Below are 83,549 nucleotides of genomic sequence, written 5' to 3' on the forward strand. Positions count from 1 at the left end.
TGGCCTTCAGGTTGTCGGCTTCCTGTTCGTCCTGGAACGCACCCACTTGCAGGTACGCCCCTTTAGGCGCTTCGACCGTGGCCGGCGGCGTGGCATCGGGCTGAACCGGCTTCTTGCTGGCCGGGGCCTTGTTGTCGCTTTTATCTGACATTGCCGGCAACATTTTGTAAAAATCAAAACGTTCGCCGTCGCTGGCATTTTTGGCCGCAGGGGCAGAAGCAACCGGCGTCACCGTTTGCGGCAGCGGTTGCGCTACGTCCTTACCCTCACCTTGCGGGCGTAAGACTTCTGGCTGATTGGCCACGGTAACCGGCGCGCTGGACACCGCATCAGGCGGCGGCGCCGATACCTTGTTCGCAAACGGATTGGTGCCGCGATTGATATAAAAAGCCACGCCAACGGCCACTGCGACGCCGACCAGTGCACCCAGCACAAGCCCCGTCAACAAAGAACCGCCGCCTCCCCCGCCGCCCCCGCGTGAGGCGTTCCCACTTGATCGGGTGCGTTTCATGTCTCTACTCATGTATTCCTTCTCCGGCGCTTGTCCTCAACGCCTGTCCCGCCAGCCATGCTGACAATTGCGCCAGCCTGGCCGGGTTTTTACCGTAATCCGCAGCGTACCGATTTGCATCCAGGACCGAAAGGCGTTTTTCAGTCGCCAGACGGTTAACGCCGCCCAAAGTGGTGCCAGTGGCGGCAAATGGCCGAATTCTAGCACCCTGTTTCGGGCTTGCCGCAGATAATAAAGGGGAATTTTGCTTCCCAGGAAGGGACGGTGCAGTGCAACAGAAGCGCGACCGTCATATAATCACTCCCCTCTTTTCGTGTTTCCAGGGTTTGCCCAATGCAGGATTCCAAGAAAGCCTGGTCCGGCCGCTTCACCGAACCAGTGTCCGATCTGGTCAAGCGCTACACCGCATCCGTCGATTTCGACAAGCGTATGGCGGAAGTGGATATTCAGGGCTCGCTGGCCCACGCCACCATGCTGCAACGCGCTGGTGTGCTCTCTGCTGACGATCTGCGCGCCATCCAGTCCGGCATGGCAGACATCCTGGACGAAATCCGCCACGGCACGTTTGAATGGTCGCTGGACCTGGAAGACGTGCACATGAACATCGAGCGCCGCCTGACCGAGAAAATCGGTGATGCCGGCAAGCGTCTGCATACCGGCCGCAGCCGTAACGACCAGGTGGCCACCGATATCCGCCTGTACCTGCGCGGCGCCATCGACATGCTGATTGGCCAGGTGCACGACCTGCAATTGTCGCTGCTGGATCTGGCCGAGAAACACGCCGCCACCGTCATGCCGGGCTTTACCCACTTGCAAGTGGCGCAACCGGTGACCTTTGGCCACCACATGCTCGCTTATGTAGAAATGCTGGGCCGCGATGCCGAACGTTTCGCTGACGCCCGCCGCCGCGTCAACCGCATGCCGCTGGGCTCGGCCGCGCTGGCTGGCACCACCTTCCCGGTGGACCGTCACTACACCGCAGAACTGCTCAATTTTGAGGCCGTCTGTGAGAACTCGCTTGATGCCGTCTCGGATCGCGACTTCGCCATCGAGTTCTCCTCTGCCGCCGCGCTGACCATGACGCACCTGTCGCGCCTGTCCGAAGAACTGATCCTGTGGATGAGCCCGCGCTTTGGCTTTATCGACATTGCCGACCGCTTCTGTACCGGCTCGTCGATCATGCCGCAGAAAAAGAACCCGGATGTACCGGAACTGGTGCGGGGCAAGACCGGCCGCGTCAACGGCAACCTGGTCTCGCTGCTGACGCTCATGAAGGGCCAGCCGCTGGCGTACAACAAAGATAACCAGGAAGACAAAGAGCCGCTGTTCGACACCGTCGACACCCTCTCTGACACCCTGCGTATCTACGCCGACATGATGCGCGGCATTACCGTGCGCCCGGAGTGCATGGCCGCCGCCGTCAAGCAGGGCTACGCCACCGCCACCGATCTGGCCGACTACCTGGTCAAGAAGGGTTTGCCGTTCCGCGACGCGCACGAAGCCGTGGCCCTGGCCGTGCGTTACGCCGAAGAAAAGCGCAAGGATCTGTCCGAGCTGCAACTGGTTGAGCTGCAAAGCTTCTCCTCGCTGATTGAATCCGATATCGCTGAAGTGCTCACCGCCGATGGCAGCATCGCCGCGCGTGATCACGTGGGCGGCACCGCGCCCAACCAGGTGCGTATCCAGATCGGCAAATGGCGTCAGCGTCTGGGCGTATAAATACGGCCTGCTTGCGCACACCCGACAGGCCGCCGATGCGGCCTGTTTCTTTTTCTGCGGATAACCTGATCACCATGACAACCGATATCCAGTGGCACTGGTTCCAGTTTGCCGACTTCGACCCCGCCACCTTCTACGCCTACCTCAAGCTGCGCCAGGACGTGTTCGTGATCGAACAGACGTGTATTTACCCCGACCTGGATGATCTGGACCAGCCGTCCTGGCACCTTGTCGGCCGGCGCGAGGGCCGCGTAGTGGCTGCCCTGCGCATTGTGCCGCCTGGCCTGAAATACGCTGAACCGTCGATTGGCCGCGTCGTCGTCGCCGCCGAAGCGCGCAAGGGCGGCATGGGCAAATTGCTGGTGGCCGAGGGCTTGCGCCAGTCTGCTGCACTGTGGCCAGGCCAGGGCAACCGCATCGGCGCACAAGCCCACCTGCAAAAGATGTACGGCGCGCTGGGTTTTGTCACCGTCGGCCAGCAATACGACGAAGACGGCATCCCGCATGTGGATATGCTCTGGCAGCAACCGGCTTGACACACGGCGGCGCGGGTTCGACCATGAACCGGTCTTTCCCTGCCCCCACCTCCCGCCATGTCTACCTCCCGCCTTGAACAAGCCCGCCGCCTGCTCGCCGTTGCCCAGACCGGGCTGGCCTATGGCAAAGACAAGTTTGATATCCAGCGTTTTGAAGAGATTGCCGCCATTGCCCACGCGCAAATGGCAGAGTTGATTGGCGATACCACGGCCGAAGACGTCGCCCGCATCTTCATGCCGGAAGCCGGCTACGCCAATCCCAAGCTCGATGTGCGTGCCGCCGTGTTCAGCGACAACAAGATCCTGCTGGTGCGTGAAATGAGCGATGGCTTGTGGACACTGCCCGGCGGCTGGGCCGATGTCGGCGCCTCTCCTGCCCAGTGCGCCGCGCGCGAGGTGCTGGAAGAAGCCGGTTACGTGGTACGTATCACACGCTTTCTCAAGCTCATCGACATGCTTCTGCATCCGCACCCGGTGATGCCGTTTCATATCTGGAAACTGGTGTTTGAGGGCGAGATCACGGCCCAGGCCAGGCCGGATGGCATCGAAACCGATGGTGTCGCATTCTTTGCCGAAGACGCGTTGCCGCCGCTTTCTTTGGGCCGCATTTTGCCGGAACAGATTGCCCGGCTGTTCGCGCTGCACAGAAACGGCCAGGTCGAATTCGACTAGAACCCGCCCAAAGCCGCGCCCACCATGGACACGCCACGTCAATCAGGCAAAAATGGAGCTTTGGCGAAACCTGCGTTCCGACATGCCCACCCTGCTTAGCGTCAACCTGAACAAGATCGCCCTGATCCGCAATTCACGCGGGCGGGATTACCCCTCGGTCGAGCACTTCGCCCGGATTGCCCTGGATAACGGGGCGCGCGGCGTCACCATCCACCCGCGTCCGGATCAACGCCACGCCCGCAACGCCGACGCCCTGGCCCTGGCGGCGCTGGTCAAGCAATACCCAGGCGCGGAACTGAATATTGAAGGCTATCCATCGCGTGAGTTTCTGGATGTGGTGCTGCAATCGCGCCCGGCCCAGTGCACGCTGGTGCCCGATGAGCCGGGCCAGATCACCTCTGATCATGGCTGGAACATTCGCGAGCGGATGGCATTTCTTAAAGGCGTGGTGGCAGAACTGCAAGCGGCCGGGGTACGTGTGAGCCTGTTTGTGGATCCGGACCCGGAACAAGTGGCCCTGGCGCCACAAACCGGAGCAGACCGCGTCGAGTTGTATACCGAGGATTACGCCGTCAAACACAGCGAAGGCACGCATGCCAGCGTGATCGACCAATACGTGAAAGCCGGTGAAGCCGCAGTCAAAGCCGGCCTGGGGTTGAACGCGGGACATGATCTGAACCTCGTCAACCTGGCCGATTTTCTGGCCGCCGTGCGCGGCGTGGAAGAAGTCTCGATTGGCCACGCCTTGACGGTGGAAGCGCTGGAGCAGGGCTATGCCAGCGTAGTGCGCCAGTACGTGGCCATCTGCAAGGCGGCGGGGTAATCCGCCCATGCAGGCCACGGTCAGCCATGTCAGCCAGAGCCCGGCCCATACCTTCAGCAAGCCCAATGCCGATTGCATCCGCTTGTTGGCCGGCCTGGGCGTAGAAGGCGATGCCCACATGGGCGTTACGGTAAAACACCGCTCCCGCGTGGCCGCGGACCCGACCCAGCCCAATCTGCGCCAGGTGCATTTGATCCAGGGCGAACTGCACGACGAACTGGCCAGTGCCGGTTTTACGCTGCAACCGGGCGAGATGGGCGAAAACATCACCACGCGCGGCATTGATCTGTTGTCGCTGCCGCGCGGCGCGCAATTGCAGATCGGCGCCGGGGTGGTGGTGGAAATCACCGGGCTGCGCAACCCCTGCGGTCAGCTGGATCATCACCGCAAAGGGCTGACAGCGGCGGTCCTGAGCCGTGACGCCGAAGGCAACCTGGTCCGCAAAGCCGGTGTGATGGCCATTGTGCTTGCGGGCGGCGAAGTGCGGCCTGGCGACAGCATCTCCGTCTGCCTGCCGCCGTTACCGCACCACAAACTGGAACGCGTCTGAACGGCAAAAAAAACGGGCGCCAATGCGCCCGTTTTGTATGTGTCCTGTGTGCCCGCTCAGTCGGCCAGTGCCGCCAGCACCTCTGCCGTGCTGCGTACATGCGACAATCGCGGAAAGATCACCTGCATGGCGAAGTTGTGGTGTTCTGCGCTGCCACCACTGCATGCGTCTTCGGCCACCACGGCAGCGTAACCATGCTCCCAGGCCGCGCGCAGCGTCGATTCCACGCCGATATTGGTCGAGATCCCTGCCAGCACGATGGTCTTGATGCCACGGCGGCGCAGTTGCAGATCAAGCTCGGTCCCGTAAAACGCGCCCCACTGACGCTTGACGATCTTGATATCCTGTTCGGTAACGTTCAGTTCGGGGGCAAACGTCATCCAGTTTTCCGGCAGCGCTCTGGCCGGCGCAGCCTGATCGACGGGTTGCTTGAGGGCATCGGCAAAATCATCGGCCCAACCCACACGCACCAGTACCACCGGCGCGTTCAGTTCACGAAAGCGTCTGGCCAGTTGCGCACCATGATCCACCACGGTCTGGGCGGTGTGCGGGCCACCCGCGAACGGCAAGATGCCTTGCTGCAAGTCAATCAGCACCAAGGCAGTTGTTGCTGGATCAAGCTTTACCATGTTGTTTCGCTCCGTCTAATATGTGAGGAACTCCTCACAAAACAGAGTATATGAGGATGGACTCACAAAACGCAAGTATGACCGCCAGAAAACCGCAACGCGAACGTGGACGCCTGCGCGTCGCCGCCTTGCTGGAAGCCGCGGACCAGCTCTTTGCCAGCAAAGGCTACGAGGCCACGACCATGACCGAGATCGCCGCGCAGGCAGGCTCTTCCATTGGTTCGTTGTATCAGTTTTTCCCGACCAAGGAACACGTGGCCGACGCAGTGCTGACCGACCATGCGGCCGATTTGTACCAGCGCATGACCGCGCTGACCCAGCAAGCAGAGCAATGGTCGGTGGCTGAAACCGCGCAAAACCTGTTCTCGGCGCTGATCCAGTTCCGCGCGGCCCACCCGGCCTTTGCCGTGCTGGTCGAAGCCCGTGGCGCGCCGCCGGTGAAAGCCATGGGCGTGCGCCAGAAAATGCGCGAGCACGTGCTCAATATCCTGCGCCTGAAAGCGCCAGAGCGCTCAGACGAGGCACTCATGCCCGTGGCCGTGGTGGTCTTGCAGATCATGAAGGCGGCCGTGGCCCTCAACAGCGAAGAAGACCTGCCCACCCGCCGCCCCGCGCTGGATGAAATGCGCGACATGCTGGCGTTCTGGCTGGTCAACCGCTTGTCCGCAGGGCAGCCGTAAGCCCTGGGTGGGGTAATACTCAACATTCTGAGAATTGACCCCGATCAACACCCCTCAACACGACAAACCCCAATATCTTGTGCTGAAACCCGACCAGACAACAAGATATTGAGGTAAGCCGTGCATAGCCAGCCCATCCACGTCCGCAAACGCGACGGCCGCATTGTCCCTTTTGATGCAGAACGCATCACGCGTGCCCTGCTGGCCGCAGCACAATACAGCGGCGAGTTTGATCTTGCGGCGGCGCAAGCGCTGGGAGACAAGGTCACACGGCGCCTTGCCCAGACCGGCTTGACCAGTCCGGGCATTGAAATCATCCAGGATCATGTGGAAGAAGCCCTGCTGGAACAGGGTTATCTGAAGACCGCGCGGGCATACATCACCTGGCGCAGCCAGCACGCCCGCTTGCGCTCTGACACCCGCACCGTGGTCGATGTTGAGGCCAGCATCAATGAATACCTCAACCAGTCAGACTGGCGCATCAACGCCAATGCCAACCAGGGCTGGAGCCTGGGCGGGCTGATCCTCAATACCAGTGGCAAGGTGATCGCCAACTACTGGCTGAATCATGTTTACCCGCCGGAAATCGGCGCCGCCCACCGCTCTGGCGCCCTCCATATTCATGATCTGGACATGCTCTCGGGCTATTGCGCCGGGTGGTCCCTGCGCCGGCTGCTGCATGAAGGTTTCAACGGCGTCCCGGGCAAGGTGGAAGCCAAAGCGCCCCGGCATATGTCGTCGGCCATTGGCCAGATCGTCAATTTCCTGGGCACTTTGCAAAACGAATGGGCCGGCGCACAGGCGTTTTCCTCGTTCGATACCTATATGGCGCCGTTCGTGCGCGTGGATGAGCTGAGCTACACCCAGGTCAAACAGTACATCCAGGAACTGATCTACAACCTGAACGTGCCCAGCCGCTGGGGCACGCAGACGCCGTTTACCAACCTGACTTTCGACTGGACCTGCCCGGCTGATCTGCGCGAACAGATTCCGTACGTGGGCGGTGTGGAAATGCCGTTTACCTACGGCGAGCTGCAAGCAGAAATGGACATGATCAACCGCGCCTACATCGAAGTCATGATGGAAGGCGATGCGCTGGGCCGCGTGTTCACCTTTCCCATTCCCACCTACAACATCACGCCTGACTTCGACTGGGATCACGCCAATACGGCCTTGCTGTTTGAAATGACGGCCAAATACGGCCTGCCGTATTTCCAGAATTTCCTGAACAGTGATCTGGAGCCACACATGGTGCGATCCATGTGCTGCCGGTTGCAGCTGGATCTGCGAGAACTGCTCAAACGCGGCAATGGCTTGTTTGGCTCTGCCGAACAGACCGGCAGCCTGGGTGTGGTCACGCTGAACTGCGCCCGGATCGGCTATGAATTCCGGGGCGATGAGCCAGGCCTGTTTGCCCGTATCGACGAGCTGATGGACCTGGGCAAACAAAGCCTGGAGATCAAACGCAAGCTGATCCAGCGCCTGATCGATGGCGGGCTTTATCCGTACACCAAGCGCTACCTGGGCACCTTGCGCAATCACTTCAGCACGCTGGGCGTGAATGGCGTCAACGAAATGATCCGCAATTTCACCGGCGACGCGGACGACATCACCACTGCCTACGGTTATGACCTGGCCACACGCTTGATGGATCACATCCGCGACACCATGACGCGCTTCCAGGAGGAAACCGGCCATCTGTACAACCTGGAAGCCACGCCGGCCGAAGGCACCACCTATCGCTTTGCCAAAGAAGACAAACGCCGCTACCCGGACATTCTGCAGGCCGGCACCCCGGAGCAGCCGTATTACACCAACTCCACCCAGTTGCCCGTGGGTTTCACCGACGACCCGTTCGAGGCGCTGGAGCGCCAGGATGCGCTTCAACGCAAGTACACCGGTGGCACCGTGCTGCATCTGTACATGAACGAGGCCATCTCGTCGGCCGATGCCTGCCGCACCCTGGTCCGCCGCGCACTCACGCGCTTCAGGCTGCCGTACATCACCGTGTCGCCCACGTTCTCGATCTGCCCCAAGCACGGCTATCTGAGCGGCCATCACGAGTTCTGCCCCAAGTGCGACCAGGAATTGCTGGCCGCGAAACCGGTTTGCTGCAACTAGCAGCGACGCGGCCGGCGATTGCCACGGAATACCGGCCGCGTTCTTTTTCTACCGCTTGCCCCCGCCATCCCCCGGAGAACCTGCATGAACGATCACGCCACCCAAACCGTCATCCACACCGCAACCCGTGCCAGCGTCGCGCTCAAGCAAGAAGAGCGCACACGCTGCGAAGTCTGGACGCGCGTCATGGGTTACCACCGCCCCGTGTCGGCCTTCAATATTGGCAAGCAAGGTGAATTCAAGGAACGCCAGTTCTTCAAGGAACGGCCATGACCGACGAAGCACATGCCCGCACGCCGCCCAAGCTGGGTGGCGTGGTGCCGTTTTCCAGTTGCGACTATCCGGGCCATCTGGCCTGCGTCGTGTTTATCTCTGGCTGCCCCTGGCGTTGCCATTATTGTCATAACCCGCATCTGCAAAGCCGCCGCAAACAAGCCAGCAGTCCCACCTGGGATGACACGCTGGCCTGGCTGCACGGCCGGCGCGGCTTGCTGGATGCCGTAGTGTTCTGCGGCGGCGAACCGCTGGCGGAATACTGGCTGCCCCACATGATGAAACAAGTGCGGGAGCTGGGTTTCCGGGTTGCCCTGCATACCGGCGGCGCGTATCCGGCGCGGCTCAAGCAATGTCTGCCGCTGCTTGACTGGGTCGGGTTCGACGTCAAAGCCCCCTTCGCCAGTTACGAAGCCGTCACCCAGGTTCGGCACAGCGGCAAATCCGCGCGCGAATCACTGCATTTGCTGATCGAGAGCGGCGTGGAATTCGAATGCCGCACCACCATCCACCCCGCCCTGCATGATGAAACCGCCCTGCTGCAACTGGCCGGCACACTCGCCGTGCAAGGCGTAGAGGATTTCGTGCTGCAGCCGTTCCGCGCCTCAGGTTGTGCCAGCCCGTTGTTGCTGCAACAGGCAATCCCACCGGACTGGCCTGGTGACGCCACCCTGGCGCGCTTGCGGCGCGTGCTGCCGCGCACGTCGATCCGTACGCATTAGTGACATCGCTTTTGGTGATTTGTATACACGGCATCATCTCTGCAATGACGCTTTGATCTGAATCAAAATCAAACCAGAGACAAACCCGCAGACTCCCCGCTCTTAACCAGGAATCGCCATCAAGGCGGGAGACTTTCCCATGCTGCAACATGCTTTCAAACCACTGCTGATCAAAGGCAAAGCCTTGCTCCCTGTCGTGCAGGGCGGCATGGGCGTGGGCATCTCTGCGCACAAACTGGCGGGCGCCGTGGCACAACAAGGCGCCGTCGGCACCATCGCCAGCGTAGACCTGCGCCATCACCATGCCGATCTGATGGAACAAAGCAAAACCATCAAGGATCAGGCCGGGCTGGATGCGCTGAACTACGAAGCGCTCACCCGTGAAGTACACCTGGCCAAAACTGCGGCTGGCGGCAACGGCCTGATCGCCGTGAACGTCATGAAGGCCGTGTCCGCCAATACCGATTATGTCCGCTGCGCCTGCGAAGCCGGCACCGACGCCATTGTGATGGGTGCAGGCCTGCCGCTGGACCTGCCCGACGTCACGGCAGACCACCCGGACGTCGCGCTGGTGCCGATTTTGTCCGATAGCCGCGGCATTGGCGTGGTCCTGAAAAAATGGCTGAAGAAAAACCGCTTGCCCGACGCAATTGTCATCGAACACCCCGGCCACGCCGGCGGCCACCTGGGCGCCACCCGTCTGGACGACGTCCACAACGAGAAATTCGGCTTTGACCGCGTGCTGACCGAAACCCTGCAGCTCTTCAAGGAACTGCAACTGGAAAGCCAGCGCATCCCGTTGATCGTGGCCGGCGGGATCAACAGCCATGAGAAGGTGCGCCACTACCTGCAAAACGGCGCCAGCGGCGTGCAACTGGGCACCGCCTTTGCGGTGTCGGCTGAAGGCGACGCGCACCCCAACTTCAAGGACGTCCTCGCCAACGCGCGCGATGAAGACATCGTCGAATTCATGAGCGTCGCCGGCCTGCCAGCCCGCGCCGTACTCACCCCCTGGCTGAAAAACTACATCAACCGCGAAGCCCGGCTGCAATCAAACGCCAAAGCCGATCCGGCCCGCTGCACCCAAGGCCTAAACTGCCTGTCGGTCTGCGGCCTGCGCGACGGGCTCGCCAAAGTCGGGCAGTTCTGCATTGACCTGAAACTGGCCGCTGCCATGCGCGGTGAAGTCAATCGTGGTCTGTTCTTCCGCGGCGCGGACAGCCTGCCATTCGGTAATGCCATCCGCCCGGTGCGCGAGCTGATTGATTATCTGCTGACAGGCCAGCGCCCCGCCGGTTTGACGACCAACCCGGCCTGAGCGTGACGGGCATCACGGCGAATATAAGAAAAATCTGACGAATTACAGAAATTAGCAGTGACGAATTTCGTCACTTCCAGGTACAAAGGCCGGTGTGGGTATCCACACCGGCCTTTGTTTTTGCGCCACACCCGCCGCCATTCGTCGCCGCCTGGCGTGGATGGCCTGACATGGCGCTGTAACGGTTCAGCAGCCGGTTAGCATCAGAAAAGGGGCCCGAAAACGAAGAAGGGCCAGGCTCGAAAGCCTGACCCTTACTGTCTTTGGTGCCGTTGAAGTGAATCGAACACTCGACCTACTGATTACGAATCAGTTGCTCTACCGACTGAGCTACAACGGCGGAGCCAGCATTATAAGCAACTTTGCAATAGATACCAAGCCGGGCACAATGCGCCGGCGGGGCCCATCCCGCTGGCATAGCTTTTGCTCTAACTTTGCTGGCGCGGAGACCCCGCACACCAACAAACAATTTTCGGAGACTGAACATGCAACGCATGCAAAAGGGTTTCACCCTTATCGAACTGATGATCGTTGTTGCGATCATCGGCATTCTGGCCGCTGTGGCCATCCCGGCTTACCAGGACTACACCGTCCGCGCCCGCGTTTCTGAAGGTCTGGGCATGGCCGACGCTGCCAAGGCAATCGTTGCTGAAAACGCCGCTAACGGCGCTTCTTCCCTGAGCCTGGGTTACAGCTGGTCCGGTTCCACCACCAACGTGAACACTGTTTCCATCACTGCTGGCAACGGTAACATCGACGTGACCTACGCTTCCAAGGCTGGTAATGGCGTGATCGAATTTACCCCGACTGACACGGGCAACTCCGGTGTAGCGCTGCAAGCTGGCACTGTTCCGCAAGGCGTGATTCAGTGGGCGTGTAACGGTACCGGTACCACTCTGGCTTCCAAGTATCGTCCGTCGCAGTGCCGCTAATCGGTTAATTTGACCGATTAACTCGGGATGGCGGGCTTTCGTTAAAGCACGCCATCCTACTCAGGCCCACCCACTACAATACTGCGCAACGCAGTAGTTCACTTCCGGGCTCATTACATTCTGACAGGTTTGAACGTGGCAGATGCCTGCCATTGAATTGTCCCGGAGGACAAAATGCGTAAAACTGAACGCGGTTTCACATTGATTGAATTGATGATTGTGGTTGCAATCATCGGCATTCTGGCTGCGGTTGCCATCCCGGCCTATCAGGATTACACCGTGCGCGCCCGGGTTAGCGAAGGCCTTGGGATTGCTGACTATGCCAAAACGCTGGTCGCCGAAAATGCCGCAAATGGCAACGCTTTTAATCTTGGTTTCTCTTTTGGTTCCGGCACTTCCAATGTCTCTGCGATGAACATCAGTTCATCCACCGGTGCCATCACCATTTCGTTTACATCGATTGCTGGTGCCGGCCTATCAGGTGGTGGTAGCACGCTGGTGCTCCAGCCCCTGGATGCAACCAATAGTGGTAGCCTGACTAACGGGGTCGTGCCAAACGGCGCCTTGATCTGGCAATGCAACAGAGCAGCGGGGACCACGCTGGCTCAAAAATACCTCCCCAGTCAGTGCCGCGGTTAAACAGATAATCCCGCTGATTTATCCTTATTTTCGCACTTGCACGTGGTTCTGGATGGTGTGAGGCATACCGGTATTCTTGACTCATGACCATCGAACAGACCGTGAATCTCTCCAAGGCGTCCCCCTCTACGCGTCCAAAGCTGCTGACTGAATGGAAGCAGGCTTTGGACGGGCTGGTTCACCAGAACCCGGCCATTGTTTTTTTCCTGCTGGCATCCGTATGGATGCTTTGCCACCCCTGGTTCGGGTTTTGGCATGACGGGATGCTCTATCTCGGTCAGACACTGCACCGCATTTCTCCCGAGCATTATCCTGGCGACCCTTTCTTCATGTTTGGGTCCCAAGACGATTACACCTTGTTCACCCGCATTTATGCACTGGTGATCAAAGGTATTGGTATTGCCAACGCCGGCCTCTTGCTCACTTTTATCGCCTTGTTTAGCTGGTTCTGCGCATTTTACCTTTGCTGCAGGGCGGTCTTTAAAAGCAGCTACGCCCCGGTTGTTGCAACCATCGCGATTGTCCTGCTCCCACCCAATTACGGCGGCTTTGCCATTTTCCGGTTTGCGGAGAACTTCCTGACCGCCCGCAGCGCGGCAGAACCCGCAGTGCTGTTTGCGCTGTTTTTCATGCTACGCCAGCGCCATATTGCGTCGCTGCTCGTTTTTGCTGTGGCCTGCCTGATGCACCCGCTGGTCGGGTTCTCCGGGTTGACGGTCTGGCTGGTATACGTGTTCATGTATCCGCCGGCAGCATGGACACGTAAGGCCCTGATCGCAACCTGCATCGCCGGTAGCGTAGTAGTCGGTATTCTGGCGCTGAAGCACGACGGCCCTTTTGGCCAGCTTTTCCAGGTTTACACAGGCAGTTGGCTAAACCTTATCCTGGCGTTCAACCTGCATGTCTTCATCAGCAGTTGGCCCTTGAACGACCTGTACCTGATCAGCGGCAGCATGGTGCTGTCTCTTGTCTATATCCGGCACGGCAATAATCCACGCCTCAAACAGCTGGTGTGTGCGATTACGGTTGCGACGCTTGTGTCGCTTGCCATCAGCCTGATTTTTGCTGACTGGCTGAGAGTAATCCTGATCACTTCCATGCAGATCTGGCGCATCCTCTGGATCTGCCAGGCCCTGATTCCATGCCTTGTGGTCACAGATATGCTGCTTGATCGCAAGAACCTTTCACTACCTGCTTTGTGGGCAATGGCACTAGCCACCGCCGGCTTGATCATGCGCGGGAACGATGCCAGCCTGATCCTGGCGCTGCTCGGCCTGGCGCTCGCCTATGTCCAGGTGGTATCAGTGCGTGAATCCGTGCAAAAACTGGTCAGCGTCGCGCTGGTTTTGGTGGTGGCACTGGCGATCATTGGCGATAACCTCAGCCAGTCCATTTTCATCGGCGTCCAGTTTTTTACGACCAACTACCCGTTCCTCTATCCGCATCTGGTTCCTGTAATTTGCGGCAGCGCCATCGTTCTTGCCATTCTGATCTTGCGCAGCAAACCCGTCGCCGTGCTGCTCACCGTCCTGTTTTTTACGTTCTCTACAGTGGTTTGGGATCGCCGCCCCGGCCCTGAAATATTTTTTGAAAATGCAGCCCAGAACAATCCGTTTGAAAAATATATCGGCGTGGATGAAACGGTGTACTGGAATAGTTTCCGACCACTGCCCTGGATGATCTTTAACCGTGCGTCGTATTCGAACGGGATGACAGCCGCGCCCATTTTGTTCAATTACGACTACGGCATGGAGTTCATCTACCGCTTCCATCACATGCAAAGCCTGTATGTAAAGAAAGACGAATGCACACCATTCCGTTTTCAGGAAGGCAACTGCGGCGACCGCCCGGACACCATTAACCCGACCCTGTGCGAGCGCGATGACCGGATCAACTGGATCGTCAGCTATTACAAAAGTGGCTTGCCCGCAGTAGCCCACTGGAAATTCGTGTTACCTGGCCTGCCCGACGGTTTGTATCTTTACAGCTGCAAGCAGTGGTTGAGTTTGCCCAAAGATCTTGTCAAGCGCACCGTCGCTGCAGAAGTTGATGCCGCTGAAAAGGCAGGTACATACAAAGTAACAGACACAGCCGCACGGTTGTCTGGTGCATTTAAATAGCCGTTCCGGGTGACATGATGTCGCCCGGGCCCTGTGTCCACGATGCAAGAAATCGTACGTGTCCTGGCTTTGGCCGACATGAAGCGTGCGAGATCCACAGCTCGTGAGGAAATTCAACACGCAGTGATATTTTCAAGCTGACCTTTTATGAACATGTCCGTTGATGTACCCCCAGTTCTGGGTACTCAAGCGAGTCTTTCGCAGAACCCGGAGCAGTTTCTCCAGGCCAATGCCAAGCCAGTCTTTGTACTGCTGCTGGCGGCCTGGTTTTGCTGTCATCCGTGGTTTGGCTTCTGGCACGACGGCATGTTGTACCTGGGCCAGACGCTGCACCACATCAGTCCCGCCAATTTTGCCCGCGACCCGTTCTTCATGTTCGGCTCGCAAGATAGTTACACGCTGTTTACCGGTGTTTATGCTCTGCTGATCAACGCCATCGGCATGGCCCCGGCGGGTGCGCTGTTGATGGTGCTGGCGCAAACCGCCTGGTTCAGCGCGCTTTATTATTTTTTCCGTGTTGCCACCCAAAGCCATGTCAGCACCGTTGTGGCGTGTCTGGCTGCCACAGTGCTGCCTGCGGGCTATGGCGGTCTCGGTATTTTCAGCTATGCCGAACCCTTCCTGACCGCCCGCAGTGTGACTGAACCCCTGGTGCTGGTGGCGTTGGGCTTGCTGGTGCAAGAGCGCCGGATAGCGAGCTTTGTGGTGCTGCTGCTGGCTGCCCCGCTGCACCCGTTAATTGCTTTCAGCGGACTATCGGTCTGGTTCGTTCATCTGGTGGTTTTTCCGCCCGTTCCCAAAGTCCGCTGGCTGCTGCTTGGTCTGGCGCTGGCCAGCATGTTTGCCGTGACCGCCCTTGCGTTTGCACAGGTAAAGCCCTTCGGGACGCTTTTGCAAACCTACGACGCCAAATGGTGGTCGCTGGTCGAAGCTTTCAATCGTCAGGTCATGATCACCCGCTGGTCCAGGGCAGATCTTGTCCGCCTGGGCAGCGTGCTGACGCTATTTCTGGCTTGCAGCAAGATCACGATGGACCCACGTACGCGCCGCGTCATGACCAGTCTGATGGGCGCAACGGTCGTTTCAATGGCCGTGTCCGTGGTTTTTGGAGACTGGTTGCGCAACGTGTTTGCGTTGTCGATCCAGATCTGGCGCATCCTCTCCCCTTTGCAAGCTTTGATACCTGGACTTGCGGTCGGTTTGCTGATTCGCCAGCGCCGTACCATTCCTGGCAATCTGCAAGCGGCGATCGCGCTTGCAGTGATCTCCCTCTTGATGCAAAGCCAGCCCATCAGCTTTATCTATCTTCTGATCGCAGAAGTACTGATCTACGCGCCAGTGCTCAAGATTGGTCAACCGGTACGGAAATTGCTGCTGGTCTGCCTGACGCTTGCTGTGCTGCTGGCTTTGTTCAACGATGCGCTGCAAGCCAGTGAGTTTATTCTCCGGCAGTTTCCGGATTCACCTTTCCAGTGGGCGTACCCGCATTTGCTGGCCACCGGTGTAGCTGCGCTGGTGTTGGTGCTCGCTATCCGTCTGCAATCGACTTACCTCTTGCTGGGTGTCGCGGCATTGAGCGTAGTCACAGCCGGAGTCATATGGGATCGGCGTTCGGCGCTTGAAGCTTTTTATGAAAACGCACAGGGTCAGAATCCATTCGAGCAGTTTATCGGCCCCAATGACAATGTGTACTGGAATGCCTTCCGCCCGATGCCCTGGCTGGTGTTCAGCCACTCGTCTTATGTCAGCGGTATGGTGGCCGCGCCCATCCTGTTCAACCGTGCCTATGCCGGTGAGTACGCCCAACGTTACACGCTGGTTGAGGCCCACTATATGGCCCGCGATTGTGCCGGCTTCCAGTTCATGGGCGGCCAGTGCGATGACAACGCGCGCACCATCAATGCCGGCTTCTGCGCGATCGACAGCCGCCTGCGCTGGATCGTCTCGGCGTTCCGCAACGAGAGCCTCCCGGTCACGTCGACTTGGCGTTTTAACCCCGGCGGCCATCAAGGCCAGTTTTACCTTTACGACTGCACGCAACTGCGCAAGCTGCCTGCTTATCAGCAATTCATTTCAGATCAGGCCCGGCAATGAACGGCAAACCACAATCCACCTTGCAGCAATTCATCCGTTACATCGGTATCGGCGGGATCGCGTTCGTGTTTGACTTCGCCACACTCACCCTTGTCGTCGGCACCCTGCACGGCAGCGTGCTGGCCGGGGCGACGGCCGGGTTCCTGGTGGGCGCCACAGTCAACTATCTGTTGTGTCTTTACTTCGTTTTTGCCGCCCGGTCGCTCAAGCAACACCGCATGGCTGAATTCTGGATTTTTGTCTTGATCGGCGTGATCGGCCTTGGTATCAATGACGCCATTATCTACGGTTGTCACAAGTGGATGCCGGGCCTGGACTACCGTGCCGGCAAGTTCGTCGCAGCGGCCGTGGTGCTGGTTTTCAATTTCACTTTCCGCAAGATCATCCTGTTCAACAATCGTCGTTCCGACAGCGCCGTCCAGGTGGAAGTCGCGGCACCGTTGCAACAGCTTCCCTGAGTTCTGACCCTTTATACATGACCATGAAACCCGTACTTATTATCGGTGCCGGTCCCGCCGGCCTGACTGCTGCGCTGGAGTTGCTCCGCGCCAACCAGGGCTTCAAACCCATCGTGCTTGAAGCCTCCGGTGATATTGGTGGTATCTCCAAAACCATCAACTACAACGGCAACCGCATGGATATCGGCGGCCATCGTTTTTTCTCCAAATCCGACTGGGTCATGAACTGGTGGCAGGACATCCTGCCGGCCCGGGGCGATGGCGGCGATGCGGTGATCTCTTACCAGAACAAGCAACGCAGCATTGATACGCAAGACGGCACGGACGACGATCGCCACATGCTGTTGCGGCCGCGTTTGTCACGCATCTATTTCTTGCGCAGCTTCTTTGACTATCCGGTCAAGATGAACCTGAACACGGTGCGCAACCTGGGCCCGGTGCGTATTGCACGCATCATGGCCAGCTATTCCAAAGCCCGCCTGAACCCGATCACGCCGGAAAAAAGCCTGGAAGACTTCATCGTCAACCGTTTTGGCCGCGAGCTCTACCTGACATTCTTCAAGGATTACACCGAGAAAGTCTGGGGCGTGCCGTGTAATGAAATCAGCCCGGAATGGGGCGCCCAGCGCATCAAGGGTCTGTCGATTACCGAGGCGCTCAAGCACGCCGCCCGCCAGATCTTCAAAAATGTCGCTGGCGGCGAGCAAAAAGAAGTCAAAACCAGCCTGATCGAACAATTCCTCTACCCGCGTCTTGGCCCGGGCCAGATGTGGGAAGTCGTGGCTGAGAAAGTCCAGCAGATGGGTGGCGAGATTCATTTCCACCACAAAGCCGTGGCCCTGCAACGCGATGGCGACCGCATCACCAGCGTCAGCGCACTGAACACGCAGACCGGTGAAACCGTCCAGTTCCAGGCCGACCACGTGATCTCGACCATGCCCGTGCGCGAACTGGTGGCGGGTATCTCCCCCGCGCTGGGCGGAGAAGCACAACGGGTGGCCGCCGGCCTGCAATACCGCGACTTCATCACCGTGGGCGTGCTGGTCCGCAAGCTGCGCCAAAGCAAGCACTCCTTGCCGGGCACCGCCAACAACCTGCTGCCGGACAACTGGATTTACATCCAGGAACGCGACGTCAAACTGGGCCGTCTGCAGATCTTCAACAACTGGAGCCCGTTCCTCGTCAAGGACGAGCCCAACACGGTCTGGCTGGGTCTGGAGTACTTCTGTTCGGAAGGCGATGAACTCTGGGAAATGCCCAAGGAAAAGTTCTTTGCCTTTGCCCAGGACGAACTGGTAAAGATCGGTCTGATCGACAAATCCGAAGTGCTGGATGGCACCGTGGTGAAGGTCGAAAAAGCCTATCCGGCCTACTTTGGCAGCTACGACGAGTTTGACACGCTGCGCGAGCAGATCGACCGCATCGGCAACCTTTTCCTCGTCGGCCGCAACGGGATGCACCGCTACAACAACCAGGACCACTCCATGCTGACCGCCAGACTGGCCGTGGAATCGATCCTGACCGCCAATCACGACAAAGCCGCGATCTGGGCGGTGAATGTCGATGATGAGTATCACGAAGAAAAGAAGTAACCAGGAAGCACTGATGGATCAAGCCGAAGTGGCCAGCCCTGCCGCATCTCAGGGTCCGTCCCCCGATGCAGCCCGCCAGCCTGGTTTTGCATATGCAAAATCAGGCCGGCTGTTTTGCGTCGTCACCTTGTTGTTGACGCTGCTTGCGATAACTTGCACCCACGCGCTGGCACTGCGCCAGGCCGTGAACCCGTTTGTGTGGCCCATTTTTGCACGGCTCCTCTTCGTTGAAGATGCGTTTACCCTGCAGGCCATGCTGGTTGTGATCGTACTGGGGTTCATCGGGCTCAAGCGAGATGCATCCGTTTGGCTGGATCGCAGTGCAGACTGGATCGGTGAACATCCTGGCTCGTTTGCACTGGGGGTCTCGCTGGTGACGGCCGCCGTCGGCAGGGCTGTCTACATGAATCATCCATTTGCCATGGATGAGTTCACAGTCCTGTACCAGTCACAATTGTTTGCGCACGGCCAGCTCGCAGCCAAATATCCGCCGGGGCTGCTCAACTGGGTGATTCCATACGAATTCCAGAACTACTTTTTGCTGGTGAATTCATCAACAGGTACGGTCGCCTCAGCCTACTGGCCCGGCTTTGCGTTGCTGTTGACGCCCTTTGCGCTACTTGACCTGGGGTGGCTGGCCAACCCGGTCATTGCCGGCCTCATCAGCTGGGTAACCGTGCGTTTTGGTACCGAGATATTCAAATCTGCCCGGGCGGCTGGCCTGACGGCCCTGTTCCTGCTGCTGACACCGGTTTTCTGGGCGGACTCGATCTCGTTCTATTCCATGAACGCGATCTTGCTGTTCAACCTCTTGTTTGCGTGGGGCGTCTGGCGCGGCACCACCGGTTCGATTTTTGCAGCAGGTATGGCAGGCGGCCTTGCGATCTGCATGCACAACCCAGTGCCGCATATCCTGTTTGCCTTGCCGTGGTGGGTCTGGCTGCTGCGAGATCGCGCCTGGCGTAAATTGTTGATACTTGGCGCAGGTTATCTGCCGTTGGGCCTGCTATTGGGCCTGGGTTGGGTGCTGTTCCGGGTGGGACATTTTCCAGCGGCCAATGGCCCGGCGACAGCGCAACAGCATGGCAGCGCACTGGCTACCTATCTGGATAGCCTGAGTGGGGTTGTTCACTTGCCGTCCATCACGGTATTGCTGGCACGCCTTGGCTCTACCATCAAGTTATGGGCATGGGCATGGCCTGGGTTGATCGTGCTGGCCATTGCCGGTCTGCGCCATATGAATCAACCGGTGCGATTGATGGCCTGGTCCTTTGGTGTGACATTTGCAGGCTTCTTCCTTGTTCCGTTTGATCAGGGCCACGGCTGGGGTTATCGCTATGTGCAGTATGCATTCCTGGCGCTACCCCTCCTGGCTGTTGCGTACGTTGAGGCGCGTCCGGTTGTCGAACAAACCAGGTTGAAGTCGGTCGTTGCCGTCTTGTTGCTGGGCAGCTTGTTCATCCAGCTACCCCTGCAGATGTGGCAAATCAACCGCATCATCAGCCTGGATCTGGCGCAGCTGCCCACCGTTGCTCCGGATAGCAAAACCGTCATGTTTATTCGCGATAACGCCGGGTTTTACACGCAGGACCTGGTGCAGAACGATCCCTTCTTGCGCTCCAACCACGTACGGCTGATTTCACATGGTGATGAGGCTGATGCCCGCTTTGTGACGAGCTTGTTCCCCGGAAGCACACTACAACAACGAAATCAGGTCGCCAGTTTATGGATAGTTCCGTCCAAACCCCAGAGAAGCCAGCCGTGAGTACCCAGGCAAGCCCCACTCCGCTCGTGACAGCAGTGATTCCCTGCCTGAACGAAGAGCTGACACTGGCTTTGTGCATACGCAAAGCGCAGGCGGCCTTTGAGAAGCTGGGTATCGTCGGGGAAATCATCGTCGCCGACAATGGCTCAACCGACAAATCGGTACAGATCGCCCAGGACCTGGGCGCAGTAGTCGTTCACCAGACGGTACGCGGCTACGGCGCCGCGCTGGATGCAGGCATCAACGCAGCACGTGGCCGTATTGTCATCATGGGCGATGCAGATGACTCTTATGACTGGTCAGCCATTGGCCCCTTCATCAGCAAGATTGAAGAGGGTTATGACCTGGTAATGGGCAACCGCTTCACCGGCGGAATTGAGCCAGGCGCGATGCCGCCCCTGCACAAGTATCTGGGCAATCCGGTTTTGTCGTTTATTTCCAGAATTGCTTTTCGCATTCCGATTGGCGACTTTCACTGTGGCATGCGGGCATTTACCAAAGCGGCGTACCAGCGGCTTAATCTGCGTACGACAGGCATGGAATACGCCACCGAGATGATTGCCGCCGCTGCACGCATCAAGCTCAGAGTGACAGAGATTCCGTTCCAGCTACACAAAGACAAACGCGATCGTCCTCCGCATTTGCGCTCGTTCCGCGACGGTTGGCGACATCTGCGTTTTATTGTGATGTCCGCACCGGATCATCTGTATTTGTGGCCCGGCGTCAGCGCGCTGATCATCGGGCTGGTGCTTCAGGCCGCGCTGTTCCGCGCCCCGATTTCGCTATTTGGCATTTACTTTGGCATCCACTTTCTGGCCCTGGCCGGGCTGTTGACGCTGGCCGGCTTTAACACGGTATCCATGGGTGTGCTGGCCAAACTGATTCTGCAAAGCCAATACCCGGGCACGGTCTCACCGTTTCTCGATAAATTCACGCACCGTTTCAACCTGGAGCACGCGCTGATTTCTGGCGGCGTGGTATTCGGGATCGGCTTTCTCGCAGATTGCGGCTTTCTGTTTCACTGGCTGACCCAGTACGGCGCGTCAATGTCCGGATCGGTTCACCCAGCGCTGGTCTGTACCAACCTGATCGTGCTGGGTATCAGCATTGTCTTCAATGCGTTTCTGGTTCAACTGGTACTGAAGCGCTAACGTCGTGCGGGTTCACGCTGGCTTGAAACGTCTGCCAGCGTGCCTCTACAAACTGCCTGAAACGCTTGCGAAAATGCGTGGCAGAGAACTGCTCGGCGTGCGCACGACAATCCTGCGGCTGTATATCCAGCGTCTCAAAGCGGGCTACGGCATCACAAATTGCCTGGGGTGTCTGCTCGGCAAACAACACGCCGGTCGGATGAACCATCTGGCCATCACGTACGGTTTCTGCGGTACCGCCCTTGCCATAAGCGATTACTGGCGTGCCGCAGGCTTGCGCCTCTACCGGCGCAATCCCGAAATCTTCCAGCGCGGCAAAAACGAATGCGCGGGCCCCCTGAATCGTCCTGCGCAATTCCTCGGCTGACAAGAACCCGGCCAGGGTGATGTTCGGCGTGGCCAGCGTTTCGATCTGTTTGCGTTCCGGCCCCTCGCCAATCACGATCAGCTTTTTGTCTGGCATGGCCGCAAAGGCGCGCACGATGGTTTGCACATGCTTGTAGTACACCAGCCGCGCAACAGTGACGTAGTAGTCACCCTTTTTCTCAACCATGGAAAACCCGTCAATATCTACCGGTGGGTGGATGACGGTGGCCTCACGCCGGTATGCCTTGGCAATACGACGACGGATAAAGCCGGAGTTGGCGATAAAGTGATCAACGCCATTGGCGGAACGCGCATCCCACAACCTCAGTTTATGCAGCATGTATCGCGCCGCTGCACTGATCAGCCCTTTATCCATACCGGACTGCACCAGATATGTGTTTTGCATATCCCATGCATAGCGCAACGGGGAATGCACGTAACTGATGTGCAGCTGGTCCGGTCCCACGAGCACGCCCTTGGACACTGCATGCGAGCTTGAGATCACGATGTCATAGCCCGAGACATCAAGCTGCTCAATAGCCAGTGGCATCAACCACAGGTAATACCAGAACCGGGTCCGGGCAAGCGGCAGCCGCTGGATAAAACTGGTTTTGACCGGCTTCCCCTGCAAAAACCCACGTTGTTCAGGCGGTACAAAATCAGTCACCGCAAAGACATCAGCCTGCGGATAGCACAACAGGATTTGCTCTACCACCCGTTCTGAACCCGCATATTCAAACAGCCAGTCGCAAATGACGGCGACGCGCAAATTTCCCTCACTCAATTTGAGTGCTCCCTGTCTTGTTGTTCAGGCACGTGCTTTTGCAGCAAGGCCAGCAAGTCTTGTGCACCGTGTTGCCAGCTGTGGAACGCAGCGCATGCCTTTCCTTGTCTGGTCAGTTCTTCCCTGGACTGCGGCTGCGCCATCAGTTGCTCGATTTTCGCGGCGATGTCCTGATCAGAATACGGATCGCAAAATGCTGCAGCGCCGGCATAAATTTCCCGGAATACTGGAATGTCCGATAACAAAACCGGGCAACCACAATTCATCGCTTCCAGTGGCGGCAGCCCTAATCCCTCATAAAAAGAGGGAAAAACAAACAGGGCTGCGTGCTCGTACAGCGTGCGCAATTGTCCGTCACTGACGCGCCCTACCCGCTTGACCCAATCCGGAATCAGTATGCCTTGATCGGCAAACACGCCAGCATTGGTATCACCGGCGATCACAAAATCAAAACCGGAGGAATCAAACAGCGCCAGTGCCCTGACAATGGCACCGAAATTCTTGTTCGGGCTCAGGCTGCTGACCGCCAGCACAAACGGGCGTTGTCCCAGGCCATGCCGGGTCAAAACCGAGTCGTCCGGCGCTGTACGCCGGATATGTTCTCCTCCGGCCCGCAATACGGTGAGTCGCGAACGCGGCGTACCCGTGTAACGGGCCAGATCGTCAGCAGAGGCGCCCGAGATCGTCGCCACCACCTCAGAACGCCGCAAGATGCGTGGCAACAGCAGACGATATGCCAGCCGGAACCACCAGGTATAGGCCTCAGGAACCCGCCATACTGCGGCATCGTAAACAAGCGATAACTGCGTGCGCTTGCCTGCTGGCGCCATATTGGCAAGGTTCAACAAAAACTGCCCGCGCGCCGCCCATGGCAGGATCAGTTGCTCCCAAGCATACCCATCCAGAGGGCCGACCCGTTCTACCGGAACGGGGCAATCCATTTGCAGCGTGGCTCCAGCCGGTACCAGCGCGATCAACTGATATCCTGCGTTCTCTGCCACGGGTTTGAAGCTACTCAGAAGCTCGTAGGCGAAACGCTGGACACCGGTGAGCCGATGCGTCAGGAAACGCCCGTTGATATAGATCGTTGTCCCTGTTTTCATGGGCGTATCGGCGGTCATCACAGATGGGTTAATCATGCAGTTGTCGCGACAGCCCTGGCGTCATGCAAACGATACATGCAGCCCACCAACAACAGCATCAGCAGGGCTTGCGTCGCCACGTTGGACCAGGCTGCCCCGACAACCCCAAGACGCTGCACCAGCGTCCAGGACAGCACAAGGTTAAATCCGGCGGCCCCACAGTAGGCAAAAGCAAAACGCCAGCTACGATCACTGGACAAACCAATAGCCAGCAGCAGCAGCACCGGGAAGTGAAACAGTAACCCACCCAGCAAGACATGCAGGTATTGCATGGCCGGCCTGTAGGATTCGCCGGCAACCAGTGCAAGCAACCATGGAGCGGCGACCATGGTTATCCCCGCCAGCAGCACCGCAGCAGTCATACCCCGAATCACCAGGCGCGTCAGTGTCGCCGGGGAATCAAGCACCTTGCCCTGGCGCAGTCCCACGGTCAGCACGTAAAGAGGCACTGCGGCAAAGTAGATCACCGCTTCATAAATTCTGGCGGCAGCCGAATAATGGCCAATCCGGGCCGGATCCATCCCCAACGCAGTCTGAACCAGAATATCGATGCGGAAATTGGCCATTGCCCCCAGATCGACCAATAAAAAGGGGATGGCCACAAGGCCTGCGGCCAAGCCTGGCTTTGGACGCATCAGGGCGCGGACGTCAGCGTTACGCAGCGCCAGCAGCAACGCGAGCAAGAGCCCCAGCGCGCCAGCAACAAATGCGATGACTACTCGGTGCTGAGCCGGGGCCAGCACCAAGGCCAGCACCGCAAACAACACCGCCAAAGACCGCTGAAGCAGTGACCACAACGCGTCTGACTGGAAACGCCCTTCTCCACGCAAAGTGAAGGAAAAAAACTGGCCCTGAATAAAGCAAAGGAAATACAGCAGCGCTGCCACCAGCCCCGACTGATACCGCGAGCCGGACAAGAGCACGACCAACAGTGCCACACCGGACACCAGCAATGCATTGGCAGAGGCGAAACGAGGCAAATCGCGGGCGGGAAACGTATCGGAAAGCGAGGATGAAGCGGTTTCCCGCAGCAGCAGCTTGTGGTAGCCCCCATCCATCAGGATCGAGACGAGAGAACCCACCGAGAAGCAAAAGCTATAAGCGGCAAAATCGGCCGGACCAATACGTCCGGCGATCCAGAGCGTGAAAAGAAAAGACAGCCCACCGGCAAAGGCGTTCGCGAGAAATTGTGCAGAAACCGCACGCAACATCATGCCGGATTATCCCGGAAGCAGGTTATCGGGCCACTATCATGACCCGAAACCTCTTGAGGTTCAACGCACCCCCGCCGTGCGCTGACGAAACCCGGATTACCGGGATGCGATCCGGGCAAGCACCTCGTCAAGCGACAACGCAGGGAAGTGCTGATGTGCCAGCTTGGCCAGGTCTGCCATAAATGCATCCATGGCCGATGCACTGAAGGCAACCTGAGCCGCTTGCGCCACACCCACCACCATCCCCGCCGCCGCGGTGGCATTGGTCAGGCGGTCGATGATGATGAAGCTGCCGGTGCCGCGGCACAGGGTGTAGGCGTCGAAGGCGACCGGGGCGGTGGTGTCGATGGTGACGAGGGCGATTTCGTTCAGGGCCAGTTTTTCAGCCGGGCTGTGCGCCAGGGTGTTGACGTCGATGCGGTGGCGGATGCTGCGTACGCGGCCGTAGACGCTCTTGCCGGCCAGTTTGAACTGGTATTCCTTGCCGGCTTGCAGCGGGGATTCGTTCATCCATACCACGTGGGCGTCGAACGACTGGCTCACTTGCGGTTCTACGTCGCCAGCGCGGATCAGCATGTCGCCGCGGCTGACGTCGATTTCGTCTTCCAGCGTGAGCGTAATGGCCTGACCGGCGTAGGCGGCGGGCTGGTCGCCTTCAAAGGTGACGATGGCCTTGACCTTGCTGCGTTTGCCGGAAGGCAGCGCCAGCACTTCGTCGCCCGGCTTGACCTGGCCGGCGGCGATGGTGCCGCAAAAGCCACGGAAATCCAGGTTGGGGCGGTTGACGTATTGCACCGGCAGGCGGAACGCGTCCAGACGGGCGTCGCGGGTGATCTCGACCGATTCGAGCAGGTTCATCAGCGTGCCGCCTTCGTACCACGGCGTGCGCTCGCTGCCGCTAACGACGTTGTCGCCGCGCAGGGCGGAGATCGGTACGAAGCGGATATCAGCGATGTCCAGCTGGTTGGCAAAGGTCAGGTATTCGTTGCGGATCTCATTGAAGCGCGCTTCAGAGAAGTCCACGAGGTCCATCTTGTTCACGGCAACCAGCACGTGCTTGATGCCCAGCAGCGACACGATGTAGCTGTGGCGGCGGGTTTGCGTCTGCACGCCGTAACGGGCGTCGATCAGGATGATGGCCAGATCGCAGGTCGAGGCGCCGGTGGCCATGTTGCGGGTGTATTGCTCGTGGCCCGGGCAGTCGGCAATGATGAACTTGCGCTTGTCGGTACTGAAGTAGCGGTAGGCCACATCGATGGTAATGCCTTGCTCGCGCTCGGCTTGCAGGCCATCGACCAGCAATGCCAGGTCGATTTCTTCATCGGTGGTGTTGTACTTTTTGCTGTCTTTGGCGATGGCAGCCAGCTGGTCTTCAAAGATCAGCTTGGAGTCATGCAGCAAGCGGCCGATCAGCGTGGATTTGCCGTCATCGACGTTGCCACAGGTGATAAAGCGCAGCAGGTCCTTGTTCTCGTGCTGTTTGAGGTAGCCAAGGATGTCGCTGGCGATCAGATCAGATTGGTGAGACATACGTTATCCAGTATTTACGCTGCACCGCTAGGCGGTCAGAAACGAGAGCGACTGCGCGGCGCGCGTCGGCAAAAATTCCACCACGCGGTAACGGGCCGCGCCGGCAATGGCAAAGGGGTCGTCCATGGCAATGGCTTCGATGGCATCGCGCGAGCTGGCCCGTGCCAGGATCACGCCGCCCGTGCGCGGCTCTTGCCGGCCTGACAGTAAAAACACGCCGCTGGCGTAGTGTTTTTCCAGAAAGGCAATGTGCGCCGGGATCAGTGCATCGATTTCTTCCATCGAGCCCACGTATTCAAGCAGCAAGACGAAGGTAGCCATGGATTCGTTTCCGGTTCGGGTTAACAAACCAGTTTAGAAGTAGCCTTCCATTTTTTTCTTTTCCATCGAACCAGACGAGTCATGGTCAATCACCCGGCCCTGGCGCTCGCTGGTCTTGGTCAGCAGCATTTCCTGGATGATCTCGGTCAGGTTCTGGGCGTGAGACTCCACCGCGCCGGTCAGCGGGTAGCAGCCCAGCGTTCTGAAGCGCACCCACTTGGTCTCGATGCTGGCTTTCTGTTCCGGCGTGAGGTACTGCAGGATGCGATCGTCATCGATCATCACCAGCGTGCCGTTGAGGTCCACCACCGGGCGCTCTGCCGCGAAGTACAACGGCACGATCTCGATGTTTTCCAGGAAGATGTATTGCCAGATGTCCAGCTCGGTCCAGTTGGAGAGCGGGAACACGCGGATCGATTCACCCTTGTCGATGCGCGAGTTGTAGATGTTCCACAGTTCCGGGCGCTGGTTCTTCGGGTCCCAGCGGTGGTTTTTGTCGCGGAACGAGTACACGCGCTCTTTGGCGCGGGACTTCTCTTCGTCGCGGCGCGCGCCACCAAAGGCGGCGTCAAAACCGTATTTGTCCAGCGCCTGCTTCAGGCCCTGGGTTTTCATCACGTCGGTGTGCTTGGCGCTGCCGGCGGTGAACGGGTTGATGCCGGCTTTCACGCCTTCTTCGTTCACGTAGGTGATCAGGTTCCAGCCTTCTTCACGCTGCTTCTCGCGCAGTTTGTACATTTCCTGGAATTTCCAGGTGGTGTCCACGTGCATGAGCGGGAACGGCGGCTTGCCAGGGAAAAACGCCTTCCGGGCCAGATGCAGCATGACGGCGGAGTCTTTACCGATGGAATAGAGCATCACCGGGTTTTCGAATTCGGCGGCCACTTCACGGATGATGTGGATCGACTCGGCTTCCAGTTGCTTGAGGTGAGTCAGCCTCGCTTCGCTAATGCCTGTCATTGCTGCTTGCTATACCTGAGTGGATTTGCGCCGGGGCGCTGTTCTGGGCACGGGGCGGGCGCAATAAGCCCACGATCGTGCGATAAGCGGCTGAATGTACCGGAACGAGGGGTATCAAGAAAGATTCAATCGTTATAACGATATGGAAATGGGGCTGCAGGGGGCGCGGGTGTTGGGTTTGGGTCTTGGGGGGGGCCGTGTGTCGGGTGGGGTGTCTGGTCTGCCCTGTTGCGGGGGGCCTTTGCTGGCAAGAGTGGCGCCATTGTCCCTATCGCTTCGTCATTCCTGCGGAGGCGGGAATCCGGTTGGGCTGCGGCAGGTGGGCTTTGCTAAGTGGGGCCAGAAACCTTCAACAACTTGTTAGCGCCCTGCGGCGCGTTGTTTTCCATACCGGCGGTGGCCGGAGCACCCTACTTTCTTTGCTTCGCCAAAGAAAGTAGGCAAAGAAAGGCGACCCCAGCCCGGCGGCCCTCCGGGCTGCCCTCAGTCGGTCGGGAGCCTTGGGTCTCCCTCCGCTCCTTCGGCGCTTGGCTTTAACGGGGGAGGAAAGTCAAAAGCAACGACAACCCCGAAACCCCAAAATCCTGAAACCTGAAACCTGAATCTGAACCTGAATTTGAAACCCTCAGGTCACGTGTGGCTTGATGCGCTGACTACTTGCGCGCGTGTGCCCACACAATCAGCGCTACGCCGCCCAGAATCACGGCCATGCCGCCCATGAGTGGCAGGCTGATGGATTCGCCGGCAAACACGGCGCCGAGTAGTACGGCCACGACCGGGTTGACGTAGGCATAACTGGTCGCCAGGGCGGGGCGGGAGTGGTTGATGACGTAGACAAAGGCGCTGTAGGCGACGATGGAGCCGAAGGTGATCAGGTATAGCAGCGCGCCGATGCTGGCGGCGGGCACGTGGGTGGGCAGGTGTTCGCCCAGCGCCTGGCTCATGATGAACAGCACAACGCCACCGCCGAGCATCTGTACCCCGGCCGACATGCCACCCTTGGGCATATCCAGCCGGCGCTGCAAGATGGTGGCAAAAGACCAGGTGGCGGCGGCGATGACGACCAGGATCACCCCGCCCGGGCTGGCCGCGGCGGTGGCGTCCAGGTTAAGCAGCCCGACGCCGATGATCCCAAGGCCCACGCCCAGCCATTCCAGCAGTTTGGGGCGGGTGCCGAACAGCCAGCCAAACACAATGGCAAAGACCGGGCCACTGGCGACCAGCAAGGCAGCCAGGCCGGATGACACGCTTTGTTCGGCCAGGCAGACAAAGCCGTTGCCGATACTCATCATCATGGTCCCGATGATCACGCCGTTGCGCCACTGGCGCGCGCTGGGCCAGGCGGTGCCGCGCAGGCGGAACCAGGCCAGCAACAGGCAGCCGGCGGTGGTCATGCGGATGGCGGCCAGGATCAGCGGCGGGAAACCGGTAAGGCCAATGCGGATGCCCAGATAAGTCGAGCCCCAGACGACGTAGACAATCAGCAGGCAGAACAGCAGGGCGGGGGCGCGGGTTTGTTGCGACATGACACGGTGTACCAGAAAAACCATGCGGCAAGGCTGCCGCATCAGGATCGACATATTGCCGCTTATTGCCACAACGCGCAGGGTACAGCCGGCCTTGAAAAACGCCGCTACAGCCTGAACCTTGATTCCAGACCTGTTGCACGTATCAAGGACCCGGATACCCACTATGACGACCATGACCCCGCACGAAATCGTGCATGAGCTGGATAAACACATCGTCGGCCAGAAAGATGCCAAAAAGGCGGTGGCCATCGCGCTGCGCAACCGCTGGCGCCGCCAGCAAGTGGCCGAGCCGCTGCGCCATGAAATCACGCCCAAGAACATTCTCATGATCGGCCCGACCGGTGTGGGCAAGACTGAAATCGCCCGCCGTCTGGCCAAACTGGCCGATGCGCCCTTCATCAAGGTCGAAGCGACCAAGTTCACTGAAGTCGGTTACGTCGGCAAGGATGTCGACAGCATCATCCGTGATCTGACTGAAATCGCCGTCAAGGGCGCGCGTGACCGTGCCATGGCGCGCAACCGCGTGCGGGCCGAAGATGCCGCCGAAGACCGCGTGCTGGATGTGCTGGTGCCGCGCCCGCCCAAGGGCCCGTTTGCGCACAATCCGGAGCTGGACGATGCCGGCAAGGAAACGCGCCAGAAATTTCGCAAGATGCTGCGTGAAGGCCAGTTGAACGACAAGGAAATCGAGATCGAGATCGCGGCTGCCGCGCCGACCATGGATGTCATGGGCCCGCCGGGGATGGAAGATTTCACCAGCCAGCTGCAGGACATGTTCAAAGGTGCCATGGCCGGCAAGACCAGCACCAAAAAGCTCAAGATCAGCGAGGCCATGAAGCTGCTGGTGGAGGAAGAATCCGCCAAGCTTGTGAACGAGGAAGAAGCCCGCGCCGAGGCGCTCAAGGCGGTAGAGCAGAACGGCATTGTGTTCATCGACGAGATCGACAAGGTGACCAGCCGCGCGGAAGGCTCGGCCGGTGAAGTCAGCCGCCAGGGCGTGCAGCGCGATTTGCTGCCGCTGGTCGAAGGCACCACGGTGAGCACCAAGTACGGCATGATCAAGACTGATCACATCTTGTTCATTGCCTCTGGCGCGTTCCATCTGGCCAAACCGTCTGACCTGATCCCGGAACTGCAAGGGCGTTTCCCGATCCGGGTTGAGCTGTCCAGCCTGTCGGTTGATGATTTCAAACGCATCCTGACCGAAACCGACGCCTGCCTGATGAAGCAGTACGAAGCGCTGCTGGCCACGGAAGGGGTGCAACTGGCGTTCAACGATGCCGCTTTGCACCGCATTGCCGAGATTGCCTGGAGCGTGAACGAGCGCACCGAGAATATCGGCGCGCGGCGTTTGTCGACGGTGATGGAAAAGCTGCTGGAAGACCTGTCATTTGACGCGAAGTCCGGCGCAGTCCAGATCGACGCCGAAGCGGTGAACGCCAAACTGGGCAAGCTGGTGGGCGACGAGAACCTGTCGCGCTATATGCTGTGAGGTGTGAGGTGTCCGGAGCTTGAGCCCCGGCGTCCACAGTCCACCCTGCAAGATGACTCGCAATAAAAAAGGCGCCTTCACGGCGCCTTTTTTATTTAGCGGGACACAATCAGTTTGAGCCCCAGTGCAACAAAGATCGTCCCGGCGATGCGGTCCAGCCACAAGCCGGCGCGCGGGCGGCGGTTCAGCCACTGCCCCACGGCGCCAGAAAAATACCCCAGCAAGCCAAACAGCACGGCCGCCTGCGCGGTAAACACCAGACCCAGTTGCAGGGTTTGCAGCGCCACGCCGCCATGGCTGGCGATCACAAACTGCGGCAGGAACGCCAGGAAAAACAGCACCACTTTGGGGTTGATGGCATTGGCGAACAAACCTTTGCCAAACAGGCGCCAGGCCGAATCCTTGAGCGCGTTCTCCTGCGCCACCTGCGCCCCGCCCCGGCTTCTTAACGCTTGAACACCCAGCCAGACCAGATACAGGCCGCCCGCCACTTTAAGCGCGGTAAAGGCGATCGGGCTGGCGGCAATCAGCGCGCTGATCCCCAGCGTCGCCAGCATGGTATGGCTGATACAACCCAGCGCGCAGCCAAGGCCAAAGGCCATGCCGTTCTTGCGGCCGCGAGAGATGCCAATCCCCAGCACCATCAGGTTATCCGGGCCAGGCGAGACGGTGATGAGCATGGCGGCGGCCAGAAAGCCGAGAAATTGTTGCGGTTCAAGCCACATGGCGGGCCTCTGTGTCAGGTGGAAAATCTGCGCTGTATTTTACGTGGCCGTTTTGCCAGTGCCAAACCTTGCGCCAACGCGCCCTCTTGTCAGGCAGGATATGCATCTGCGCTGCCCGTAGCCCTCACTTACAGGCATAATTCGCATTTTTGCCAGCGCAGGGATGCCTTTCATGACCGGACTGACGAGCACCAACCTCAAGAGCCTGAAGAAGATTTACTCGGGCAAAGTGCGTGATCTGTATGAGATTGATGATCAACGCATGTTGATGATCGCCACCGACCGTCTCTCTGCGTTTGACGTCATCCTCAATGAACCGATCCCGGAGAAAGGCAAGATCCTGACTGCGATCTCCAATTTCTGGTTCGACAAATTCACCGGCCTCGTCCCCAGCCACTTTACCGGCGACAAGCCCGAAGACGTGGTCAGCGCGGAAGACCTGCCGCAAGTACAAGGCCGCGCCGTGGTGTGCAAGCGCCTCAAGCCGGTGCCGGTTGAGGCCGTGGTGCGCGGTTATATCGTCGGCGGCGGCTGGAAAGACTACAAAGCCACCGGCAAGGTCAGCGGCATTCAGTTGCCGGCCGGCCTGATCGAAGCCGACAAGCTGCCTGAACCCATCTTCACGCCGTCGACCAAAGCGGCTGTGGGTGACCATGACGAGCCGATCTCGTTTGAAGAAGTAGAACAACTGATCGGCGCCGATCTGGCCGCGCAAGTACGCGATACCGCCATCAAGCTGTACAAGACGGCGTCTGAATTTGCCGCGACGCGCGGCATCATCATTGCCGATACCAAGTTCGAGTTCGGTCTGGATGAAAACGGCACGCTGACACTGATGGACGAAGCGCTGACGCCGGATTCCAGCCGTTTCTGGCCGGCCGACCAGTACGCGCCGGGCAGCAACCCGCCCAGCTATGACAAGCAATTTGTGCGTGACTGGCTGGAATCGGTCGGCTGGAACAAGACCCCGCCGGCTCCGACGCTGCCGCAAGACGTGGCAGACCGTACCGCCGCCAAATACCGCGAAGCGCTGGACAAGCTCACCGGCCAGTAAGCTGCTGAGCACTCCGACAAAACAAAGGGCCCACACGGGCCCTTTGTTTTTGCGCAATCTGCCGTGATGTATAAGCTGAGGTAGATCAGATTCAGTAATTGCTTATATTTAAGCCGGATAAATCACTGTAAAAAGATGCGCGATTTAAGGTAACTTTTACCAGAACGTGATGCCGCGTCATGCGCTACGCATAAATACCAACCGCGCACACTACAGAACGAGTAAGTTAGCGCCAACAAGATAAGAGAAGGTACATCGCCCATGTATCGCGGAGAACGGTTCAACGGCTACAGCCATCTGGCTGGTGCCATTTTGTCGACGGTGGGCCTGGTGCTGCTGATTGTGTACTCCAGCATGCACAGCGACGCCTGGAAAGTAGTCAGCACCGCCGTTTACGGCGTTACGCTGGTGCTGCTGTATACCATCTCGACGCTTTATCACAGCCTGCGCGGCAAGGCCAAAGCGGTATTCCAGAAGCTGGATTACTGCGCCATTTACCTGTTGATTGCCGGCAGCTACACCCCGTTTGCCCTCGTCACCCTGCGCGGCCCGTGGGGCTGGACACTGTTCGGCGTGAACTGGGCGCTGGCGGTCATCGGTATTGTCCAGGAAATGCTGATCGGCAAACGCACGCGCCTTTTTTCCATGCTGATTTACGTGGCCATGGGCTGGATGGTGGTGTTCGCGCTCAAACCACTGATGGCCGCACTGCCGACAGTGGGTTTTTACTGGCTGGCTGCAGGCGGGATCATCTACACCGTGGGGATCATCTTCTTTTTGTTTGATGAGAAGGTGAAACACTTCCACGGGATCTGGCACTTGTTTGTACTGGCCGGGAGCTTGTGCCAGTTCGTGAGTATTTTCGGGTATGTGGGGTGAGGTTCATTCCGACTGCCGCAGATATAAAAAAGCCACCTGCTTCAGGTGGCTTTTTTGTTGGATGCTTGTTCAACGACAGTGGTGCATGTGGCATTGCCGCTGGATTCCCGCCTTCGCGGGAATGACGATGTTACGAGAGCGGACAAACCCTTCATGCGAACACACAGCCTGGCATCACGCCAGAAACCCCATCCCGTACTTGCCCAGCAACACCGCCGTCTCATGCAACGGCAAGCCCATCACCCCGGTAAAACTCCCCTCCAGCCGCGACACAAACAGCCCGCCGCGTCCCTGAATACCGTATGAGCCAGCCTTGTCCATGGGCTCGCCGCTGGCCACGTAGTCGGCAATCTGCGCGTCGGTCAGCTGCGCAAAGTGCACCACGCTGGTAGAAAGCACCACCTCAACGCCGCCGGCATGACGCAAACCCAGGCTGGTCAGCACTTCATGGCTGGAGCCAGACAACAGCCGCAGCATCTGCGTGGCGTCCACCGCGTTCTCCGGCTTGCCCAGAATGGCATCGCCCAGCACCACCGTGGTATCTGCCGCCAGCACCGGCCGCACCGGCAGGCTTTGCGCAATCATGGCCTGCCAGCCGCTTTCAGCCTTGGCATGCGCCAGGCGCAATACGTAATCACGCGCCTTTTCACCCGGCAACGGGGTTTCATCAACCGGCGCGGCAATGCGCTCGAAGGTCACGCCGGTTTGCGCCAGCAACTCTTTGCGGCGCGGGCTGCCAGAGGCCAGGTAAAGGTCGATTTGATCTTTTTGCGTTGTCATTTCAAAACTCATTCGCGGTGATAGGGGTGATTGTGCAGGATGGAATACGCACGATAGAGCTGCTCGGCCAGCAGCACGCGCACCATGCCGTGCGGCAGGGTCATGGCGGACAGTTGCAGTAACTGGTCGGCGCGCTGTTTCACGGAGGGGTCCAGCCCGTCCGTGCCGCCGATGATGAACACGGCATCACGGCCATCGGTGTGCCAGTTCTTCATGTTCTCGGCCAGCTTCATGGTGGTCCAGTTGGCGCCGCGCTCGTCCAGCGCAAACACGCGTGCGCCTTGCGGGATGGCGGCCAGAATGCGCTCGGCTTCTTCTGCCATGACTTGCTGTGGCGTGCGCCCGCCAGAACGCTTGTCGGGCTTGAGTTCAACCAGACTGATGGCAAATTCGCGCGGCATGCGTTTGACGTATTCGCCAAAGCCGTCTTCGATCCAGCCGGGCATTTTGTGCCCGACGGCAATGATGATGAGTTTCATGGTGTTTCAAGGTATAAACGTTGGGTCGAACTTTACCCGCATGCATAGAAACCCGAAATGCCCGCTGTCGCCTCTACCCTCTCCTGCCCTGATTTCAATGCGCTGTCCGTGCTGTACACGCATGATGATTTCCTGCTGGTCTACAAACCGCCTGGGCTGGGTTTTCATCGGGAGGGCGATGAAGCCGGCGTGCTGGATCTTTTGCGGGAGCAGCATGAGGGCGCGCTGTTTCCGCTGCATCGGCTTGACCGCATTACCTCCGGCTTGTTGCTGGTCGCGCGCAGCAGCGAGGCCGCGCGGGACTTTGGCGAGATGTTTGCCAGCCGGACGCTGGAGAAATTCTATCTGGCCCTGTCTGCACGCAAACCGGCCAGGAAACAGGGGACGATTGCCGGCGGCATGCAAAGCGGCCGCGGCGGCAACTGGTTGCTCACGCGGGAAACCGATAACCTCGCCGTCACCCAGTTTTTCAGTTACGGCCTGGGAAACGGCCTGCGCGGTTTTCTGCTGCGCCCGCGTACCGGGCGCACGCATCAGTTGCGCGTCGCGCTTAAAAGCGTGGGCGCGCCCATCCTGGGTGATACGCGGTATGGCGCAGAGGCTGCCGATCGCGGCTATCTGCATGCCTGCGCCCTGCGTTTTTCGTGGGACGCGCAAACTTGGTCTTTCCTGCTGCTGCCGGGCAGTGGCGCGCACTGGCCGTCGCCATGGCCGGAGCAAGCCGCAGCAGACTTGCAGGCGCCATGGGATTTACCCTGGCCTGCGGTACGCGACACACCGCACAAGTCAGCATAAAGTCAGATTTTCCGCTGACCGGTTTCAGTTAACGGGTCAGCGGTGTCAGCAGGCATAAGGTTAAACGCTAATATGATGGCCGTTGAGACATGTTTCCTGGCTCATCACCGCAGGGTCTTGCACGCCCCCGCAAGTTCCCCTGCAGTAGCAACCGCTGTACGCGCCCATCTTCCGGCCTCCTTGTGGGGGGCCGGTTTTTTTTGGCCGCGACTCAGTAAAACTGCATGCCCGCATAGGGCCGGACGCGACAGGACGCCAGCCTGCTGGCCAGATCGCCCACATGCAGTTCCAGCCGGTGGCCATCCGGGTCCAGGAAGTAGAACGAGTCGCCTTCGCTGCGATTGTCTTTCCAGCTTGGCGCACCGGATGCTGCCAGCCGCGCGCACAGCGGGGCGAAGTCTGCCGGCGTCACGCTGAACGCAAGATGGGTGTAGTCCGTCGTGGTCCGGTGGGCGGCCCGGTCGGCATCCAGCGACAGGCATAGCCACTGGCCACCCACGGTCAGATACGCACCGCCGTCCCATTGTGCGTGCAGGCGTGCGCCAAGGCCCTCCACATAAAACCGCAGCGCCCGCGCGACATCTGTCACCGCCAGGGTGAGATGATTGATCCCGCTGACTTGCGGGGCGGCAGCGGGCTGCATCGCCGCTGCCAGCGCGGTTTCACCCCGGGCATGCAGCGCTTGTACCACGCCGTCCTGATCCGCCTGTGGCCGGTTTTGCGAGAGCTTGAACTTGCCTTCCCACTGCGTGACATCCAGTTCAAAGGCGACGATGTATTCCGACAGTTTGCTCACGTACTCCGCCGGCATCACCTGGGCGGCAATGCCGGCGGGCTCGTAAAACCCCGTCAGCGCGGTCAGGGTAGCGGCAGGATCATCGACCAGGCGGATGGTGCCGGTGGCATGCACGGCCTGATAGTTCCAGGTCGGCACGGCCGGGCCCTTTGCGTACCACGACGGCGATATGTAGCCATGAGGACCGTGGAAGATCGCCAGCACCGGCGCGCCTTCTGCCCAGTGCTGCCAGTGCGGGTTGGCCCGCGCCACGTGGCCGCACAGGTGATCGCCCGCTGCATCACACCGCAACAGCAACGGCACGTGGCTGGCAAACGGCACGCCATCGATCACGCTGATCAGCGTGGCAAAGCTGTGGTCGCGCACAAAGTCGTGCAGGGTTTGCGGGTCAGTGACACCAAAGTGATTGGGCGTGTACATGGGCGCTCGGCGTGAGGGCAAAATACCAATGTTGGCATGGCCGGTGGGCAGACCGACAGCGACAGTCTGCGGTCATGACAAGCGGGTCAGTTGCCGAGGTGCTTGCCGGCTTCACGCACCGACAACGCCGAAAACCGCTGCCCGTGCTCCGCCAGGAAGGCGCGGATCACGTCCGGTGCCGTCCAGGCGTATTCGCGCAGCGCCCAGCCAATGCCTTTACGGATAAAGAAATCCGGATGCGCAGCATTGCGCAGGCAGGCATCAAACAAGCGCGGCACGTCTGTGCCGGTTTTCCAGCCCAGCTGGTAAATGATGGCGGTCCGGCGCAACCAGAGATGCTCGTGCTCGACGAGGGCGTCCAGCTGCGGCACCAGTTGCCTGTGGCGTGCCACCAGCCGGCCGATGCTGTGGCTGGCCAGTGTATCGACGGTATCCCACCAGGATTTTTGCGTAACCAGCGTCAGCAGCACCGGCAAGGCAGCCGGCGTGAGCGTCTGTTCTGCGCGTTCCAGTAAATCACAGGCGGCATACTGGTATTCGCGCTCGGGCTGCTGCCAGAGCAGTTGCACCAGCGCCAGGATATCGGCCTCGGCCAGCGTGGCTTTGGCGGTTTTTTCCAGCGGGCGGGTCAGCAGGCGGCGTTGCGGCGTGGCAATGCCCAGATAAACAAAATGGCCGCGCATATAGGCGGCCATTTTGTCTGCGCGGAGCGGGTCTGCGGCGGGGGCCAGGGTGGCGGCATACTGCGCCAGCCAGCCCGGCAGATCACTCACAGGGTGTCCTTGATCGCCATGGCCTGCTCCAGCGCGGCATCGGCATTGTCGGCCAGCACGTTGAAGTGGCCCATCTTGCGGCCAATACGCGCTTCTTTCTTGCCGTACAGATGCAGCTTGGTATTGGGCGCGGTCATCAGCACTTCCCAATGCGGTTCAGCATTGTTTTCGCCCCAGGTGTCGCCCAGCAGGTTCACCATCACGGCCGGACGCAGCAGATCCGGGCGGCCGGGGTACAGGCCGCACATGGCGCGCACTTGCTGTTCAAACTGGCTGGTGAGCGTGGCATCAAGCGTGTAATGGCCGGAGTTATGCGGACGCGGCGCCATCTCGTTGATGACCAGTTGCTCGCCTTCCAGCACAAAAAACTCCACCGCCAGCACGCCGACGTAGTCCAGCTTCTCGACCAGTTGCAGCGCCATGGCGCGGGCGCGCTCCAGCAACGCATCACCAATCCGCGCCGGGATGATGGAGACATCCAGGATACCGTTCACGTGCTGGTTTTCTGCCACCGGGAAGCACACCGCCTCACCGGCACGGGTCCGTGTCACGATGGCAGAGACTTCCGCCATCAGCGGCAGCATTTTTTCCAGCACACAGGCCTGATGCTTCATGTTGGACAGCGCCAGGCGAGCTTCATCAGCCGTGTTGACGCGGACCTGGCCCTTGCCGTCGTAGCCCATGCGGGCGGTTTTCAGAATGCCCGGCAGATAAGCGCTGAGATCGCCGGCCAGATCGCCAGAGTTACGCACCGGCAGGAACGGAGCAGTATCCAGGCCGGCGTTACGGATAAAGGTTTTTTCGGCAATGCGGTCTTGCGCAATGGCCACGGCATCGCCAGACGGGCTGACCACCAGCCCTTGCTGGGCCAGCCAGCGCATGCTGTCGGCATTGACGTTTTCGAATTCAGTCGTCACCGCCGCACAGGTGGCAGCCAGTTGTGCCAGTGCTTGCGGATCAGTGTAGGGTTTGGCAATGTGGACGTCGGCAAAGTCTGCCGCGGGCGATTGCGGATCGGGGTCGAGCACGGTCACGCGGTAACCCATGGTCTTGGCGGCCGTGGCAAACATGCGACCAAGCTGGCCACCACCCAGAATGCCCAACATGGCGGGTGGAAGAATCGGCTTGTTGGCCATCTTTTTCAGTCCTTTTCTCGTTTTGCTTTGAGAATTTGCAACTGCGCAAACCCCCATAAGGCCAGTCCGTAGATAAAACCGGCCGTCAAACCCAATGGAAACGTGTGTAATAACCCTGAAACAGGGTCAGCGCTAATACCATTTAGCGCACGCACCAGATACAACAGCACACTACCAGGCACACCAAGACAAACCACACCGCGCCAGAGCACGCACCACCACCAGCCACCGTCAATGATGCGCTGGTAGCGGTCCAGCTCGTCCTGGTTGCCGTCCTGACTCATACCTCAGGCAGCGTCATATCCAGCACGGTTTGTTCTTGCTTTGCGCGGAACGCAGCCAGTTTTTCAGCCAGTTCCGGGCTTTGTGCGGCCAGCATGGCCACGGCAAACAGGCCCGCGTTGGCGGCGCCCGCTTCACCGATGGCGAAGGTGGCAACCGGTACGCCCTTGGGCATCTGCACAATCGACAACAGTGAGTCTTCGCCGCGCAAATACTTGGATGGCACGGGCACGCCCAGCACAGGCACGGTGGTCTTGGCCGCAATCATGCCAGGCAGATGGGCAGCGCCGCCGGCCCCGGCAATGATGCATTGCAGGCCGCGCTCACGGGCGGTTTGGGCATATTCGAACATCAGATCCGGCGTACGGTGCGCCGAGACCACTTTGCATTCAAAATCAACGCCAAATGCTTTGAGCTGTTCAACGGCCAGGCGCATTACGTCCCAGTCGCTGTTACTGCCCATGACTACTCCAACTTGCGCCATGCGGATTCACTCTCGGGAAAAACACCAAATCTTACCGAAGAAAGGGGGGACGCTGCCAATTGCCATTGGTCAGTGTGCGATTCCTGGATGCTGAAACGGGCGGGAGTAAGGGCAAAACCGGCTTATGCCGATTTTGTTGTTTCTGTCAATAATTAGATCATGATAATTGACCGGCGGTGGGCCGAGGACGAGGATTCGTGTTGCGCGGCGTGTTACCACGTCGCGCGGTTTCGTTTCCATCCTCTGTTTACAACGCCGCCCAATGAGGTCGGCGTTTTTTTTGCCTGCAGCGCCTGCAGCAACCCGGCCGGTGATGTGGCCATCAACCTGCCGGGGCCAGTATCGGCGCGGTTCTCAGTGCAGTTTGAGTGGCGGCTGCGCAATGCGGCGCAACTTGTCACCCACATACAAAAGCCCGGCCATCACCCAGCCGTGCAATGCCGCCTGGTGCATCCGGTACAGCGAAGAATAGATCAGTTTCGCGCTCATGCCTTCTACATAGTAGTCACGCTTGGGGCCGACCACCGCCGCGAGCGAACCCACAGCCGTGTGCTTGCCCAGAGAAACCATGATGCCTTGCGGCTTGAAGCGGAACGATGCCACTTCACGCCCGGCAAAGTAGTTCTCCAGCATCTGGGCCAGCCAGCGCGCCTGCTGGTGTGCCACCTGCGCCGTGGCCGGCAGCGGCGGGCCACCTTCGCCATCGGTCGAGAACGCGCAATCACCCATGGCAAAGATGTGCTTGTCGGTCACGGTCTGCAGCACGGAGGTGACTTCGATCTGGCCATTGCGGTTGGTTTGCAGGCCCAGGGTCGACAACCACGGCGCGGCCTTCACGCCGGCAGCCCACACAATGATGTCTGATTCAATATTGCGGCCATCGGCCAGTACCACCTGGGTGGGCTGGACTTCCTGCACCTTGCTGCTGGTCAGCACGGCGATATTGCGGGCCTTGAGCTCTTCTGTCGCGTAGACCGACAGCGACTCCGGCGCACCCGACAAGATCCGCGGTGCGGCTTCAATAATGCTGATGCGCAACTGGTCTGGCGACAAGCGCGAGCCGTAATTGTGGGCTTCAGTAATGGCGTGATGGATTTCCGCCGCCAGTTCAACCCCGGTCGGGCCAGCGCCAATGATGGAAATACGCAGTTCACGCAGCGGATCGTTGGTGGTGCCGACAATAAACGACTGGGCCAGCAGGCGCTTGCGCAGACGATCGGCCTCGACGGGCGTATTGAGCTGCATGGCGTTTTCTTGCACGCCCGGCGTACCAAAGTCATTGCAGACCGCGCCCACGGCCAGCACCAGTGTGTCGTAATGAATCGTGCGCGGGCCGCACAACTCGGTGCCGTCTTCGTCATACACGGCATCCATGCTGATCGTACGTGCTTCGCGATCCAGACCATTCATGAAGCCGAATTCAAACTCGTAACCATGACGATGGGCATGCGCAAAGTAGTTCACTTCATCTTCGCCGGTGTTGAGCGCGCCGGTCGCCACTTCATGCAGCAGCGGTTTCCAGATGTGCGTGGGCGAACCGTCAACCAGAATCACGCGCGCCTGACCCGTGCGACCCAGGTTATGACCCAGCCGTGCGGCCAGTTCCAGCCCGCCGGCACCCCCACCGACAATGACAATCTGATGCACCCCTTGTGGTGCTGTGCTGTTCTTCATGGTTACCCCGTGGATATCAATGTTTTGTTTTATCAATCGCCTGAATCTGTTTTGGCACGGCCACGTCGCAGTCTCATGACTGGACGCAACTCGACCCGGATAACCGCAGAATGCCTGCCAAACACCTTGTTTGAAAACAAAATAATCACGTAGTGAACAGTCGCCTGATTACAAGTTTGCACTCCGCACCAAACCCGTATAAAGGAGCCACCGTGATGGTTTACGCATTCAGAATCAGCCTGTTGATCCTCTCGCTGACCTTCAGTCTATATAGTGCGCCAGCGCTCGCCTGGGGAGCCCAGGGGCACCGGATCACCGGCCTGGTGGCCAATGCGCTGCTGACCCCGCAAAGCCGCGCCGCGTTAAGGCAGTTGCTGGGCACAGACAACGTGGCTGACGAAGCCAGCTGGCTGGACCAGAACCGGCCACTGCTGGCGTCACGCCTGCCGGGCTCTACCCAATGGCATTACGACAATATTCCGCTGTGCACGACCGCAAGCCACGACAGCTATTGTTCTGGCGGGCGCTGCGCCACCGCGGCGCTGGACCGGTTCATGGCGGTCCTGCAAGACCCACAGGCCAGTCAGGACGACAAACGCCTGGCCGTGCGGGTGATCATTCATGTCGCGGGCGACCTGGCCCAGCCGCTGCATGCGTCTGACAATCACGACCGCGGCGGTAATGACGTGCGCGTTACCTTTGCCGGGCAACAGGGCACATTGCATACGCTGTGGGATACCACGCTCGTCAAACGAGCCGTGCGCGGGCAGAGCGAAGCGGCATTTGCGACGGGTTTGCTGACAGATTTCGGGCCGCAACTGGCCGACTGGGCGCAAGGCACGCCAGACCAATGGGCCCGTGAAGCCAATGCCGTTTCCCGCGCGCTGGTTTATGGCGATCTGCCCGGCGCACTGACCTGCCCCGCCACGACAGCGGGCAGCCATCTTGATATTCCGCTGTCTTATGCAGACGAAACCGCGGCCATTCTGCGCCGGCAACTGATCATGGGCGGAGTGCATATTGCAGCGTTGCTCAACCGGGCTTTTGCTGACTTTCAAGGTCAGCCGCCGGCATCAGAAAACGCTGACCCGGGCAAGTAATCCGTGTCTGATTGTTTCAGAATCGGGCTGCAAACCGCATCAAACAAGGGTTTTGCCTTTGGTCGAAAACCTTTTTTTACTATCGACACCCGATAAAAAAATGTGTATGGTGCGCTCTGCAGTTTTCGATTCAGCATGACCACGGTTTACCCTGCTGTGCCCTCGTAGGCGTTTTGCCAGAGTTTCCCGGTACGTTTCCTGATCGTATGCACCACCGGAGCGTATTGCTCCACTTTCAAAATCTGTTTCAAAGGAACGTAGCATGTCTACTACTACCGGTACCGTAAAATGGTTTAACGACACCAAGGGCTTCGGCTTCATCACTCCGGACAACGGCGGCGCCGATCTGTTCGCTCACTTTTCCGAAATCACCGGTCAAGGCTTCAAGACCCTGAAGGAAAATCAGCGCGTTGAGTTTGAAGTAAAGCAAGGCCCGAAGGGTCTGCAAGCCGGCGCTATCCGCGCCATCTAATTCACGCCGCGCTTTGAGCGCGCTGAATCAGAATAAAAAAACCGCAGCCCTGCTGCGGTTTTTTTACGTCCGGCGCTCGGGCCGGATCAGTGTTTCAGCCTGGGCAAGCCCACCGGCAGGCGCATGCCCACCCCCAGCCGGTTCCAGGCGTTCATCAGCGCCACGACAAAAGTCAGCTCCACAATCTGCTGCTCGGTAAAGTGGGCACTCAAGGGTTCAAAGTCGGTGTCGGGCGCGCCGGTTTGTTCCAGCCGGGTCAGCGATTCTGCCCACGCCAGCGCGGCACGTTCTTGCTCGCTGTAAAACGTGTTTTCGCGCCAGGTAATCAGGCTATTGAGGCGACGCGGGTCTTCGCCGCTTTCCACCAGGCTTTTCCAGTGCAGGTCTACGCAATAAGCGCAGCCGTTGATTTGCGAGACACGCAAGAACATCAGTTCAATGAATTTGCGATCCAGCGATGAGTTTTCCAGCACGGCATTGACCTGGGCCAGGGCGGCATAGGCCTTGGGGGCAAGATCACGGGAAGGCAGACGCGGCGAAGTCATGATGGGCTCCTTGTGAGTGAGGGCGGCGCCGTCAGCACACAGTTCCCGACGGCTTCACAATACAAGACGCGTATCCGGCCCGATCTGTGACACGGCCGGATCAATCAGCGCCAGTTTGTCCGGATTGCGCATCACATGAATGGTGCGGATACGCTCGCCGTCATGGGTAATTTCCATCACGCAATCGAGCTTGCCTTCGTTGTAGCGCAACAGCCCCAACTGGCCATTGACCCAGGCCAGGGCGTAATGCACGGTTTGCCCGTCATACAGGCGCGCCAGACATTTGTAGAACAACCCCAGCCGCCCGGCCCCTTGCAGCGGGCGCAATGTGGCCATGACCTTGCCACCGCCATCACTGCTATAGATAGCGTTTTCATCGAGCAAGGCCATCAGTGCAGATTCATCGCCCCGGGCCGAGGCATGCGCAAAGCGTTGCAGCAAATCCAGATGCGCTTGCGGCGTGACCTCAAACCGCGGCGATTGATCCTGCAACCGTGCTTTGGCCCGATGCACCAGTTGCCGCACGGCCGCCTGGGTCTTGCCCAGCATGCCGGATATCTCGGCGTAGTCCAGATCAAAGCTCTCGCGCAGCAAGAAGGCAGCACGCTCCCACGGGGTCAGTTTTTCCAGCAAGGCCAGGAAGGCCAGCGACAACTCCCCCACGTGCTCAAGCTGTTGCAAGGGGTCTGGCGCGGCTTCCACCAGCGGCTCGGGTAACCACTGGCCGATGTAGTCCGCACGCTCGCGCCGTGCCTCACGCAGGCGGTCGATCGCCAGCCGGGTCACCACGGTGGTCAGCCAGGCCTCCGGAATCTGGATCTGGCTGCGATCCGCTTCATGCCAGCGCAGCCAGGCATCTTGCAGGATGTCTTCCGCATCGGCGCGCATGCCGGTCATGCGATAGGCCACCGCAAACAGGCGCGGTCGCAGGGCGGTGAAAGAGGTAGCAGGAGCGTTCATGGATAGCGCAACGGGTTGGTCACTATATATAGCTCTGACGGAGCAGCAGTGCATTTTGTGACAGCGCAGGCGATCAGGACCACATTTTGCGCCCACCGGATGTAGTTCACATGTCAAAAACAAGAAGTAAAACTACAAAATTATTAAATCATTTAGAAACACGTGTAACATTCATCGGGTATATTTCACCTTTCACACCCGTAAAACCTAGAATTTACGTAGAAATACATGCCCTGACCGGGCAAAATCGTGTAGTTGCCTTGTGTACATTCCGTAAATATTTCCTACGTAGTATAACTACGAACCGTGTATACTGACGTCATCAAAATTCAACTGAACACGGAGTACACATCATGGCAATCAGCATCCCTTTCTTTGGCAAGACCGTTGAACTGCAACGTAACGCCCGCGTGAACCGTTCCGCCACCGTGAGCAAGCCCGAAGCCGTTGACGGCATCGTGATGTTCCAGAAGGGCAACAAGGCGAAAGTGTGCTGGGGTCCGGGCAACCAGACCGTTGAATCGGTCCGCGATCTGACCCTGATCGTCGAATAAGCCAACAAGGCAACCCAGAACACAAAAAGCCCCGCAATGCGGGGCTTTTTCTTTTGGCGGCTCAGGCGGCGCGCGCTTAATCGTCCGGCGCGTCGGTCAGATTAGGAAACAGCACTTCCAGAAAGCCAAAGCGTGTCATGTCGCGGATGCGCTGTGGGTAAAGAATGCCCCACAGGTGATCGCACTCATGCTGCACCACGCGGGCATGAAAGCCCTCAGCCACACGATCAATCGGATGGCCGTGCTGATCAAAACCCTGATACCGGATCTTCGTATGCCGCGGCACTTCGCCACGCAGGCCCGGCACCGACAGGCAGCCTTCCCAGCCGGATTCTTCCTCGTCGCTCAGCGGGGTAATCACCGGGTTGATCAAGATGGTCTGCGGCACCGGCTGGGCGTCCGGGTAACGCGGGCTGGATTCAAAGCCGAAGATCACCACCTGCAGGTTGACCCCGATCTGCGGCGCGGCAATGCCCACGCCGTTGTAGGCATGCATGGTATCGAACAGGTCGTCGATCAGCGTTTTGAGTTCAGGTGTATCAAACGCGGTGACGGTGGCCGATCGTTCCTGCAGGCTCGGTGTACCCATTTTCAATACCGTACGTACAGTCATAAGCTGAGTCCTGGCCGCGTGGCCGTCTTTATCGTTGAATAAACGTTGATCAAGGGTGAGGCTGTCTGCAAAAGTGCGCGCCCGCTACAATCAACATATTCCCAAAACAATAGCGCACTGTCATGCCCCAGTCCGTCCGTTATGCAGAACAATGGGTGACACCCGCACATGCACTGGTGCGGCGATGTCGTGAGGGCGTCCTGGCTACCCAGTCGCAACAATGGGCCGGCTTCCCGTACGCCTCTTACCTGCCGTATGTGTGTGACGAAACCGGCAGCCCCTTGTTTGTGATCAGCACGCTGGCCGAACATACCCGGAACCTGCAGACAGACGCGCAATGCAGTTTTGTCGTCTTTGACAGCAGCGACGCGGCCGCCGCCGCAGAACGCGTCACGCTGATCGGCACGGCGGCGCCGGTTGACCCCTCGCCCTTGCTCGTGGCCCGGATAGAACGGTATCAGCCTGAAGCGCTGCAGTTTCTGGCACTGGGCGATTTTGCGGTCTGGCGCCTTGAAGTGCGCGCCTTGCGTTACATTGCGGGTTTTGGGCGCATGGGCTGGAGTGACGCCGGACAGTGGGCCGAGGCCGCGCAATTGTCACTGGAACAAGAAGCGCAATGGCTGGATCAGATCAACATGCCCGGTGATCTGCGACTCATCGGCATTGATTTTGATGGCGTGGATGTCCTCCGGAATGGCAAGCTCATCCGTTATGGCTTCGATACACCCCCGATGGGCACTGACGCCTTGCGCGCAGCAGTGGGCCGGGTGCTGCATGAAACATGACCCGGATATGGCCTCTTGCCCCATGCGGCAGGCCCGGACCATCAGCACTGAATAGTCTGAATAGACTGAACACACAAACAAACCGGAAAGTAGCTGCGGAGTAATCAATGACCCAACGCATTCTGTTCGTTGAGGACGATCTGGAACTGGCCGATCTGATCGGCGGTTTCCTGAAAAGCTTCGAATTTGAAGTTGAACACCTGGCCGATGGCAATCACGTGATCGAGAACGTACGCGCCAACCCGCCTACGCTGATCCTGCTGGACCTCATGCTGCCGGGCAAGGACGGCATGACGCTGTGCCGCGAGCTGCGCGAGTTCTATACCGGCCCGATCGTGATCCTGACCTCGCTCAACAGCGACATGAACCAGATTCTGGGTTTCGAGATCGGCGCGTCGGACTACGTAGTCAAAACCACGCCGCCGTCGGTGCTGGTGGCCCGGATCAAGGCGCACCTGCGCCAATCCACCGGCGCGGTCACACCGACCATCAGCGCGGCCAAAGATCAGCGTACCACCACCAATTTCGGCCACCTGGTCATCGACAGCCGCAACCGCACCGCCACTTACCGCAACGAGCCGCTGCATTTGTCGACCGGCGACTTTGACCTGTTGTGGGAACTGGCCAGCCACGCCGGCGAAATCCTTTCACGCGATCATTTGCTCAAGCGCTTGCGCGGGATTGAATATGACGGGCTGGACCGCAGCGTGGACGTCGCCATCAGCCGCCTGCGCAAGAAACTGGCAGACGATCCGATCGAGCCGCGCAAGATCAAGACGATCCGCCACAAGGGGTATCTGTTCGCGACCGATATCTGGTGGCAGGAATAATGCGTGAGGAGTGAGGGGACGGGTGTGCAGTGCCACTGCTGACCACCGCAACACGCACGCGAATCCCGCTCTTTTACACCTTGACCTCTCACCTCACTGCCTACTTCAACATGCGCAAGCCTTCACGAATTTTCCGCACCCTTTACCGCCGCACCGCGGTGATGGTGCGCCGCTCCCGGCGAGCCTTGCCGGACGGCTTTGCCATGCGGCAGCTGTTCCTGCGGTTTTACCTCACGGTGGTGCTGTGTTTCCTGGCCTCCGCACTGATCATTGGCAGCCTGTACAAGCACATGATCGAGCGGATCAACCAGCATTACCTGACCGACATTTTCCAGACCACCATCAGCATTGTGGAAGACGAACTGGGCGACTTGCCGCAGTCGATCTGGCATAGCGAAATCAGCCGCATGCGGGGCAAGTTGCCGGTGCCGGTCGAGATTGAACAGCTGGATGCCTACACGCTCAGCCCGCCCAACCGCAAGGCCCTGGCGGATGGCGACATCATTTTGCTGGAAGATGAAGATATCTATCTGCACCGCATTCCGGACACGCAACTGATTGTGGTGCTGGGGCCGGTGCCGTATCTGAACCGGCTGGACAATATTTCCTGGCCAGACATTCTGGGCTTGCTGTTAATGTGCGCCGCGTTGGGGATTCCCACCTGGCTGTGGATGCGGCCGTTCTACCGCGACTTGCGCACCATGGTCCGCCAGAGCCGCAAGATGGGCAGTGGCGATTTTCAGGTGCGCGCCGAATTGTCAGAGAACTCGCCGTTGTCCTCGCTGGGCTCCACCTTCAACCGCATGGCGCACGACGTGCAAGAGCTGACTGCCAGCCGCCAGCAAATGATTGATGCGATCTCTCACGATTTGCGCACACCACTGGCGCGCATGCGCTACCGGCTGGAAGCGCTCAAGGCCGGCGCACCGGCCGAAGCCCAGACCAGTGGCATGGAGCGGGATCTGGAACAGATCGACCAGCTGGTCGAAGAATGGCTGACGTTGCGCAAGCTGGAACGCTCGCAGATGCAGCTGGAAATCCAGCCAGTAGAAATGATGCCGTGGCTGGAAAGACAACTGGCCGAGCTGTCGGTGGGCGGCACCGTGATTCCGCTGGAAAACACTACCGGCCTGAAAGCGCCGCTCATGAACGCGGACAGTTATTACCTCTCACGCGTGCTGTCCAACCTGATCAGCAATGCCAAGCGTTATGGCGGCGGCAAGATCCAGGTGGTGCTGTCATGGTCTGACGGTGTCGCACGCTTGATGGTCGATGACAACGGCCCGGGGATTCCCGAATCCGAGCGTGAACGGCTGATGCAACCGTTCGAACGCCTGGAAAGCAGCCGCAACCGCAGCACGGGTGGTTATGGCCTGGGGCTGGCCATTGTGGCCATGGTGATGCATGGCCACGGCGGCAATTTGCGCATCGAAACCTCCCCGATGGGCGGTGCCCGCGCATTGTTGTACTGGCCAAGCTCCTTGAAGGACGCCAATCGGCTGTAATACCACGGGCTATTGGCCGCAATGGCACATAGCCCGTTAACCCTTGAATACCAAGAGCTTACCGTACATCAGCACGCCCTGATGCGGTGCGGTAAATAACAAAAAAGATGGTTAACGCACCACCGAAGTACATTCAGTTACAACACGCAACCATCCCCGCACTGACCTTGTTCAGGCAATTCCGAATAATCCACTCCAACACGACAAGAACGTGTCCCGCATCTCTTAAAAACGTTGGAGAATTACCATGAACAAGTTGGTCGCTACGCTCGTTGCAGCGATGTTCGCCGGCGCCGCCGCTTTCGGCGTTGCTGCTGACGCCCCGGCTTCCACCGTGAAGTCGGTGAAGGTTGAGAAGCACGCTCACAAGAAGGCTTCTGCCGCTTCCGCAGCGCAGAAGGCTCAAGCGAAGAAGCACAAGGCTTCCGCTGCTTCCGCCGCACAAAAAGCTCAAGCCAAGAAGCACAAGGCATCCGCCGCTTCCGCCGCTCAAAAGGCCCAAGCCAAGAAAGTGAAGGCTTCCGCTGCTTCCGCTGCACAAAAGGCTCAAGCCAAGAAGGCTAAGGCTTCCGCTGCTTCGGCCGCACAAAAGGCTCAAGCCAAGAAGCACAAGGCATCCGCCGCTTCCGCCGCTCAAAAGGCCCAAGCCAAGAAAGTGAAGGCTTCCGCTGCTTCCGCTGCACAAAAGGCTCAAGCCAAGAAGCACAAGGCATCCGCCGCTTCCGCCGCTCAAAAGGCCCAAGCCAAGAAAGTGAAGGCTTCCGCTGCTTCCGCTGCACAAAAGGCTCAAGCCAAGAAGGCTAAGGCTTCCGCTGCTTCGGCCGCTCAAAAGGCCCAAGCCAAGAAGCACAAGGCTTCCGCCGCTTCCGCCGCACAAAAGGCTCAAGCCAAGAAGCACAAGGCATCCGCCGCTTCCGCAGCTCAAAAGGCCCAAGCCAAGAAAGTGAAGGCTTCCGCTGCTTCCGCTGCCCAGAAGGCTCAAGCCAAGAAGGCTAAGGCTTCTGCTGCTTCCGCTGCAGAAAAGGCTCAAGCCAAGAAGCACAAGGCTTCCGCTGCTTCCGCTGCACAAAAGGCTCAAGCCAAGAAGGCTAAGGCTTCGGCTGCTTCGGCTGCTCAAAAGGCTCAAGCCAAGAAGCACAAGGCTTCTGCTGCTTCCGCCGCTCAAAAGGCCCAAGCCAAGAAGCACAAGGCTTCCGCTGCTTCGGCTGCTCAAAAGGCTCAAGCCAAGAAGGCTAAGGCTTCCGCTGCTTCGGCTGCTCAAAAGGCCCAAGCCAAGAAGCACAAGGCTTCCGCTGCTTCGGCTGCTCAGAAGGCTCAAGCCAAGAAGGCTAAGGCTTCTGCTGCTTCCGCTGCTCAAAAGGCCCAAGCCAAGAAGCACAAGGCATCCGCTGCCTCTGCTGCTCAAAAGGCTCAAGCCAAGAAGCACAAGAAGGCTTCCGCTGCTTCCGCTGCCTAATCAACAGCAAAGCACTGCCAACAAAAACGGGGACTTCGGTCCCCGTTTTTGTTTTATCGTGTCAATCATGCATGCAGACGGGAACCATCATCCCGATGCCCGCGTCCACGTCTCTTCCTGACTTTGCCGATATCGCACATGAAACGGTTTTTCTTCGCACTGGCCTTTATGCTGTCCTGTCTGCAAACCGCGCACGCTGAACCCAGCGAAGCCGCGCAGCGCAAGATCATGTTTTTCGGTCATGACGACCGGATTATCGTTCGCACCCCGTTTGCCCCGACCTACGCCGCCATCGGGGTCATGCGCACCCAGCATCAGTATGACTGCACCGCCACGCTGATCAGCCCGGACACCGCGGTCACCGCTGCGCATTGCTTCTGGATGGCCAGCAAGAACATGGACCAGGGCGAATGGTTCATGACCGCGTACGACAACGGCCAGTACACCGCCAAATACCGCGTCGTCAGCCAGATATTCAACCCGCAATTCAAGGCCGGGCTGGATCGGCGCAAAGACGGTGTGTACATCACCAAAAAGGCCCGCCAGTACGATATCGCCATCATCCGTGTGAAACTGGTAGAAGGCGAAGCCCCCAAACCCATGCGCATGTTCAGCGGCAACCGCAGCCGGTTGCAGCAAGTGCTGGCCAAAGCGCGCAATGTGGTTAACCAGGCCGGTTACCCGGAAGACCAGGACGACATCATGGCGGCGCATCTGCGGTGCAAGATCACAGCCTTGAGCCCTGACAACACCGTCTTTCACCGCTGCGACACGCTGGAAGGCGACTCTGGCTCGCCCATCTGGGTGGATACACCGGAAGGACCGCTGCTCGTCGCCGTGCAAAGCTCCGCCCCGCCGTATGAAGCGCGTGATGACGTCGACAATATTGGTGTGACCACGCTGCAGTTGCCGGAATTGCCCGCGCGTTAAGAACGCGCTCTTCGCTCCGGGAAATGGGGTTGTTTTTGAAGTTGCAGTTGCTTTTGACTTTCCTCCCCCATTAAAGCCAAGCGCCGAAGGAGCGGAGGGAGACCTTAGGCTCCCGACCGACTGAGGGCAGCCCGGAGGGCCGCCAGGCTGGGGTCGCGTTTCTTTGGACACTTTCTTTGGCGAGGCAAAGAAAGTGTCGTGCTCCGGGCACCCCCGGTATGCAATGCCTTTACTCGCGCCGCAGGTGCTAACAGCGGTTCAGGTTTCAGGTGGATTGTCGCTATCCCCGCTGCACCAGCCATTCGTAGCGCCGACCGCTTTGTGGGGGTACCCACCAAGGGGCAACTCCGAATCCACCCTAGAGCCCGCACCGCAAAGGCCATCTACGATGGCCGACTGGATTGCGGCTTCCGCCGGAATGACGAGGTAGTGGAGCAAAAGTAGCCCCTCATCCTCGCAAACATTGCAGCCGGATTCCCGCCCGCGCAGGAATGACAAGCCCATAAGGCAGCGGGAGGCGCCCAGCCCCTCCCCACCTCCCCCACGACATCTGCATCCCGATTCGCTACAATGGCATGCTATTTCTTTGATTTTCAGGCAGAAGATGGACATTCAGGCATACATGCAGGAAGTGGGTCGCAAGGCACGCCTCGCCAGCCGGGCGATGGCCAAGGCCGAGACTCGCGCCAAAGATGCCGCGCTGCTGGCCATTGCCGCAGGGATTGAAACCAACGCCAACGCCCTGCTGGCCGCCAATGCGCGCGATATGGAACAAGCCCGTGCCGACGGCCTTGAGCCAGCGCTGCTGGATCGTCTGCAACTGACTGAAAAGACCATTGCCACCATGGCTGAAGGCCTGCGCCAGATTGCGTCGCTGCGCGACCCGATCGGTGAAATGGGCGATTTCAAATTCCGCCCCACCGGCATTCAGGTCGGCAAAATGCGCGTACCGCTGGGCGTGGTCGGCATCATTTATGAAGCCCGCCCCAACGTAACGGCCGATGCCGCCGGCCTGTGCATCAAATCCGGCAATGCCACCATCTTGCGTGGCGGCCGCGAGGCGTTTCATTGCAACCAGGCGATTGCCCAACTGGTAAAGGCCGGTCTGTCCGAAGCCGGCTTGCCGGAAGCCGCCGTACAGATTATCGAAACCCCGGACCGCGCCGCCGTGGGCGAACTCATTACCATGACCGAGTTCGTGGATGTGATCGTGCCGCGCGGGGGTAAAGGGTTGATCGAGCGCATTGCCAAAGACGCGCGCGTGCCGGTCATCAAGCATCTGGATGGCATCTGCCACGTTTACGTTGATGACGAGGCGGATACCGACAAAGCCATCCGCATTGCCGACAACGCCAAGACGCATCGTTATGCGCCGTGCAACACCATGGAAACGTTGCTGGTCCACGCCAGCGCTGCGCAGCGCGTGCTGTTGCCGCTGGCAGAGATTTACCGCAGCAAGGGGGTCGAGTTGCGCGGTTGCGCCGCCACGCGTGACCTCCTGCCCGACGCCATTGCCGCCACGGAAGAAGACTGGCGCACTGAATACCTGGCCCCCATCCTGTCGATCCGCATCGTGCCTGATCTGGATACCGCGATGGACCACATCAACACCTACGGCTCGCACCACACCGATGCGATCGTGACCGAGAACTACACCAAGGCCCGCCGCTTCCTGCGTGAAGTGGATTCGGCGTCGGTCATGGTCAATGCCTCGACCCGGTTTGCCGATGGTTTCGAGTACGGTCTGGGTGCCGAGATCGGCATTTCCACCGACAAGATCCACGCGCGTGGCCCGGTCGGGCTGGAAGGCCTGACCAGCGAGAAATGGATCGTGCTCGGTAACGGGGAAGTCCGGGTTTGAGCAACGCCGATCTAGCTGTGCCGTCGCAGACGCTGGGCGTTTTCGGCGGCACCTTCGATCCTGTTCACAACGGCCACCTGATTCTGGCCCGGGCCTTGCGCGATACCTTTGCGCTGCCCGAGGTGCGGCTGATCCCTACCGGCCTGCCGCCCCACCGGCCCGCGCCGCCGGTATCGCCGCAGCAGCGTTTTGAGTGGGTGCAAGCGGCCATTGCCGGCGAGCCCGGTCTGACAGCCGACGACCGGGAGGTGCGCCGCGACGGCTACTGTTATACGGTAGATACGCTGGCCGAGCTGCAACAGGAGCACCCTGATGCGTTGCTGGTCTGGCTGGTGGGTGGCGATTCGTTTCACCACCTGGCCACCTGGCAGCGCTGGCGTGATCTGCTCGAATGCGGGCACATGGTGATTGCGGCGCGTCCGGGCTACGATTGGACTACACTTTCTGAAGAACTCGCGCGGGAACTCAAACACCGCGCAGTCCCCGCGCAACCCGATGCGCTGGGCCAAGGCAGGATCAGCATCCTGCCAACACCGCTCATGCCGTTCTCGTCAACCGAACTGCGCGACAAACTCGCGCACGGGGAAGACGTCAGCGGCCTGACTCCGGTCGCACAAGCCATTGGGCGATCCGGGCTTTACCTAACTTGAAGCGGCTCGTGCCGCCGGACGCGATGCTGGAAACACCAGCCCCAACGCACCGTCGGCCACCGCAGGATATGGATGCATGAACGAACACATACAGCAGATGCGCGATGTCGCGGTAGCGGCACTGGAAGACATCAAGGGCAAGGAAATCCTGGTCCTGGATACCACGCAGCTCACCGATCTTTTTGATTGCATGATCGTCGCCACCGGCGAATCCAACCGCCAGGTCCGCGCTCTGGCTAACAACGTCAGTGTTGAACTCAAGGCCAAGGGTTTTGAGATTGTCAGCACTGAAGGCGAAGACTCCGGCGAGTGGGTGCTGGTCGATGCCGGCTCGGTGGTCGTGCACGTCATGCTGCCCGCCGTGCGTGATTACTACGATCTCGAACAACTGTGGGGCGGCCAGAAGCCGACCTTCAACCCGCTGGGCAAAAGCTGGTCCGCGGTGTGAGATGAGTAAAACAAAAGACCGGCCTGTGCCGGTCTTTTGACTTTCAGGGGTGCCGCTCTGGCAGCCCCTTGCCTTGTTGCAGCCTTTGTATCACAAGCGAAAGCGTGACAAGGTGCTGTTCAGGTTGCTGGCCACCTGGTGCATCTCTTGCGCTTCTGCCGCAGCATCCCGCGATGCCGACTCGTTCTGCACAATCATCTGCGTCACGCGCTCCACGTTGGCCGCAATGTCGTTACTGGCCTGGCTTTGCTCGCGCAGCGCCACGGTGATCTCCTGACTGACACGCAGCACCTCGCCCGAGGCCTCTTCAATGCGGCGGATGGCCGCGCCAGCCTGATTGGCCAGTTCCACGCCTTGCGCCACGCGCGCCTGTGCCGCGCCGATATTGCGGGTGGTTTCAGCCGCACTTTCCTGAACGGCAGAGATAGTCTGGCTGATTTCGGTCGTCGACTGCGCGGTGCGCTCGGCCAGTTTGCGTACTTCATCGGCCACCACGGCAAAGCCGCGGCCTTGTTCACCGGCGCGGGCCGCTTCAATGGCGGCGTTCAGTGCCAGCAAGTTGGTCTGGTCCGCCACTTCACGGATCACCTTGACCACGCTGGCGATCGCCACGGTTTTCTCTACTGTCGTGGCAATCACGCGTGCGGTTTCATCCACCTGTTCGGCAATCCCCTGGATTTCTGTCACCGTGCGCGCAATCACCTGTTCGCCTTCGCGGCTCAGGTTGGCGCTTTCTCTGGTGTGATCAAGCGAGGTTTGCGAGCTGGACGAAATATGGCTCACGCTCACCGTCAGTTCTTCCAGCGCCGCCGCCATGGTGGTGGTGGCGTCAGATTGCCGCGCCGAACCCTCGGCAATCTGCTTTGAGGTGACATTAAACCGGCCGGCGATCTCGTTCACGCCACGGGCTTCTGCCTGGATTTCTTCGATCATGGCGCGCAAGGCATCACGCATGCGCCCGATCGCCACCATCATGCTGTCGCGCGATGCATTGCCCAACGGCAGCGGAAACGCCAGATCACCGTCGGCAATGGCTTGCGCGGCACGCACGGCGTCGGCGGGCTCGCCACCCAGCGGCTTGAGCACCAGATGGCGCAGCAGTGCCAGCAGCACAATCAGCAGCAACACGGCCACGACCACAGCACTGATGCCGATCACCAGCGCGCGCTGACGGGCAATCTGGTTGACCTCAGACTCTGGCCACATGGCCACGGCCTTGAACTTCCAGTCGTCAAACGGTTGTTCGACATGGGCCCAGCCGGCCGGCGCGTTATCCAGCAGGCTTTGCGCGGTGCTGTCATCCACGCTGCCGGAATGAAAGCGCACTTTGCCTTTGTCATCGACCACCGCCACAAAGCCGCTTTGCAGCAGATGAATGCGGCCGACCGTGGCTTGCATCGGCGAAAGATCAACCTTGTAGCCGACGTACCAGATGCCGATCACATTGTTGCCGGCATCGCGGATTGGCTCATAACCGGTGATATACGGGTTGCCCAGGATATCCACCTGGCCGTAGAACGGCTGGCCCTGGCGAATGGCGGCAATGGCGCGGCCCTTGGGGTCGAGCACGGTGCCAATGGCGCGGTTGCCGTCTTTCTTGACGTTGGTGGACACGCGCACAAAGTCATCACCGGCGCGGGAGAACAACGTCGCGGTGCCGCCCATGATGTCGAGCACGCCATCAACAAGTTCAAAATGATTGGCTTGCGAGGCGGTGCCCAGCAGCAAATCAGGCGGGTTTTTGTCTTTCACCGCCACCGCCGGGCCGCTGGCCGGCTGGCCCAGCGCCAGACCGCGTGCCTTGAGCAGCTTCATGGCGGCATCAACCCGCGCTTTCATCTGGTCGTTGGTCAGCTTGAGCTGATCGACCGCGTTATCCAGCGCTTGTTGGGCAAGTTGATCGGTCTCGTCGTGGACCCGGTTGCTTTCGTTCAAAGCAAACAGCATGGCCCCACCGAGAATCACGGGCAGGAGGATGACAGCGATCGCCGCCGCAACGCGTCCCTGCAAAGTGTGCAGCATGACATTTTTCCTTGTTATATCAGCATTTTCTGTTCGGGCCGAATTATGCCAAATGAATGCTGATTACGAGTCAGCACCGTCCGTCACTCCGACTAACGGTAACTCTGTCTGCATGTTGCCGGTCAGCACGTCAACCACCCAATCCACGAACACCCTCACCCGGGCAGAGAGACGCCGGTTTTGAGCATAGACCACAGAAACCGGCAATGGCGCCGCACGATATCGGGGCAGGACTTCCACCAGTTGCCCGCTGGCCAGCAAGGGCACAATGCCATTGCGCGGCGCCTGCACCAGACCAAGGCCGGCCAGGCAGCAGGCCATATACGCCTCTGAACTGGTGACCGAAATCCGGCTTTGCATGCGGATCAGCCGGGTTTCGCCGTTGTGGGTGTATTCCCAGTCCAGATCACGCCCCAGCCGGCTGGAATGAAAATTCACCGCCAGATGGTGTTCCAGATCAGCCAGCGTTTGCGGCACGCCGTACTGCGCCAGGTAAGCGGGTGAGGCACAGTTGACCTGCGCCATGGCCCCCACCCGCCGCGCCATCAGGGTCGAGTCTGGCAGTTCACCCACCCGCACCGCGCAATCCACGCCCTCGCCCACCAGATCCACAAAGCGGTCATTGGCGCCAAACCGCAACTGGATTTCCGGATAGCGTTCAAAAAACCTCGGCAAGCGTGGAATGATTTCCAGTCGCGCCATGCGTTCGGGCAAATCCACCTGTACCACACCGCTGGGGCTGCGCGCCGCGCCGGTAAACAGGTTGTCGGTCTCTTCCAGCTCCGCCACCAGGCGGGTGCAGCGTTCCTGGTACAGCAACCCTTCCTGCGTCAGGCTGACCCGCCGCGTGGTGCGCTGGAACAATTGCGCGCCAAGGCGTTTTTCCAGGTGCTGGATGGCATTGCTGACCGTGGCGCGTGGCAGATGCAGTACATCTGCCGCCTTGCTGAAACTGCTGAACTCGGCCACTTTGAGAAAGACTTGCATGGCTTCGATGCGATCCATTTCCGGCTCCGGGCATCACAATCTGATTGTTGGTCTTGTTCGTATAATAAATCCATCCGCCGCGGCTTTATCCGGAATATCCAGTCAATAACAATGCAAGGCATCACGCCAGCGCGCGATTTATTCAATTACTGGAGTCTGAAGATGCAACAGCGACAACTTGGAAAAACCGGCCCGCTCACCGCCGCCCTGGGCCTGGGCTGCATGGGTATGTCCGGCATGTACGGCCCGGTCGATGAAGAAGAAGGCATTGCCACCATTCATGCCGCCATGGACGCCGGGATCGTCCTGCTTGATACCGGGGATTTTTACGGCATGGGCCATAACGAGATGCTGATCGGCCGCGCCCTCAAAGGCAAAAACCGCGATCAGGTACAGATCAGCGTCAAGTTTGGCGCCCTGCGTGATCCGGCCAATGGCTGGGGCGGTTATGACGCCCGCCCGGCTGCCGTGCGCAATTTTGTGGCCTATACGCTCAAGCGCCTTGGCGTGGATTACATCGACATCTATCGCCCTGCCCGGCTGGACCCGAATGTGCCGATTGAAGACACCATGGGCGCCATCAGCCGGCTGATCGAAGAAGGCTACGTGCGCCACGCCGGTTTGTCTGAAGTGGGCGCCGACACCATCCGCCGCGCCGCCGCCGTCACGCCGGTCTCTGACTTGCAGATTGAGTACTCGCTGATTTCACGCTCGCTGGAAGCCGAAATCCTGCCCGCCTGCCGTGAGCTGGGCATCGGCATTACCGCCTATGGCGTGTTGTCGCGCGGCTTGATCAGCGGCCACTGGTCTGCCGATCGCGCCATGGGCAAAGGGGATTTTCGCAGCTCTGCCCCGCGTTTCAGCGGCGACAATCTCACCCACAACCTGGCGCTGGTCGACACCCTGCGCAGCATTGCCCAGGACAAAGGCGTCACCGTGGCCCAGCTGGCGATTGCCTGGGTGATGTCGCGCGGTGAGGATATCGTGCCGTTGATTGGCGCCCGTTCCCGCACGCGGCTGGCGGAATCGCTCGGTGCGGTGGAAATCAAACTGAGCGAGGCCGAACTGGCGCGTATCGAACAAGCCGTTCCGGCGGATGCGGCGGCTGGCGAGCGCTATCAACCCGCGCAAATGGCCCATATGGATAGCGAAAAGCGCGGGCACGCTTGATGCGCCCGGGCGCGCGCCTTAGTCATCTGACTGGCTGAACAGGCGCGCCACGTCTTGCCGGTGCTGCTGCACGCCTTGCTGATGGGCGTGCAGCAAGCGGCCGGGGAATTCCGGTTGTTCTTCTACCTGGCGATAGCGCCCCAGCCGCAGCCAGGTCATCAGGCTGGCTTCGCCCAGATGCAGCACGCCGCCAATCACCACGCCAATCAACACTTCTGCGGTGCGGTACACGGCAGTCAGCAGCGGCGATTCAGCGCTGGTGGTGGTTAGCAGTACCAGCGGGCAGGTCCATAGACAGACCCGGATCGCCGGCCGGCCCATGGCGATGATGGCGCAGATGCCCACAGCCACGGCCAGTTGCACCGGCACGGCAATCTGCCAGGTATTGCCGGCCAGGTTGGCCACCAGCGCCACCAGCGCGCCCAGCAGCGTCCCCAGAATGCGCCCGCGAATCGACGTGCGCGTGGCGTGGATGTTTTCTTGCGAAACAATCAGCGCCGACATCGACGCCCACACCGGATGCGGCGACTGCAACAACACGGCCGCATACCAGGACAACGTGGCCGAGGCCGCACAGCGCACGACAAAATTAGCGCGGTCTACATAGTGATGCAGGTGTTCACGGTCGATCTGCAACATGGCAAGGCGCAACATTCCACTCGGGCTGACTTCATCAGCGTAGACCGTTTCAGGCCCAGACGCCCTCGGCCAGTTTCGCGGCATATTCACGCACATCTTGCGGCCAGGCGCTGATCAAGGCCTCAAACCGCGCCTGGTCCGGCGCAAACAAAGCGCGCGAGACTTCTTCAAAACCAGGCAGATTGCCGGCCAGCGCAGAGATAAAGCGATAGCACACCTCTTGCGCATGACGGCGGCGGTCTGGCGCGGCGCTGGCGTGGCGCGCGGCCTCCACCAGCTTGCGCAGTACCACGGACGCGCCGCCAGGCTGGCTGTTCAACCATTCCCAATGTCGCGGCAGCAGCGTGACCTCCCGCGCGACGACGCCCAGTTTGGGCCGGCCGCGCCCACGTGGGGCATCGAGTTCTTCTGTGGCGTCTGGCGTGGCAGTCACTTCAACAATACGCGCGGCGATTTCTGCCGCCGTGCCGCGCAAATCCAGTTCGACCGGGCGGGCGGTGGCGTCATCAAACACCAGCAAGGGCTCTGTGGCGTTGTCAGCGCCACTTTGCTTGATGGCGACGGCCACATCACGCAGCAGGCCAGAGGCAATGCGGCGATGCCCGGCAAACGCCGTGCAGTGAATGGGATGGGTCATGGTCGTTCTCCTGGCCAGTCAGCGGTGAATGCACCAAATTTACCCGGATATAAATACCGCGTCAATATCATCCGGGTAAAATACCGTTCTTCAGCCGGTGGCGATGGTCTGGTTACTTTTCTTGCAATTAATAACCATTCGGTTATCATTTGGTCATGGATACCGCAACCGACACGCTTTTCCGGGCTTTGGCAGACCCCACCCGCCGCGCCGTGTACGAACGGCTTTGCCGCCAGGGCGAGCAAAACGTCCGGGCGCTGACGGATCAGGCTGGCGTGTCACAACCGGCGGTATCAAAGCATCTGGCCATCCTCAAAGAGGCCGGCCTTGTGACAGAACGGCGCGCAGGCCGCCAGACGCATTACAGCGCGCAACCGGCCGCACTGAACCCGCTGATGGACTGGCTGCGTTACTACAGCGCGTTCTGGCCCGATCGTTTTGATCGTCTTGATGACCTTTTGCAAAGGATGGACCAATGAACATGCCCAGTACCGATCAAGCCCTGCGCGCTGTCGTGGTTGAACGCAGTTTTGCCCACCCGCAGGAAAAAGTCTGGCGCGCGCTCACGCAAGGGCCGCTGCTGGAAGAATGGCTGATGAGCAATGACTTTGAACCCGTCGTGGGGCACCGTTTTACTTTCCGCATGCCGGCCATGCCCGGCTGGAACGGCATCACCGACTGTGAAGTGCTGACGGTGGATGCCCCGCGGCAACTGGCCTACACCTGGTGTGCATCGGGCGAAGAAGCGGCCACCGGCATCAGCACGGTCGTGACCTTTACGCTGACGCCGACCCCCGAAGGCGTCTTGCTGCGCATGGAGCAAAGCGGCTTCAAGCCGCACGAAGACCGCAATCTGCAAGGCGCCAACTGGGGCTGGCAGTCTTTCTTCACCAGACTGGAAGGCGTGCTGGCCAAAGCGGCCTGATCTTGCACCTGCCAGAAAAACAGCCGGGGCAATCTGCGCCGGCTGTTTTTGTTTTCGGGTCATCGCTCAGGCATGGAACGCCTGCCTGGGTGAACGCCCGGCCAGCGAAACCGCGACAAACCCCAGCGCCACCAGCAGCAACACACCCACCATGGCCTGATCACCCCAGCGTTGCATGGCCACACCGGTCAGCGCCGGGCCGGCACTGCTGCTGATATTCCAGGTCAGCGCAATCAGCCCGGCCGATCGCAACAAGGCCGCGCCCGTGAAGTAATCCCCGCTGGCTACAATCGCCAGTGTGTAGATAGCGCCGGCGACGCCACCCAGCACAAACAACCATGGCCACCAGACAAAACCCGCATGGATTACCCAGGGCAAACCGGCCAGCAGCAGGCACAACAGGACTCCGCACAGTTTGTGCACGCGCGCGCGGCCGTAATGATCGGCCAGCCAGCCAGCGGCAAACTGCAAGGTGGCGTCGCCCGCCATGACGACCGACGCCGACAACAAGGCTGTCTGGCGATCAAAACCGTGATGCAAGGCAAACAGCGGCAAGAAACTGAGTGTCACGGCATCAAACAGCGCAAAGAACGCCGTGCCGGCCACAATGACCGGCGCAAACCGCAAAATGGCCAGCCACGATGCGTGCTGATCCTGCGCGCCAGCCGGGGTTTCATCGGCATCATGCGTACCGGCATCGGCCGCCACAATGCCGGGGATCCCGATCAGGAACAGCAGCCCGGCAATCAAAAAATTGCGATCCGGCATGGCATCCAGCCAGGTGGTCAACCCAGGCCCGAGCATCTGGCACAGGCTGAAACTGGTGGAATAGATTGCCACCACCCGCCCGCGCGACGCATCGGGCGGCAAGGCGTTGATCCAGGACTCGCCCAGCACGAACAACGGCGCCATGGCAAAGCCAAACATAAACCGCAACACGGCCCAGCAAACCAGATTGCTGGTGAACTGCAAGGGCATGACAGAAGCCAGCGCCAGCACCATGCAGCCCAGCATCACCCCGCGCCGGCCCAGCCGCTGCGTCAGGCCCGGCGCCAGAAAGGTGCCGATCACGCCGCCCAACGCGCCCGCTGCCGCCATCCAGCCAACGACTTCCGGGCCGTAGCCAAGCCGGACCAGTGTGAGCGCGGTTAGCGGCAAAGTGGCGCCCAGGCCGATACCGACCACGGCCACGCTAAATGTCACTGCCACAAAGTTGCGCCAGACTTGCCGCTCAAGCATGAATGCTCCCGTCATCGAGGTAGGGGCGATTCTAGCTGCAGACCAGGTCTGCGGTCTGCCTGGCTGTTCTACACTGAGCACATTGCCCTTTTGACCGGTTCAAGGAGCCAACATGACCATCCACGTGACATGGCAGGCGGCCAGCCAGGCCACCATTACCCAGTTGAGCAATGGCAGTGCGCAGTGGACTGCCGACATGGGCGCGGCCAGCGGTGGCGCCCCCGGCGCGCCAGACCCGCATGAACTGCTGGATTCCGCGCTGGGCGCGTGCACCTCGCTGACCTTGCAGCTGTACGCACGACGACGCAGTTATCCGCTGGAAAGCATCCGGGTAGAAATCACGCATGAAGAGGAAGGCGGCGTGTATCACATGAAACGCCATATCACGCTGGGCGGCCCGCTGGATGACGCCGCGCGGGCGGATCTGTTGCGCGTGGCGGAGAAATGCCCGGTGCACAAAACCCTGAGCGGGCAGTTCGAGATCAAGACCGATCTGGTGGTCTGATCAGGCCCGGCACACACACAAAAGCGGCATGGATCACCATGCCGCTTTTTTCATGCCCGACCAGATACCACGCGCTACACGCGCTGTGCCACTGGCGCGGCAGATTCATCATTCGCCGCCGCCTGACCGGCGCTGACGAGATCGGCATGGCGCGTTTCCCGCATCGACAACACGGCCAGGAAACTCAGCAAGGCCGCCACCGACACGTAGCCGCCCACCCAGGACAGCCCGCCCTTCTCGACCAGAATCTGCGCAATGAACGGTGCAATCGACGCCCCGATAATGCCGCCGACGTTATAAGCAATTGACGCCCCGGTGTAACGCACGCGCGTGGGGAAGATCTCTGGCAACAGCGCACCCATGGGCCCGAAAGTGAAGCCCATCAGAAAGAGTTCGATCACCAGGAACAAGCCCACGCTGGCCGTGGTGCCACCACCCAGCAGCGGCGCCATGGCGAAGCCAGACAACATGGCCAGCGCGGTGCCCAGCAACAGCACCGGGCGGCGGCCCCATTTATCGCTGGCCCAGGCCGACAGCGGCGTACCCAGCGCCATGAACAGCACGGCAAAACACAGCATGGCCAGGAATTCAGGCTTGGTGAAATGCAGTTTGCTCACGCCATAAGACAGCGAAAACACGGTGGAGATATAAAACAGCGCATAACACACCACCATGGAAAACGCGCCTTGCAGCACCGGCACGATATGGCCGGACAGCGTTTCGAATAACGGCACGCGGGCGCGTTCGTTACGCTGCAACGCCTGGGCAAAGATCGGGGTCTCGTGCAGTTTCAGGCGCACATACAAACCCACCATCACCAGCGCGGCACTGAAAATGAACGGCACGCGCCAGCCCCAGCTTTTGAACTGATCGTCCGACAACAGCACCGCCAGACCAAAGAACAAACCGTTGGCAAACAGGAAACCAATCGACGGCCCCATTTGTGGAAACATGCCAAACCAGGCGCGTTTGCCGGCGGGCGCGTTCTCGGTGGCCAGCAATGCCGCGCCACCCCACTCACCGCCCAGACCAATACCCTGGCCAAAGCGCAGCACGCACAGGATGACCGGCGCGGCCACGCCAATGCTCTCGTAACTGGGCAAGAACCCGATCAGCGTGGTAGAGACCCCCATCACCAGCAAAGACGCCACCAGCGTGGATTTGCGGCCGATGCGATCGCCAAAGTGGCCAAACAGCGCCGAGCCCACCGGGCGTGCCAGAAAGGCGATCCCGAAGGTGACAAAGGCATTGAGCGATTGCGCAGTCGCCGATTCTTTGGGGAAAAACGTCGGGCCGATGATCAGCGCGGCCGCGGTGGCAAAGATATAGAAATCAAAAAATTCGATGGCGGTGCCAATAAAACTGGCCACCGCAACGCGCGCCGTAGAATTGGCCGGCGGCTGGGCTGCATGAGTCGTCATGGATTTGCTCTCTGTATTTTTGACCAGAACCATGACGAGGAAATGCCCGGTGCTTGTGACGGCCGCATTCCTTCCCCATGCCTGGCGGTATGTGTGAAGAGCAAACGGGCGGACGACACGGCGGCGATGGGCGCAGATGACTCAGGCAGGCAGCGGATGGGCAGCGGGCCCGGTCTCGAACCGGATTGCGTTTGCGGCTGGATAAGCTGCGACTGATGATAAGTACCGCAAAAAAAACCTGCAATACCGGGAACCTGTGTTGCCACTGATCAGTCATTTCGCATGCTGGTCACAAAATTGTCAAAATTCACGTTTGCTTGCAACGGGATCACGGCTATGGTCGATCGTTTTTCCCGCCGTTCGCCTGCCGTACAGAACGACTGATTACATGAAATTGCTTAGTCCCGCCGCCATTGCGGATATTGGTTTCCGCAAACTGCAGCCGTCTTTGCCGGCATGGGTCGCGCCTGCCTGGAAGAAATTCAGCCCCGTCGCCCCGTTTGCACTGCTGATTGTCGGCCGTTTGCTGGTGGACACCGTGTGGGACGCCCCGCGCGTGCTGTTTCAGGTCTTGTTGTTCCTGTTTTTCTTTGCCTTTCTAGAGCGCTGGTCGGCCGTGGCCGCCACCATCGGCCTTGAAGGGGCCTTGCTCAATGGCAGCTGGATCAAGGAAGACGCCACCGGCGAGCCGCTGCTCACCCGCGACCTGTTTGAAGTCTCGCAAGGCGCCGCGCTGACGGGATACGCCGACTGGCATCTGGTGGCCTACGTGACCATGACCGTGCTGGCCATCGGCTACGGCCTGTACCGCCATCCGCGCTTTGTGTCCTGGCGCCTGCTGCCCGCGCTGATCCTGCCAGCCATGTTCTACGTGCGCATGGATAACCCGGCGCGGCTGGATGACTACCTGACCCTGCCGCTGACCAACGCGCTGCGCACCGAATACCTCTCGTACAATTTCCGCGAAAACGCCCGTACCAACGGTGTGCTGGGCCATCTGTACCTGAACGCAGAAACTGTCCCCCCGCCCAGACACGGCCCGCACAATTTCTACGCCGCGGCCCCGCTGCGCCAGTTTGATGCCACAGACCCGGATGTCTTTGTCATCCTGTGCGAATCGTGTTTCACCACTGAAGACAGCCGCTTCCCCACCGCTGTATTGCGGCTGCGCGATGAAAACGGGTTCGCGCTCACCCACATGGTCAGCCCGGTCTATGGTGGCGGCACGGCCGAGGCCGAGTTTGAAGTACTCACGGGCTTATCCAGCAAGGTGTTCCCGGGCGTGGATTACCAGACCTTCGCCAACCAGTACCGCGACGACGCGCACACCATCGTCAGCCACTTCCGCAAGGAGGGGTACCACACCTACGGCCTGCACGACTATTACTCGACCTTCTGGAAGCGCAACATCATCTACCCGAAGTTCGGCTTTGATGAGACGCACTTTGTCGATGAAATGAACTGGGACGAAGAAGGCTGGCCAGACGACACGCTGTTGTTCGACAAGGTGCTGACGCTCTACAACCAGAGCCCCAAAAAACAAAAAACCATGATGTTCATGGCCACCGTCATGACCCACGGCAAATACGTGGGCGCCAACGACGACAACGGCGAAGCCGACTACCGCAAGCGTCTGGATAAATCCATCGCTGACATGCAGCGCTTTGTCATCGCCCTGCAAAAAGCCGCCGCCAAACGCAAACGGCCAGTCATGGTCGTCGTCTTTGGCGACCACAAACCCGGCCTGACCGCCGTGTTCAACCACGACGGCGTGCTTGGCGGCAACCAGTTCTCTACCGTCGGCGCCCGCAACGAAGACTTCCGCTTCGTCCCGCGCATGTCGCCAGAACAAATGGGCGAACGCGGCAGCATTCCGGTACTGGTCAAATACACCGGCAAGCAAAAGAACCTGGCCAGCGAAGTGGCCGGCAACATGACCGACAAACCGCTCTTGTGCATGTCTGCCCAACTGGCCCAGACCACCGACAACCAGGGCCGCTTCTTCGGCACCCTGGCGCGGGTGTGTGATGACATGAAGGGCTACCCGTATGGTGAACACGGCTGGGAAGCCACCTTCCCGACGGCGTTGTATGCGGAGCGGTTGTTCTGAGGCGCAAGGTGTTGCCCAAACAAAAAAGGATGCCCGATGGCATCCTTTTTTGTTTCACCCCGCGCGTAGCGTGGATACGGCGCAAGGCACACATCCACCCCGCACCACTGAGCCGCGGTCCTCACACTCACGTTACATGTGGGTCAGTTGTGATAACGAACCGTGCCGGTGAATGACCAGGGATGAAAAGGGGTGCGCCAGGCGCTCCTTTTTTGTCAGGCATTCAACGCGATTGCCGCAGGCCAGAAAAGCAACAGCGGCGGCTGATTTGCTGCAACGCGGCCGGGAGAGGCGCAGCATGACGTTGTCTTCTCTCCGCGCGAAGCGCGTGTCCCAACCCCTTTATGCCCGCCTTGAATGACTCCGCTTTCTCGCATGACCCTGGCTCTTTCCCCTCCCTGATTGAAACCCCGGACGCGCTGACTATCCAGTACGGCTCAGGGATTAACCTGTTTCGTGGCGCCTGCTGCCTGGTCGCACTGGGCTTGTTCGGCCTGCAATTAAACGGGCTCATCAACCTGCATGATTCGTGGCATGGATTCTTGTGGACTGGAGGTGCCAGCCTGGCTGCATTTGCGCTGTTGCTGGATATATTTTTGGTCCAGCTGTTCATGCGTGGCGGCTTTCAGATGGTCCGTTTTGGCCGCGATGGATCAATCACTACGGGGCTGGAATCCCGGCGAATGACTCACGCACCGGTTGTGCGGCGAACCAACAGCTCTTCCCGCAACAAAGAACTCTGGGGGATCGAGTTGCGCTTTCGGGGCGGGGCCGTCAATTTACCGCATTGCGATAAACAAAAGGATCGGGACAAGGTCGCTGATGCGCTTGAGCATTGGCTTGCAGCGCATTTTCCCGGCGCGCCTGTGATCGATGAGGCCCGCCGCTATGACAGCTGGTTCACCTACCTGTTGATGCTGGCTTTGACGATTGCATTGGTGGTGGGTGGTCAGATGCTGACGCCGCTTTTTTTTGATCACACGACCCTTGATCCGACCGCCCCGGCCGCGCCGATCACGTTGCTGGTCATGCTTGCGGCATGGGCAATCCCTTTTTATGCCTGGCGCGTGCGGACCAGGACCGGCCCGGATATCGACCTGCACCTCTCAACCCGTTTGCGGTGTGCGATCCTGGTCACGCTGTTTTGCGCGGGGGGCGCGCTCAGCCTGGGTTTGGCGGCACCCATGCAGCTGATTGCCACCCACGCAACCCCGGGCCAAGTCATCATCTGGCAAGCGCGACCAGAAACTGTACGCACAAAAGACTGCGCCGCCCTGCTGACTCTGACCAATCCACGGACCAATCAGCAATTGCAGCATTGCAACCGCGGCGGCCTGGTTACAACCGGAACGGGCTACTATCAGGCAGCCAGCAGAATCAACCGGTACGGCACAATCAACCAGTGGCTGGGACAGGTACACGCTGATGCGGTAACGCCAGGCACTACCGCACCTCGTCATCCTGGCGGCCAAACCGCACCATAAACCGCGTGTCCTGCGGATACGGGAAGAAGTCTTCCACAATCCCGCGCTGGATACGCGCCTTGGTTTGCTGCCAGAAGTCCGGCGTTAGCAGGTCGGCGTGGTATTTCATGAACGCCGCGCGCATGTCGGCGCGGGTGAGCAGGAAGGTGCCGAACTCTTCCGGATAGACCTCGTTTTTGTGGCCGGTGTACCAGGCCTCGCCAGAGAGTTCGTATTCCGGCGCCAGCGGCGGCGGAATACGGCGGAAATCGCAGTCGGTCATGTACTCGATTTCGTCGTAGTCGTAGAACACCACACGGCCGGCACGGGTGATGCCGAAGTTCTTGAACAGCATGTCGCCGGGGAAGATATTGGCAATGGCCAGTTCGCGCAGGGCGTTGCCGTAATCGCGGATCACGTCTTCCACGATCTGGCCGGTGCTTTGGTCCAGCAAGATGTTCAGCGGCATCATGCGACGCTCAATGTACAAATGGCGGATGACCACCGTATCGCCGTCTTCCTCGTACATGGAAGGCGCCAGCGTGGCCAGCTCCTGCAACAGTTCCGGGTCGCAGCGGTCACGCGGCAGGGCGACGTTGGAGAACTCCCAGGAGTCGGCCATGCGGCCCACCCGGTCGTGCTGTTTCACCATCTGGTATTTGGCGCGCACCAGTTTGCGATCCACCTCTTTGGGCGGCGGGATCACGTCTTTGATCACCTTGAACACAAAGGGGAAAGACGGCAGCGTGAACACGATCATCACCATGCCCTTGATACCGGGCGCAATGGTAAAGCGGTCGCTGGAATGGCGCAGGTGGTGGAACAACTCGCGGTAAAACATGGTTTTACCTTGCTTGCCCAGGCCCAGCATGGTGTACAACTCGGCGCGCGAACAGTCTGGCAGCACCTGGTGCAAAAAGTGCACGGTGGCCGATGGCACTTCCATATCAACCAGGAAATACGCGCGCGACAGGCTGAACAGGTGGCGGATATGCAGGTGGTTGAACAGCGCCGCATCCACGTATAACTGGCCCGCATCGCTGCGGTACAGCGGCAGCGCAAAAGGCAATACCAGATCGCCGTTGATCACGCGGCCGATGATATATGCCGTCTTGCCGCGATAAAACGGCGAGGCCATGACCTGGATTTGCGAATTGAACGAGAGCTTGGGCCAGTGCCCCATGTGGGCATGCGCGGCGCGCAAGATGTAGCGCACATCGCGCTTGAGGTCTTCAAACGGCAGGCTGAAGTCAAAATCCGTGAGGATGCGTTCGACCGTGTCTTCCAGCCAGCTGCGTGAGGGGTAGTAGGTGCGGTAGACCTGCGGCTCCCACGCTTCGATGTATTCGGTAGAAACGGCCGGCCGGTAGAAGATGAAATCGTTGTGGAAATACGTGCGGTGCAAAATGCGGCAGCACACGGAATTGAAAAACGTCTCGGCCAGTTCAGGCTGCTTGTGGTTGGCCAGCAGGCCAATGTACTGCGTCTTGGCCCGCGCCCAGACTTCATCGGGCAGGCTGTCCGGATTGAACTCTTTCAGAATGCGCTCGACTGCTTCATCCACACGCATATCGTAAAAGGCGATCCGCCGTTTCACCGTCTCACGCTGGGCGCTGGTATCGCCGGCCTCAAAGTAGCCCTTGGCGCTCTGGCTGCATTCGCGGAACAAGCGGTAGTGGCAATCAAAGCCATCCAGAATGGCACGCGCCAGGCTCAGGGCCTCACCATTGCCATATGCCGTGCTGACTGCCTGTTCCTGATGTCCCATACATCCTCCGACGCAGCGTTCAATCCAGTGTAGAGCGGTAACCGACCGACATTGAAATTAACGTGCTGCACTGCGTCAGACGATGGGGGCAAACCCGCAAAGGGGTGTTTGAAGCGAGCCCGGTTCAGGGCTGGCCTTGCCACATCAAAGTAAAGGAACTCCACGGAGCTGCGGGCTGGTTGACGGTCCAGACACTGTTGACGGTCTGCGCCTGGAATACCGGTTTTCCATACTTGTCCGTGTGGGCTTTATGCCACGGCAAGTCCTGGCGAGTCTGTGCCTGAACACGTTCCCACTGATCGCCAGGATAAAACATGCGGTAGTTGACCAGCCCATGCACTCCGAAGGCAAACACCACAAACTGTACGCGCCCGCCAAAGGCAGTTTTGACGTGCATCTCGCACAGGCGGGTAATCCCGGCAGCCAGATTGGCTTTGTCGTTGCCGGCGTCGTAGCAATCCGGGGTGAAGCCTTTATCCTGCAACCGCTGGATCACGTTACTTTCTGTTGCAGAGGCGGCAAAACCGGTCACGGAAAAGGCCCAGTCTGGCGCCTTGGCGCCCTCGACCAGATCAGTTCCGATTTCCTGGTCGGGCGGCGGTGGTGGAAGAGGTGCCAGTTCATGTGCAACAAACGCAATCAGCAGCGCCGCCGCGATCGCCCCCAGCATGCCTATCTTCTGGGCCCGCCACATGGGCCGGAGATTGTTGGCGGGGTTCGTCAGTTCAGCGCGGTGGTACTTCCCCAGAAGACGCCCGCCCCACATGCTAAGACCGAAAGCAAGAAGCCCGAAGAATGCAAAAAGCACGATCGGCAGCCGCCCCATACCCCCAAATAACCATGACAGGTAAAGCCCCAGCAGCAGCAGAGCGATGCCCAGGATGCAGCCACCTGTAGCAGTGCTCCGGTAGCTTTTGTCTGCGGCCTTTTTGCCTTCACGCTTGTTCAGCGCAATCTCGATGGAGCGCTCCGTCACCCAGCCCCCAAGCGCCCCCATGAACAGACTGGTACAGAGCGGAAAAACCCAGTGTGACCAGTCTGCCGCCTCGTCTGCGGGCTCGCCCCTCATGGACAGGTGATGGCAGAAGCCCAGGCCGAAGATGAACCAGGCGAGCGCCACCAGCCAGAATCGCCGGCGATCTGGCTTGAGCAAAGCGTCTGCCTTGCCCGCCACCGCCAGCATGTTCCAAAGCATGATTGCTGCACCAATCAAGATCCCGACCGATGCGAAATAGGCATCGCCTCCATCCAGCGGCACAGGCTTTTGATTTTTAACCGGGATCAAGAGGTAATCGTGACTTAAGCCATACCAGGCAACGCCTCCCAGCAAGAGCGTGTAGAAGCCGTAAGACAACGTTTTGGTGTTCATGGGAAGGGGGAGATGGCCAGAGATAATCAGCACATGCTAATTCTTGCGCACGGCAAAACCCACATCACACACGCCGTCTGTTGGTTTTATGTCAGCAAATATCGGCCAGAATTACACGCCTCCTTCAATCAACATGGCTGACCTTTCTGCCATTGCCAAAGCGGCCACACGCATGGCCCGTTGCCACCCTGTGCGCACGGGCAAAGATGCCAGCCCGGCAAAGGTAGCAAGTACGTGTCTTGAGGGGCGTTTTCAGGTAAAATCTTTCCCTATTTGAACCCACTTTTGCGGACCTGTAGCCATGCCCTTGTTGCAAGCCGAACGTGATGCCCTGCTGAAGCCGCTCGCCACCGTGACCGGTATCGTCGAGCGCCGCCATACGCTGCCGATCCTCTCTAACGTGTTGATCCGCAAACAGGGCGATTCCCTGGCATTTACCGGCACCGATCTGGAAATCCAGATCGCCAGTGAGCAAAGCGAAGGGTTCTCGGGCGAAGACTTCGCCATTACCGTTTCGGCCAAAAAGCTGTCTGACATCCTGCGCGCCATTCCGGACCGCGCCGTGGTCACGTTTGAAGACAACGAAGGCCGCCTGACGCTCAAAGCCGGCAAGAGCCGTTTCCAGTTGCAGACCCTGCCAGCCGGTGATTTCCCGACCCTGGCCGTGGACAACAACCTGCGCGCCACCATCCGCATGCCGCAAGGCCAGCTCAAGGCCCTGCTGGGCCGCGTGCAATTTGCCATGGCGCATCAGGACATCCGTTACTACCTCAACGGTTTGTTCTTTGTGACCGATGGCAATCTGTTGAAGCTGGTCGCCACCGATGGCCACCGCCTCTCGTTTGCCTCGGCCGAGCTGGATGCCAGCTTCGACAAGAACGAAGTGATCCTGCCGCGCAAGACGATTCTGGAGCTGTACAAGCTGCTGGCTGAATCCGATGACGAAGTCACCATCGACATCGCCAGCAACCAGGTGCGTTTTGCCTTTGGCAATATCGTGATCCACACCAAGGTGGTTGACGGCAAGTTCCCGGACTATCAGCGCGTTATTCCGCAAAATAACGACAAGTTCCTGAAAATTGAACGTCAGACCCTGTTGTCTGCCCTGCAACGCGCGGCCATTCTTTCCAACGAGAAATTCCGTGGCGTGCGTCTGGTGCTGACCGACAACACCATCCGCATCCTGTGTAACAACAACGAACAGGAAGAAGCGCAGGAAGAAGTCGAGATCGACTACACCGGCGCACCGCTGGATATCGGTTTCAATATCCAGTATCTGCTGGATGTGCTGACCAACCTCCAGGTCGAAACGCTTGATTTCGTGTTTGGTGATGTGACCTCCAGCGTGCTGGTGAACATCCCCGACAACGAGCATTTCAAGTACATCGTCATGCCGATGCGAATTTAAGTATTAATCGCTGAAATCACCGTCAGGCTGGGGCTTCCCGGCCTTTCGTCTTTTCTTGCAGTCCAGGAACAAGCATTCTCATGAGTGAAAACATCGACCCGCAAAACCCGCAGAACCCCGCCGGCAACCAGGAATACGGTGCCGACAGCATCAAGATCCTGAAAGGTCTGGAAGCGGTACGCAAACGTCCGGGCATGTACATCGGCGACACCGGCGACGGTACCGGCCTGCACCACATGGTGTTTGAAGTTCTGGACAACGCAATTGATGAAGCGCTGGCCGGCCATTGCGACACCATCCGCGTGATCATCCATGCCGATAACTCCATCAGCGTGGAAGACAACGGCCGCGGTATCCCCACCGCAGTGAAAGAAGACGACGAATTCAAGCGTTCTGCCGCTGAAATCGTCATGACCGAACTGCACGCCGGCGGCAAGTTTGACCAGAACAGCTACAAGGTTTCTGGCGGCCTGCACGGCGTGGGTGTCTCGGTGGTGAATGCGCTGTCTGACTGGCTGCGTCTGACCATTCGCCGCGAAGGCCATGTACACAGCATGGAATTCCGTCAGGGTGTCGCGGTAGCGCCGCTCAAAATTGTGGGCGACTCTGACAAGCGCGGTACCGAAGTTCACTTCATGGCGTCGATCGAGACCTTTGGCCTGATCGAATTCCACTACGAAATCCTCGCCAAGCGGATTCGTGAACTGTCGTTCCTGAACAATGGCGTCGGCATTACGCTGATCGACCGTCGCTCTGGCAAGGAAGAAAACTTTGCCTACGCTGGCGGCGTGCGCGGCTTTGTGGAATACATGAACCGCGCCAAGACCGTACTGCACCCCCACGTGTTCCACGCGCTGGGTGAACGCGAAGGCATGTCGGTAGAAGTCTCCATGCAGTGGAACGACTCCTACCAGGAAACCGTGCAGTGCTTTACCAACAACATTCCGCAACGTGACGGCGGCACGCACTTGTCCGCCTTGCGCGCGGCGCTGACCCGCACGCTGAACAACTACATCGACCAGAACGAAATCGCCAAAAAAGCCAAGGTGGAAACCAGCGGCGACGATATGCGTGAAGGCCTGACCTGCGTGCTGAGCGTGAAGCTGCCTGACCCCAAGTTCAGCAGCCAGACCAAAGACAAGCTGGTTTCCAGCGAAATCAGCCCCATCGTGCAAGAAGTGGTTGGCCAGGCGCTGGCAGAGTTCCTGCTGGAAAACCCGAACGACGCCAAGATCATTTCTGGCAAGATCGTGGAAGCCGCCCGCGCCCGTGAAGCCGCGCGCAAGGCCCGCGACCTGACCCGCCGTAAAGGCGTGCTGGACGGCATCGGCCTGCCCGGCAAACTGGCAGACTGCCAGGAACGCGACCCGGCGCTGTCTGAAATCTACCTGGTCGAGGGTGACTCCGCCGGCGGCTCTGCCAAGCAAGGCCGCGACCGCAAGTTCCAGGCCATTTTGCCGCTCAAGGGCAAGATCCTGAACGTGGAACGCGCGCGTTTCGACAAGATGCTCTCCAGCCAGGAAGTGGGCACGCTGATCACCGCACTGGGTTGCGGCATTGGCAAAGACGACTTCAACATCGAAAAACTGCGCTACCACCGCATCATCATCATGACCGATGCGGACGTGGACGGCTCGCACATCCGTACCCTGCTGCTGACCTTCTTCTACCGTCAGCTGCCAGAACTGGTTGAGCGCGGCTACATCTACATTGCCCAGCCGCCGCTGTACCGCGCCGCCCGTGGCAAGAGCGAAGCCTATCTGAAAGACGACCAGGAACTGGACCAGTACCTGCTCAAGCTGGCCATTAACGGCGCAGAAATCATCCCCGGCGACGGCCTGCCCGCCATTGCCCAGGAACAACTGGAAACGCTGTCCCGCCAGTACCTGGTGACCTCTGCCGTGATCGCCCGCTGCAGCCGCTTTATCGACCCGCTGATCCTCAACGCCCTGCTCTACAGCGGCCCGATGGATCTATCCAGCCATGCCACCGCAGAAGATTCTGCAGAACGCCTGACCCGCCAGCTCAACCACCCGGCCTTCATCATCAAGGCCACCCAGGTTGAAGAAGCAGGCAGCGTACTGAAGATTGAACGTCACCTGCACGGCGTGGTGACGGTGCAGTACATCGACGAAGACTTTGTGCTGTCTGGCGACTACGCCCAGCTGAAAAAGACCGGCGAGTTGCTCTCTGGCCTGATCACCACCGGCGCCAAAGTACGCCGTGGCGACAACGAAGTAGGCATCACCAACTTCAAGGAAGGCCTGGACTGGCTGCTCAACGACGTCCGCCGCAACGTCACCATCCAGCGCTATAAAGGCCTGGGCGAAATGAACCCCGAGCAGCTGTGGGAAACCACCATGGACATCACCGTCCGCCGGCTGTTGAAGGTCAGCGTAGAAGACGCCATCGCCGCCGATGAAGTCTTCACCACGCTGATGGGCGATCAGGTAGAACCCCGCCGCCACTTCATTGAACAAAATGCGCTAGTGGCGCGGAATATTGATATTTGATGTGTCGGGTGACATAGAAAGTGAAAACTGTGCCAAGCAAATGAAAAATTCACGACACAGATAATGAAAAAATATAGAAAGCCCACAAACATCTTTTTTGTTGTGGGCTTTTTATTGCGCTGAAAAATTTTAAAAAGAAGTATCAGATTTTCTTCTAGCAAAGTAATTTCGTTGAGGAAACAATACGTGAGTCACTCTTCCTTTTTAAATCCCACAACGGTCATCAGCGGAAGCCCATTAGCATTAAAGGATCTATTACAACAGCCACATTGCGTACCTCCTTACCAGCGTGACTTCGTTTGGAAAAAGGCGACAGTAGAAGAACTGTGGGTAGATTTAATCGATCACTACAAACGCTTTGCGGCCAATGATCAAATTAAAACCCCTTCGGGCTATTTCCTCGGCGCAATGGTTGTTGTAAAAGAGCCAGAAAGCAATGGACCATATGAATTGACCGACGGGCAACAACGTATGACTGCCCTGACGTGCATGATGTCCGTATTGCTAGATTTAGTAAACCAACACCTAAGTGGCGAGGAACGAGAGGGTTACGCACACCAAATAAAGTCGCTAATAGGCAGCTTTAATGGTGGATGGACTACCAATCTTTCATTCTCAGATGAGACCGTTACCGAATTTTTCGCGCAGAGCTGCTTACTGAAGAGTACGAAAGATGAGAAGAATGTTTTTTGGAGCGGTGTAGAGACCAAAAAGACTTTAGACGGAAATAAAAAAACATCGCCGCTCGTTAAAATTAAAGAAGCAATTGAATGCTCTTATGAACAAGCCGAGAAATTTCTTTCCTCATCGTCCGATCCGGCAAGAAAAGTGTTGCGGTTGAAAAGTTTTATTTCGCTCACACTCGAAACTGTAATTGTTCTAAGGATTACTGCACTATCCCATGCTAATGCCTACGCTATATTTGAATCATTAAACAGCAGGGGATTAGATCTTAGCCATGGTGACCTAATAAAAAATGAGCTGCTTAAGAAAGCCGAAGCTAGACGAGATGACGTACTTGCCAATTGGAATGAGTTGAAAGAAACGTTAGAATTTGACGATGATTTAAGACTAACGGATTTTCTTCATTACTCTTATCTCTCCCGGCATGGAAAAGTAAAAGCAGCCGAATTGTTTAAGAAAGTAAAAGAACGGCTCGAAGACTCTCCCAAGGCAATGCAATACTCTGCAGAACTACTGGAAGATGCAGGAGCACTGAGGGCGATGCTGCGTAGCCACCCTATGGAGTGGACTGACAAAACGAGATATATGCTAAGTGATATATCCAACGTGTTAGGGGTTAAGTTAAGCTACCCATATCTGATTGCGGTCTATAGGAACTTTTCCGATAATATCCATTTAATAGAACGGCATGTTCAATTGGCTATGAATTTCTCCTTCAGGTTCATGAAGGTGATTGACGGAGATGTTTCTATTCTAGCAAATACGATGCAAAAAGCTTCGGAATTGGCATCTCAGGAAAACAGCCTTCAAAAAATTTCCAATCTCTTTAGTGAACATGCTTCCGATGCGTTATTTAAAGAGTCATTTGAAAAAATTAGCCTTACCTCTTCAAAGATCGGTTACTTTTCCATATATTGGATTGAAACCTATCTACTTAACGGGTCTGTTCCTTTAAAACACGGGGTTGACCAACATTTAGAACATATAATGCCCAAATCCCCATCTCAAAAGGATTGGCCAATAGCAAAGCACAACAAGGATGGTGAGTCCGTGCTGTTCAAAGACCGACTTTGGAAAGTAGGAAATTTGTTGGCACTACCTGCAGGAATTAATGCATCTATAAAAAACAAAGCCATAGAACATAAAATAAAAAAATACCAAGACTGCGATTTAAATTTACCAAAAAGTATTTCAAATTATATTTCTGATTCCGATACCGAATGGACATTTGAGCATATTGAAACAAGGCAAAAAGATCTGGCTGAAATCGCGATTCACGCGTGGAGTTTAAACACTTAATCGTCAGCGATCTAAAGCGTCATGAAAATTCATTGGGTTTTTAAATCATTTTTTTTCATGACGCTTAGCAGCTCCGGAAATTTGTGGTTTGCCCGCTAGTTTCAATGAAAGAATAAAACATTCCAGATTTAACACTTCTATTATGGAGTGACGTGACAATGCGGCTCAGTGAGTATTGTAGATTTAAACCGGTCACCAATGGCGAACGGCTATTCCAATTTCTTATCTTAAACGTAATTGGCAAAGAGCGCGCTTCAAGTTTAGACAATGTATCGCTCATCCAAATCGGAGGTCGCACGGATGACTTTGCCGATTATTATGCAGGCATATTCGCGTCGAACCTAATGATGCGCTGTATAAAAAAAGCTAAATGGATCGACCGCACAGATCCGCTCCATGCTGACAACAACGCGCTTGAAAGACATAAAAGAGAGTTGGTCAACTATTTTTTGACTTCATTGGAAATACCAAAAAACTCCCTGGGTGGTAATTTAGAACAATTAGCGAATTATGTGATAGACGCATATAGATCATCAAAGAAAGATATCACCCATACTGTAAGAAAGCAGTTTAAACGAAGGCCTGATAATTGTTATATCTGTGGTGTCTCGATTGATGACTCCTCTCAAGCGGATCAAAACTACGAACTCGAGCACATTTGGCCTCAAAGTTATGGTGGCGATAGTATTGAGGGTAATCTCCTACCTTCATGTAGCCACTGCAACAAAGAAAAAAGCCATATGCTTTTATGGCAAAACTCCGATGTCAGTTCATTTGTTATGATGCCACAGGCCGAACCCCATGAACTTCGATCGATACACAAGTCGGTGCGAATAGCACGGCATAGGAGGTTGATATTTGAGTACGCCTGCTCAAATAAATTAACGCTGAAAGAAGCAGCTGTTGCTATAGGTAGCGTAGAACTCGCCAGCCCAAAATATATTGACAAATACGATTCAATTGATTTTTACAATATCAAATTTTTTTAAGGAGGGTATTTATGAACTATAATTGTTTCAAATTTAAACAGAGAAATTCTCCTGATGCGCCGTATTTATGCATGTTTGAAGCACCAGTTTCTGACGTCATTGCATGGAGTACAATTCCACGTCTTACACCAGACAACCAAGATGGTATCCAAAGAGCCCGAAAAGATTCAAAAGTCAAAGCGATAAAAAACTTCTTTACTAACGACTCTAGAAACACGATCCCGACCGCTGTCGTTATAACGATGTCAGAAGGTTCTTATAGCATTTCAGAGAACGCCGGGCAAAAAATATTAACCATCAATCCGCAGAACAAAGAAGGAATTTTTGTGGTCGATGGGCAGCATCGCATTTACGGCTTGCATGCATACGATGAAAACTCAAGAATTCCGGTGGTCGCGATCCTTAACGCCAATAGCGAAGAAAGAGCATTTCAATTCATCGTCATTAACAACAAAGTTTCAAAGGTTCCGGCCGACCACATTAGAGCACTGACTCTGAAATATACCGGAAATCCCGATGAAGCAGATTTGGCTCAGCGGCTAAAGATGGCTAAACTGTCATTGAGTCAAACTTTGAACTATGTTGGCTTCGCTAATGATTTACCGGACAGCCCATTTTATGGACTCGTCTCAATGCCACACGTTGCCGAGGACAACAGAAGGGTTGTCCCAGCAGCAATTGAAGCGTCAATCGCTTATATACAATCCAAAAATATTAGAGAACTCTCAGGGGATGATTCTGCCTACGATTTCTTCATCACTATTTGGAGTACAATTAAGGACACTTGGCCCAATACTTTTGCACAATCTGCAAAGCTTCTAAGCAAGGTCGGCCTTGTTTCTATGACTCAATTTATTACGGATACCATTAATACGATTTCCAGTTATCCGGGGAGCAGCGTAGACATTGCTGATTCGGAATCTCTTTGCATAGCAATTAAAAAAATACTCACTACGCAATCAGAAGATTTTTGGATGTGGGACTGGGACTTGGCCATATCAGACACTAGAAGTGTTAGAGAAGCCATTCAGAATGCACTTGAAAACATACATCAAAATAATAGATACAAAGAAAATTGGTTCAATCAAATTGATTTTATCACGCCTCCAAATTAAGTAAAAAAGGGCAAGAATAAATCTTGCCCTTTAAAACTGACAATAGAATTGCGTCACGCAAGTCCAGAAAATAAATCTTCATCGCTTTTACTGGCCATGTAGGATAGACCGCGATGAATATGTGCAGCCAAGACTTGACGGAGTGACTCCTCCCCAAGCTCTTGGGCATCTTCGACTGCTCTGACAATTATTAGATTCCAATACAACACCTCTTGACCACTGGTAAACACCCTCCAATCGAGTTCAATTCCTCCATTGAAATTGATACTTTCTTTTGGTGGGACTGTTGGATTCGCCAGTGATATGCAAAGCGCATGGCGACAAAGAGTGTTGTAGTGTTCGATACCAGTTCTACGCTTCAAGTTAGCCAATTGATTCTTAGCAGCTGCGGAAAGTCGGATACGATCAATCATGATATGGCTTCGGCTAAGATTTGAGGCTGATGAAGGGCCGCGGAGCTGCTTCGGCTAGCATCATCAAAAATTAGCTCGTATTCTCGGTTTAAGTGGCGTTGTAGAGTTTGGTAGACTGAGCCCTCTACCTCTTCATCCGTAGAAAGCACCAGCACTTGGTGCGAGATCTTTGCAAAGAAGTTGTTAATCAGCGCCTCTCGATGCTTGCGATCCAGTCGCGCTAACGGCGTATCCACTACCACAGGGAATCGCCCTTTGCGCTCGCTAATCAGCGCGCTTAGTACAGCAATAGCTAGAATCTGGCGCTCCCCAGCAGAGAGACGCTCCATAGGCAGCACGTGACCTCTGACATCCTCAATCGCGACCGCGTAACTGGTTGGGTCTACGACTACCTTGGATACCAGATTGCGCTTGCGTAATAGCCTCTTGAATTCTGTAGTGATCATGTCCGCAAGCCATTGTGCCTTCGAGGCGAGAAGGCGTTCACGAAAGATAGCTAAGGCTTTCTTGGCGCGCGCGGAGGCATCCAGTGCTTTCAATTCCAGAGCATTATCTTTGAGTTCGGCGCGCATTCGCTGAAGCGAGGCATTCCAGCGGTTTTCGAGGTGCGTTTGCATAGCCCGTGCTTCGGACAGCTCCGTTGTGAGCCCTTGGAGTTCTCTTTCCGCATCCGCTACTGCCTTAGTGTGATGTTGCATGCCGTCAAAAATATCGGACAACTGCTCTTTCGCGGGAATCTGCGCAGCTGACAATTGCGTCTGTTCGAGCATCTTTGCTGCATTCTCAACTTCTGCAGTGGCCTTTTTGAGCTGATGTGCTGCTTGCTCAAGACGAGGCTCAATTTCAAGCGGGTCGGCCCCAAGCAACAAAATGGGCTCTGGGCCTTGGGGCACGGCAAAACGCTTCAGGTCCTGGCGAAGAAGGGACGCGACCGTATCTTTTGCTTGAGGCGTCTGAATAGCCAGCAATTGCAATATGCGTTCGTCGCGTTTTGCAAACTCACCAGCCAACAAATTTGCATGCCTAGCTTGCTTCTCCTGCTGCATTTGCGCCCTGTAGCGTTCCCAAAGCGGCTTTATCCATTGCAGCGGCAAGAAAGGGTCTTCCAACGCATGCACCAACCCATTATGGGCGATCTCATGCTGCTGCTTTGCAATCTTTGCTTGCTCATTAAGTTGTGCTGCTTGCTGATAGGCGGTAAGCCCGTTGCGTTGCGCAGCTACCGAGAAGGCTTCAAGTCTGCGCTGAGCAGCATCAAGCTCACTATGGGCCTGCCCTTGGCGCTGTATCAATATATCGATGCGATCGTTGACCTCTTTAAGTTGGCGGTCAAAATCGTCTGCATCTGCACGAGCCTTATCAAGGCTATTTGCGGTATCTTTTTTACTCGCCGCCCGCCTCTCCAATGCTTTGAGATCGTTCGCCAAGGTATCAATACCACCCAAACCCAGGAAGACCTCGGTAGCCCTGCGCAACAAATGAGGCAGCCGCTCCGGGTTGGCGAGTGATTCGATTTTCTCACCATCAAACAGGAACAGTTGCACCAACTCCACAGGCAAAATCGAGTTGATGAATTCGTCCCACATCTCGGTGTATTCAAGATCACGCATGCCATTGCTAAAAACAGCAAACTGCTCTTTCGGGCTGCTTTTATGGGGCTCCCATTCGCGGTGCACAAGCAATGTTTGCTTGTAAGCGCCAATCTCAATTGACAGTGTCAAATCGACAACTGCGTTGCTGACGGCGTCTTTACGCTGCAGACCGGCAATCAGCTGATCATACTCGGAGCGCCGTGCCGGGTTGATGGCTTTGTAGCCGTACAAGCCAATTTGCAAAGCGGTGAGGAGCGTTGTTTTACCACTGCCATTCAGAGCCTTGATTAGAATGACTGGGCGATCTCCTTTCACATCAAGATCAATTGTTTGCCGTTCGCGAAACGGCCCCAAATTTTCTATCGCAATTTGGGTAATGGTTAACTTAGCCATACGGTTATTGTTCTTCTTGGGCGGTTACGTCAACGAGATCATCAGAGAGATCCTCAGCAACGGACTGCGCGGTTTCCAGTGCAAAGGCAAGCGCTTCGTCTTCGGTACGGAAAGCATTTGCTTTAAGCACACTTTCTAGATTATCCAAGTGTTTGGAGCGCTTTTGCGATTGCATCGACTGAAATTGCACTGCCAGCAGCGAGCGGGTAAGCCGGTACAAGCGGTCAGCCGCCTGCGGATCCAACTCTGCGGCTATATCTTTCAGCATTTGCAGATCGTCTGACTCTAGGGGAACCGGCTCCAACAACTTGCCAGGATATACCTGGCCAAAGACCTTTTCGTATATCTTGGGCACCAAATCTTCGATTTCGCCCTTCTCTTCAACCCATATCCTGCGAATTTCGTCGATTTCGTCCAGTCCAATCAGCTCAATCCGTCCATAACCCACGGCCTTAGCAGACTGCACCGCTTTCTGCGTGCGCAGTAACTCCTCCAGCAATCTGGCTCGTTGTTCTTGCAGGTATGGCCCATGGATAAGTTCTTGCGATTGATCCATCGCTTTGACCCGACCATTCAACCGGACAAAATCTCGGACCTCTCGATCCTTGGTAGTCAGATTCTTATTCCGGAAGTCCAGAATTGGTTGCATCCAGGCCTTCTGCTCATCATTCTGGATCATGGCTTGCATGGACTTGTCTTGCGAAACCATAGTGCAGACATAGCACCCGAAGCGACTATCGCCACAGCTGGGCGTGGAGGTATCAACAACGATTGGGCATTCCGCGTCTGCAGTGGCACCACGGTAAATGTTGAAGAGCTCCTGATTGTCCACGCCCCAAGGGTTGGGCTCGGTAATGATGTATTCCCAGACATCGTCACTAGTCCAGGTTTCAACCGGTAAATACACCCAGACACGTGAAAGTTTGGGGTCTTTGTTGCGGCTCAACCGCGCTCGCGAACTTCCACTATATTGATCCATGACTTTGTCACGCGCCTGGCTCTCACCGCGGCGTTGGCCCAACACGAGAATCGCTTCGTTGTTGGCCTCTGAAAGTTCTTGAATAAACTTGGTCGAAGCACTGATCTTCAGCCGATCGGTACACCACCGAAAGCGGTTGCGCGGTGCGGGATAGCCTTTGCCAATCAAACTAACCCAGAAGCGGTTCTCCAACGCTGGAGTAAGGCGATGCGCCTTGATGGGCAACCCTTGGCCCTCCGCCGCACGGCGAATGCACTCGAGCGAATTCTCAACCCAAGCTGCAATCACCGGGTTCTCAACCAAGGTATCAGTGCTGATTACATGAACGTCTTTAACGCGTTGCTCAGCTGGCAAAGCGGCTATGGCGTTCCATACCAGTTGCAGCGAGGCGGTCGAATCTTTGCCGCCGCTATACCCAATAATCCAGGGAATGGTATCTGCGGTGTAGATCGACTGGATCTCTTGAATGATGACATCAACAGGAGTTGTCACTTGGAGTCCTCTTTCAATTGCGCGGAAAAACCATGTGCGGCACTAAAAGCCTGTTCCACATCAAGCTCTTCCGGTGTTAATGGCAAACCAAGTACACGCTTGATTTCATTGCAGGTGAGGGTTACGTTCTGGCTTGATTTAGACATGCGTCCACCAATCATGGCCCGGCCCTCCCATGTGGGCGCATTTTTGCGGGACCAGTCAATATCTCGAAGTTTGCCTAACATTTTTGGCAGGTCCGGACGACTGGACTGATACAGGAATTTGCCGACCCGCCCCAGTGCCTGCAAAACAATAGCGTGGGAGTGGATGAAATCTTGCCTGACTTCACCGGCAGTCATCCTGGACTCGCGAACATAGATCCACTCAGGGAACTGGGCACCCACGATCTCCCAGAACTCTTGGCATTTTTTAGAAGCCGCAGTGAAATCTTCAAGTTCCTTTTCCGGAAGCATTTCCAGGATCGCAAAATGAAGTGCGCTCAGCGTAAAAAGCTTGCGCGAGCGTTCCGAAAGGGATGAGCGTTCGGTTTCAATCAAGTTGTGAAATACTTTAGAAGTGAGGCTCAGGTGCTTGGCGACATTTGCAGCCGCACTACGATGGTCGTATAACACGCCCAATGAAGATGACGGCTTGACAGCATGTCTGTTCAAATCGGCGAACATCTGCTGACAGCGTTCAAGACCATGATCCAGGAAGAACACGACAGCTATCGTCTCGTCACCCAACTCTGGCGCAGCCTGTAATGCCTGCTCGACTGCAGCGCGGCGATGTTGTCCATCGTTCACGATAAACTTGGCATGCATATCGACCGTCAGCGTACCCATCCGGAAATTGGTAACGTTGTCGCTACCAACAGGCGCGAATGAAACAGCCCCATCTATGGACGCGGTGATGGCAGAAAAGATATAGCTTTGAGGGTTGTTGACAATGTAGCGACTAATATCCGGGACTCGGGCTTTGTTCAGTGTGCGCTGGGCGCGCAACTCAGGCATCAGCTCTTCATTGTCGAAAATGAAGATCTTTGAGAGCAAGCGCAGCGGACACATCGAGACGTAGTACTCACGTCCAGCTTGTACCCCGCGAATCGCCGGAAAAACGTAGGAAAAATTGTCCGCCATGGTGGCCCCAACTTTACCATGTTTGTGTTATCACAAACATACATACGTTTGTCAGATAAAACATCCTACGCGTAAAATCCGACGCGGTTTCCAGCCCTCCAGCCCCCCAATAAAACCGGCAAACGTGAGCATGAAATGAACGACTCCCCAAGAAAGCTCGAACTGCTGAAGCATCAGCTATCGTCGAAGCTTGAGGCTCAAAAGTGGGATTATCGCAGGCAAGAACTCGCGTTTCTCGAAGCGGGACAACACCTTAGGGCCTTGAATCAGATCATGTGGCAAGTACCGAGCATGACAATCGCCCTAACAGGTGGGCTCTGGTATGGCACGACACAGGTTGACAGTGCAGTACCCAAGATCCTTTTGCTGCTCTTCGCATTCATAGTGGACATTGCCACGATCTTCGTTCTTTCCCGGTTACGCGACATTATTGAGAAGCAGATCCAGATCCAGAATAGTTTTACTGCGCCTGCCTCTACGTATGTTGTCCAGGTTTCACCACAAAAAAAGGAACGCGATCGCATCGTTGTAAAGTGCTGGGCTGTTGATTTGCACCCAAACCTGACCCACTTGATGCAGTAATTTGCACCGAAAACTGACCCACGTAGAACACTGTCCCGCGAGGTAACGAGCGGGAGTACTGGAGTGATCGACGTGGCTATGTTGA

79 protein-coding genes, 1 tRNA gene and 1 pseudogene (1 of these 81 cut by a window edge) are annotated in these 83,549 nt (G+C 57.9%); 45 read left to right on the forward strand and 36 right to left on the reverse strand.

Annotated elements, in window-relative coordinates; genetic code table 11:
- Positions 1–448, reverse strand: partial view of an SPOR domain-containing protein gene (locus IEX57_RS18670; protein ID WP_229709103.1) — the 5' portion only. Its footprint begins 170 nt before the window's first position; only the first 448 of its 618 coding nucleotides appear in the window; it begins with the start codon at positions 446–448; the stop codon falls past the left edge of the window.
- Between the two features lie 396 nt (positions 449–844).
- Here IEX57_RS18670 and argH point away from each other — a divergent pair, with 396 nt between their 5' ends.
- The 5 genes from argH (at position 845) to IEX57_RS18695 (ending at position 4,811) form a co-directional block, all read left to right on the forward strand.
- On the forward strand, positions 845–2,230 hold the full coding sequence (argH, locus tag IEX57_RS18675; protein ID WP_188706418.1) for an argininosuccinate lyase: 1,386 nt from the start codon (positions 845–847) through the stop codon (positions 2,228–2,230).
- 74 nt (positions 2,231–2,304) lie between these two features.
- Positions 2,305–2,766 carry a GNAT family N-acetyltransferase gene (locus IEX57_RS18680; RefSeq protein ID WP_188706420.1) on the forward strand — a complete coding sequence of 154 codons (462 nt, stop codon included), beginning with the start codon at positions 2,305–2,307 and terminating at the stop codon, positions 2,764–2,766.
- A 57-nt stretch (positions 2,767–2,823) separates the two neighbouring features.
- The gene (locus IEX57_RS18685) at positions 2,824–3,438 is read left to right on the forward strand and encodes an NUDIX hydrolase (RefSeq protein ID WP_188706422.1); all 615 of its coding nucleotides are present in this window, start codon (positions 2,824–2,826) and stop codon (positions 3,436–3,438) included.
- Positions 3,439–3,520: 82 nt separating this feature from the next.
- On the forward strand, positions 3,521–4,261 hold the full coding sequence (locus tag IEX57_RS18690) for a pyridoxine 5'-phosphate synthase (protein ID WP_188706423.1): 741 nt from the start codon (positions 3,521–3,523) through the stop codon (positions 4,259–4,261).
- 7 nt (positions 4,262–4,268) lie between these two features.
- On the forward strand, positions 4,269–4,811 hold the full coding sequence (locus IEX57_RS18695) for an MOSC domain-containing protein (RefSeq protein ID WP_188706426.1): 543 nt from the start codon (positions 4,269–4,271) through the stop codon (positions 4,809–4,811).
- A gap of 56 nt (positions 4,812–4,867) precedes the next feature.
- On the opposite strand, the gene IEX57_RS18700 is transcribed toward IEX57_RS18695, so the two are convergent.
- Positions 4,868–5,440 carry a hydrolase gene (locus IEX57_RS18700; protein WP_188706428.1) on the reverse strand — a complete coding sequence of 191 codons (573 nt, stop codon included), beginning with the start codon at positions 5,438–5,440 and terminating at the stop codon, positions 4,868–4,870.
- A 77-nt stretch (positions 5,441–5,517) separates the two neighbouring features.
- Here IEX57_RS18700 and IEX57_RS18705 point away from each other — a divergent pair, with 77 nt between their 5' ends.
- From IEX57_RS18705 to IEX57_RS18725, 5 genes are all read left to right on the forward strand, one after another.
- A complete protein-coding gene (locus tag IEX57_RS18705; RefSeq protein ID WP_229709104.1) occupies positions 5,518–6,120 on the forward strand; it encodes a TetR/AcrR family transcriptional regulator in 603 nt (200 codons plus the stop codon).
- A gap of 120 nt (positions 6,121–6,240) precedes the next feature.
- Entirely contained in the window at positions 6,241–8,241 is a 2,001-nt protein-coding gene (locus tag IEX57_RS18710; protein WP_188706431.1) for a ribonucleoside triphosphate reductase, read from the forward strand.
- A gap of 84 nt (positions 8,242–8,325) precedes the next feature.
- Positions 8,326–8,514, forward strand: a complete 189-nt coding sequence (nrdD, locus tag IEX57_RS18715) for an anaerobic ribonucleoside-triphosphate reductase (RefSeq protein ID WP_188706433.1) — start codon at positions 8,326–8,328, stop codon at positions 8,512–8,514.
- Complete coding sequence (locus tag IEX57_RS18720) at positions 8,511–9,236, forward strand: anaerobic ribonucleoside-triphosphate reductase activating protein (RefSeq protein WP_188706435.1); 726 nt, start codon at positions 8,511–8,513, stop codon at positions 9,234–9,236. Before nrdD ends, IEX57_RS18720 begins: the two co-directional genes overlap by 4 nt.
- A gap of 142 nt (positions 9,237–9,378) precedes the next feature.
- On the forward strand, positions 9,379–10,554 hold the full coding sequence (locus IEX57_RS18725) for an NAD(P)H-dependent flavin oxidoreductase (RefSeq protein WP_229709113.1): 1,176 nt from the start codon (positions 9,379–9,381) through the stop codon (positions 10,552–10,554).
- A gap of 264 nt (positions 10,555–10,818) precedes the next feature.
- Here the strand turns inward: IEX57_RS18725 and IEX57_RS18730 are convergent.
- Positions 10,819–10,894, reverse strand: a tRNA-Thr gene (locus tag IEX57_RS18730).
- A gap of 145 nt (positions 10,895–11,039) precedes the next feature.
- Here IEX57_RS18730 and IEX57_RS18735 point away from each other — a divergent pair.
- The 3 genes from IEX57_RS18735 (at position 11,040) to IEX57_RS18745 (ending at position 14,245) form a co-directional block, all read left to right on the forward strand.
- Positions 11,040–11,486 carry a pilin gene (locus IEX57_RS18735; RefSeq protein ID WP_188706439.1) on the forward strand — a complete coding sequence of 149 codons (447 nt, stop codon included), beginning with the start codon at positions 11,040–11,042 and terminating at the stop codon, positions 11,484–11,486.
- 174 nt (positions 11,487–11,660) lie between these two features.
- A complete protein-coding gene (locus tag IEX57_RS18740; protein ID WP_188706441.1) occupies positions 11,661–12,125 on the forward strand; it encodes a pilin in 465 nt (154 codons plus the stop codon).
- Positions 12,126–12,208: 83 nt separating this feature from the next.
- Positions 12,209–14,245, forward strand: coding sequence for a hypothetical protein (locus IEX57_RS18745; protein ID WP_188706442.1), 2,037 nt, complete (start codon positions 12,209–12,211; stop codon positions 14,243–14,245).
- 132 nt (positions 14,246–14,377) lie between these two features.
- On the opposite strand, the gene IEX57_RS18750 is transcribed toward IEX57_RS18745, so the two are convergent.
- On the reverse strand, positions 14,378–14,725 hold the full coding sequence (locus IEX57_RS18750) for a hypothetical protein (RefSeq protein ID WP_188706444.1): 348 nt from the start codon (positions 14,723–14,725) through the stop codon (positions 14,378–14,380).
- On the opposite strand from IEX57_RS18750, the gene IEX57_RS18755 reads away from it, so the two are divergent.
- From IEX57_RS18755 to IEX57_RS18775, 5 genes are read left to right on the forward strand one after another with little or no spacing between them, the layout of a single operon-like run.
- A complete protein-coding gene (locus IEX57_RS18755) occupies positions 14,711–16,339 on the forward strand; it encodes a hypothetical protein (RefSeq protein ID WP_188706446.1) in 1,629 nt (542 codons plus the stop codon). The genes IEX57_RS18750 and IEX57_RS18755 overlap by 15 nt on opposite strands.
- Positions 16,336–16,797 (forward strand): GtrA family protein, encoded by a 462-nt coding sequence (locus IEX57_RS18760; protein WP_188706449.1) that lies wholly within the window; start codon positions 16,336–16,338, stop codon positions 16,795–16,797. The genes IEX57_RS18755 and IEX57_RS18760 overlap by 4 nt, the downstream gene beginning before the upstream one ends.
- A gap of 23 nt (positions 16,798–16,820) precedes the next feature.
- Positions 16,821–18,389, forward strand: a complete 1,569-nt coding sequence (locus tag IEX57_RS18765) for an NAD(P)/FAD-dependent oxidoreductase (protein WP_229709105.1) — start codon at positions 16,821–16,823, stop codon at positions 18,387–18,389.
- A 13-nt stretch (positions 18,390–18,402) separates the two neighbouring features.
- Complete coding sequence (locus IEX57_RS18770; RefSeq protein ID WP_188706453.1) at positions 18,403–20,154, forward strand: glycosyltransferase family protein; 1,752 nt, start codon at positions 18,403–18,405, stop codon at positions 20,152–20,154.
- Positions 20,151–21,305, forward strand: coding sequence for a glycosyltransferase family 2 protein (locus IEX57_RS18775; RefSeq protein ID WP_229709106.1), 1,155 nt, complete (start codon positions 20,151–20,153; stop codon positions 21,303–21,305). The genes IEX57_RS18770 and IEX57_RS18775 overlap by 4 nt, the downstream gene beginning before the upstream one ends.
- On the opposite strand, the gene IEX57_RS18780 is transcribed toward IEX57_RS18775, so the two are convergent.
- From IEX57_RS18780 to yedA, 7 genes are all read right to left on the reverse strand, one after another.
- Positions 21,268–22,455, reverse strand: coding sequence for a glycosyltransferase (locus IEX57_RS18780; protein WP_229709107.1), 1,188 nt, complete (start codon positions 22,453–22,455; stop codon positions 21,268–21,270). The genes IEX57_RS18775 and IEX57_RS18780 overlap by 38 nt on opposite strands.
- On the reverse strand, positions 22,452–23,594 hold the full coding sequence (locus IEX57_RS18785) for a glycosyltransferase family 4 protein (protein WP_188706457.1): 1,143 nt from the start codon (positions 23,592–23,594) through the stop codon (positions 22,452–22,454). The genes IEX57_RS18780 and IEX57_RS18785 overlap by 4 nt, the downstream gene beginning before the upstream one ends.
- Positions 23,591–24,811, reverse strand: coding sequence for an oligosaccharide flippase family protein (locus IEX57_RS18790; protein WP_188706459.1), 1,221 nt, complete (start codon positions 24,809–24,811; stop codon positions 23,591–23,593). Before IEX57_RS18790 ends, IEX57_RS18785 begins: the two co-directional genes overlap by 4 nt.
- A 96-nt stretch (positions 24,812–24,907) precedes the next feature.
- Entirely contained in the window at positions 24,908–26,341 is a 1,434-nt protein-coding gene (cysN, locus tag IEX57_RS18795; RefSeq protein WP_188706461.1) for a sulfate adenylyltransferase subunit CysN, read from the reverse strand.
- 27 nt (positions 26,342–26,368) lie between these two features.
- Entirely contained in the window at positions 26,369–26,662 is a 294-nt protein-coding gene (locus IEX57_RS18800; protein WP_188690850.1) for a YciI family protein, read from the reverse strand.
- 33 nt (positions 26,663–26,695) lie between these two features.
- Positions 26,696–27,622, reverse strand: coding sequence for a sulfate adenylyltransferase subunit CysD (gene cysD, locus IEX57_RS18805; protein WP_188706463.1), 927 nt, complete (start codon positions 27,620–27,622; stop codon positions 26,696–26,698).
- 653 nt (positions 27,623–28,275) lie between these two features.
- Positions 28,276–29,148: a drug/metabolite exporter YedA gene (gene yedA / locus IEX57_RS18810; RefSeq protein WP_188706465.1), complete on the reverse strand. Its 873-nt coding sequence runs from the start codon at positions 29,146–29,148 to the stop codon at positions 28,276–28,278.
- Between the two features lie 166 nt (positions 29,149–29,314).
- On the opposite strand from yedA, the gene hslU reads away from it, so the two are divergent.
- Complete coding sequence (hslU, locus tag IEX57_RS18815) at positions 29,315–30,643, forward strand: ATP-dependent protease ATPase subunit HslU (RefSeq protein ID WP_188706467.1); 1,329 nt, start codon at positions 29,315–29,317, stop codon at positions 30,641–30,643.
- 95 nt (positions 30,644–30,738) lie between these two features.
- Here the strand turns inward: hslU and IEX57_RS18820 are convergent, their stop codons facing one another.
- On the reverse strand, positions 30,739–31,368 hold the full coding sequence (locus IEX57_RS18820; protein ID WP_188706469.1) for a LysE family translocator: 630 nt from the start codon (positions 31,366–31,368) through the stop codon (positions 30,739–30,741).
- Positions 31,369–31,540: 172 nt separating this feature from the next.
- Between IEX57_RS18820 and IEX57_RS18825 the strand changes: the two genes are divergently transcribed.
- Positions 31,541–32,422, forward strand: a complete 882-nt coding sequence (locus IEX57_RS18825) for a phosphoribosylaminoimidazolesuccinocarboxamide synthase (RefSeq protein ID WP_188706471.1) — start codon at positions 31,541–31,543, stop codon at positions 32,420–32,422.
- 261 nt (positions 32,423–32,683) lie between these two features.
- Positions 32,684–33,301, forward strand: a complete 618-nt coding sequence (gene trhA, locus IEX57_RS18830) for a PAQR family membrane homeostasis protein TrhA (protein WP_188706472.1) — start codon at positions 32,684–32,686, stop codon at positions 33,299–33,301.
- Positions 33,302–33,475: 174 nt separating this feature from the next.
- On the opposite strand, the gene IEX57_RS18835 is transcribed toward trhA, so the two are convergent.
- Together IEX57_RS18835 and rlmH are read right to left on the reverse strand one after the other, a co-directional pair.
- Positions 33,476–34,081 (reverse strand): Maf family protein, encoded by a 606-nt coding sequence (locus IEX57_RS18835; RefSeq protein ID WP_188706474.1) that lies wholly within the window; start codon positions 34,079–34,081, stop codon positions 33,476–33,478.
- An 8-nt stretch (positions 34,082–34,089) separates the two neighbouring features.
- Positions 34,090–34,560 (reverse strand): 23S rRNA (pseudouridine(1915)-N(3))-methyltransferase RlmH, encoded by a 471-nt coding sequence (rlmH, locus tag IEX57_RS18840; protein ID WP_188690870.1) that lies wholly within the window; start codon positions 34,558–34,560, stop codon positions 34,090–34,092.
- A 57-nt stretch (positions 34,561–34,617) separates the two neighbouring features.
- On the opposite strand from rlmH, the gene IEX57_RS18845 reads away from it, so the two are divergent.
- Complete coding sequence (locus tag IEX57_RS18845; protein ID WP_188706476.1) at positions 34,618–35,355, forward strand: pseudouridine synthase; 738 nt, start codon at positions 34,618–34,620, stop codon at positions 35,353–35,355.
- A 211-nt stretch (positions 35,356–35,566) separates the two neighbouring features.
- Here IEX57_RS18845 and fos read toward each other — a convergent pair whose 3' ends face one another.
- The 7 genes and pseudogenes from fos to IEX57_RS18875 form a co-directional block, all read right to left on the reverse strand.
- Entirely contained in the window at positions 35,567–35,998 is a 432-nt protein-coding gene (fos, locus tag IEX57_RS21240; RefSeq protein ID WP_229709118.1) for a fosfomycin resistance glutathione transferase, read from the reverse strand.
- A 117-nt stretch (positions 35,999–36,115) separates the two neighbouring features.
- A pseudogene (locus IEX57_RS21245) lies at positions 36,116–36,571 on the reverse strand (FMN-binding negative transcriptional regulator); the annotation flags it as partial.
- An 86-nt stretch (positions 36,572–36,657) separates the two neighbouring features.
- Positions 36,658–37,344 (reverse strand): DNA alkylation repair protein, encoded by a 687-nt coding sequence (locus IEX57_RS18855; RefSeq protein ID WP_229709108.1) that lies wholly within the window; start codon positions 37,342–37,344, stop codon positions 36,658–36,660.
- A complete protein-coding gene (locus IEX57_RS18860) occupies positions 37,341–38,480 on the reverse strand; it encodes a 5-(carboxyamino)imidazole ribonucleotide synthase (RefSeq protein ID WP_188706480.1) in 1,140 nt (379 codons plus the stop codon). The genes IEX57_RS18855 and IEX57_RS18860 overlap by 4 nt, the downstream gene beginning before the upstream one ends.
- Positions 38,481–38,485: 5 nt before the next feature.
- On the reverse strand, positions 38,486–38,764 hold the full coding sequence (locus IEX57_RS18865; protein ID WP_188706481.1) for a hypothetical protein: 279 nt from the start codon (positions 38,762–38,764) through the stop codon (positions 38,486–38,488).
- Entirely contained in the window at positions 38,761–39,246 is a 486-nt protein-coding gene (gene purE / locus IEX57_RS18870) for a 5-(carboxyamino)imidazole ribonucleotide mutase (protein WP_188690882.1), read from the reverse strand. Before purE ends, IEX57_RS18865 begins: the two co-directional genes overlap by 4 nt.
- Positions 39,247–39,600: 354 nt before the next feature.
- Complete coding sequence (locus tag IEX57_RS18875) at positions 39,601–40,920, reverse strand: NAD(P)/FAD-dependent oxidoreductase (protein ID WP_188706483.1); 1,320 nt, start codon at positions 40,918–40,920, stop codon at positions 39,601–39,603.
- Positions 40,921–41,135: 215 nt separating this feature from the next.
- Between IEX57_RS18875 and IEX57_RS18880 the strand changes: the two genes are divergently transcribed.
- Both IEX57_RS18880 and cspE read left to right on the forward strand, forming a co-directional pair.
- The gene (locus IEX57_RS18880; RefSeq protein ID WP_188706485.1) at positions 41,136–42,020 is read left to right on the forward strand and encodes a S1/P1 nuclease; all 885 of its coding nucleotides are present in this window, start codon (positions 41,136–41,138) and stop codon (positions 42,018–42,020) included.
- Between the two features lie 262 nt (positions 42,021–42,282).
- Positions 42,283–42,492 carry a transcription antiterminator/RNA stability regulator CspE gene (gene cspE / locus IEX57_RS18885; protein WP_184102003.1) on the forward strand — a complete coding sequence of 70 codons (210 nt, stop codon included), beginning with the start codon at positions 42,283–42,285 and terminating at the stop codon, positions 42,490–42,492.
- A gap of 86 nt (positions 42,493–42,578) precedes the next feature.
- On the opposite strand, the gene IEX57_RS18890 is transcribed toward cspE, so the two are convergent.
- Both IEX57_RS18890 and sigJ read right to left on the reverse strand, forming a co-directional pair.
- Positions 42,579–43,037: a carboxymuconolactone decarboxylase family protein gene (locus IEX57_RS18890; RefSeq protein ID WP_188706488.1), complete on the reverse strand. Its 459-nt coding sequence runs from the start codon at positions 43,035–43,037 to the stop codon at positions 42,579–42,581.
- Between the two features lie 54 nt (positions 43,038–43,091).
- Positions 43,092–43,997, reverse strand: a complete 906-nt coding sequence (gene sigJ, locus IEX57_RS18895) for an RNA polymerase sigma factor SigJ (RefSeq protein ID WP_188706490.1) — start codon at positions 43,995–43,997, stop codon at positions 43,092–43,094.
- Between the two features lie 353 nt (positions 43,998–44,350).
- Here sigJ and IEX57_RS18900 point away from each other — a divergent pair, with 353 nt between their 5' ends.
- A complete protein-coding gene (locus IEX57_RS18900; protein ID WP_188706492.1) occupies positions 44,351–44,551 on the forward strand; it encodes a hypothetical protein in 201 nt (66 codons plus the stop codon).
- Positions 44,552–44,627: 76 nt separating this feature from the next.
- Here IEX57_RS18900 and def read toward each other — a convergent pair whose 3' ends face one another.
- On the reverse strand, positions 44,628–45,164 hold the full coding sequence (gene def, locus IEX57_RS18905) for a peptide deformylase (RefSeq protein WP_188706494.1): 537 nt from the start codon (positions 45,162–45,164) through the stop codon (positions 44,628–44,630).
- A 122-nt stretch (positions 45,165–45,286) separates the two neighbouring features.
- Between def and IEX57_RS18910 the strand changes: the two genes are divergently transcribed.
- The 8 genes from IEX57_RS18910 (at position 45,287) to rsfS (ending at position 53,629) form a co-directional block, all read left to right on the forward strand.
- On the forward strand, positions 45,287–45,949 hold the full coding sequence (locus tag IEX57_RS18910) for a HugZ family pyridoxamine 5'-phosphate oxidase (RefSeq protein WP_188706495.1): 663 nt from the start codon (positions 45,287–45,289) through the stop codon (positions 45,947–45,949).
- A 107-nt stretch (positions 45,950–46,056) separates the two neighbouring features.
- On the forward strand, positions 46,057–46,779 hold the full coding sequence (gene rstA, locus IEX57_RS18915; protein ID WP_188706497.1) for a two-component system response regulator RstA: 723 nt from the start codon (positions 46,057–46,059) through the stop codon (positions 46,777–46,779).
- Positions 46,780–46,982: 203 nt separating this feature from the next.
- Positions 46,983–48,284, forward strand: a complete 1,302-nt coding sequence (locus IEX57_RS18920; protein ID WP_188706499.1) for an ATP-binding protein — start codon at positions 46,983–46,985, stop codon at positions 48,282–48,284.
- A 247-nt stretch (positions 48,285–48,531) separates the two neighbouring features.
- Positions 48,532–49,740 carry a hypothetical protein gene (locus IEX57_RS18925; RefSeq protein ID WP_188706501.1) on the forward strand — a complete coding sequence of 403 codons (1,209 nt, stop codon included), beginning with the start codon at positions 48,532–48,534 and terminating at the stop codon, positions 49,738–49,740.
- Positions 49,741–49,878: 138 nt separating this feature from the next.
- Positions 49,879–50,670: a trypsin-like serine peptidase gene (locus tag IEX57_RS18930; protein ID WP_188706503.1), complete on the forward strand. Its 792-nt coding sequence runs from the start codon at positions 49,879–49,881 to the stop codon at positions 50,668–50,670.
- A gap of 604 nt (positions 50,671–51,274) precedes the next feature.
- Positions 51,275–52,531 (forward strand): glutamate-5-semialdehyde dehydrogenase, encoded by a 1,257-nt coding sequence (locus IEX57_RS18935; RefSeq protein ID WP_188706505.1) that lies wholly within the window; start codon positions 51,275–51,277, stop codon positions 52,529–52,531.
- Entirely contained in the window at positions 52,528–53,181 is a 654-nt protein-coding gene (nadD, locus tag IEX57_RS18940) for a nicotinate-nucleotide adenylyltransferase (RefSeq protein ID WP_188706508.1), read from the forward strand. Before IEX57_RS18935 ends, nadD begins: the two co-directional genes overlap by 4 nt.
- A 76-nt stretch (positions 53,182–53,257) precedes the next feature.
- Positions 53,258–53,629 (forward strand): ribosome silencing factor, encoded by a 372-nt coding sequence (rsfS, locus tag IEX57_RS18945; RefSeq protein WP_188706510.1) that lies wholly within the window; start codon positions 53,258–53,260, stop codon positions 53,627–53,629.
- Between the two features lie 90 nt (positions 53,630–53,719).
- Here the strand turns inward: rsfS and IEX57_RS18950 are convergent, their stop codons facing one another.
- Positions 53,720–55,651: a methyl-accepting chemotaxis protein gene (locus IEX57_RS18950; protein ID WP_188706512.1), complete on the reverse strand. Its 1,932-nt coding sequence runs from the start codon at positions 55,649–55,651 to the stop codon at positions 53,720–53,722.
- Positions 55,652–55,714: 63 nt separating this feature from the next.
- Complete coding sequence (locus IEX57_RS18955) at positions 55,715–56,656, reverse strand: LysR family transcriptional regulator (RefSeq protein ID WP_188706514.1); 942 nt, start codon at positions 56,654–56,656, stop codon at positions 55,715–55,717.
- A 144-nt stretch (positions 56,657–56,800) separates the two neighbouring features.
- Here IEX57_RS18955 and IEX57_RS18960 point away from each other — a divergent pair, with 144 nt between their 5' ends.
- Entirely contained in the window at positions 56,801–57,808 is a 1,008-nt protein-coding gene (locus IEX57_RS18960; protein WP_188706516.1) for an aldo/keto reductase, read from the forward strand.
- An 18-nt stretch (positions 57,809–57,826) separates the two neighbouring features.
- Here IEX57_RS18960 and IEX57_RS18965 read toward each other — a convergent pair whose 3' ends face one another.
- The gene (locus IEX57_RS18965; RefSeq protein WP_188706518.1) at positions 57,827–58,462 is read right to left on the reverse strand and encodes an FUSC family protein; all 636 of its coding nucleotides are present in this window, start codon (positions 58,460–58,462) and stop codon (positions 57,827–57,829) included.
- A 34-nt stretch (positions 58,463–58,496) separates the two neighbouring features.
- Positions 58,497–59,084 carry a DUF2239 family protein gene (locus IEX57_RS18970; protein WP_188706520.1) on the reverse strand — a complete coding sequence of 196 codons (588 nt, stop codon included), beginning with the start codon at positions 59,082–59,084 and terminating at the stop codon, positions 58,497–58,499.
- Positions 59,085–59,239: 155 nt separating this feature from the next.
- On the opposite strand from IEX57_RS18970, the gene IEX57_RS18975 reads away from it, so the two are divergent.
- Positions 59,240–59,563 (forward strand): ArsR/SmtB family transcription factor, encoded by a 324-nt coding sequence (locus IEX57_RS18975; protein WP_188706522.1) that lies wholly within the window; start codon positions 59,240–59,242, stop codon positions 59,561–59,563.
- Positions 59,560–60,009 carry an SRPBCC family protein gene (locus tag IEX57_RS18980; protein WP_188706524.1) on the forward strand — a complete coding sequence of 150 codons (450 nt, stop codon included), beginning with the start codon at positions 59,560–59,562 and terminating at the stop codon, positions 60,007–60,009. Before IEX57_RS18975 ends, IEX57_RS18980 begins: the two co-directional genes overlap by 4 nt.
- 66 nt (positions 60,010–60,075) lie before the next feature.
- Here the strand turns inward: IEX57_RS18980 and IEX57_RS18985 are convergent, their stop codons facing one another.
- Complete coding sequence (locus IEX57_RS18985; RefSeq protein ID WP_188706526.1) at positions 60,076–61,248, reverse strand: MFS transporter; 1,173 nt, start codon at positions 61,246–61,248, stop codon at positions 60,076–60,078.
- A gap of 112 nt (positions 61,249–61,360) precedes the next feature.
- On the opposite strand from IEX57_RS18985, the gene IEX57_RS18990 reads away from it, so the two are divergent.
- Complete coding sequence (locus IEX57_RS18990) at positions 61,361–61,753, forward strand: OsmC family protein (RefSeq protein ID WP_188706528.1); 393 nt, start codon at positions 61,361–61,363, stop codon at positions 61,751–61,753.
- 74 nt (positions 61,754–61,827) lie between these two features.
- On the opposite strand, the gene IEX57_RS18995 is transcribed toward IEX57_RS18990, so the two are convergent.
- Complete coding sequence (locus IEX57_RS18995) at positions 61,828–63,174, reverse strand: MFS transporter (protein ID WP_188706530.1); 1,347 nt, start codon at positions 63,172–63,174, stop codon at positions 61,828–61,830.
- Between the two features lie 388 nt (positions 63,175–63,562).
- Here IEX57_RS18995 and IEX57_RS19000 point away from each other — a divergent pair, with 388 nt between their 5' ends.
- Both IEX57_RS19000 and IEX57_RS19005 read left to right on the forward strand, forming a co-directional pair.
- Entirely contained in the window at positions 63,563–65,284 is a 1,722-nt protein-coding gene (locus IEX57_RS19000) for an LTA synthase family protein (RefSeq protein ID WP_188706532.1), read from the forward strand.
- Positions 65,285–65,637: 353 nt separating this feature from the next.
- Complete coding sequence (locus IEX57_RS19005) at positions 65,638–66,768, forward strand: hypothetical protein (protein WP_188706534.1); 1,131 nt, start codon at positions 65,638–65,640, stop codon at positions 66,766–66,768.
- Here the strand turns inward: IEX57_RS19005 and aceK are convergent.
- Together aceK and IEX57_RS19015 are read right to left on the reverse strand one after the other, a co-directional pair.
- Positions 66,728–68,515, reverse strand: coding sequence for a bifunctional isocitrate dehydrogenase kinase/phosphatase (aceK, locus tag IEX57_RS19010; RefSeq protein WP_188706537.1), 1,788 nt, complete (start codon positions 68,513–68,515; stop codon positions 66,728–66,730). The genes IEX57_RS19005 and aceK overlap by 41 nt on opposite strands.
- Before the next feature lie 124 nt (positions 68,516–68,639).
- On the reverse strand, positions 68,640–69,917 hold the full coding sequence (locus IEX57_RS19015; RefSeq protein ID WP_188706539.1) for a hypothetical protein: 1,278 nt from the start codon (positions 69,915–69,917) through the stop codon (positions 68,640–68,642).
- Positions 69,918–70,185: 268 nt separating this feature from the next.
- Here IEX57_RS19015 and dnaN point away from each other — a divergent pair, with 268 nt between their 5' ends.
- From dnaN to IEX57_RS19040, 5 genes are all read left to right on the forward strand, one after another.
- The gene (dnaN, locus tag IEX57_RS19020; RefSeq protein WP_188706541.1) at positions 70,186–71,292 is read left to right on the forward strand and encodes a DNA polymerase III subunit beta; all 1,107 of its coding nucleotides are present in this window, start codon (positions 70,186–70,188) and stop codon (positions 71,290–71,292) included.
- Positions 71,293–71,372: 80 nt separating this feature from the next.
- Positions 71,373–73,805, forward strand: a complete 2,433-nt coding sequence (gyrB, locus tag IEX57_RS19025) for a DNA topoisomerase (ATP-hydrolyzing) subunit B (RefSeq protein WP_188706543.1) — start codon at positions 71,373–71,375, stop codon at positions 73,803–73,805.
- A 186-nt stretch (positions 73,806–73,991) separates the two neighbouring features.
- Positions 73,992–75,788, forward strand: a complete 1,797-nt coding sequence (locus IEX57_RS19030; protein WP_188706545.1) for a DUF262 domain-containing protein — start codon at positions 73,992–73,994, stop codon at positions 75,786–75,788.
- A gap of 158 nt (positions 75,789–75,946) precedes the next feature.
- On the forward strand, positions 75,947–76,777 hold the full coding sequence (locus tag IEX57_RS19035; RefSeq protein WP_188706547.1) for an HNH endonuclease: 831 nt from the start codon (positions 75,947–75,949) through the stop codon (positions 76,775–76,777).
- Positions 76,778–76,788: 11 nt separating this feature from the next.
- Complete coding sequence (locus IEX57_RS19040) at positions 76,789–77,892, forward strand: DGQHR domain-containing protein (protein ID WP_188706549.1); 1,104 nt, start codon at positions 76,789–76,791, stop codon at positions 77,890–77,892.
- A gap of 53 nt (positions 77,893–77,945) precedes the next feature.
- On the opposite strand, the gene dndE is transcribed toward IEX57_RS19040, so the two are convergent.
- The 4 genes from dndE to dndB are packed head-to-tail and all read right to left on the reverse strand — an operon-like array spanning position 77,946 to position 82,882.
- Entirely contained in the window at positions 77,946–78,305 is a 360-nt protein-coding gene (dndE, locus tag IEX57_RS19045; protein ID WP_188706551.1) for a DNA sulfur modification protein DndE, read from the reverse strand.
- Positions 78,302–80,290, reverse strand: coding sequence for a DNA sulfur modification protein DndD (gene dndD / locus IEX57_RS19050; RefSeq protein ID WP_188706553.1), 1,989 nt, complete (start codon positions 80,288–80,290; stop codon positions 78,302–78,304). Before dndD ends, dndE begins: the two co-directional genes overlap by 4 nt.
- A 4-nt stretch (positions 80,291–80,294) precedes the next feature.
- The gene (dndC, locus tag IEX57_RS19055) at positions 80,295–81,761 is read right to left on the reverse strand and encodes a DNA phosphorothioation system sulfurtransferase DndC (RefSeq protein WP_188706554.1); all 1,467 of its coding nucleotides are present in this window, start codon (positions 81,759–81,761) and stop codon (positions 80,295–80,297) included.
- Positions 81,758–82,882 (reverse strand): DNA sulfur modification protein DndB, encoded by a 1,125-nt coding sequence (gene dndB, locus IEX57_RS19060; protein ID WP_188706556.1) that lies wholly within the window; start codon positions 82,880–82,882, stop codon positions 81,758–81,760. Before dndB ends, dndC begins: the two co-directional genes overlap by 4 nt.
- A 135-nt stretch (positions 82,883–83,017) precedes the next feature.
- Between dndB and IEX57_RS19065 the strand changes: the two genes are divergently transcribed.
- Complete coding sequence (locus IEX57_RS19065) at positions 83,018–83,464, forward strand: hypothetical protein (RefSeq protein WP_188706557.1); 447 nt, start codon at positions 83,018–83,020, stop codon at positions 83,462–83,464.
- Positions 83,465–83,549 lie beyond the last annotated feature (85 nt).

The sequence above is a fragment of the Silvimonas iriomotensis genome, from assembly GCF_014645535.1.
GTDB classification, from domain to species: domain Bacteria; phylum Pseudomonadota; class Gammaproteobacteria; order Burkholderiales; family Chitinibacteraceae; genus Silvimonas; species Silvimonas iriomotensis.

Coding starts and splice junctions, on each gene's coding strand:
- argH (WP_188706418.1), top strand. CDS start 845: ATGCAGGATTCCAAGAAAGCCTGGTCCGGCCGCTTCACCGAACCAGTG.
- IEX57_RS18680 (WP_188706420.1), top strand. CDS start 2,305: ATGACAACCGATATCCAGTGGCACTGGTTCCAGTTTGCCGACTTCGAC.
- IEX57_RS18685 (WP_188706422.1), top strand. CDS start 2,824: ATGTCTACCTCCCGCCTTGAACAAGCCCGCCGCCTGCTCGCCGTTGCC.
- IEX57_RS18690 (WP_188706423.1), top strand. CDS start 3,521: ATGCCCACCCTGCTTAGCGTCAACCTGAACAAGATCGCCCTGATCCGC.
- IEX57_RS18695 (WP_188706426.1), top strand. CDS start 4,269: ATGCAGGCCACGGTCAGCCATGTCAGCCAGAGCCCGGCCCATACCTTC.
- IEX57_RS18700 (WP_188706428.1), bottom strand. CDS start 5,440: ATGGTAAAGCTTGATCCAGCAACAACTGCCTTGGTGCTGATTGACTTG.
- IEX57_RS18705 (WP_229709104.1), top strand. CDS start 5,518: ATGACCGCCAGAAAACCGCAACGCGAACGTGGACGCCTGCGCGTCGCC.
- nrdD (WP_188706433.1), top strand. CDS start 8,326: ATGAACGATCACGCCACCCAAACCGTCATCCACACCGCAACCCGTGCC.
- IEX57_RS18720 (WP_188706435.1), top strand. CDS start 8,511: ATGACCGACGAAGCACATGCCCGCACGCCGCCCAAGCTGGGTGGCGTG.
- IEX57_RS18735 (WP_188706439.1), top strand. CDS start 11,040: ATGCAACGCATGCAAAAGGGTTTCACCCTTATCGAACTGATGATCGTT.
- IEX57_RS18740 (WP_188706441.1), top strand. CDS start 11,661: ATGCGTAAAACTGAACGCGGTTTCACATTGATTGAATTGATGATTGTG.
- IEX57_RS18745 (WP_188706442.1), top strand. CDS start 12,209: ATGACCATCGAACAGACCGTGAATCTCTCCAAGGCGTCCCCCTCTACG.
- IEX57_RS18755 (WP_188706446.1), top strand. CDS start 14,711: ATGGTGCTGGCGCAAACCGCCTGGTTCAGCGCGCTTTATTATTTTTTC.
- IEX57_RS18760 (WP_188706449.1), top strand. CDS start 16,336: ATGAACGGCAAACCACAATCCACCTTGCAGCAATTCATCCGTTACATC.
- IEX57_RS18765 (WP_229709105.1), top strand. CDS start 16,821: ATGAAACCCGTACTTATTATCGGTGCCGGTCCCGCCGGCCTGACTGCT.
- IEX57_RS18770 (WP_188706453.1), top strand. CDS start 18,403: ATGGATCAAGCCGAAGTGGCCAGCCCTGCCGCATCTCAGGGTCCGTCC.
- IEX57_RS18785 (WP_188706457.1), bottom strand. CDS start 23,594: ATGATTAACCCATCTGTGATGACCGCCGATACGCCCATGAAAACAGGG.
- IEX57_RS18790 (WP_188706459.1), bottom strand. CDS start 24,811: ATGATGTTGCGTGCGGTTTCTGCACAATTTCTCGCGAACGCCTTTGCC.
- cysN (WP_188706461.1), bottom strand. CDS start 26,341: ATGTCTCACCAATCTGATCTGATCGCCAGCGACATCCTTGGCTACCTC.
- IEX57_RS18800 (WP_188690850.1), bottom strand. CDS start 26,662: ATGGCTACCTTCGTCTTGCTGCTTGAATACGTGGGCTCGATGGAAGAA.
- cysD (WP_188706463.1), bottom strand. CDS start 27,622: ATGACAGGCATTAGCGAAGCGAGGCTGACTCACCTCAAGCAACTGGAA.
- yedA (WP_188706465.1), bottom strand. CDS start 29,148: ATGTCGCAACAAACCCGCGCCCCCGCCCTGCTGTTCTGCCTGCTGATT.
- hslU (WP_188706467.1), top strand. CDS start 29,315: ATGACGACCATGACCCCGCACGAAATCGTGCATGAGCTGGATAAACAC.
- IEX57_RS18820 (WP_188706469.1), bottom strand. CDS start 31,368: ATGTGGCTTGAACCGCAACAATTTCTCGGCTTTCTGGCCGCCGCCATG.
- IEX57_RS18825 (WP_188706471.1), top strand. CDS start 31,541: ATGACCGGACTGACGAGCACCAACCTCAAGAGCCTGAAGAAGATTTAC.
- trhA (WP_188706472.1), top strand. CDS start 32,684: ATGTATCGCGGAGAACGGTTCAACGGCTACAGCCATCTGGCTGGTGCC.
- IEX57_RS18835 (WP_188706474.1), bottom strand. CDS start 34,081: ATGACAACGCAAAAAGATCAAATCGACCTTTACCTGGCCTCTGGCAGC.
- rlmH (WP_188690870.1), bottom strand. CDS start 34,560: ATGAAACTCATCATCATTGCCGTCGGGCACAAAATGCCCGGCTGGATC.
- IEX57_RS18845 (WP_188706476.1), top strand. CDS start 34,618: ATGCCCGCTGTCGCCTCTACCCTCTCCTGCCCTGATTTCAATGCGCTG.
- fos (WP_229709118.1), bottom strand. CDS start 35,998: ATGCAGCCCGCTGCCGCCCCGCAAGTCAGCGGGATCAATCATCTCACC.
- IEX57_RS18860 (WP_188706480.1), bottom strand. CDS start 38,480: ATGGCCAACAAGCCGATTCTTCCACCCGCCATGTTGGGCATTCTGGGT.
- IEX57_RS18865 (WP_188706481.1), bottom strand. CDS start 38,764: ATGAGTCAGGACGGCAACCAGGACGAGCTGGACCGCTACCAGCGCATC.
- purE (WP_188690882.1), bottom strand. CDS start 39,246: ATGGCGCAAGTTGGAGTAGTCATGGGCAGTAACAGCGACTGGGACGTA.
- IEX57_RS18875 (WP_188706483.1), bottom strand. CDS start 40,920: ATGAAGAACAGCACAGCACCACAAGGGGTGCATCAGATTGTCATTGTC.
- IEX57_RS18880 (WP_188706485.1), top strand. CDS start 41,136: ATGGTTTACGCATTCAGAATCAGCCTGTTGATCCTCTCGCTGACCTTC.
- cspE (WP_184102003.1), top strand. CDS start 42,283: ATGTCTACTACTACCGGTACCGTAAAATGGTTTAACGACACCAAGGGC.
- IEX57_RS18890 (WP_188706488.1), bottom strand. CDS start 43,037: ATGACTTCGCCGCGTCTGCCTTCCCGTGATCTTGCCCCCAAGGCCTAT.
- sigJ (WP_188706490.1), bottom strand. CDS start 43,997: ATGAACGCTCCTGCTACCTCTTTCACCGCCCTGCGACCGCGCCTGTTT.
- IEX57_RS18900 (WP_188706492.1), top strand. CDS start 44,351: ATGGCAATCAGCATCCCTTTCTTTGGCAAGACCGTTGAACTGCAACGT.
- def (WP_188706494.1), bottom strand. CDS start 45,164: ATGACTGTACGTACGGTATTGAAAATGGGTACACCGAGCCTGCAGGAA.
- IEX57_RS18910 (WP_188706495.1), top strand. CDS start 45,287: ATGCCCCAGTCCGTCCGTTATGCAGAACAATGGGTGACACCCGCACAT.
- rstA (WP_188706497.1), top strand. CDS start 46,057: ATGACCCAACGCATTCTGTTCGTTGAGGACGATCTGGAACTGGCCGAT.
- IEX57_RS18920 (WP_188706499.1), top strand. CDS start 46,983: ATGCGGCAGCTGTTCCTGCGGTTTTACCTCACGGTGGTGCTGTGTTTC.
- IEX57_RS18925 (WP_188706501.1), top strand. CDS start 48,532: ATGAACAAGTTGGTCGCTACGCTCGTTGCAGCGATGTTCGCCGGCGCC.
- IEX57_RS18930 (WP_188706503.1), top strand. CDS start 49,879: ATGAAACGGTTTTTCTTCGCACTGGCCTTTATGCTGTCCTGTCTGCAA.
- IEX57_RS18935 (WP_188706505.1), top strand. CDS start 51,275: ATGGACATTCAGGCATACATGCAGGAAGTGGGTCGCAAGGCACGCCTC.
- rsfS (WP_188706510.1), top strand. CDS start 53,258: ATGAACGAACACATACAGCAGATGCGCGATGTCGCGGTAGCGGCACTG.
- IEX57_RS18950 (WP_188706512.1), bottom strand. CDS start 55,651: ATGCTGCACACTTTGCAGGGACGCGTTGCGGCGGCGATCGCTGTCATC.
- IEX57_RS18955 (WP_188706514.1), bottom strand. CDS start 56,656: ATGGATCGCATCGAAGCCATGCAAGTCTTTCTCAAAGTGGCCGAGTTC.
- IEX57_RS18960 (WP_188706516.1), top strand. CDS start 56,801: ATGCAACAGCGACAACTTGGAAAAACCGGCCCGCTCACCGCCGCCCTG.
- IEX57_RS18965 (WP_188706518.1), bottom strand. CDS start 58,462: ATGTTGCGCCTTGCCATGTTGCAGATCGACCGTGAACACCTGCATCAC.
- IEX57_RS18970 (WP_188706520.1), bottom strand. CDS start 59,084: ATGACCCATCCCATTCACTGCACGGCGTTTGCCGGGCATCGCCGCATT.
- IEX57_RS18975 (WP_188706522.1), top strand. CDS start 59,240: ATGGATACCGCAACCGACACGCTTTTCCGGGCTTTGGCAGACCCCACC.
- IEX57_RS18980 (WP_188706524.1), top strand. CDS start 59,560: ATGAACATGCCCAGTACCGATCAAGCCCTGCGCGCTGTCGTGGTTGAA.
- IEX57_RS18985 (WP_188706526.1), bottom strand. CDS start 61,248: ATGCTTGAGCGGCAAGTCTGGCGCAACTTTGTGGCAGTGACATTTAGC.
- IEX57_RS18990 (WP_188706528.1), top strand. CDS start 61,361: ATGACCATCCACGTGACATGGCAGGCGGCCAGCCAGGCCACCATTACC.
- IEX57_RS18995 (WP_188706530.1), bottom strand. CDS start 63,174: ATGACGACTCATGCAGCCCAGCCGCCGGCCAATTCTACGGCGCGCGTT.
- IEX57_RS19000 (WP_188706532.1), top strand. CDS start 63,563: ATGAAATTGCTTAGTCCCGCCGCCATTGCGGATATTGGTTTCCGCAAA.
- aceK (WP_188706537.1), bottom strand. CDS start 68,515: ATGGGACATCAGGAACAGGCAGTCAGCACGGCATATGGCAATGGTGAG.
- dnaN (WP_188706541.1), top strand. CDS start 70,186: ATGCCCTTGTTGCAAGCCGAACGTGATGCCCTGCTGAAGCCGCTCGCC.
- gyrB (WP_188706543.1), top strand. CDS start 71,373: ATGAGTGAAAACATCGACCCGCAAAACCCGCAGAACCCCGCCGGCAAC.
- IEX57_RS19035 (WP_188706547.1), top strand. CDS start 75,947: ATGCGGCTCAGTGAGTATTGTAGATTTAAACCGGTCACCAATGGCGAA.
- IEX57_RS19040 (WP_188706549.1), top strand. CDS start 76,789: ATGAACTATAATTGTTTCAAATTTAAACAGAGAAATTCTCCTGATGCG.
- dndE (WP_188706551.1), bottom strand. CDS start 78,305: ATGATTGATCGTATCCGACTTTCCGCAGCTGCTAAGAATCAATTGGCT.
- dndD (WP_188706553.1), bottom strand. CDS start 80,290: ATGGCTAAGTTAACCATTACCCAAATTGCGATAGAAAATTTGGGGCCG.
- dndB (WP_188706556.1), bottom strand. CDS start 82,882: ATGGCGGACAATTTTTCCTACGTTTTTCCGGCGATTCGCGGGGTACAA.
- IEX57_RS19065 (WP_188706557.1), top strand. CDS start 83,018: ATGAACGACTCCCCAAGAAAGCTCGAACTGCTGAAGCATCAGCTATCG.